Source organism: Streptomyces sp. NPDC002788 (assembly GCF_053592115.1).
In genome coordinates this window covers 1-114,107 of record NZ_JBSFVB010000001.1, presented here as the reverse complement: position 1 = coordinate 114,107, position 114,107 = coordinate 1, and the positions used below count along the sequence as shown (strand labels likewise).

Here is a 114,107-nt window from a genome sequence, read left to right as displayed (position 1 = left end):
CGTCTACTCCATGGCGCCGTCCTCCTCCGGCGGCACGACGGTGGGTGAGGCGCTCAACATCCTTGAGCGGACCGACCTGTCGAAGGCGAGCGAGGCGAAGTACCTGCACCGGTTCATCGAGGCGAGCCGGATCGCGTTCGCGGACCGGGGACGGTGGGTGGGCGACCCCGCGTTCGAGGACGTGCCGACGAAGGAGCTGCTGTCGCAGCGGTTCGCCGACTCGCGGGCCTGCCTGATCAAGGACGACGCGGTGCTGACCAGCCCGGTGGCGCCCGGCGATCCGCGGAACCCGAAGCCGTGCGGCGCCGGCGGCACGGCCGCTCCCACGACGTACGAGGGTGACAGCACGACACACCTGACCGTGGCCGACAAGTGGGGCAACGTCGTCGCCTACACCCTCACGATCGAGCAGACCGGTGGCAGCGGGATCACCGTCCCCGGGCGGGGCTTCATCCTCAACAACGAGTTGACGGACTTCTCCTTCACCCCCGCGAATCCGGCCGTGCACGACCCGAACCTGCCGGGCCCGGGGAAGCGGCCCCGGTCTTCGATGTCGCCGACGATCGTGCTCGACCGGCAGGGCAAGCCCGTGGTGGCGCTGGGATCACCGGGCGGGGCGACGATCATCACGACAGTCCTGCAGACGCTTGTCGGGTTCCTCGACCGGGGGATGCCGCTCGTCGACGCGATCGCGGCGCCTCGGGCCAGTCAGCGGAACGCTGCGCAGACCGAGCTTGAGCCCGGGCTGTATGAGGACGTCGAGTTGAGGAAGCGGCTCGAAGCGATCGGGCACTCCTTCAAGGCGAACCCTGAGATCGGCGCGGCGACAGGTGTTCAGCGGTTGCCGGGCGGGAAGTGGCTGGCAGCCGCCGAGACCGAACGGCGGGGTGGCGGGTCGGCGATGGTGGTGCGGCCTGTGCGCTGAGTGCTGTGTGCCGCCGTGTGGGGGCGGCCCGCCGCCCCCACACGGCGGAGCCGCACATGCGTACAGCCTCCTGCCCTCATGAGGGCGTTGCCGAACCCTGCGTTCGGAAGGCCAAGCGGCCGTCCTCCACGTCCACCGTCACCCCGCCGCCCTCCGTGACCCTGCCGTCCAGCAGCAGCCGGGACAGCTCGTTGTCCACCTCGCGCTGGATCGTGCGGCGCAGCGGGCGGGCGCCGTACTCGGGCTGGTAGCCGCGTTCGGCCAGCCACTCCACCGCTCGGTCCGTGAAGGTGACCGTGAGGCCCTTGTCCTGGACGAGGGAGCGGGTGCGGTCCAGCAGGAGGTTGGTGATCTGGCGCAGCTGTTCCGTGGAGAGCTGACGGAAGACGACGATCTCGTCGATGCGGTTGAGGAACTCCGGGCGGAAGTGCTCGCGCAACGGCCGCAGGATCTGCTCGCGGCGGGCCTCCTCGTCCGCGTCGGCGCCGCCCGACGCGAAGCCCAGGGTGGCGCCGCGGCGGGTGATCGCCTCGGAGCCGAGGTTGCTGGTCATCACGATGACCGTGTTGGTGAAGTCCACCGTGCGGCCCTGGGAGTCGGTCAGCCGGCCGTCGTCGAGCACCTGGAGCAGGATGTTGAAGACGTCCGGGTGCGCCTTCTCGACCTCGTCGAGCAACAGCAGCGAGTACGGGTGGCGGCGGACGACCTCCGTGAGCTGGCCCGCTTCCTCGTGGCCGACGTAGCCGGGCGGGGCGCCGATCAGGCGGCTGACGGTGTGGCGCTCCTGGTACTCGCTCATGTCGAGCCGCACCATGCGGTCCTCGCTGCCGAACAGGGCCTCGGCGAGCGCCCGGGCCAGTTCGGTCTTGCCGACACCCGTGGGGCCGAGGAACAGGAAGCTGCCGATCGGCCGGTCGGGGGACGCGAGCCCGGCGCGGGAGCGCAGTACCGCGTCCGAGACGACCCGGACGGCCTCGTCCTGGCCGACGACCCGCTGGTGCAGGTGCTCCTCCAGGGCCAGCAGGCGGTCCTTCTCCTCCTGGGTGAGGCTGCTGACCGGGATGCCGGTCTGCCGGGACACCACCTCGGCGATCGACTCGGCCCCGACCACCAGGTCCTGGCCCTCGTCGACCTCGCCGTCGCCACCGGCCTCGGTGATCCGCTGCTTCAGCTCCACGATCCGGTCGCGCAACCGGGTGGCCTGCTCGTACTGTTCGTCCGCGACCGCCTGGTCCTTGTCCCGGGTCAGCTGCTCCAGCTCCCGCTCCATGGCCCGCACGTCCGTGCCCTTGGTCCGGGCCCGCAGCCGCACCCGGGCACCGGCCTGGTCGATCAGGTCGATGGCCTTGTCGGGCAGCCGTCGGTCGCTCAGATAGCGGTCCGACAGCTCCACGGCGGCGACCAGTGCCTCGTCGGTGTAGCGGACCTGGTGGTGGGCCTCGTAGCGGTCCTGGAGGCCGCGCAGGATCTCGATCGCGTCCGCGGGGGTCGGCTCCGGCACCATGATCGGCTGGAAGCGGCGGGCCAGCGCCGCGTCCTTCTCGATCCGGCGGTACTCCTCCAGTGTGGTGGCGCCCACGATGTGCAGTTCGCCCCGGGCGAGGGCCGGCTTGAGAATGTTGCCCGCGTCCATGGAGCCGCCGTCGCCGCCCCCGGCACCGGCGCCCACCACGGTGTGGAGCTCGTCGATGAAAATGATCAGCTGGTCGGAGTGGGCGCGGATCTCGCCCACGATGTTGTTCATCCGCTCCTCGAAGTCACCCCGGTAGCGGGTGCCCGCGACCACGCCGGTCAGGTCCAGGGCGACCACGCGGCGCCCGATCAGCACGTCGGGCACGTCCGCCTCGGAGATGCGCTGCGCGAGCCCCTCCACGATGGCGGTCTTGCCGACTCCCGCGTCACCGATCAGCACCGGGTTGTTCTTGCCGCGGCGGGAGAGGACCTCGACGGTCTGCTCGATCTCCTGGTCCCGGCCGATCACCGGGTCGATGCGGCCCTGCCGGGCCAGCTCGGTGAGGTCACGGCCGTACTTGTCGAGGGTCGGCGTGTTCGTCGGGCGAGGCCGCTCGGCCTGGGGGACCTCCGGCGCCTCGGGCGGTTCGGTGGGGGCGAAACGGGCCGCGTTCAGGATGTGCCCGGCCGCCGAGTCCGGGTTCGAGGCCAGGGCGCTCAGCACGTGCTCCGGGCCGATGTAGCCGTAGCCCCGGGCCCGGGCCATGTCGTGGGCGTCCAGCAGGGCCCGCTTGGCGGCCGGGGTGAGGGAGAGCGCGGTGGGCGGCGGGGCGTCCTTCGGCGTGTGCTGGGCCGGGCCCGACCGTTCGTCGATCTGCGATGCCAGCGAGTCGGGGTTCGCGCCGGCCTTGCTGAGCAGGGTCCGGGTGGGCTCGGTGGCGAGCGCCGCCCGCAGCAGATGCTGGGTGTCGAGGTCCCGGCTGCCGTGCTCGGCGGCGTACTGGGCGGCGCCGCGGACGAGCTCCCGGGCCGGCTGACTCAGCAGCCGCCCGAGATCGATCTGCCGGGGCCCCGGACGCGGTCCGCCGAAGAAGCGTGCGAGGAATTCTCCGAAGGGGTCCGAGCCGTAGCCCTCCGGGCTGGTGAAGCCGCTGCTCATGGGCCTTCCGTTCCCGGCGTCCCCGGCGCCCGGGCGGGGGACGCCCTCGCTGGTCGACGTGCCGGGGTCGGGTAACCCGGGCGGCAGCCCGTTACACCTGGGGCGCGCTCGTAGAACACCTTCGCACGATCGCCGACGAGGGGCACCTTCGGGGCGCACCCGGGCAATCCCGGCGGGCTTCAGCGAGCGGTCAGGATCCTCGGTCCCGACTCCGTGATCGCCACCGTGTGCTCCGCGTGGGCCGCGCGGGAGCCGTCGTCGGTCTTCAGGGTCCAGCCGTCGGGGGCCGCGTGGAAGGTGTCCGTGCCGCCCGCGACGACCATGGGTTCGATCGCCAGCACCATGCCGTGCCTCAGCCGCATCCCGCGCCCCGGGCGGCCCTCGTTCGGTACCGAGGGGTCCTCGTGCATCCGGCGGCCGATGCCGTGGCCGCCGAAACCGTCGGGGATGCCGTAGCCCGCGGTACGGCAGACCGTGCCGATCGCGTGGGCGATGTCGCCGATGCGGTTGCCGACCACGGCGGCCTCGATGCCGGCCGCGAGGGCCCGCTCGGCGGTCTCGATCAGGCGCAGGTCGGCCGGGCGCGGGGTGCCCACGATGAAGCTGAGCGCCGAGTCGCCGACCCAGCCGCCCAGTTCGGCGCCGAAGTCGATGGAGACCAGGTCGCCGTCGCGCAGCCGGTAGCGGGTCGGGATGCCGTGCACGATCGCGTCGTTCACCGAGACGCAGAGGACGGCGGGGAAGGGGGTCGGCGCGAAGGACGGCCGGTACCCCAGGAACGGCGAGGTCGCGCCCGCCTCGCGCAGTACGCCGTGCGCCACCGCGTCCAGTTCCAGCAGGGAGACGCCCACGCCGGCGGCCTGCCGTGCGGCCGTCAGTGCGCGGGCGACGACCTGGCCCGCCTCGTACATGGCATCGATCGATGTATCGGTCTTCAGCTCAACCATGCCAATTACTATACCGGTATTAGAATGGGGGCATGGTACGCACCCCTCTCACCCCCGAAGAGCGCGAACGCGGCGAGCGGCTGGGCAAGCTGCTGCGCGAAGCGCGTGGCGACCGGAGCATGACGGAGATCGCGGCCCGCGCGGGCGTCTCCGCGGAGACCCTCCGGAAGATCGAGACCGGACGGGCCCCGACCCCGGCCTTCTTCACGGTGGCCGCACTGGCCGGCGTGCTCGGGCTCTCGATGGACGAGCTGGCAGGGCAGTGCGTGCCGACACCGGTCTGACGCGGCCACGGAGGGTCCTGCTCCCTGCGTGAAAACTCCCCGTAGCACCGCTGTAACACGACTGGTGTTGCCTACGGGGCGGAGTGCTCCGGTCTGGCGGGAGTTGTGCGATGACGGCTGACCGACTCCCGGCCGCGGTGCGGGAGTTCGCGAACTACCTGGACGGCCTGCTGGCACGTCTCGACCCGTCCGGCGGCTGGTACGCGGTGTTCTGGCAGCGCGACCCGGAGGGCATGCGGGCCTGCCTAGACGGGCATGAGATGCCGCCCTGGGACGTGGTGGAGGCGCTGCTGCGCGACCTCGCCGGGCAGTACGGCCCGGGGGGAGTGGACCCGGAGACGGAACGCGCCCGCTCCCTGCACGCCGCCGCGCTCGCCGCGTACGACACCCGGCCCGGGGGGCGCGACGCCCTCGGCGACCGCCTCGACGTCATGCTCCGCGAACAGAAGTACGCCGCGGAACGCCAGGCCGCCCTGGCCCGCCAGCTGACCTCGGCCTCCACCCGCGAACAGGCCGATGCGCTGCGCCTGGACCTCGCCTGGGCCCGCGACGACCACGAACGCGCGAGCGCGCGGTGTGCGGAGCTGCGCGCACGGATGGCTCACCTGGACCGCCTGCAGCAGGCGGTGTCCCCGAGGGCGTGGAGTGACGGGGAGCGGCTGGGGGGCGCGGTGCCGGGGCAAGCCCCGCGTGTCCCGGGGGCCGGGACGGCGGATCGCACGCCCGCGTTCGGAGGCGGGCTGCCGGCCGGCGCGGGTCGTGCGGTGGGCGGTGGGGCAGGGGGCCGGCAAGCAGGGGCCGGTGGTTACGGGGCTGACGGGCCGGCATCGGGCAGGGTCCGTACGCCTTCGGCTGCCGGTGATCCGCCTGGGCCCGGGGCGCCCGCCATGCCGTGGCCCCGCACCGAGTCGCCGTCAGCCGTGACCGGCTCCGCCGGTGGGTACGGCACCTGGGACGGGGCCCCCAGCGCGGAGCCCGGGGACCAGGCCCGCGAGCATCCGGTGAGCCGGGTCTTCCCCCGGGAGGCCGCCGCCGGTGGCACGCCCGACGCGCCCGCCGCCCCGGCCCCGCCCCGGCCGGCCCCCGAGCCCGCGGCGCCCCGGCCCTCCGCCCCCGTACAGCGCAAACGTCGTCGTGGTGGCGCACGCTTCGCCGGACTGGGCGAGGAGGAATCCGCACCCCTCGCCGTACCGACCGACGGTGTGCCGGCACTCCCGGCGCCCGCCCCCGCCACCGGCCGTACACCGCGCGGCGCTCGGTTCGCCGGGGCCGCTGAGAAGGTGGTGCCGGAGCGCCCGGCGCCCGAGGCATGCGCGGTCGGTGCGGGGGACCGCGCGGAGGTCGTGCGGACCGTCGAGGCACTGGCGCGGCTGCGGAGCGAGGGCCGCAGCGGGGAGGCCCATGCCCTGCTGGCGGAGGCCGCCTACGGGGATCCCGCCCGGTTCCCGCTGTTCGCTGAGCACCTGCACCACGCCGGACTGGAGGCCGACTGGCAGACCCTGCTGTGGGAGGCCGCCTCCTTGCCGGCCGGGCGGTTGGTCGCCGCCGCGGACGCCCTGGTCGCGGCCGGGCGTGCGGGAGACGGGCGGCAGATGCTGCGGCAGGGGGTCGCACGCCCTCCGGGCGAGGTCGGCGAGGCCGTGCTCGGACTGCTCGCCGAGGGCCGTCACCGCGAGGTGCGCGCACTGCTCGACACCTATGTGAGGTCCCGTACCCCCGAGGAGGCCGCCCGCAGCGCCGAGCCCGGCCCGCGGCATCTCGTCCCGCTCCTGCTCCAGGCCGCCCAGGGCGTGTCGGTCGAACGCCGCCGGGACCTCGTGCACGCCCTCCGGGTCGCCGGGCACCCCGTCTGACCGGCCACGTCGTGCCCCCGGCGACTCACCCACCGGAGTGCGAATCGCGCTCCACCCCGCGGGTTGGCCACGATGGTCTTGGCAAGCCCGTGCCGGAGGCTTACGTTCGTGGCTCTACGCCCGCTTCTACGGGCGTAGAGGCGCAGACGTCGCGTCGAAGGAGCAGCTCATGGCCAACGTCGTACGTGCCGCCCTGGTCCAGGCCACCTGGACCGGCGACACCGAGTCCATGGTGGCGAAACACGAGGAGCACGCCCGCGAGGCGGCCCGCCGGGGCGCGAAGATCATCGGTTTCCAGGAAGTCTTCAACAGCCCCTACTTCTGTCAGGTCGAGGAGCCCGAGCACTACCGCTGGGCCGAGCCCGTCCCCGACGGGCCGACCGTGCGGCGGATGCAGGCGCTCGCACGCGAGACCGGCATGGTGATCGTCGCGCCGGTGTTCGAGGCGGAGCAGCCCGGCTTCTACTACAACACCGCAGCCGTGATCGACGCCGACGGCACCTACCTCGGCAAGTACCGCAAGCACCACATCCCGCAGCTCAAGGGCTTCCGCGAGAAGTTCTACTTCAAGCCCGGCAACCTCGGCTGGCCCGTGTTCGAGACGGCCGCCGGCAAGGTCGGCGTCTACATCTGCTACGACCGCCACTTCCCGGAGGGCTGGCGGCAACTCGGCCTGGCCGGGGCCCAGCTGGTCTACAACCCCTCCGCCACCCACCGGAGCCTGTCGTCCCACCTGTGGCGGCTGGAGCAGCCCGCGGCGGCCGTCGCCAACGGGTACTACATCGCCGCGATCAACCGTGTCGGCCAGGAGGAGTACGGCGACAACGACTTCTACGGCACGAGCTACTTCGTCGACCCCCGCGGGCAGTTCGTGGGGGACGTCGCCAGCGACAGCAAGGAGGAGCTCGTGGTCCGGGACATCGACCTCGACCTCATCGAAGAAGTGCGGCAGCAGTGGGCGTTCTACCGCGACCGCCGCCCCGACGCCTACGAAGGGCTGGTGCAGCCGTGACTAAGGACCTCCTGGGCCGCCACCGGGCTGTGCTCCCGGACTGGCTCGCCCTCTACTACGAGGAGCCCCTCGAGATCACCCACGGCGAGGGCCGCCACGTCTGGGACGCCCAGGGCAACCGCTACCTCGACTTCTTCGGCGGCATCCTCACCACCATGACCGCGCACGCGCTGCCCGAGGTGACCAAGGCGGTGAGCGAGCAGGCCGGGCGGATCATCCACTCCTCGACCCTCTACCTCAACCGCCCGATGGTCGAACTCGCCGAGCGCATCGCCCAGTTGAGCGGGATCCCGGACGCCCGCGTCTTCTTCACCACCTCCGGGACCGAGGCCAACGACACCGCCCTGCTGCTGGCCACGACGTACCGGCGCAGCAACACGATCCTGGCGATGCGCAACAGCTACCACGGACGCTCCTTCAGTTCCGTCGGCATCACCGGCAACAGCGGCTGGTCCCCGACCTCGCTGTCCCCGCTGCAGACGCTGTACGTCCACGGCGGCGTGCGCACCCGCGGCCCCTACGCCTCCCTCAGCGACGCCGCCTTCATCGAGGCCTGCGTCGACGACCTGAAGGACCTGCTCGGCCACACCCGCCCGCCGGCCGCGCTGATCGCCGAGCCCGTCCAGGGGGTCGGCGGCTTCACGTCCCCGCCCGACGGGCTGTACGCGGCCTTCCGGGACGTGCTGCACGAACGCGGCATTCTGTGGATCGCCGACGAGGTGCAGACCGGCTGGGGCCGCACGGGCGAGCACTTCTGGGGCTGGCAGGCCCACGGCCGGAACGGGCCGCCCGACCTCATGACCTTCGCCAAGGGCATCGGCAACGGCATGTCCATCGGCGGGGTCGTCGCCCGCGCCGAGATCATGAACTGCCTGGACTCCAACAGCATCTCCACGTTCGGCGGCACTCAGATCACCATGGCGGCGGGCCTCGCCAACCTCAACTACCTGCTGGAACACGATCTCCAGGGCAACGCCCGGCGCGTCGGCGGCATGCTCATCGAGCGGTTGCGGGCCGCCGCCGCGCAGGTCCCGGCCGTACGCGAGGTCCGTGGACGCGGGCTGATGATCGGCATCGAGATCACCGAACCGGGGACCGACGTGGCCGACCCGAAGGCCGCAGCGGCCGTGCTGGAGGCGGCTCGCGAGGGCGGCCTGCTGATCGGCAAGGGCGGCGGCCACAACACCAGCTCGCTGCGCGTCGCCCCGCCGCTGTCCCTCAACGTCGCGGAGGCCGAGGAAGGCGCCGCGATCCTCGAGAACGCTCTGAGGAGCATCCAGTAGCAGTGAACTGAGCAAGGGAACGTCACCATGGCCATCACCGCGGATTCCCTGGAACCGGCCCTGTCGGTCCGGCAGGTCCTCAGCCTGGAGCGGGTGCTCGCCGGGGAGCCCGAGGTGGTGGCCGGGGCGAGCCATCTCGACCGGCCGGTCCGCTGGGTGCACGTCGCCGAGGCCGCCGACGTCGGGGTGATGCTGAGCGGTGGCGAGATGGTCCTCACCACCGGCGTGCTGCTCGCGGGTGACGAGGACAAGCAGGCCGAGTACGTCCGGTCGCTGCACCGCGCGGAGGCCGCGGCCGTCGTCCTCGGACTCGGCCGCGCCTTCCCCGCCGCGCCGGCCGTGATGCGCCGGGCCGCCGAGCGCTGCGGGCTGCCGATGGTCGTGCTGCACCGGCCCTTCCCCTTCGCCGAGCTGACCGAGGAGGTCCAGTCGCGGCTCGTGCGGCGCAAATTCGCCGCCATCAGCCTCTCCGAGGCCGTCCGCACGGAACTCACCTCCCTCATCACCGCGGGCGCCCCGCTGCAGCGCCTGCTCGACGAGGTCGCCCGGCACAGCGCCTGCCCGGTCGTCGTCACCAACCTCGCCCACCGCGTCCTCGGCACGGCGGGGGAGCGGGCCGCGGTCGACGACGTGCTGCGCGACTGGGAGCGCATCGCCCGCCAGGCCGGCGGCACCGAGGGCGACGGCTGGATCAGGGCCGAGCTGGGCGGGCGCGGGGAGCGGTGGGGCCGGATCGTGCTGTGCGGTTACCGCGGCGACACCGCGACCGGGCGGCTGCTGGCCGACCGCGCCGCCGAGGCCCTCGTCCTGCACCGCATGCTCGGCGGCGGCGCCGCGTGCTCCTGGGAGGAGCAGTCCGCGCAGAGCCTGCTGACCGACCTGGTCAGCGGCGTCGTCCCGGCACGGCAACTGCTGCCCCGGGCGCGTGCCGCCGGCCTGCCGGTCAACCGGCGGGTCTTCGTGCCCCTCGTCGTCCGCGACGGCGACCCCGCCCGGCTCGAACGGCTGCTGCGCCTGCTGGGCCTGCCCGGCCTGGTCGCCGAGCTGGCCGACGGGTTCACCGCGGTGCTGCTCAGCCTCGCCCGCGACCAGGACGCGGGCGCCCTCGCCGCGCACTTCGCGACCCGGCTGCGGACGGAGTCCGGCCCGCCCCGCACGGTCGTCGCCGCAGCCGACCCGCGGGCCGTCTGGGACGACGTCCCCGCGGGCCTGCGCGAGGCCCAGCACGTCGCGGACGCCGTCGCCGACTCCGCGGCGGCCCTCGACCTTCCGCCGGTCGTCCGCCTGAAGGACGTCCACCTGCGGGGCCTGATCCGCCTGCTGCGCGACGACCCGCACGTGCAGTCCTTCGCGGAACGGGAACTGGACGGGCTGCTGTGCGCGACCGACGAGGACCTGCTGGCCGTATTGCGTACCTACCTCGCCACCGGCCGCAACAAGTCCCGCACCGCGCAGCTCCACCACGTCTCCCGGCCGGCCCTCTACCGCCGCCTGGAGGCCATACAGGTCCGCCTGGGGGTGGACCTGGACGACTTCGAGCAGGCCGCCTCGGTGCACATCGCACTCCTCGCGCACGACGCGCAACAGCAGTGAAACACGTGACCACCTGGGAAAACGGCGGTGAAACATGGGCCCACGACAGAGTGACACGGTGGCACGCCGCGCGCCCGTAGACGTGACACGGTGCAACTCAAAGCCTGCTTCCGGACTTCCTAGGCTCGCCGCACACCGAGCGACCGGAGGTCCCGATGAGCCGAGTGATCCGTGCAGCCGTCTTCCAGACCGCCTGGACGGGCGACAAGGAATCGATGATCCAGGTCCACGAGCAGGCGGCCCGCGACGCGGCCGCGCAGGGCGCCCAGGTCCTGTGCTTCCAGGAGCTGTTCTACGGACCGTACTTCTGTCAGGTCCAGGACCCGGCCTTCTACGAGTACGCCGAGCAGATCCCCGAGGGCCCGATCGTCCGCCGCTTCCAGGCCCTGGCCAAGGAGCTGGGCATCGTCCTGGTGCTGCCGATGTACGAGGAGGAGCAGCCCGGCGTCCTCTACAACACCGCCGCCGTGATCGACGCGGACGGCTCCTACCTCGGCAAGTACCGCAAGACCCACATCCCGCAGGTGAAGGGCTTCTGGGAGAAGTTCTACTTCCGCCCGGGCAACACCGGCTGGCCGGTCTTCGAGACCGCCGTCGGCAAGGTCGGCGTCTACATCTGCTACGACCGCCACTTCCCCGAGGGCTGGCGCGCCCTCGGCCTCGCGGGCGCCGAGATCGTCTTCAACCCCTCGGCCACCTCGCGCGGCCTGTCCGGCTACCTCTGGCAGCTGGAGCAGCCGGCGGCGGCGGTCGCCAACGAGTACTTCGTCGGCGCGATCAACCGGGTCGGGGTGGAGGAGTACGGCGACAACGACTTCTACGGGACCTCGTACTTCGTCGATCCGGAGGCCCAGTTCGTCGGCGAGGTCGCGAGCGACAAGGAGACGGAGCTGGTCGTCCGCGACCTCGACATGGCCAAACTCCGCGAGGTCCGGGACCGCTGGCAGTTCTACAGGGACCGGGCACCGGGCGCGTACGGGCCGCTGACAGCACCCTGAGCAACCCAGGGGCGCGGGGGAGCGTTCGATGTGCGGCTGACGCCGCGAGCGCGCGACCAGCCACAGACAACCGGCACGTCAACACGGCGAGGAGCGACACAGCATGAGCACCCGAACCGTCATCCGAGGTGGCCTGGTCATCACCGCCTCCGACGAACTGCACGCCGACGTCATGATCGAGGACGGCCGCATCGCCGCCCTCGCGACCTCCGGCACCCCCGCGGCAGAGGCCTTCACCGCGGAGCGGACGATCGACGCCACCGGAAAGTACGTCATCCCCGGCGGCGTCGACGCCCACACCCACATGGAGCTGCCCTTCGGCGGCACCTTCGCCTCCGACACCTTCGAGACCGGCACCCGCGCCGCCGCCTGGGGCGGCACCACGACGATCATCGACTTCGCCGTGCAGAGCGTCGGCCACGCTCTGCGCGAGGGCCTCGACACCTGGCACGCCAAGGCCGACGGCAACTGCGCCATCGACTACGGCTTCCACATGATCGTCTCCGACGTCAACGAGCACACGCTCAAGGAGATGGACAACCTGGTCGAGGAGGGCGTCACCTCCTTCAAGCAGTTCATGGCCTACCCGGGCGTCTTCTACAGCGACGACGGCCAGATCCTGCGCGCCATGCAGCGCTCCGCCGACAACGGCGGCCTGATCATGATGCATGCCGAGAACGGCATCGCGATCGACGTCCTGGTCGAGCAGGCCCTGGCCCGCGGCGAGACCGATCCGCGCTACCACGGCGAGGTCCGCAAGGCCCTGCTGGAGGCGGAGGCCACGCACCGCGCCATCAAGCTGGCCCAGGTCGCGGGCGCGCCCCTGTACGTCGTGCACGTCTCGGCCATGGAGGCGGTCGCCGAACTGGCCCGGGCCCGCGACGAGGGGCTGAACGTCTTCGGCGAGACGTGCCCGCAGTACCTGTTCCTGTCCACCGACAACCTTGCCGAACCGGACTTCGAGGGCGCGAAGTACGTGTGCAGCACCCCGCTGAGGCCACGCGAACATCAGGCGAAGCTCTGGCAGGGCCTGCGGACGAACGACCTCCAGGTCGTCTCCACCGACCACTGCCCCTTCTGTTTCGTCGGCCAGAAGGAACTCGGCCGCGGCGACTTCTCCAAGATCCCCAACGGCCTGCCGGGCGTGGAGAACCGTATGGATCTGCTCCACCAGGCGGTCCTCGACGGGCACATCTCGCGCCGCCGCTGGATCGAGATCGCCTGTGCCACCCCGGCCCGGATGTTCGGCCTGTACCCGAAGAAGGGCACCATCGCGCCGGGCGCCGACGCCGACGTCGTCATCTACGACCCGCACGCCGAGCAGGTCATGTCGGCCGAGACGCACCACATGAACGTCGACTACTCGGCGTACGAGGGCAAACGCGTCACCGGCCGGGTCGAGACGGTCCTCTCGCGCGGCGAACCCGTCATCACCGAGCGGGAGTACACCGGGCACGCCGGGCACGGCGTCTTCACCCCGCGTTCCACCTGTCAGTACCTCAACTAGGAGTGGCGCAGATGGACTTCGGACTCGTCCTGCAGACCGACCCGCCGGCCTCGCGGGTGATCAGCCTGATGAAACGCGCGGAACGGAACGGCTTCTCGCACGGCTGGACCTTCGACTCCGCCGTGCTGTGGCAGGAGCCCTTCGTGATCTACAGCCAGATCCTGGCCAACACCACGAAGCTGAAGGTCGGGCCGATGGTGACCAACCCGGGCACCCGCACCTGGGAGGTCACCGCCTCCACCTTCGCCACCCTCAACGACATGTTCGGCAACCGCACGGTCTGCGGCATCGGCCGCGGCGACTCCGCGATGCGGGTGGCCGGCCGCAAGCCCAACACGCTGGCCCGGATCAGCGAGGCCATGAAGGTCATCCGGGCCCTCGGCAGCGGGCAGGAGGCCGACCTCGGCGGCGGCGCCGTCGTCCGGTTCCCGTGGATCAAGCCGGACGCCGAACTGCCCGTGTGGATGGCCGCGTACGGGCCCAAGGCGCTGATGATGGCCGGTGAGGAGGCGGACGGGTTCATCCTCCAGCTCGCCGACCTGTATCTCACCCAGTACATGGTCAAGGCCGTCAAGGACGCGGCCGTCGCCGCCGGACGGGACCCTGACGAGGTGACCATCTGCGTGGCCGCTCCGGCCTACGTCACCGAGGACGACTCGCCCGAGGCGCTCGCCCACGCGCGCGAGCAGTGCCGGTGGTTCGGCGGCATGGTCGGCAACCACGTCGCCGACCTCGTCTCCAAGTACGGCGAGCACTCCTCCCAGGTGCCCGACGCACTCACCGAGTACATCAGGGCCCGCCAGGGCTACGACTACTCCCACCACGGGCGCAGCGGCAACCCCGACGCCGAGTTCGTGCCCGACGAGATCGTCGACCGGTTCTGCCTGATCGGACCGGTCGAGAAGCACATCGAGAAGCTGAACGCGCTGCGGGCCCTCGGCGTGGACCAGTTCGCCGTCTACGACATGCACGACGCGCAGGAGGCCGTGATCGACGCCTACGGATCGCGGGTGATCCCGGCGGTCAACGGCTGAGCACCTCCGCACCGCCCCCATTGATCTCCCCCTTCCCCGCGGATCGGGAAGGGGGCGCAGGACGCTCCCGAGCGCACCCCCCATCGGCGCCACCCGCATGGCCTTTCCCGTCCCATCTCCCCTGATTGGCCCGGCCCATGACCGATACCGCTCCCACGGCCACACCGCCGACCGCCCAAGTCACCCTCGCCGACGGCCGGGTGGAGATCGCCCCGGGCGCCCCCGCGCCGAGCGGTCCCTACGCCAACGAGGACCTGCTTCCGGTCCCCGTCTCGGGACGCACCTGGACCACGTACAACTTCTCCGCACTGTGGGTCGGCATGGCCCACAACACGGCCTCCTGGACCCTGGCCTCCGGGCTCATCGCCGTCGGCATGGACTGGAAGCAGGCGGTGTTCACCATCGCCCTGGCCAATGTGATCGTGCTGATACCGATGCTGCTCACCGGCCACGCGGGGCCGAAGTACGGCATACCCTTCCCGGTCTTCGCCCGGGCCTCCTTCGGCATCCGCGGGGCCAACCTGCCCGCGGTCGTCCGCGCGCTGGTGGCGTGCGGCTGGTTCGGCATCCAGACCTGGATCGGCGGCGAGGCCATCTACTTCCTGGCCGGAAAGCTCATCGGCAGCGGCTGGACGGACGCGTCGAAGGTCAGCGGCTACGCCTGGACGATGTGGCTGTCGTTCGCGATCTTCTGGGCGCTGCAGGTCCTCATCATCTACCGGGGCATGGAGACGATCCGCCGCTTCGAGAACTGGGCGGCGCCCTTCGTGCTCGTCGGCGCGTTCGTGATGCTGTGGTGGATGAGCGAGAAGGCGGGCGGTTTCGGGCCGCTGTTCGACCAGCCGTCGAAGCTCGGCTGGGGCGCCGACTTCTGGAAGCTCTTCGCACCCGCCCTGATGGGCATGATCGGCTTCTGGTCCACGCTGTCGCTGAACATCCCCGACTTCACCCGCTACGGCAAGAGCCAGAGGGCGCAGACGTGGGGTCAGGCGCTGGGTCTGCCCACGACGATGACCCTCTTCGCGTTCCTCTCGGTGATGGTCACCTCGGGATCGCAGGCCGTCTACGGCGAGGCGATCTGGGACCCGGTGCAGCTCGCCGCCAAGACCGACAACACGGTGGGCCTGCTCTTCGCGCTGGTCACCGTCCTGGTCGCGACCCTCTCGGTCAACGTGGCGGCCAACCTGGTCTCACCGGCGTTCGACTTCTCCAACATCGCGCCCCGCAGGATCAGTTTCCGGGCCGGTGCGCTCGCCACCTGCGTCCTCGGTGTGCTGATCTTCCCGTGGAAGCTGTACTCGGACCCGCAGGGCTACATCTTCACCTGGCTGGGCCTGGTCGGTGGCCTGCTCGGAACCGTCGCGGGCATCCTCATCGCCGACTACTGGGTCCTGCGCCGTGCCAGGCTGGACCTCACCGACCTGTACCGCCCGGGCGGCCGCTACTGGTACGACAGCGGCTGGAACTGGCGGGCCGTCGCCGCCTTCGCGGTCGGCGGTGTCCTCGCCGTCGGCGGCGCGAGCTTCAAGCCGCTGATCGACGGCCGCCCCATCCCGGCACTGGCCGGTCTGGCCGACTACGGCTGGGCGGTGGGCCTGGGCACGTCGATGGTGCTGTACCTGCTGCTGATGGCCCTGCGAGGCCGTGACCGCACGGTTGTCTGAGGCGGACCGGCGCTGGAGGACGGCGATCAGCCCTTCTCGGCCTCCAGCGCGGCCACCGCTTCCTTCGCCGCCTTGATGGCGCCCTTGTTGATCGTGTCCGTATCGGGCGCCTTCTTCGACTCGAAGTCGCTGCCGTTGTAGGTGACCGTCACCAGCGCGTTGGAGGCGCGGGCGACCACGACGCCCTCGCGGGTCTCCTGCTTGTCCTCGGTGGTGAGGTTCACGACGGAGTACGCGCTGTCGCCCAGACCCGGGACGGCCCCGCCGCCGCTCTTCTTCTCGGTGTGCTCCTGGTACGACTTCTGTGCCGCCTCGTCCGACTCCAGAACCTCGTAGGACACGTCGAGCCAGCGGTAGTCGTAGCCCTTGAGCGCGTTCCAGGAGCAGGTGCGGCGCAGTTTGGAGTCCGTGGACGGGATCTCCTTGCCGGCCGTCTTGGCGCCCGGCACCAACGACTCGACCGTCTGCTCGGCGACGCTCTCACACGGGGCGGGGGCGGCCGTGTACGCCTTCGACACGGTCGACGTCGAGGGGGCGGAAGCGGACCGGGTCTCGGTCTTCTCCACGGTCGGCTTGTGCTCGGCGGCCTGCGGCGCGGCGAGCGGCCCGGAGGACAGCGCCCAGCCCGCCGTGGCGAGCACGACCACCGGTGACAGGCGTGCGGTCAGGGCCAGAGGCAGGGGTAGGGAACGCACGGCGCCCTTCTCGTGGGGGACGGACGGTGCGGAACGGGTCCGCACGGCGGACGGGACGACAGTTTCACATGACTCCCTGTGGTGCGGAAGTCCGAACGCGCTCCGTGCCTGCGCGGTGACGTTGACTCACTGTCGATGGTTATGGTTTCGGTCGGTTCGGTGGTGAGTGGGCGGTTTTCATGCCGGGCGCGTGAGCGCACAGGCGCGGGAATACCGTTTGCACCGGTGCGGCGGGGCTGCGCAGCCTTGATCCATGCCTTCGTCACCCCAAGACGACTGCCCTGAGCGGCGCCCCCCGTAAGGGGTCCTCGTACTGTGCCCGCCCGGGTCGCGCGGCCTGGTGCCGCGCCTCGCTGCGTTGCCGAAACGCCCACGTGGCTCCTCTCTCGCTCTCGGCTCCGCTCGAGCGGGGGTACCCCCGTCGAGGGCGCTCCGGCGCCTTGCGACGCACGGCACCGGACCACGCGACCCGATCGGGCGCTCATAGTGCAAGGCCCCTCAAGGAGCCATGGCCGCGGCCGGCTGCGGTTGCCGCGGCTGCGCTGCCGCGTCACCACGTGAGAACCGCGTTCGGACCAGGCAGTGGGCGACGGGTGTGAGCAGCCCGCCGCGCGAAGGCCCGCCGCACCGAACGAGTCCGCACGCCCGAGACCCGTGCCGCTCGCTGCCGTGACCGCCGCTCCGGCGGCGTCATGAGCGCGACCCCGGGCAGACGAATGCCTTTGGACCTCCGGGATAAATCACCTCGATACATCCCATTGCCGCGGAGTGGGCTACCACTCCCGCTTGCCGCGTGGGAGAAAACCAGCCACCAACCATTGACCGGATCTGGTGTTAGCGCTAACACTCTTCCTCGTGCCGCTGACGCATTCGCCTGCCGGCCGCCTGTGAGCCCCACCTCGCCGGGCACCTGCTTCTTAGCGCTTTTGCCTGTTCACTGCCCTCGCCACCGCTGACGAGGAGCCCGACGGAGCGTAAATGTGATCGATAACATCCCAACCGCCGTGTCCTCTCCCCCGAGGGGCAAAATTCGCAACTCCCGGATCGGCGCACCCCGTCGGCAACCCGGGCGGGACCGGATCCGCACCGCCGTCGAGGCCTACCTGCTGCTCACACCGAGCCTCGCCGGGCTCGTTCTCTTCCTGGTCGCCCCGATCGTCGGGGTCGTCGTCATCAGCTTCTTCGACTGGAACCTGATGGGCACCCCGCGTTTCGTCGGGCTGGCGAACTACCGCGAGATGATGGGCGACAGCGAGGTGTGGCGCGCGATGCGCAACACCGTGTACTACGTGCTGCTGAACATCCCCGCACAGACCGTGCTGGCCTTGCTGCTCGCCCTGGCGATGAACCGGAAGCTGCGCGGCGGCAAGGTGTTCCGGGTGCTGTTCGTCCTGCCGTGGATGGCCATGCCGGTGGCCCTCGGCATCGTCTGGAGCTGGGCGTTCGACCCGCAGCACGGCGTGGTCAACCAGTTCCTCGCCCTGTTCGGCGTGGACGGCCCGGCGTGGCTGTCGTCCACCGGCTGGGCCATGCCGGTGCTGGCCTCGGTCAACATCTGGCAGTACACGGGCTACACCATGCTGTTCCTGCTGGCGGGCCTCCAGGCGATCCCCGAATCGCTCTACGAGGCGGCCGACCTGGACGGGGCGGGATCCGTGCAGCGCTTCTTCCGGATCACGCTGCCGCTGCTGCGCCCCTCGATGTTCTTCGTACTGGTGACCAACACGATCGGGTCGTTCCAGATGTTCGACACCGTCTACGTGATGACCCAGGGCGGGCCGGGCGGATCGACGGACACGATGAACTACCACATCTACCAGCAGGCGTTCCAGCTGTTCCGCAGCGGCTACGCCTCGGCGCTGGCGATGCTGCTGTTCGCCGTGATCCTGCTGGTGACGGCCGTCCAGGTCCTGTACTTCCGCAAGCGCACCGTCTACGACTTCAGCTGAGGACGGCCACGACCATGTCTTCTCTCTCCACCGCCGTCCGCAGAACGACGCTGTACGGGATCCTCGCCGCCGGAGCGTTGCTGTCGATCGCCCCGTACCTGCTGACGCTGAACGGCGCGCTCAAGCGGCCGTCGGACCTGCTGTCCACCGAGGCCTGGGTCCCCGCGCATCCGGCCACGTCCGGCAACTTCGCCGCCGTGTGGAACCAGTACGGAATGTCGTCCTTCCTGCTGCACACCCTGGTCGTGGCGGTCCTCGTCACCGCCGGGCAGGTGGTGTTCAGCGCACTGGCGGCGTACGCGCTCGCCCGGATGGAGTTCCCGGGGCGCGACTGGCTCTTCTGGGGCTACCTCGCCACCATGATGGTGCCTCAGATGATCACGCTCGTACCGCTGTTCCTGATGATGCGTGAAATGGGCATGGTGGACACGTACGCGGGCCTGATCCTGCCCACTGTCTTCGGCACCCCGTACGGCGTCTTCCTGGTACGCCAGCACTTCCGCACCGTGCCCAAGGACCTGGAAGCCGCCGCCCGCATCGACGGGGCGAGCACCTGGACCATCCTCGTGCGGATCATGCTGCCGCTGAGCCGTCCGATCCTCGCCACGCTCGCGATCATCACGTTCGTCAACACCTGGAACAACCTGATCTGGCCGCTGATCATCACCAACAGCGACCGGACCCGGGTGGTCACCGTCGGCATCGCCGCCCTCCAGGGCGAACACGTCTCCGACCTGCCGCACATCGTGCTGGCCGGAGCCGCGCTGGCCCTGCTGCCCCTGATCGCCGTGTTCCTCCTGTTCCAACGGCACATCGTCCGCTCCATCGCCCTCACCGGCCTCAAGTAAGCAGCCCTCCAACCCCGCACTGCCTGGACCACCCGCACCGAAAGGGACGCCCAACCATGTCCGTAACCTCCAGAAGAGCCCTGGCCGCCACCGCCACCGGCGCAGTCCTGCTCTGCCTCACCACCGCCTGCGGCTCGTCCGGCTCGGACACCGCCTCCTCCGGCGGCACCGTCACCCTGCGGTACGCCATCTGGGACGCGGTCCAGGAGCCGGCGCTGAAGAAGTCGATCGCCGCGTTCGAAAAGCAGCACCCGAACATCAAGGTCAAGATCGAGCTGAACGCCTGGGCGCAGTACTGGAGCAAGCTGCAGACCCAGATGGCCGGCCGCACCGCGCCCGACGTCTTCTGGGACCACGTGGCGTACTTCCCGCAGTTCTCCCAGCAGGGCGTCCTCGCCGACCTCACCCCGTACATCAAGGCCGACAAGCTGGACACGTCCATCTACGACAGCAAGCTCCTGGCGGGCTGGCAGCAGGACGGCAAGCAGTACGGCCTGCCGAAGGACTGGGACACCATCGCCCAGGTCTACAACAAGACCATGCTGAAGAAGGCGGGGCTGACACAGGACGAGCTGGGCGGCCTGTCCTGGAACACCACCGACGGCGGCACCTTCGTCAAGGCCCTGCAGAAGCTCACCATCGACGTCAACGGCAAGCACCCGAACGAGAAGGGCTTCGACAGCAAGCACGTCAAGCAGTACGGTCTCGCGCTCGGTTCGTCCAACGGCCAGACGGACTGGTGGAACGCGGCCCTGCAGAACGGCTGCAAGCTCCAGGACAAGGTGTGGGGCAAGTGGACGATCAACCAGCCCTCCTGCGTGGAGGCCATCCAGTTCATCCGGGACCTGCGGCTGAAGTACCACGTCGCGGTGCCGGCCTCCGTCACCAACACGCCGAACGGGGCGTCCCTGCCGCAGGTGCTGGCCCGTAAGCAGGCGGCCGTGGTGTGGGACGGCAGCTGGGACCTCAACGCCTACCAGGGCTCGATGAAGGGCAACTTCGGCGTCGCCGAGCTGCCCAGTGGCCCGGTCGGGAAGGGCACGGTGTACAACGGGCTCAGCAACGCCCTGTACGCGGGCAGCAAGCACCCGAAGGAGGCGTGGGAACTGGTGAAGTGGCTCGGGTCCGAGGAGTCCCAGAAGATCATCGTCTCCGAGGGGTCGGTGTGGCCGGGCATTCCCACGCTCAACAAGGACTTCGTGGCCGTGTGGAAGCAGCGGGGTGTGGACGTCAGTGCCTTCTCCAAGGAGGCCGAGGGCACGACCGCCGGGTATCCGCTGACCACATCCTCGGCCACGTACAACGTCAAGGTGCAGGACGCCTTCAACCAGGTGTGGCTGGGCCAGCAGTCCCCCCAGGCGGCGGCGGACTCCGTCAACGAGGAGTCCAACGCGGCCGTCAAGTAGGCAGCCTCCGGCAGCAGGCGTCACGACCGACGATCCAAACGGAGTTCAACGGACATGCAGAACCACACCCCGGCCCGCCCTGACGAGGAGCCGTCCCATGACGGCGCCGACCGCCAGCGGTCCGTCAGCATCTTCGACGTCGCCAAGGCGGCCGGGGTCTCCCACCAGACCGTCTCCCGGGTGGTCAACGGCAGCCCCAAGGTCAGGAAGGCCACCCGGGAACGAGTGCTGCAGGTCATCGACGAACTCGGTTACAAGCCCAACCGGCTCGCCCGGGCACTGGCCGGGGGAGTGGTCCGCTCGGTCACCGTGCTCACCTCGGACACCACCCTGTACGGCGCCTCCCTCGCCCTGCGGGGCATAGAGGAGGCGGCCCGCGCGGCGGGCTTCGCCGTGTCGGTCAGCGTCCTCGACGAGAACTCCTCGTTGACGCCGGACGACGTCGCCGGGCGGCTCGCCCGCCCCGGGGAACCCGTCCTGGTGATCGCCTTCAACGCGCCCGGCGAACGGGTCTGGCGGGCGTTGCCCGCCGAGTTCCCCTCGGCCGCCGTGGTGGAGCGGCCGCAGGAGGCCGGGCAGAGGGGCGGCAGGCCGGAAGCCTGGCTCGACGACCGGACGGCGGCGGCCCAGGCCACCCGGTACCTGCTCGGCCTGGGCCACCGCACCGTCCACTACATGACGATCCCGTCCTCGACGACCAGGGTCGGGCAGCGTGCCGAGGGCTGGCGGGACGCGCTCGGCGCCGCCTCTCTCCCCGTACCCGAGCTGCTGGAAGGCGGCTGGAGCCCGCGATCCGGGTATCTGGCCGCCCGCAGTGTGGTCGCCGACCCGCAGGTCACCGCCGTGCTGTGCGGCAACGACGATCTCGCGCTCGGTGTTCTGCGGGCGGCCCGGGAGGCGGGCCGTGACGTGCCGGGCGAGCTCAGTGTCATGGGCTTCGACGACGCGCCGTACGCGGCGTACACCCATCCCACCCTGACCACCGTACGGCTCGACTTCGAAGGGCTGGGGCGGGGCGCCTTCGGGATGCTGCACCGGCTGCTCGACCCGGACAACGCCCCGGCACCCGCCCTGTGGGACGAACCGGAACTGATCGTCCGGGAGAGCACCGGACCGGCGCCGCACCGACCCGCCTGACCGTCCCTCCCGGGGGCCTTCCGCCCCCGGCACCCCGACACCCCCATCGCTCCGTCCGCGGGGGATGTGAGCGATAACATCCCGGTTCCCCCGATCCGTCCTCCCGCAGTGCCGCGGGAGGAGAAAGCCAGGTTCCCATGTCCCTCGACACCCGCACGCCGGGCGCCGCGCCGCCCGGCCGAAGAAGAGCACACCTCACCAGAGCACTGCTGGCCTGCGCGGCCCTCGTAGGCACCGCCCTCGCCGTGCCCCAGACGGCGGCCGCCGCCACCCAGACCTTCACCGTCGACCTCGGCACGACCACCGGAACCGTCCTGCGCGGCTCGAACGGCGCGCTCTACGGACAGAGCGACGACGGCGTCCCCAGCGACAACCTGCTGGCGCCCCTGAAGCTCACCACCGGATCTCAGAAGCCCCCGAACGGTGCCCAGCACCCCAACGGGGACATCCTGGAAGTGGCCCCGTCGTTCTTCCGCAACGGCGGCGGCACGATGTACACCAACATCCAGGACATGTACTCGGACTGGCCGTACCAGAACCTCGGCCTCAGCGACTACCTCACCAAGGTCGACAGCGCGGTCAACGCGATCAAGGGGACCTCGTACGCCGACAAGGTCGTCTTCGTCCCCTTCAACGAGCCCGACTGGATCTGGTACGCCGGCATCAAGAGCGGCGACGCCACCACCTACCAGAACGCCCTGAACAAGTTCAACTCCGACTGGAGTACGGTCTACGACCGGATCCGGAGCATCATCCCCGGCGCGAAGATAGGCGGGCCCAACACCGCCGCCTGGAACAGCAAGTTCTTCGGCGACTTCCTGACCTACGCCAAGTCCAAGAACCAGCTGCCGGACGTGTTCACCTGGCACGAGCTCGACCCCGGCTCCCTCGCCTCCTACCGCGGTCACTACGCCACGTACCGCTCCCTGGAGAGCGCACGCGGCATCAGCCCGATCACGGTCAACATCGACGAGTACGCCAACCGGCGCGACCTGTCCGTGCCCGGCCAGATGGTGCAGTGGGCGACGATGTTCGAGGACACCAAGGTCTACGCACAGCAGCCCTACTGGGACGCGGCCGGCAACATGGACGGCAACACGGCCCTCACCAACAGCCCCAACGGCACGTGGTGGTTCTGGCGCTGGTACGCCGGAATGACCGGGCAGACAGTCAAGGCGACCCCGCCGCAGCCCAGCGTCCAGGACACCCTCCAGGGCATGGCCTCGCTGGACACCGGCCGCAAGCAGGCCCAGGTGGTCCTCGGCGGATCCGCCACCGACACCGACGTGGTGATCAACAACATCCCGAGCAGCACCTTCGGCAGCAAGGTCGAGGTCACCGTGCAGGCTCTGGACTGGTCCGGCTACGACGGCGTGTCCGCGCCGCCGCAGACCATCTCCCGCGCCGCCTTCACTCCCTCCAGCGGGTCCATCACCGTGCCGCTGACCGGCCTGAACCGCATGTCGGCCTACCGCATCACGGTCACCCCGAACGGCGGCGGCACCGCCGCCACGCCCACCGTGCCGCAGAGCACCTCGTACGAGGCCGAGAACGGCACCATCACCAGCGGCACGATCACCACCGAGGGCAACGGCGCCAACTACAACGAGGCCCAGAAGTACGCGGCCTCCGGCGCCAAGGACGTCACCGGCCTCAGCGCGGCGACCAGCAAGGTCGACTTCGCGGTGAGCGCTCCGTCCTCCGGCACGTACAACCTGCGGATCTTCTACGGCAACCAGACCGGCACCCCGGCCCAGCAGGCGCTGCGGATCGACGGCGCCAACCCCAAGTTCGTCACCTACCCGTCCACCCTGAACTCGCAGTACCGCGCCACGGTCACCGTCCCGGTGACACTGAGCGCGGGCAGCCACACCATCTCCCTCGCCAAGTCCGACAGCACCCTGGGCACCGGCGTGGGTGACGTGACCCTCGACAAGATCGACCTGACGGCCGCGCAGAGCAACCCGGAGACGCTGTACGAGGCCACGTTCGCCGACACCAGCGGCACCCCCGGCTGGTCGTACACGGACGTGGGCGAGGCCGGGACCGGCGCCGTCGTCCTGGACTCCGGCGACAGCACCACGTTCGACGCCTACGCGCCCACCAACGGCTACTACACCGTGAAGACCGACTACGCCTCCACGGGCGGAACGGCCGCCCTGGCCCTGAACGGCACCACCGTCGCCACCCTGGCCAACTCCAGCGGCGCGGCGGCCACCGCGAGCAACCGCCTCTACCTGGTGGCCGGCATCAACCGGATCAAGGTCAGCCCGAACAGCGGCGCCACGGTCACCCTGCGGGACCTGAAGGTGGCCGGCTCGGGTGACACCACCGGCGTCACCAAGATAGAGGCCGAGAGCGGCACCCTGGCCGGCGCGGCCAGGACCCAGTCGAACGTGTGGAGCTCCGGCGGCAAGAACGTCGGTTACATCGGCAACGGCAGCGCCAACACGCTGACCTTCGGCAACATCAGCGCCCCGGCCGCGGGCCGGTACGCGGTGGTGATCCACTACGCCAACAACGACCGGTCGGGAACCGGCAGCTACAACACCAACGTCAAGTCCCGCACCGCCCAGCTGACGGTGAACGGCGGCACCCCGGCCACGTCGACCTTCCGCAACACCTACGGCTGGAGCGACTTCTGGTCGCTGGGCACCATGGTCGACCTCAACGCCGGAACCAACACCCTGAAGATCTCCAACTCCACCTCCTACGCACCCGACATCGACTACATCGAGGTCGCCCGGCTGAACGGCTGACCGTTCCCCTCAGGGCCGCCGCCGAGCTCGGCGGCGGCCCTCTCTCCCCGTATGCCACCGCCCCGTTCCCGCCGCGACCGCGCCAGCCCGAAAGGCCGCAATGCCGAACATCGCCCACGACCCCGAGCACCGCCTGTGGGTCCTGTCCGGACCCGGCTCCAGCTACGTCCTCCACCTCGACGACGGCCACCGACTGCGCGGTCTGCACTGGGGCCCCAGACTCACCCTCGAACAGGCCCTCTCCCTCCTGGACCGGCCCCAGCCCGGCCGCCGGTCGTTCGAGGACCCCGCCGACGGCACCCTCGACCTCGACACCGCGGGAGCGATGCGCTACGCCCACGCGGGCGTCCAGGTCCGCTTCCCGGACGGCGTGCGCGACCTCGAACCGCACCCGGCGGGCGAGGAGGTGCTGCACCACGAGGACGGAACGGAAATGGTCCTGCGGTTCGCCGACCGGCATTACCCGCTCACCCTCGAGGCCCACTACCGCCTGCGGACCGGCAGCGACGTCATCGAACGCCACCTGGTCCTGCGTCACACCGGCGCACCGACCGACGGCACGATCACGATCGTCCGCGCCGACTCCGCCACCTGGGTGCTGCCCAGGCTGGGCGAGTACCGTCTGAGCCAGGTGCGGGGCCAGTGGTGCGCCGAGACCCAACTGAACCGGACCCCGCTGCCCTACGGGGAGACCGTCCTCACCAGCCGACGCGGCACCACCGGACACCAGACCAACCCGTGGGCCATGATCGACGACGGCGGAGCCGACGAGGTGCACGGCGCCGTCTGGTCGTGCGCCCTCGCCTGGAGCGGCAGCTGGCGGCTCACCGCCCAGCGGCTGCCGACGGAACGGGCCACCCTGTCCGCGGGGTTCGGCCACGACCCGGTCACCTGGGAACTGGCGCCGGGTGAGGAGCTGGCCACCCCCGTCTGTGCCGGGGCGTACACCGAGGGCGGCTTCGGAGCCGCCAGCCGCCTGTGGCACCGGCACGTGCTGGACCACGTACTGCCGCACCCGGAGGAGCTGCGGCCGGTGCTCTACAACTCCTGGGAAGCCACCGAGTTCGACATCGACGTCACCCGGCAGATCGAACTGGCCGAGAAGGCCGCGGCACTCGGTGCCGAGCTCTTCGTGATGGACGACGGCTGGTTCGGCGCCCGCACCCACGACGCCGCCGGACTCGGCGACTGGACCCCCAACCCCGACCGCTTCCCCGACGGCCTCACCCCGCTCATCCACCGGGTGCACGACCTCGGCATGCGGTTCGGCCTGTGGGTCGAGCCCGAGATGGTCAACCCCGACAGCGACCTCTACCGCGCCCACCCCGACTGGGTGCTCCACCACCCGCACCGCCGCCGCACCGAGCACCGCAACCAGCTGGTGCTCAACCTCGCCCGGCCCGACGTGGCCGCGTGGCTGCACGGACGACTCGACGAGCTGCTGGCCGAGTACGCGATCGACTTCCTCAAGTGGGACATGAACCGTCCCTTCACCGAGGCCGGCTGGCCCGACGCCGAGGCGGACCCGGACCGGCTGTGGATCGACCACACGCGCAACCTCTACACCCTGCTCGACAGGCTGCGCCACGACCACCCCGGTCTCCGCATCGAGACGTGCAGCAGCGGCGGCGGCCGACTCGACCTGGGCATCCTCGCCCGTACCGACCAGGTGTGGACGTCCGACAACACCGACGCCCTGGACCGCATCGAGATCCAGCACGGCTTCTCCCAGCTGTATCCGTCGCGGGTCATGGGCGCCTGGGTCACCGACAGCCCCAACCCCTACACGGGCCGCAGCGTGCCACTCGACTTCCGCTTCCACGTCGCCATGAACGGCGTGCTGGGAGTCGGCGGCGACCTCAACCGGTGGAGCGAGGCGGAGTTGGTGCGCGCGGCCGAACTCGTCGCCGCGTACAAGCGCGTACGGCACCTGGTGCAGCTCGGTGAGCAGTACCGACTGCGACCCCCGGGGGACGGGGAACTCAGCGCGGTGCAGTACCTGGCCCCGGACGGCCGGGAAGCCGCCGTGATCGCCCTCCGGCGGTCACGGCACTTCGGCCACCACGACCCCGCCCTGCCGCTGCGCGCCCTCGACCCCTCGGCCCGCTACCGCGACGCCGCCAGCGGAGCCCTGCACCACGGGGCCGTCCTTCTCAGCCACGGCCTGCAACTGGACCTCGCCACGGACGACTACGCGTCCACGCTGGTGCACCTGATACGGGAGCCCGCCTGATGACCCGGCCGCCAGGGACGAAGCAGGCCGGGCCGAAGGCGGGCAGAAAGGGACAGGAGGCGAACGGTTGCCGCCCCAGCGTCCGAGGCGTACCCCTGCTCGCGCTCATGCTCCGCGTCCCACGGCACCGCCACCACCGGCGTGCTCGCCCCGCACTCCTGACCGCGCTCTCGCCGTGACCGTGCCGTGGGACGCCGGACGGCTCAGCCGAACAGGGCGTTGTCCACGTCGCTCTGCCAGTAGGTGACGTAGTTGGAACTGTTGAAGTACACGCCCCCGTTGGGCAGCTTCAGCGTGATGCCCTCGCCGATCGAGCCGTTCAGCTGCCTGTTGGAGAACGACACGCCGAGGGTCTTGGCGGTGTGGCCCGCGTAGCCGTCGGGCGTGTACGTCCCGATGCCGGCGTACGCGGACTCTCCGGGAGCCAGCGTCACCACGGCCTGAGGCCGGCTGGACTCCAGCCACGGGACGGCGGCCTGGGCGCCGGCGCCGGCGGCCAGGAAGGGCGCGCCGTAGGCGTTGCAGAGCTTGGTGCCGGTGTTGGTGACCGTGAGCAACAGGTGGTTTATGGGGCGGGGGACATCTTTGACCGTCAGCTTCGTGTTCTTCGTCGTGCAGTCGACGATCGAGGCGGCCTTCTTCGCGTTGGCGGCGGAGGCGGTCTGGCCCGCGGCCTGGACGGTGACGAGCGAGAGGGCTGCGGCCACGACCATGGATGAGGTGGCCGCGCGGGCGGTGAAGCGGTCGGCGATACGCATGGAAAGACTGCTTTCTGTGATGTTCCGAAAAGTGATCTTCTGGTCCTGGCAGACGGTCGAGTCGTGCCTTGGTGTGCCGTGCTGGTAGGTAGTGCCGCTGCCCGGCCGGCTGCCGGGACGCTGCCGTGCGACGGCCCGGCATCAAGGCCGACTTCGTGCCGATTCCAAGAGAGTCCAAAGCGCCGTCACCGAGTGGCCGGGGCGGCCTGCTTGGATGACCAAAGCCTGTGCCACGCTCCGTCCCAGCCGCCATTCCAGGCGGGCGCTTCGGAACGCTGGGATGTTGTCACCGGCTGTGACCTGGGGGAACGTCCCGTTCGTGGGACGCCGAATGAGATGGAGGACTGGTGGGGGCGACTGAGGAGACGAATGATTTCGCGGCGTTACTGCGGGAGTTGAAGCAACGTTCCGGGCTGAGCTGACACGCGCCGGATCGACTCCACCCTCGTGGTGCCATGGCGGTCGGGCCTGAGCGCGCGGCCGATGTTCTGCCCGATCTCGACCCGGGAGCCGCGAGTGTCGGCGAGGCAACGGCTTCACGCCCCGTTCGGTTGTAGCCCAGGTCGTAGTGCCCGGCCCTCCACGTGCGGAGGATGACGTCCTCGGTGGCCAGCTCACAGTCCGCGCCGTACACAGACCGTCGGACTCGCCCAGCGCCTCCAGCACTCGGCGCCGCGCCGTGGTGTGGGTGCGAGGCAGCAGCGTCTCCCGGACGTACGCCTCCAGGCGCACCATGTCCGCCCGCTCACGCTGCCTCACTTCCGAGGCAACCCGGCACCGCTAGGAGTTGGCGGCCTCCGCCAGGACGCGGGCGAGGTCGCGAGGGCGGGTGGCCATCGGCCAGTGGCCCGAGTCGAGGTCCACGTACTCAAGGTGGGTGGCGCGGGCGAGCTCAGGGCTCTCACCGGCGGCGATCCATTCCCGGGCCTGGGTGGGGGTGAACTCGGGGCAGACAACCACAACCGGGACGTGGAACCGTCGCTCGTCGGTCAGGCGTACGACTCCCCTGGCGACCGCCTCAGGGACGGGAACTGCGGCGGACGCGACGCGGTCCCGGGTCTGCTTGTCCAGGTCGGCGGCGTCCGCGCCCTCGAAGGGATCCCAGCCCGGGAAGGGCATGACGCCGCCCTCGATCGCGAAGTGATCGGCGTAGGCCCGCCCATCGGCGGCGGGGAAGCCGCCGATGAGGGCGACCTTGGCCACCTTCTCCGGTCGCGCGTCGGCGGCCAGCCAGGCCAGGGTCGATGCTACGGAGTGCCCTACCACCAGCGGCTTTCCGGGCGCCGCGTCAACCTCGGCAAGCACTGCTTCCAGCTGGTCGTCAAGGGTCGCGGAGGCGGCGCCGTCGCCCTGGCCCGGGAGGGTGAGCGGCACGGGATGGTGGCCGAGCGCGGTGAGTTCGGGCACGACGTCGTCCCAGGCGGATCCGTCGAGCCACAAGCCGGCGATGAGCAGGATGTCCACGGTGGTTCTCCCGAAGAGGAGCCGGATCTGGTTGCCGGCACGTTATCGGGAGGCTCTGACACCGGGCTCTGGTCAGAGTGCGATCCTTGAAAACGGCTCGACCCAACCCGACCCGGCGAACCTACGTGGTCACAGCGCTAGTGATGCTCCACGCAAGTAGGTGGAGGGGACAGGTCGCTTCCTTGAGCGGAGCGCCTTGGTAGGTCCAGCGGAAGGGGCGGGCGTGTTCGTTGCGTTGAATGATCCAGGTGTCCACCCCTGTCGATCAGGTCGTCGCGGCTGGTGACGTCGCGGTGGCGGAGGACGGCGCGGGTCTCTCAGAACTACTCATTCTGAGAGGACAGTCGGGTGTGGATCCAGGCGTGGCAGGATCCAGGCCATGTCCCCCAGCGTTCCCCTCGGCCGCGAAACCGCCACCACGCTGCACCTGGCGACGCCGCATCTGACGGAGCCGTTCATCTCGGCGTGATCGCGACCGTTCGGCGCGGGTCAGGCCGCGAGGGCATGCGCTCCAATTTCCCGGCGGTCTCGTCGTCGACGGCAGAATGCTCCCGAAGATCGACCTGCTGCCGGACCAGCTGTTCGAGGTCGTCCCCTGGGCCGGATTCCTGAACGTCTTCGCGCAGCTTCGCGACCTCGGTGCACTGCACGGCGCAGGCGTACTCACCGCCGGGGAGTTCACTGCTTGGAAGCAGGAACTCCTCGCGCGTATCTGACCGGATCGGGCGGCTACTCCGACGGCAGCCACAGCGCCCCCGAGGCCGTCCCTCCAGAGGAACTAAACCCAAGGCGGTTCGGCGGGCAATGAGTGGTGCACGCTGGTGAGCTGTTCCGAGAGCACCCACAACTGGTGGGCCGTAGCAGAGCCCTGGGTGGCACGTTCCCGGCTGTGGAGGGCGGGCTCGCCACGGAGCTGGAGCGGCCCATCGGGCACGGCCTAGCTCCCCCCAGGCAGCTCGGGGAGGGTTGAGGCGTACAGGGAGGTATTGGCGCCGTCTGGTATGGGGCGGAAGGCGATGCGCAAGAGCAGGCGCGTGAGGATCCCGTGTACGCGGCCCGGGTGCTGTTGGCGCCGCCAGTAAGCACGTGGGAACGGGTGAGTCCGGGGGCGACAGCCATGCTGCGCAGCCTCAGCCCGGCGCATCGGCCCTTCGCTGCGGTTCCATGGCGAAGTAGAGATTGGCCCGCTCGGACTGCACGTAGGCGAACGCCGCTCGGTAGCGGTGTTCGGCATTGAGGTGCGTCCCCGGTGCCTGGCGGGGAACGCGCGGCCAGGTTCCGCCGCTGAAGCCACGCCCGTGCTGGTCGTCGGGTGATGTTGCTGCCAGGCAGTGCCTCGGTAGTCTGCTGCCTGATCGAGCCGACCCGAGCCGAGCTCAACTCCCCAGATCCCCCCGAGCCGTCCGAAGTACTGAGGGGCCCGGCTGACGCATGCGAACACCGAGGTGAGGGATGCAGTTCACCACCCGACCCACGCTTCAAGGATCCTTCGGCATGGTGTCCTCCACGCACTGGCTCGCCTCGCAGTCGGCGATGGCCGTGCTGGAGGGCGGCGGCAACGCCTGTGACGCGGCCGTGGCGGGGGCCTTCGTGCTGCATGTGGTCGAGCCGCACCTCAACGGGCCGGCGGGTGAGGTGCCGATCCTGCTCGCCCCGGCCGGCGGCGAGGTCCGGGTGCTGTGCGGGCAGGGCGTCGCGCCGGGCGGGGCGAGCGTCGCGCACTACCGGAGTCTCGGACTGGACCTCGTCCCCGGCACCGGGCCGCTCGCCGCCGCCGTGCCGGGAGCCTTCGACGCCTGGATGCTGCTGCTGCGCGACCACGGCACCAAGTCCCTCGACGACGTCCTGAAGTACGCCATCGGATACGCCGACCACGGGCACGCTCCCGTGGAGCGCGTCGGTGAGACCGTCGAGACCGTGCGGGAGCTGTTCGAGACGGAATGGACCTCGTCGGCGGACGTGTACCTGCCCGGTGGGAAGGCCCCCCGCCCCGGCGAGCTCTTCCGCAATCCCGCGCTCGCCGCCACCTGGAAGCGGCTGCTCGCCGAGACCGCCGGGGCCGGCGACCGGGAGGCGCGGATCGAGGCCGTGCGGGAGGTGTGGCGCACCGGATTCATCGCCGACGCCCTCGTACGGCAGGCCACCCGCCCCACCCTCGACACCAGCGGCACCCACCACACCGGCACCCTCACGGCAGCCGACCTCGCCGCCTGGTCCGCCGGCTACGAGGCGCCGGTGACGTACGACTGGAACGGCTGGACCGTGTGCAAGCCCGGCCCCTGGAGCCAGGGCCCGGTCCTGCTCCAGCAGCTCGCCCTCCTCCCGCCCGAGCTGCCCCCGTACGGCTCGGCCGACTACGTCCACCTCCTGATCGAGAACTGCAAGCTCGCCATGGCCGACCGCGAGGCCTGGTACGGGGACGCCGCCGACGTGCCGCTCGAGGACCTGCTGTCCGACCGGTACAACGCGGCCCGCCGGGGCCTCGTCGGCGAGCGGGCCGACCTGGACCTGCGGCCCGGCAGCCCCGGCGGCCGCACCCCGCGGCTCTGTGCGCACGCGCGCGTGGCGACCGCCGCGCAGGAGGGCCACGACGCCCTCGGCATCGGCGAGCCGACCGTCGCCAGGAGCCCGGTGTCCCCCGTGCCGGGCGAACCGGAGGTCCTCGCCGACGGGACCACCCGGGGCGACACCTGCCACCTCGACGTCGTCGACCGCTGGGGCAACCTGGTCTCGGCCACGCCCAGTGGAGGCTGGCTCCAGTCCAACCCCGTCGTACCCGAACTCGGCTTCCCGCTCGGCACCCGGCTCCAAATGGCCTGGCTGGAGGAAGGCCTGCCCAACTCCCTCACCCCCGGCCGCCGCCCCCGCACCACCCTGACGCCCTCGATCGCCCTGCGCGAGGGCGTGCCCGTCATGGCGTTCGGCACGCCCGGCGGGGACCAGCAGGACCAGTGGCAGCTGCACTTCCTCCTGGCGGTCGCGCTGCGCGCCCGGGTGCGCGGCGGCCTCGACCTCCAGGGCGCCATCGACGCCCCGAACTGGCACAACGACAGCTTCCCCGGCTCCTTCTATCCGCGCGGCATGCGCCCGGGCAGCGTGACCGTGGAGTCCCGCACCGACCCGGCCGTCGTCGAGGAGCTGCGGCGGCGCGGCCACGAGGTGACCGTCGGCGGCCCCTGGTCGGAGGGCCGGCTGTGCGCGGTCGCACGAGACCCGGAGACGGGCGTGCTGTCGGCGGCTGCGAACCCGCGCGGCATGCAGGGGTACGCCGTCGGCCGGTGACCGGCGGGGCGCTGTTCATCGCGATGCCACCCGCAGTGCCCCTGGCGGGTGGGGATTGTCAGTGGCACGTGTTGTGATGGAGGGGTGATCGACAGCAACGAAACCATCGAAGAGTTTCTCGCACGGCGCGCCTCCGACGTCGAGGAGGCGATCCGCAAGGCGGCAGCCGGCGAGATCATGCCGCGCTGGCGCCGGCTCGCCGCGCACGAGGTGGACGAGAAGAGCGGCCCGCACGACCTGGTGACCGACGCCGACCGCAAGGCCGAGCTGTACCTGACGGATGCCTTGACGGCCCTGCTGCCCGGCTCGGTCGTGGTCGGCGAGGAGGCGGTCCATGCCAACCCCGCGTCGTACGAGGCCATCCGCGGCGACGCCCCGGTCTGGATCGTCGACCCGGTCGACGGCACACGCCAGTTCGTGCGCGGCGAGGCCGGGTTCTGCACCCTGGTGGCGCTGGCGCTCGGCGGCACCCTGCTCGCGTCCTGGACGTACGCACCCGCCCGCGACCGGCTCGCCACCGCCGTCCGCGGCAAGGGCGCCTGGCTCGACGGGGAGCGGCTGTTCGCCGGTGTACCGGAGCCCGGCCGGGCCCTCCGCGTGGCCACCTCCCACCCGGACTACACCACGGACGAGCAGAAGCACGCCCTGCTCGGCCTGCGCACCGAGGGTGTGGCACCACGCCCGTGCGGCTCGGCCGGCCTGGAGTACCTCGCCGTCGCCCGGGGCGAGTCGGACGCCACGGCCTTCTCCTGGGAAGCCGCCTGGGACCACGCGGCCGGTCTGCTCCTGGTGGAGGAGGCGGGCGGCGCCCACCTGACCCGCACGGGCGAGCCGTTCCGCATCACGGGCGGCAACGCCCTGCCGTTCACCGCGGCCCGCGACACGGCCACGGCCCGCCGGGTGACGGCCCTGCTGCAGGACGGGGCGTGATCGCCGGGACCGTCGCGTGCCGCACACGGGCGGTCGCACACCGTGCGCTCGCGAGGGTTCCGGCCGCCGCGGAGTCGCCCTTCGCGCCGGAAATCCCCCGCCGCCGGTGACGGCCGGTCCCCGGGCCTATCCTGATCCTCAGTGGCCATCGGCTGACGAAGGGGTCCGAAGGTGCCGTCAATGCTCGATGCCGTCGTGGTGGGTGCGGGGCCGAACGGGCTGACCGCGGCCGTGGAACTGGCCCGCCGCGGGTTCTCCGTCGCCGTCTTCGAGGCCCGCTCCACCGTGGGCGGCGGTGCCCGCACCGAGGAGCTCACCCTTCCCGGCTTCCGGCACGACCCGTGCGCCGCGGCGCATCCCCTCGCCATCAACTCGCCCGCGTTCCGCGCTCTGCCGCTGGAGCGCTACGGCCTGCAGTGGCTGCACGCCGAGCTGCCGATGGCGCACCCCTTCCCGGACGGCACGGCGGCCGTGCTGTCGAGATCGGTCGGGGAGACGGCCGCCTCCTTCGGGCCGCGCGACGCCGGCGCGTACCGCAGGCTCGTCGAGCCCTTCCTGCCCAAGTGGGACACCCTCGCCCGGGACTTCATGTCCCTGCCGCTGACCGCACTGCCCCGCGACCCGGTCACCCTCGCCCGCTTCGGCCTCGTCGGCCTGCCCCCGTCGACGCTGCTGATGCGCCGCTTCCGCGACGAGCCGGCCAGGGCTCTGTTCGCCGGCCTCGTCGCCCATGTCATGGCACCGCTCGGCGGCTTCGCCACCGGCGCCATCGGACTGGTCTTCGCCCTCGCGGCGCACGCCCGCGGCTGGCCGGTCGCCCGCGGTGGCTCCCAGGCGATCTCGGACGCCCTCGCCGGGTATCTTCGGGACCTCGGCGGCAGCGTCCACACCGACTACGAGGTCAAGCGCCTCGACGACCTGCCGCCGGCCCGGGCGTACGTCTTCGACACCTCGCCCACCGCGCTGGCCCGCATCGCCGGCTTCGGCGACTACTACGCCGACTACCGTTACGGACCCGGCGTTTTCAAGGTCGACTACGCGATGGACGGCCCCGTGCCGTGGACCGCGAAGGAGGCCCGCGCCGCCGGCACGGTGCAGATCGGCGCGACCAGGGCGGAGATCGGCACGGCGCTGCGGGCGGCGTCCCGGGAGGGCCGGGCTCCGGACAAGCCGTTCCTGATCACCGTGCAGCCGAGCGTCGTCGACCCCACCCGGGCCCCGGCGGGCAAGCACGTCTTCTGGGCCTACGGCCACGTCCCGCACGGCTGGACCGGCGACCTCACCGATGCCATCGAGCGCCAACTGGAGCGGTTCGCCCCCGGGTTCCGCGACCGGGTCCTGGCCCGCGCCACGGCCGGACCGCCCGAGCTCGCCGCCCGCAACGCCAACTACGTCGGCGGTGACATCGCCTCCGGCGCGGTCTCAGGCCTGCAGCTCCTGCTGCGCCCGAAGCTCACTCCGTTCCCGTACCACACCCCCCACCCGGCCGTGTTCATCTGCTCGTCGGCGACCCCGCCCGGCCCCGGCGTGCACGGCATGTCGGGGCACAACGCCGCGAAGGCCGTCTGGAAGCGACTGAGGCAGACATGACCACCATCGAACTCGTCCGGGGCGACATCACCCGCGAGCGCGTCGACGCGATCGTCAACGCGGCCAACTCCTCCCTGCTGGGCGGGGGAGGGGTCGACGGGGCGATCCACCGGCGCGGCGGCCCCGCCATCCTGGAAGAATGCCGCAAACTGCGCGCCTCGCACTACGGCAAGGGCCTGCCCACCGGCCAGGCGGTCGCCACGACCGCCGGCGACCTGGACGCCCGCTGGGTCATCCACACCGTCGGCCCCGTCTTCAGCGCCACCGAGGACCGCTCCGCCCTCCTCACCTCCTGCTACCGCGAGTCCCTCCGCGTCGCCGACGAACTCGGCGCCCGTTCGGTCGCGTTCCCGGCGATCTCCACCGGCGTCTACGGCTGGCCGATGGACGACGGCGCCCGCATCGCGGTCGAGACCGTGCGGGCGGCGGACACGGCGGTCGAGGACGTCAGGTTCGTCCTCTTCGACGAGCGGGCGTACGAGGTGTTCTCCGGGCAACTCCGCTGACCCATCGGAGGCGGACTCACACGGGCTCCGGCTCGAAGCGCCGCAGCAGGTCCCGGCCGGGCCGGACGATGCCGTAGCTGCTCTCCGGTACGGCGTTCCTGACGCCGGGAAGATCACCCAGCGGCTCCGGCACGACCAGCGGGGTGTCGTCGGAGGTGTGATTCAGGAACGTGGGAGCGGGGCGCAGGGCGCGCGGACTGTCGCCGGGCGTGCGCCCGGGACGGAGAAGCGACCGGATGTGTTCCGCTTCGTCCCTTGTTCAGGCGTGTGTACGGACCAGCAGCAGCGCCACGTCGTCGTCGGGCTCCGGGCTCAGTGCGCTGAGGAGGCTGTCGCTGGTGCGCTGCAGGCTGGGGCCGGCGTTCTGGAGGAGACGCGTCAGCGTGTCGAGGCCGGTGTCGATCGGCTCCCCGCGGTTCTCGACCAGCCCGTCGGTGTACAGGGCGAGCAGGGAACCGGGCGCGAACTCCACCTCCACGGTGCCGAAGTCCACGCCGCCCACCCCGAGTGGCACACCGCCCGGCACGTCGACCAGTTTCGCGCTGCCGTCCGCCCCCGCGAGCACCGGCGGCAGATGACCCGCACTCGACAGGGCGCAGGTGCCGCGTCCCAGGTCGCACACGGCGTACACGCACGTGGCGATCGCGTCGCCGAGCGAGCCGGCGATGTCGTCGAGGTGCCGCAGCAGTTCGGCGGGCGGCAGGTCGAGGCGGGCCAGCGCCCGGGTCGCCGTGCTGAGCTGCCCCATGATCGCGGCGGCCTGGACGCCCTTGCCCATGACGTCCCCCACGACGAGCCCGGTGCGCCCGGGGCCCAGCGGCAGCACGTCGTACCAGTCGCCGCCGACCTCGCTGAGGGCCGGGCGGTAGCGGGCGGCGATGTCGAGCCCCTCCTGCTCGGCGGGCGTGCTCGGGAGCAGACTGCGCTGCAGGGTCAGGGCGGTGCCGCGCTCCCGGCCGTAGAGGCGGGCGTTGTCTATGCAGATCGCGGCGCGGGCGGCGAGTTCCGAGGCGAGCACCCGGTCCCGGTCGTCGAAGGGGCGCTCATTGACCGTGCGGTAGAGCGACAGCGTGCCGAGCACCTTGCCCCGGGCCATCAGCGGCAGCGCCAGGTAGGAGTGGGCACCGGCCTCGTGCAGGGCCTGGGCGGCCCGGGCGTCCCGGGCGAGGCGCCGCAACATCCTGCTGTCCACGCGCTCGACCAGCACCGGGCGGGCACTGCGCACGCACTGCGTGATGACCCGCGACGAACCGTACGTGGCCAGCTCGCCCACCGGGTCGGCGGCGTGGATGGCATCGGTCGGGTAGCCGGCCGCCACGGCCAGCGCCCGGAACTCGGCGGGGGCGCTGCCCGTCACGGGCGCGATGGTGCCGTGGGCCACGACCGACTCCAGGACGTCGACGGCCGCGAGATCCGCGAGGTGCGGTACGACCACGTCGGCCAGCTCCCGGGCGGTCTGCCGGAGGTCCAGCGTCGTACCGATCTTCACCCCCGCGTCGGCGATCACCGACAGGTGCTGGCGTGCCTGCGCGACCTCGGCCGCGGCCTGCTGCCGCTCGGTGACGTCCAGAACGGCCATCGCGAGGCCCAGCACCCTGCCGTCGGTGTCCTCGATGCGGTGGTACGACTCCGAGTAGGCGCGGTCCTCGAGGTCCGCGACCGTACGGCCGACGGTCTGCTGGTCGAGCAGGGGTCTGCCGGTCTCCAGCACATGCCGCATCCGGGCCTCGATGGCCTCCACGTCCAGGCCCGGGAGCACCTCGCCGACCCGGCGGCCCAGCAGGTCCTCCTCGGGCACGCCGTTCATCCGCTCGAGGGCCGGGTTGACCCCGACCCAGCGCAGGTCGTTGCCGAAGACGGCGATGCCGAGCGGGGTCTGGTTGACGAGACTGTGCGAGAGGGCGAGGTCACGCTCCACGTTCCGCACGGTCGTCGCGTCCGTGGCCAGACCCAGCAGATGGGGCTGTCCCTCGCTGTCGAGGAGTCGCATGGTGCGGAACTCCACGGCGCGTTCCGTGCCGTCGCGGTGCCGCAGCGGGAAGACACCGTCCCAGCGGTCCCCCGAGCTGACCTGGGCGAACAACTCCCTGCCGCGGAGCCGGTTCTCGGGGGAGACGAGGAGTGTGTCGGCGCGCTGCCGCAGGGCCTCCTCCGCGGTGTAGCCGAGCAGCTGCTCGATCTCGGGGCTCCATAGGGCGATGTGCCCGGACCCGTCCAGAACCACGGCCGCGACCTTCAGCAGGCCCAGCAGCCCGCCGGGCGCGGCCGTGACGCCCTCGCGATCCGAGGTCGCATACCCGTTCATGCGAGCCGCTCCTTCCGGCGCGGCAAAGGTCCGGCCAAGATCTGTTGCGCAGGCTGTCCGATGAGGTCACATTACGGTCGCGGGAGCGGCACTGTCGCGCCGAAATGACAATTTATCCCGGGTCGCCACCCCCGGGGGAGGGAGCGGCGTCGTGGGTGACTGGACCTTGCGGGAGAGCCTGGCCACCGCGTCGGGGGCCGTGCGCTGGGACCGGTTCGGGGATCCCGGCGGCGAGCCGGTCGTGCTGCTGCACGGGACGCCCTTCTCCTCGTACGTCTGGCACGAGATCGCTCCCGCGTTCGCAGCCGCCGGCCACCACGTGCACGTGTGGGACATGGCGGGCTACGGCACCTCCGATATGCACCCGGACCAGGATGTCTCGCTGGGTGCCCAGGGCCGGATCTTCACCGAGCTGCTCGCGCATTGGGGACTGACGGAGCCGTCCGTCGTCGCGCACGACTTCGGTGGATGCGTGGCCCTGCGCGCCCATCTGCTGCACGGGGCCCGCTACCGGCGGCTCGCGCTGGTCGACGCCGTCGCGCTGGAGCCCTGGGGTTCCCCCTTCTTCCGGCTGGTCGGGGAGCACAGCCACGTCTTCGAGCAGCTCCCGGCCGCGCTGCACGAGGCTCTGGTACGCGAGTACGTCACCTCCGCGAGCCACCTCGGCCTTCGCCCGGCCGCGCTCGACGCTCTGGTCGGCCCCTGGACGGGGGAGCGGGGGCAGGCCGCCTTCTACCGGCAGATCGCACAGGCCGACCAGCGCTACACCGACGAGATCCAGCCGCTGTACCCGGCGCTCGACCTGCCCGTCACGGTCTGCTGGGGAACCGAGGACACCTGGATCCCCTTCGCCAAGGGGCAGGAACTGTCCGGCCTGATTCCCGGTGCCCGGCTGGTGCCCGTACCGGAGGCCGGACACCTCGTCCCGCTGGACGCGCCGGCGCGGCTGACGAGCGAGTTGCTCGCCTTCCTCAGGGCCTGAAGGTCGTCTGGGATCGCAGAACCATCAGGACCGCACAAAGTCCGACGGGGTCATTGCTTCGGTTGTGTTCGAGTCCTAGGGTGTGCCTGCTCAGCAGTTGCTCCGTCACCGTCAGTTGCTCGCGTCCCAACAGAAACAGCCACCGTGGGTGGGCAGTTGGGGACCGTATCTGACGTGCCCTCAGTCCGTGCAGCACCCTGTCGAACCGAGGAAGGCCACGGTCATGCCGCACCCCCTCCCGTCCCCCGCCGACCGGCCCGTCGTCAGCCGTCGTCGTCTGCTCGAAGGGGGCGCCGCCGCCCTCGGCGCGCTCGCCCTGTCCGCGTCGCCCGCCGCGGCGTACGCGGCCGGCCGGCGTCCGGCGGCGGACGGCCCTCCGGAGTGGAACGACGGCCTGGCCGTGTACCGCTTGGGCACCCAGCCGCCGCACACCACGCTCATGCCCTACGCGAACCTCCGGCAGGCCCTGGACGGTGACCGCGAGCGCTCGCCCTACCGGCTGAGCCTCGACGGCACGTGGAAGTTCGCCTACGCGGACCGCCCCGACGACCGGGACCCCGACTTCCACCGCACCGACGTCGACGACTCCGGCTGGGACACCATCCCCGTGCCCTCGGCCTGGCAGCTGCACGGCTACGACTTCCCGATCTACGTCAACATCACCTACCCCTGGTGGGGCCCCAACGGCGGCGGCGAGAACGCCCAGCCGCCGGCGGCTCCCACCCGCTACAACCCCGTCGGCCAGTACCGCCGTACGTTCAGCGTCCCGCGCGACTGGAAGGGCCGGCGCACCTTCCTGCACTTCGAGGGCGTCAAGTCCGCCCACTACGTGTGGATCAACGGCGAGTTGGTGGGCTACCACGAGGACTCCTACACCTCCGCCGAGTACGACATCACCGCCCACCTCAAGCCGGGTACCAACCAGATCGCCGTCGAGGTGTACCGCTACTCCGACGCGGAGTGGCTGGAGGACCAGGACATGATCCGGCTGAGCGGCATCTTCCGCTCGGTCCACCTGTACTCCACGCCGAACGTGCACCTGCGCGACTTCAAGCTCGACACCCCGCTCGGCGACGACTACACCTCCGCCGAACTCAAGGTCACCGCGCACGTGCGCGACTACGGCGGCAAGGGCGCGGGCCGCTACACCGTCGAGACCCAGTTGTACGACGCCCGTGGCCACGCCGTGTGGTCCCGGCCGCTGAACCAGCCCGTCAGCGTCCCGGACGGCGACGAGGCCACCGTCGAGGCGTCCCGAGCCGTCCCGTCGCCGAAACTCTGGTCGGCCGAGCACCCGAACCTCTACACCGCCGTACTGCGGCTGCGCGACCCGGCCGGCAAGGTGGTCGAGACCCTCTCGCACCGGGTCGGCTTCCGCGAGTTCGCGCTCAAGGACGGTCTGATGCGCATCAACGGCCGGCCGGTCTCCTTCCGCGGCATCAACCGGCACGAGATGCACCCGGTCACCGGTTCGGCGATCACCCGTGCGCAGATGATCGAGGACATCGAGATCATCAAGCGGCTCAACATCAACAGCGTCCGCACCTCGCACTACCCCAACAACCCGCTGTGGCTGGAACTCGCGGACGAGTACGGCGTGTACCTCGTCGACGAGACCAACCTCGAGACCCACGGCATCCGCGACAAGTACCCCGGCAGCGGCCGGCCCGAGTGGACCGAGGCGTGCGTGGTCCGCGCCCAGAACATGGTCCACCGGGACAAGAACCACGCCTCGGTGGTCATCTGGTCCCTCGGCAACGAGGCGGGCGGCGGCACCACCTTCAACGCCATGTACGACTGGATCCGCTCCTACGACCCCACCCGCGTCATCCAGTACGAGGGCGACGACCGCCCCGGCATCAGCGACATCCGCTCCGAGATGTACGACAAGCCGCAGCGGGTCGAGCAGCGCGCCAAGGACACGAGCGACACCCGGCCGTACGTGATGATCGAGTACTCCCACGGCATGGGGAACTCCAACGGCAACTTCAAGAAGTACTGGGACATCGTCCGCCGCTACGACGTTCTCCAGGGCGGCTGGATCTGGGACTTCGCCGACCAGGCACTCAGCTGGCCCACGCCGACCCGCAAGCTGCTGACCGAGTCGGGCCCGGGCGCGCTGCGCGGCGAGATCGTGGCGCCCGCCGGCACCTTCGACCGCGCCAAGGGCGTCTCCGGCGGCACCGTCTTCGCCCGCGACCCCCGCCTCGACCTCACCGGCTCCCTCACCCTGGAGGCCTGGGTCACCCCGAACGTCACCGGCGGCCATCAGCCGATCCTCGCCAAGGGCGACACCCACTACGCCCTCAAGCAGACCGACAAGAACCTCGAGTTCTTCATCCACGGCGGCGGCCAGTGGGTCACCGCGAGCTGGGCACTGCCCGACGGCTGGACCGGCAAGGAGCACCACATCGCCGGTGTCTTCGACGCCGACGCGGGCACGCTCACCCTCTACGTCGACGGCCAGGTGCGCGGCACCCGGACCACCACCCGGCGCCCCGGAGGCAACACGGCGTCCCTGACGCTCGCCACCGACGTGGACAACCCGACCCGGGAGTTCAGCGGCACCATCCGCCGGGCCCGCGTGTACGCCCGCGCCCTCAGCGCCGCGGAGCTGGCTTCGGACACCCGCGGCCCGGACGACGAGGGCGTGCGCTTCTGGTTCGACGCCGCCACCGCCGGCCTCACCGAGAAGCGCCCGCGCGACAAGACGTTCTACGCCTACGGCGGGGACTGGGGCGACAACCCCAACGACGGCGCCTTCGCCGGTGACGGCATCATCACCGCCGACCGCGGTCTCACGGGCAAGTCCGCCGAGGTCAAGCAGATCTACCAGGCCATCAACGCCGCTACGGCCTCGGGCGGCCCCGGTGCCGTCAGGCTCACCAACGAGTACTTGTTCACCAACCTCCGGGAGTTCGAAGGCCGTTGGTCCCTCCTCGCCGACGGCAAGATCGTCCAGCGCGGCCGGCTGACCCGCGACCAGCTGAACGTCGCACCGCTGACCAGTAAGGACATCGACGTGCCGGTGCGGCTGCCGGCCGAGCCCGAACCCGGCACCGAGTACTTCCTGCAGCTCTCCTTCACCACCAGGGAACGCACCAAGTGGGCCGAGGCGGGGTTCGAGGTGGCCAAGCAGCAGCTCGCCCTCGACGCGGGCGCCCCGGCCGTGAAGCCGGCGCTGCTGCACAGCGTGCCCGCCCTGCGCCACACCGACGGCGACAAGACCGTCACCGTCAGGGGTAAGGGCTTCTCGGTCACCGTCGACAAGAGCACCGGCACCCTCACGTCCTACGAGGCGGGCGGCGACCGGCTCATCACCTCCGGACCCGTCCCGAACTTCTGGCGTGCGCCCACCGACAACGACCGGGGCAACGGCCACCACACCCGCAACCAGACGTGGCGCGACGCCGGAGCGAAGCGGAAGGTGACGAACGCCCGGGTGCGGCCCCTGGACGACCGGGCCGTCGAGATCACCTTCACCGGGACGCTGCCCACCGCCACGGAGTCCGCGTTCAGCACCACGTACACGGTCTTCGGCAACGGCGAGATCAAGGTCGACAACACCCTGCGTCCGGGTGCGTCGAACCTGCCCTACATCCCCGAGGTCGGCACCCTGCTGTTCCTGCCGCGGCGCCTGGACCGGCTGCACTACTACGGCCGGGGCCCCGAGGAGAACATGTGGGACCGCAACAACGCCACCGACGTCGGCCTGTACTCCGGCACCGTCGCCGGGCAGTGGACCTCCTACCTGCGCCCCCAGGAGAACGGCAACAAGACCGATGTCCGCTGGGCCGCGCTGACGGACGGCAGCGGACGCGGTCTGCTCGTCTCCGGTGAGCCGCTCCTGGAGGTCAACGCCTCGCACTTCACCCCCGAGGACCTGTCGGTCGGGGCCCGCCACGACTATCAGCTCACCCCCCGAGACGCCGTGGTCCTGCGGCTCAACCACCGGCAGACGGGCGTGGGCGGCGACGACAGCTGGGGCGCGCACCCGCACGACGAGTTCAAGCTGTTCGCCGACCGCGACTACGCGTACACCTACCGGTTGCGTCCGCTCGCGCGTGTGAGTCAGGCGATGGAGGCCTCGCGACGGCCGACGGCCACGGAGTAGGCCAGACGGCGTACGGCCGGGCGGCGCTTCCTGCCCCCGGCCGTACGCCGGTGGTTTCTCAGTCGGCGGTGTCGCTGATGCCCAGGCGCAGATGCTCCACGTGGTACACGGCTTGGTCGAGCAGCTCGGCGACATGGTGGTCGTGCAGCGCGTACACCACCGAACGGCCCCGGCGCTCGCCGACGACCAGCCCCAGGTTGCGCAGCAGCCGCAGCTGATGGGAGCAGGCGGACTGCTCCATGCCCACCTCGGCGGCCAGCTCCGTGGCCGGCAGCGGGCCTTCGCGCAGGCGGGCCAGGATCAGCAGCCGGGAGGGCGTGGACAGGGCCTGGAGCGTGGTGGCGACCTTCGCGACGTTGTCCGCGTCCAGGCGTACGCGCTCGGTGGCGTCCTGCGCGGGAATGACGGCTCCATGACCCATGACGTCATCGTACCGGTCTCGCACGAACACATGAATGAATCTTCATCTGTTCCGGTGGGACGGTACGGGCCGGGCACGTCGATGTCGGATTCTCGCCAGCTCCGTGCCGGCCCGGTGCCCGATGCTGGACCCATGCAGATGGGGATGCACACCGACACCGAGCGCTGCGTGCGCGCCGTCCGATCCAAGGACGCGCGGTTCGACGGATGGTTCTTCACGGCCGTCCTGACGACCGGCGTCTACTGCCGTCCCAGCTGCCCGGTGGTGCCGCCCAAGCCGGAGAACATGGTCTTCCACGCGAGCGCGGCGGCCTGTCAGCAGGCCGGGTTCCGGGCCTGCAAGCGCTGCCGGCCCGACACCAGCCCCGGTTCCCCGGAGTGGAACCAGCGCGCCGACCTCGTGGCCCGTGCCGTGCGCCTGATCGCCGACGGAGTCGTGGACCGCGAAGGCGTGCCCGGCCTCGCCGGCCGCCTCGGCTACAGCAGCCGGCAGGTCGAGCGGCAACTGCTCGCCGAACTGGGCGCCGGCCCGCTCGCGCTCGCCCGCGCCCAGCGCGCCCAGACCGCCCGGCTGCTCATCGAGACCACGACGCTGCCGATGGCGCAGATCGCCTTCGCAGCCGGATTCGCCTCGATCCGCACTTTCAACGACACGGTCCGCGAGGTCTTCGCCCTGTCCCCGAGCGAGCTGCGCGCCCGCGCCCCGAAGCGGCAAGGCGCGAGCACGCCCGGGGCGCTGTCCCTGCGGCTGCCGTTCCGCACCCCCCTCAACCCCGACAACCTCTTCGGCCACCTCGCCGCGACGGCCGTGCCCGGCGTGGAGGAGTGGCGGGACGGCTCCTACCGGCGCACGCTGCGGCTGCCGTACGGCCACGGCATCGTGGCTCTCACTCCGAACCCCGACCACATCGCCTGCCGCCTCACCCTCAGCGACCTGCGCGATCTGACCGTCGCCATCAGCCGTTGCCGCCGGCTGCTCGACCTGGACGCCGACCCGGTCGCGATCGACGACCTGCTCCGCACGGACCCGGTCCTCGCACCCCTCGTGGACAAGGCACCGGGCCGGCGCGTCCCGCGCACGGCGGACGAGGCGGAGTTCGCCGTCCGGGCCGTGCTCGGCCAGCAGGTCTCCACCGCCGCCGCCCGCACCCACGCCGCCCGCCTGGTCACCGCGCACGGCGAGCCGGTCGACGACCCCGAGGGCGGCCTCACCCACCTCTTCCCGGCCCCCGAGGGGCTCGCGGCACTGGACCCCGAGACCCTGGCGATGCCCCGCACCCGCCGCACGACCTTCACCACCCTGGTCCACGCCCTCGCCGACGGCGATCTCCGCCTCGGCGCGGACAGCGACTGGCCGCAGATCCGCGAGCGGCTCCTCACGCTGCCCGGCTTCGGCCCCTGGACGGCCGACGTCATCGCCATGCGCGCCCTCGGCGACCCCGACGCCTTCCTGCCCACCGACCTCGGCGTCCGCCGCGCCGCCCGGGAGCTGGGCCTGCCGTCCACGCCCGCCGCGCTCACCGCCCGCGCGGCGGCCTGGCGACCCTGGCGGGCGTACGCGGTCCAGTACCTCTGGGCGACCGACAGCCACCCGATCAACTTCCTTCCGGTTCAGGGACGTCCATGAAGCAGCACACCGTGACCGACAGCCCGTACGGACCCCTCACCCTCGTCGCCGACGACGGGGTCCTGTGCGGCCTCTACATGACCGACCAGCGCCACCGCCCGCCGGAGGAGACCTTCGGCCCTCACGACGACACCCCCTTCGCCGAGACGAAGGAGCAGCTGAAGGCCTACTTCGCCGGCGAGCTCACGGAGTTCACCGTCGAACTGCGCCTGACCGGGACCCCGTTCCAGCGCATGGTCTGGGACCGGCTGCGCCGCATCCCGTACGGCGAGACGCGCACCTACGGCCGGCTCGCCGACGCCCTCGGCGCCCCCAACGCCTCCCGCGCGGTCGGCCTCGCCAACGGCCGCAACCCCGTCGGCATCATCATCCCCTGCCACCGCGTGATCGGCGCGAACGGCGGCCTCACGGGATACGGCGGCGGGCTTGAGCGCAAGCAGCGCCTGCTGGACTTCGAGCGGGGAGCCGCCCTCTTCCCGGCCCCTCTCTGATCAAATTTGACTAGACTGGGTCTCATGCCGGAGAAGACGATCCCGATCCTGCCGTGCCGGACCCTCCAGCCCGTCGTCGACTTCTACACCGCCCTCGGCTTCGAGGTGACGTACGAACAGCGCAGCCCCAACCCGTACGCCGTCGTCGTACGCGGCGGCATCGAGCTGCAGTTCTTCGCGATGAAGCACTACGAGCCCACCGGCTCGATCAGCACCTGCTACGTCCTGACCGACGATGTCGACGGCCTCTACGAGGCGTTCCGAGCCGGGCTCAAGGCGGCGTACGGCAGGATCCCGACCCGGGGGCTGCCGCGGGTCGGGCCGGTGAAGGACATGTCGTACGGCGTGCGGCAGTTCCTCCTGACCGATCCGGGCGGCAACTGCGTCCGGGTAGGGCAGCGCACGAGCGAGGAGCGCCGCCACGGACCCGCCCCCGAGGAGACGTTCGCGCGGGCCCTGCACCACGCGTCCCTCCTGGCGGACTCCAAGGGGGACGCGGCGGGCGCCGCCAAGGTCGTCGACCGGGTGCTGCGCCTGACCGGCGAGACGCCGACGCGCGTCCAGCTGCTGCAGCTCCTCGTCCTGCGCGCGGACGTCGCCGGACGGCTCGGTGACGAGGAGGCGGCGGCGACCGCCCTCGCCCGGGCCGCCGCGCTCGACCTCACCGGCGCCGAACGCGAGCCGGCCCGGGACGCCCTCACCCGCCTGGAGGACCTGCGGGCCGCTCCTCGGACATGAGACCGCGCAGCAGCTCGGGCAGAGCCGTGCCGATGGGATCGCGGACGATCTCGTCGGCACGGTCGTCGTACGGCGTCGGTTCGGCGTTGATGATGATCAGCCGGGCGCCGTGGTCGGCGGCGACACCGGCGAGCCCCGCGGCGGGCTGTACCTGGAGGCTCGTGCCGACGGCGACGAAGACCTGGCAGGCCTTGCTGATGGCGACCGCCTCGCCGAGGACGACGGGGTCGAGCGGCTCACCGAACATCACCGTCGCCGGCTTGAGGATCCCGCCGCACTCCGGACACGGCGGATCCTGCTCACCGGCCTCGACGCGGGCGAGCGCGTCCGTCATCGAACCCCGGGCATGGCAGCCGGTGCACACGACAGTCCGCGCCGTGCCGTGCAGTTCGAGAACCTTGCGGGCGGGCATCCCGGCGAGCTGGTGCAGCCCGTCCACGTTCTGCGTGATCACCCGAACCGGCACCCCCGACCGCTCCAGCTCCGCCACCGCCCGGTGCGCGGCGTTGGGTTCCGCCTGAAGCGTCCGGTTCTTCTGCCGCATCCGCCACGAACGGCGGCGGATCTCCGGATCACCCATGTAGTACGAGTACGTGACGAGCTTCTCCGCCTCCGGATCCCGCCGCCACAGCCCGTTCGGCCCGCGGTAGTCGGGAATCCCGGAGTCCGTGCTGATACCGGCACCGGTGAGCAGGGCGACGAGCGGCTTGGCCATGTGACCGAGGGTAGGCCGGGCCCTGCGGCGGCGGCGAGCGGATATCGAACGGGACGCGGAGGGTCGAAACGGTGGGCGGTCAGCCGACCCGGTGCCCGTTCTCCAGTTCCGCCGTGCCCGAGCCCTCGGCCAGGACGTCCAGGGCGGTCAGGACGCGGCGGCCGAGGGCGCCCGGCAGGTGGGCGGGCAGTTCCTCGCGGGGGACCAGCCGCCAGGACAGCAGCTCCTCCTCCTGCAGGCGGATCGCCTTGAAGTCGTCCTCACCGAGCACCCCGCCGTCGTACAGGTACGCCACCAGCGGCGGACGGCCCGTGCCGTGCACCCAGTCCACCGCCAGCAGCCGGCCGAGCTCCCGGTCCAGGCCGATCTCCTCGGCCGTCTCGCGCCGCGCTCCCTGCCGCGGGGTCTCACCGTCGTCGGACTCGACGGTGCCGCCGGGCAGCGCCCAGCCCTCCCGGTAGTTGGGCTCGACCAGCAGCACACGGCCCTCGTCGTCCCGGAACAGCGTGGCGGCGCCGGCCAGTACGCGGGGCAGGGACGCGATGTAGGCGGCGAAGTCAGAAGAGGTACTCATCGAGGCAGGGTAACCAGCCCGACCCGCATCGTCCGCACGGGAAGACGTAGCCGGACTTGCAGTCGAGGCAGGGGCTGCCGGAGGACGAGCCCGTCTTCGCGGTCACCGGTGCGCAGGCGAAGCCTGGACGGAACCAGCCTGGGGGCAAGCGCTTCCAAGCGGAGCAGGACAGGGGCCCGAGGAGCGACAGCCGGTGCTGAGCCGACGCGCGGCCGTGAGCGGCGAAGCGGAGGACGCGGCCGGCCGGGCCGGCCCGCCCCGGCAATGGCCGGTTCGCACGGGTCAGGCGTCCCGCTCCGCCAGCCGCAGCGTCCGCTCCGCCAGTTCGCTGATCCGTACCCCGTCGAAGCCGAACACCGCGCTGCGCACCGTGTCCTCCAGCGGGACCGTCCACTGCGCGGGGATGGCCGCCGCCCCGCCCAGCACACCCGCCACCGAACCCGCCGTCGCGCCGTTGGAGTCGGTGTCGAGGCCGCCGCGGACGGTCAGGGTGATGGTGCGGGTGAAGTCGCCGTCGCCGTAGAGCAGACCGGCGGTCAGGACGGCCGCGTTCGGGACGGTGTGGATCCAGCCCATTCCGAGGGTCTCCTCGGCGACCGTGCCGAGGGTGTCCTCCCACGACATCCGGGTGTCGTGCAGCGAGACCACCCGGCGGACCGTGCGGGCGAGGCGGCTGCTCGCCGGGATCACGGCCAGGGCCTCGTCGACGGCGTGCCGCACGGTGGGCGCGGTGAACGCCGCCGCGATCAGTGCCGCCGCCCACATCGCCCCGTAGACACCGTTGCCGGTGTGCGACAGCACCGCGTCCCGCCGGGCCAGCGAGGCGGCCCTGCGCGGCACGCCCGGGCAGGTCCAGCCGAAGACGTCGGCCCGGATGAGGGCGCCGATCCACTCCTGGTAGGGGTTGTCGTACGTGGCGGTCAGCGGGGGCTTCAGCCCGTTGGCGAGGTTGCGGTAGGCGGCCCGCTCGGCGGTGAACGTCTGCAGATACGGCAGCCGCAGCAGCCACAGGTCGCCCACCTGCTCCGTGCTGAAGCCGAAGCCGTGCGTCTCCAGCAGGTCGAGGCCGAGGATCGCGTAGTCGACGTCGTCGTCACGGCAGCTGCCGTGGATGCGGCCGCGTACGCACTGGCGCCATTCGGGGCGCAGCTCGAAGCCGTCGCTGTCGGTGATCGGCTCGGGGAGGTAGTCGGTCAGGGGCAGGGCGGCGGCCTGCCGCAGATAGTGGTCGATGCGGTCGCGGGTCCAGACCTCGCCCTGTTCGACCGGCTTGCCGAGCATGTTGCCCGCGATGCGGCCCTGCCAGCCGCCGAGAATGCGGTCGGCGAGGTGTGTCTCGGTGCGCGCGAGGGTCATGGTTACGGTCTACCCGTTTCGGCGGGACGTCCCGGGTGGCGGCTGCGACGTGTTTCGCGGCTGCGGGCGTGTCGTGGCCGGTCGCGCGGTTCCCGGCGCCCTGAGGGCATCGGTCCACGGCGTGGTGCTGACGGCGGGCGTGTCCTCCGGCTAAGGTCGCAGCGGCGCGACTGGCCTTGACGTGCGTGAGGGCCCGAAGAACAAGGGGAGTGCAAGTGGCGGACGCTGCAGTGAGCGATACCCGGAGGACCCAGCGGGTGCTCGTCGCCGCGGACAAGTTCAAAGGGTCGCTGACGGCCGTGGAGGTCGCCGAGCGGGTCATGGCCGGGTTGCGCCGGGTCGTGCCGGACCTCGAGGTCGAGGCGCTGCCCGTGGCCGACGGCGGCGACGGGACCGTGGCCGCGGCGGTCGCGGCCGGGTTCGAACGCCGGGAGGTACGGGTCGCCGGCCCCCTCGGGGACGAGGTGACGGCGGCGTTCGCGCTGCGCGACGGCACGGCGGTGGTGGAGATGGCCGAGGCGAGCGGGCTGCAGCGGCTGCCCGCGGGGGTCTTCGCCCCGCTGACGGCGTCCACGTACGGCTCGGGCGAGCTGCTGCGGGCCGCGCTGGACGCGGGCGCCCGCACGATCGTCTTCGGGGTCGGCGGCAGCGCCACCACGGACGGCGGCGCCGGGACGCTGTCGGCGCTGGGCGCCCGGTTCCTGGACGCGGACGGGGAGCCGGTGCCCCCGGGCGGCGGCGGCCTCGCCGAGCTGGCCTCGGCGGACCTGTCGGGCCTCGACCCGCGCCTCGCCGACGTCGACGTGGTGCTCGCGAGCGACGTCGACAACCCGCTGACCGGCCCGAAGGGCGCGCCCGCGGTCTACGGTCCGCAGAAGGGCGCCTCGCCGGACGACGTGGAGCTGCTGGACGCCGCCCTCGCGCACTTCGCGAAGGTGCTGGAGGGACCGGCCGGTCCGAAGGCCGCCGAGTACGCGGCGTCGCCGGGTGCGGGCGCCGCGGGCGGCATCGGCTACGGCGCCCTGCTGGTGGGCGCCCGCTTCCGCCCCGGCATCGAGGTCATGCTCGACGTGCTGGGCTTCGCCGCCGCTGTGGACCGCGCCGACCTGGTCATCACCGGCGAGGGCTCCCTCGACGAGCAGACTCTGCACGGCAAGGCGCCGGCGGGCGTCGCCGCGGCGGCCCGGGCCGCCGGCAAGGAGGTCATCGCGGTCTGCGGCCGCCTGGTCCTGCCGGCCGAGGCCCTGGGCCGGGCCGGCATCCGGCGGGCGTACCCCCTGACGGACGCGGAGCCGGACGTGGCGAAATGCGTCGCCGAGGCCGGGCCGATCCTGGAACGGGTCGCCGAGCGGATCGGGCGGGACTTCCTGACCTGAACCGTCGGGGCAGGGGGATCAGGTCACCGCCCGGCTCCCTGACGTAGCTGCCGCTGGCGAGGCCCTGCAGCTCGCCGGTCTTGAACCGGCAGGCCCTGGAACGCGAAACGGGTGTGGCCCGAGCCTCGAAGGCTCGGGCCACACCCGTCAGCGGCTGGACTGGATCACGGCAGCTGCGCCGCCCGCGCTTCCCGTCGGTTGTCGCGGAAGTTGTTCACGCGCCGGGCCGTCGCGAACAGCGGAATCACCGCCCCCATGACCAGCTGCAACGCGCATCCCGTCTGCAGCAGCAGCTGTCCGCTCGGCGCGTCGAACGCCCAGGCCGCCAGCAGACCCATGCTCAGCACGATCCACGACAGCATCGCCACGGCGAGCCGGCCCCGCGGCTTGGGGTACTCCACGCGGCTCACCATCAGCCACGCCGTCCCCAGGATCGCCAGCAGCGTCGCCACGAAGGGGAGCTCCAGCAACACGATGGACACGACCGTCAGCGCGCCGAACGGCGACGGCATGCCCTGGAACGTGCCGTCCTTGACCGTGACGCACGAGAACCGCGCAAGCCGCAGCACCACCGCCAACAGCACAACGATCGCGCCCACCGCCGCGACCCGCTCATGCGCGTCCCTCGCGACCATGCCGTACACGAGCACGAAGTAGGCGGGCGCCAGGCCGAAGCTGATCAGATCGGAGAGATTGTCCAGCTCCGCACCCATCGGCGACGACCGCAGCTTGCGGGCGACGAGGCCGTCGAACAGGTCGAAGACAGCCGCGCACAGCATCAGTATCACGGCCGTGGCCGCGCTGTTGCGGGCCATACCCGCATCGTCGCCCGAGAGGTGCGGGATGAGGATGCCGGTGGTGGTGAAGTACACCGCCATGAAGCCGCACGTCGCGTTACCGAGCGTGAGCGTGTCCGCTATCGACAGCCGGAGAGACAGCGGCAGTTCCTCCGCGTCGTCGTCCTCGTCCTCGGCGACCCAGTTCGTGGCCTGTGTGTCGGGATCAATCACGGTCAATTCGAGTCACCCCCGCAGTCGTGGTCTGACCGACCTCGACAGCGACGTCGACACCTTCCGGAAGGTAGATGTCAACGCGCGATCCGAAGCGGATCAGACCGATGCGGTCGCCCTGCTCGACCTTGGTGCCCTGCGGGACGTACGGGACGATCCGCCGGGCGACCGCGCCGGCGATCTGGATCATCTCGATGTCGCCGAGCTCGGTGTCGAAGTGCCAGACGACACGCTCGTTGTTCTCGCTCTCCTTGTTGAAGGCGGGAACGAAGCCACCGGGCACGTGCTCGACGGACGTCACCGTGCCGGCCAGCGGCGCGCGGTTGACGTGTACGTTGAGCGGGCTCATGAAGATGGCGACGCGCGTGCGGCCGTCCTTCCACGGCATGATGCTCTGCACCACACCGTCGGCGGGCGAGATGACCCGGCCCTGGGCGATCTCGCGCTCCGGGTCGCGGAAGAACCACAGCATTCCCGCCGCGAGCGCGGTGGCGGGAACAGCGACGGCCTTGGCGGCGCCGGAGCGGCGCGCCCGGGCCAGGCTGAGGGCTGCGGTGGCGACGGTCGGAAGGAGCCACGGCGATGCTCCGCGCGCGAGGCGTACGCCGGCCCGGCTGACGCGAGGTGCAGAGGTTTGGCTGTGGGGCATGGATGACCTTCGTAGCGGATGATGCCGCACTCTGACGGGGGACGGCGGCTTTCCGGCGATCGTAGCGGCTCGCAGCCCTAACTGGGTAAGCCAGGCAGTCGAGTCGGCGGCTGAACGGCGCTGACGGGGTGTGATCTTCTTCTCCAAGAAAACACCCCGTATCCGGACATCTAGCCCTGGAATCGATACTCCTCGAGCAGCCGCCTGCCGATGATCATTTTCTGGATCTCGGCGGTACCTTCACCGATCAGCAGCATCGGCGCCTCGCGGTAGAGGCGTTCGATCTCGTACTCCTTGGAGAAGCCGTAGCCGCCGTGGATCCGGAAGGAGTCCTCTACGACCTCCTTGCAGTACTCGGAGGCGAGGTACTTCGCCATCCCAGCCTCAAGGTCGTTTCGCTCCCCGGAGTCCTTTTTGCGTGCTGCGTTCACCATCATCGCATGGGCGGCCTCGACCTTGGTAGCCATCTCGGCCAGCTTGAACTGGATCGCCTGGTGCTGGGCGATCGGCTTGCCGAAGGTGTGACGCTGCTGCGCGTACCGGACACCCAGTTCGAACGCACGCTGAGCGACCCCGCAGCCACGCGCCGCCACGTTGACCCGGCCGACCTCCACTCCGTCCATCATCTGATAGAAACCACGGCCGGTGACCCCGCCGAGCACACGATCCGCAGGAATCCGCAGGCCATCCATGATGAGTTCGGTGGTGTCGACACCCTTGTAACCCATCTTGTCGATCTTGCCGGGGATCGTGAGGCCGGGCCGGACCTCGCCGAAGCCGGGTTCCTTCTCGACCAGGAAGGTCGTCATCGACTTGTGGGGCGCGGTGCCCTCGGAGTGACCTTCGTCACTTCGAACCAGCACGGCCACCAGAGACGACGTTCCGCCGTTCGTCAGCCACATCTTCTGGCCGTTCAGGACGTACTCGTCGCCGTCCCGCACCGCCTTCGACGTGATCGCCGACACGTCCGAGCCGAGGCCCGGCTCCGACATCGAGAACGCGCCCCGGATGTCGCCGGCCGCCATCCTCGGCAGGAAGTGGTCCTTCTGCTCCTGCGTGCCGTGCTGCTTGAGCATGTACGCCACGATGAAGTGCGTGTTGATGATGCCGGACACCGACATCCACCCGCGGGCGATCTCCTCCACGCACAGCGCGTAGGTCAGGAGCGACTCGCCCAGACCCCCGTACTCCTCGGGGATCATCAGGCCGAACAGGCCCAACTCCTTCAGACCGTCGACGATCTGCTGCGGATACTCGTCGCGGTGCTCCAGCTCGGTCGCGACCGGGAGGATCTCCTTGTCCACGAAGTCCCGGACGGTGGACAGGATCTCTTGCTGGACGTCCGTCAGACCGGCGGTCCGGGCGAGTCGCGCCATGGCTACTTCTCCTGCTCTCGCTTTGAAATGTCCAGCAGCTCGGGGCGGCCGGGCTGCTCGCCGCCGCGCTCCTTGATGTACGTCTCGGTCGGCACCATCACCTTTCGGCGGAAGACGCAGACCAGCGTGCCGTCCTGCTTGTAGCCCTTGGTCTCGACGTGCACGATGCCGCGGTCGTTCTTCGACTTCGACGGCCACTTGTCCAGCACGGTCGTCTCGCCGTAGATCGTGTCGCCGTGGAAGGTCGGCGCCACGTGCTTGAGCGACTCGATCTCCAGGTTGGCGATGGCCTTGCCGGAGACGTCCGGCACGGACATGCCGAGCAGCAGCGAGTAGATGTAGTTCCCCACGACGACGTTCTTGCCGAAGTCGGTCGTGTGCTCCGCGTAGTTGGCGTCCATGTGGAGCGGGTGGTGGTTCATGGTGAGGAGACAGAACAGGTGGTCGTCGTACTCCGTGACCGTCTTCCCGGGCCAGTGCTTGTAGACCGCCCCGACCTCGAACTCCTCGTAGGTGCGTCCGAACTGCATCGCGCTCAGGCCTCCGGGATCTCGAACTTGCTGGTGCGCCGCATGCCGGCGGCGCGTCCCTTGCCCGCGATGACCAGGGCCATCTTGCGGCTGGCCTCGTCGATCATCTCGTCGCCGAGCATCGCGGAGCCCTTCTTGCCGCCCGCCTCGGACGTGTAGTAGTCGTACGCGTCCAGGATCAGCTCGGCGTGGTCGTAGTCCTCCTGGGACGGCGAGAAGATCTCGTTGGACGCCTCGACCTGGCCCGGGTGCAGCACCCACTTGCCGTCGAAGCCGAGGGCGGCGGCACGCTGGGCGACCTCGCGGTAGCCGTCGATGTTGCGGATCTGCAGGTAGGGGCCGTCGATCGCCTGGAGGTTGTTGGCGCGGGCGGCCATCAGGATCTTCATCAGGATGTAGTGGTAGGCGTCCGCCGGGTAGCCGGGCGGCTGCTCGCCCACGACCAGCGACTTCATGTTGATCGACGCCATGAAGTCGGCCGGGCCGAAGATGATCGTCTCGACGCGCGGGGAGGCCTGCGCGATCTCGTTGACGTTGTTCAGGCCCTGGGCGTTCTCGATCTGCGCCTCGATGCCGATCTTGCCGACCTCGAAGCCCATCGTCTTCTCGATCTGCGTCAGCAGCAGGTCCAGGGCGACGACCTGCTGGGCCGTCTGGACCTTCGGCAGCATGATGCAGTCGAGGTTCTGGCCGGCGCCCTCGACGACCGTGACGACATCGCGGTACGTCCACTCGGTCGTCCAGTCGTTGACGCGCACGACCCGCGTCTTGCCCGTCCAGTCGCCCTCGTTGAGGAACTTCACGATGGTGTGCCGCGCCTCGGGCTTGGCGAGCGGGGCGCACGCGTCCTCCAGGTCGAGGAAGACCTGGTCCGCCGGGAGGCCCTGGGCCTTCTCCAAAAAGCGCGGGTTCGAGCCCGGTACCGCCAGGCAGGAACGCCGGGGGCGAAGGCGGTTGACCGTGGTCATGCGGGGACCTCCAGGGGGTCGAGCTTGTTCGCTTTCCGGATCTCGTCGACGATGCGGCCGATGATTCCGGTGATGTCGAAGTCCTTCGGGGTGAAGACCGCGGCCACTCCGGCTGTCCTGAGCTGCTCGGCATCACCGCCTGGGATGATGCCACCGGCGATCACCGGTATATCTGTGGCACCGGCCACACGGAGCCGTTCGAGGACGTCCGGCACCAGCTGGGCGTGCGATCCGGACAGGATCGACAGCCCGACCGCGTGCACGTCCTCGGCGAGTGCCGCGTCCACGATCTGCTCGGGCGTCAGCCGGATGCCCTGGTAGACAACTTCGAAGCCGGCGTCACGCGCGCGCACCGCGATCTGCTCGGCGCCGTTGGAGTGCCCGTCCAGACCCGGCTTGCCGACCAGGAAGCGCAGCTTGCCCACGCCCAGGTCCCGCGCCGTCAGATCCACCTTGCGGCGGACCAGGGCCAGCGTGCTGCCCTCCTCGGCGGGGACGGCCACCGGCGCCGAGGAGACGCCCGTGGGGGCCCGGAACTCACCGAACACCTCGCGCAGGGCCCCGGCCCACTCGCCGGTCGTCGCCCCGGCGCGGGCGCACTCCAGGGTGGCCTCCATGAGGTTCTCGGTGCCCCGGGCGGCCTCCTTCAGCCGCTCCAGCGCCTTGCAGGGCCGAGGGTGGTTGAAGGGCGGCTGGTAGCGGCTGTCGCGCCACTGCTGGAGCGAGGCGATGACGCGGGCCTCGACCTCCGGGTCGACCGTCAGGATCGCGGTGTCCAGGTCGGCGGTCAGCGGGTTCGGCTCGGTGCCCTCGAAGGCGTTGACACCGATGATCTTCTCCTGGCCGGACTCGATGCGGCCCCGGCGTTCCGCGTGCGAGGCGACCAGCTGCGACTTGAGGTAGCCGGACTCGACGGCCGCCATCGCGCCGCCCATCTCCTGGATGCGGTCGATCTCCGCGAACGCGGCCCCGACCAGCTCCTCCACCTTCGCCTCGATGACCTTCGAGCCCTCGAAGATGTCCTCGTACTCCAGCAGATCGCTCTCGTACGCCAGCACCTGCTGGATGCGCAGCGACCACTGCTGGTCCCAGGGGCGGGGCAGGCCGAGCGCCTCGTTCCAGGCGGGCAGCTGCACGGCACGCGCGCGTGCGTCCTTGGAGAGGGTCACGGCCAGCATCTCCAGCACGATCCGCTGGACGTTGTTCTCCGGCTGCGCCTCCGTCAGGCCCAGGGAGTTGACCTGGACCCCATAGCGGAAGCGGCGTTGTTTGGGGTTCTCGATGCCGTACCGCTCGCGCGTGATCCTGTCCCAGATGCGGCCGAACGCCCGCATCTTGCACATCTCCTCGATGAAGCGGACGCCCGCGTTCACGAAGAAGGAGATGCGCGCCACGACGTCACCCATGCGCTCCTGCGGCACCTGGCCGCTGTCGCGGACCGCGTCGAGGACGGCGATGGCGGTGGACATCGCGTACGCGATCTCCTGGACCGGCGTGGCGCCCGCCTCCTGCAGGTGGTAGCTGCAGATGTTGATCGGGTTCCACTTCGGCATGTGGGAGACCGTGTACGCGATCATGTCCGTCGTCAGGCGGAGACTCGGCCCGGGCGGGAAGACGTGCGTCCCGCGGGACAGGTACTCCTTGACGATGTCGTTCTGGGTCGTGCCCTGGAGCTTGGTGAGGTCCGCACCCTGCTCCTCGGCGACGACCTGGTAGAGCGCCAGCAGCCACATGGCCGTGGCGTTGATGGTCATCGAGGTGTTCATCTGCTCCAGGGGGATGTCCTGGAACAGCCGGCGCATGTCACCGACGTGGGCGATCGGCACGCCGACCCGGCCGACCTCGCCGCGGGCGAGGATGTGGTCGGAGTCGTAGCCGGTCTGCGTGGGCAGGTCGAACGCCACCGACAGGCCCGTCTGGCCCTTGGCGAGGTTGCGCCGGTACAGCTCGTTGGACGCCTCGGCCGTGGAGTGACCGGCGTAGGTCCGCATGAGCCACGGCCGGTCCTTCTGACGCTCAGTCATGCGACGCCTCTCAGATGTTCCGGAAGCGGTTGATGGCGTCGATGTGCTTGGCGCGCTTCTCCTGATCGCGCACGCCCAGGCCCTCCTCGGGGGCCATGCACAGCACGCCGACCTTGCCCTGGTGGAGGTTGCGGTGCACGTCGTAGGCGGCCTGGCCGGTGTCCTGAAGGGAGTACACCTTCGACAGGGTGGGGTGGATCTTGCCCTTCGCGATGAGCCGGTTGGCCTCCCAGGCCTCGCGGTAGTTGGCGAAGTGCGAGCCGATGATGCGCTTCAGCGACATCCACAGGTAGCGGTTGTCGTACTCGTGCATGTAGCCCGAGGTCGAGGCGCAGGTGGTGATGGTGCCGCCCTTGCGGGTGACGAAGACGCTCGCGCCGAAGGTCTCGCGGCCGGGGTGCTCGAAGACGATGTCGATGTCCTCGCCGCCGGTGAGCTCGCGGATGCGCTTGCCGAAGCGCTTCCACTCCTTGGGGTCCTGGGTGTTCTCGTCCTTCCAGAACTTGTAGCCCTCGGCGTTGCGGTCGATGATCGCCTCGGCGCCCATCGAGCGGCAGATCTCCGCCTTCTGGTCGCTGGAGACGACGCAGATCGGGTTGGCGCCGCCGGCCAGCGCGAACTGGGTGGCGTAGGAGCCGAGTCCGCCGCTGGCGCCCCAGATCAGGACGTTGTCGCCCTGCTTCATGCCGGCGCCGTTGCGGGAGACCAGCTGGCGGTAGGCGGTGGAGTTGACCAGGCCGGGGGCGGCGGCCTCCTCCCAGCTGAGGTGGTCGGGCTTGGGCATCAGCTGGTTGGACTTGACCAGGGCGATCTCGGCGAGGCCGCCGAAGTTGGTCTCGAAGCCCCAGATGCGCTGCTCGGGGTCGAGCATCGTGTCGTTGTGGCCGTCGCTGGACTCCAGCTCGACGGAGAGGCAGTGCGCGACGACCTCGTCGCCGGGCCGCCAGGCGTTGACGCCCGGGCCGGTGCGCAGAACGACGCCCGCGAGGTCGGAGCCGATGATGTGGTACGGCAGGTCGTGACGCTTGGCCAGCTCGTTGGTGCGGCCGTAGCGCTCCAGGAAGCCGAAGGTGGACAGCGGCTCGAAGATCGACGTCCACACCGAGTTGTAGTTGACCGACGAGGCCATGACGGCCACCAGCGCCTCGCCCGGGCCGAGCTCGGGCAGCGGCACCTCGTCCAGGTGGATCGACTTGCGGGGGTCCTTGTCGCGGGTCTCGAGGCCCGCGAACATCTCCGTCTCGTCCTTGTGCACGGTGATCGCGCGGTACGACTCGGGGAGCGGGAGGGCGGCGAAGTCCTCCGACGTGGAGTCGGGCGACTGGATCGCGGCCAGGATGTCCTTAACGGTCACGGTGTTGCCTCCGGCGGTGAGCGCCCTGAGGGAGGGGCGCCGATGGGTACGTCGGTGCTGCTGAGGATTCGAGGGTGTGCCGTCGGTTCGGCGGTGGTGCTGTGCGGCGGCGCATGGTGGCGCGGGAGGTTGCCTGTGACGCAGGCGTCCGGTCGTGCAGGCGGGTGGGCCTGCCGGGACGTTGTCCGGACCTCTTCAACGTATGACACCGCGTGTCACCCCGCAAGGCACTGAGTGCCAGAAGTTGCTCTCAGATGAAATCTTTACGTGACAAATGAGCGATGATCGATCGAACGGGGTGGGTGCAGACCTGCAAAACGGCCCCTGACATGCCAAAACGGCCACCCCTGGGGGTGGCCGTCATCACAGGGGCGTGAGCCGCTCAGCGCTCCTTGAGGGCCTGCTCGATCGTCCGCATGACCTCGTCCAGTGGGGCGTCGGTACGGGCGACCGTCACCAGCACCTCGCCCTGCGTCGAGGCCGTCGCCGGGGCCGGCTGCGGGTCCGTGGACCGCCCGGCCCCGATGCCCGTGCCGAACGTCTTGCGCACGATCGCGAAGGCGTGGTCCAGCTGCGCCTCCACGTCGCCCTGCCCGCCCGCCCGCAGCCAGCGCCGCAGGACGTGGTTGTGGGCGGTGACCACGGCCGACGCGGCGACCTCCGCCAGCAGCGGGTCGTCGTTGGCGTCGTCGGCGTGCGCGCGCTCGTCGAAGTGGCCGAGGAGGTAGCGGGTGAACAGGCGCTCGTAGCGGGCCACCGACGCGATCTCCGCCTCGCGCAGGGTGGGCACCTCACGCGTCAGCTTGTAGCGGGCGACCGAGATCTCCGGCCGGGCCGCGTACATCCTCATGACTTCCTTGATGCCGCGGCACACCGTGTCGAGCGGATGCTCGTGCGCGGGCGCGGCGTTGAGCACCGCCTCGGCGCGGATCAGGGTGTCGTCGTGGTCGGGGAAGATCGCCTCTTCCTTGGAGCGGAAGTGGCGGAAGAAGGTGCGGCGGGCGACCCCGGCCTGGGCCGCGATCTCGTCGACGGTGGTCGCCTCGTAGCCCTTCGTCGCGAACAGCTCCATCGCGGCGGCCGCCAGTTCCCGGCGCATCTTGAGCCGCTGGGCGGCGGCACGAGAGCCGACGGCACTCTCCGGCGCGTCGGGCGTAGCCGGTGGACGTGAGGACTTGGCGGGCTGGGGCATGCCCTGAACGTACTGCATGTGCGCAGCTCGGTGCGCATGACCCGGTTCCCGGACGCCGCCGGAAGGCGGGGCGAACCGGTCCGGGCCGAGCAGACCGCCCCACTCGGCGCCGGACCGGGACCAGTCGCCGGGACAATCAGCGCTTGGCATATTCGCGGAAGCCGCGGCCGGTCTTCCGGCCGAGGCAGCCCGCGGCCACCAGGTGCTCCAGCAGCGGCGCCGGGGCGAGGCCCGGGTCGCGGAACTCGCGGTGCAGGACTTTCTCGATGGCGAGCGAGACGTCGAGCCCGACGACGTCCAACAGCTCGAACGGGCCCATCGGGTAGCCGCCGCCCAGCTTCATCGCGGCGTCGATGTCGTCGAGCGACGCGTAGTGCTCCTGCACCATCTTGATCGCGTTGTTGAGGTACGGGAACAGCAACGCGTTCACGATGAAGCCCGCACGGTCTCCGCAGTCCACCGCGTGCTTCCTGATCCGGCCGCAGACCTCACGGACGGTCGCGTGGACGTCGTCTGCGGTCAGCACCGTCCGGACCACCTCGACCAGCTTCATGGCCGGCGCCGGGTTGAAGAAGTGCATGCCGATCACGTCCTGCGGGCGCGCGGTGGCCCGGGCGCAGGCGACGACCGGCAGGGACGAGGTGGTGGTGGCCAGGATCGCGCCCGGCTTGCAGACCTTGTCCAGCGAGGCGAACAACTGCCGCTTGACCTCCAGGTCCTCGGCGACCGCCTCCACGGCCAGGTCGACGCCGGCGAAGTCGTCGTAGGTGCCCGTGGGCGTGACGCGCTCCAGGGTTTCGGCGGCGGCCTCGGCGGTCATCCGGCCCCTGTCGACCGAGCGGGCCAGGGACTTGCCGATCCGGGCCTTGGCGGCCCGCGCCTTCTCCTCGCTGCGGGCGGCCAGCACCACCGCGTAGCCGGCCTTGGCGAAGACCTCGGCGATGCCGGAGGCCATGGTGCCCGAGCCCGCGACACCGACCGAGGAGACGGTCCGGCCGGGGACCAGGTCGCCGCCCTCCGGCGGGGTCAGCGCGTCCCGCACGACGGCCGGGCTGCCCGGTGCCTCGTACGTGTAGAAGCCGCGCCCCGCCTTGCGGCCGGTCAGGCCCGCCTCGCTGAGCTGCTTCAGGATCGGCGCGGGGGCGTGCAGCCGGTCGCGGGAGGCCGCGTACATGGCCTCCAGGACCGTACGCGCGGTGTCGACGCCGATCAGGTCGAGCAGCGCCAGCGGCCCCATAGGCAGTCCGCAGCCCAGCCGCATCGCGGCGTCGATGTCCTCGCGGGAGGCGTACTTCGCCTCGTACATCGCGGCGGCCTGGTTGAGGTAACCGAACAGCAGGCCGTCGGCGACGAACCCGGGGCGGTCGCCGACCGCGACGGGCTCCTTGCCCAGGTCGAGGGCGAGGTCCGTGACCGCCGTGACGGCCGCGGGCGCGGTCAGCACCGAGGAGACGACCTCGACCAGCCGCATCGCCGGGGCCGGGTTGAAGAAGTGCAGGCCCAGCACCCGTTCGGGACGCGCCGAGTCGGCGGCGAGCCGCGTGACGGACAGGGCGTTGGTCCCGGTCGCCAGGATCGTCTCGGGGCGCACGATCCCGTCGAGTTCCCGGAAGATCTGCTGCTTGATCTCGTACGACTCCGGGGCCACCTCGATGACCAGGTCGGCGTCGGCCGCGGCCCGCAGGTCGACGGAGGTGCGGACGCGAGCGAGGATCTCGGCGCGGTCCTGCTCGGTCAGCCGCCCGCGCTCGACTCCGCGGGCGGTGGAGGCCTCCAGGGCGGCGACGCACTTCGCGGTCTGGGCCTCGCTGACGTCGACGCCGACGACCTCGCGGCCGGCCTTGGCGAGGACCTCGGCGATGCCGGTGCCCATCGTGCCGAGGCCGACGACGGCGACGGTGCGCAGCGGGGACTGGGACGGGTCGGAAAGGGGAGTGGCCATCGCGGGACTCCAGGAATGAGGGTGACGACGGGGAACGCGTCCCGCGTGCGCCGAGTACGGACCGGCGGGAGCCGGGCACCGGGCGCACCGGGTGCGTGAGAAGTGCGGGTGTGGACCGGGCTGCTGAGCGCACACGCCCGGTGCCGTCTCCACGGGCGTGCACACGCCCGGAGATGAACGGCGGTTCCGACCGGCCCTGTCCCGGGGCCGAGCCGTACTGCGGTACCCGAAGTACCGAACCGACTGCTCCCGCGGCGGCCGCGTCACCAGACCGCCACGAGGGAATGCGAGTGGGTAACTCGCTCGTCCGAGCTTAACTGGCGGGTAACGAGCGCGCCAGCCCTCGTGTTTGTGATGTACGTCCCGCGCCGCCCGCGGCACGCCTAACCTCTCAGTCATGGACGAAGAGTTGCGATCGCTCACGGAGCGCTTACGGCAGGAGTCGGGTGCGTCGCCCGCATTCGAGCGGCTGGTGGCGACCGACGACCTCGACGCCCTGGCGGCCGTGCTGACCGAACCCGGACAGCCGCTGTGGGCACGGGAGCTGGCCGCGTTCCGGCTGGGGCTCGCGCGGGACCGGCGGGCCTTCGAGTCCCTGGTGCTGCTGCTCAACCACCGTGATCCGCCGCGCTGCGCCTCCGCCGCCCACGCACTCACCCGCCTCGGCGATCCGCGCACCGCCCGTGCCGCCGCCGCCCTCGCCACCAACGAACTGCGCGTCGCCTACGCCCTGCACCCGGTACGGCTCCTGGTCGAGCTGCGCGCCCCGGAGGCGGTGCCCGCGCTGATCACCACCCTCCAGCGGCGGCTGCGCCCGCACGACCCGTACCGCCGGGTGGCCCTCGCCTGCGTGGACGGGCTCGGGGCGCTGGGCGACGGCCGGGCCGGACCCGTACTGAACGACGCCCTCGCGCATCCGGCGCTGGCCGAGGCGGCGGTGCGGGCACTGGGACGGATCCCGAAGCAGAGGTGAGGTCAGCGGGGGAGGGGCCTGGCGTACCGCACCTCGGGGACCGCGACACCGTCGACCTCGAAGGGCTCCTCGGCGCCGTCCGCCCGGAAGCCGGCCCGTTCGTAGAAGCGGCGGGCCCGGTCGTTCTCCCTGAGCACCCACAGGAGCAGGCGGCCGTGCCCCGCGGCGGAGCAGCGCGCGACCGACTCCCCGAGCAGGGCCCGGCCCGCGCCGTGGCCGACACGCTCCGGGTGGACGTAGATGGCGTACAACTCGGCGTCCTCGGTGTGAACTTCGCCGTCCCGGTAGGGCCCGTGGCAGGCCCAGCCCATGACCTCGCCACCGGTGTCCTCGGCGACCAGGTTCACCACACTGCCGTCGCCTTGAGCGAGGTGCGAGCGGCGCCGCTCGGCGTCCTCGGTGACGCTCAGCCCGTCCAGGTACGACTGCGGGATCATGCCCTGGTACGCGCGCTGCCAGCCGCGGGTACGGATCTCCGCGACGCGGTCGCAGTCGGCGAGCGTCATCTCCCGTATCCGGAGGCGGCTCATCGCGCCACCACCGCGAACGCCTCGACCTCCATAAGGAACTCCGGGCGGACCAGCGCGGCGACCTGCACCGCCGACGCGGCCGGCAGCCGGTCGGCGGGTATGTGCGCGGCGCGGGCCGCGCGGATCGCCGGCATGTGGGCCATGTCCGTGACGAAATAGGTGAGTTTGACGACGTCGTCGAAGGTCGCTCCGGCGGCGGCAAGACAGCGCCGGAGGTTCTCGAAGACCTGGCGGGCCTGTGCCGCCGGGTCGCCCTCACCGACCAACTCGCCCTGCTCGTCGAGCGCGAGCTGACCGGAGATCGTCACGAACCGGCCCGTGCCCATGACGGTGGGGGTGCCCCCTGCTCGAGCGAAGCCGAGAGCTTGGGGGAGGCTGTACTGGGTCGCGGCGGCGACCTTGTCGGGGGCGGCGATCCTCGTCAGCTCACTCATGGGTCCATGATGGGCCATCGGTCTGACAACGCCCGCCCCCGACTGACCGACCGTCAAGCGCTCAGCCGCGGAAGCCGAGGAGGCCGTGCAGCGTCGAGCCCTTCGAGGAGGCCGACGCCGACTTCGCCGAGGCCGCCTTCCGCGCCGCCGGCTCCGGGCCGGGCAGCGCCGCGCAGGTCGCGTCCGCCTCGCCGTGCCCGCGCGGCACGCTGCCGTCGGTCAGATACGCCGCCAGGTGCTTGTCCAGGCAGGCGTTCCCGCTCAGCGTGATGCCGTGGTTGCCGCCGCCCTCCTCGACGACCAGGCTGGAGCGGGCCAGCAGACGGTGGACGGTGACCGCGCCCTCGTACGGAGTGGCCGCGTCGCCCGTCGCCTGGAACAGCAGCACCGGAGGCAGCTTGCGGTTGGCGACGTCCACCGGACGCAGCGAGGCCGTCGGCCAGAACGCGCACGGCGCGTTGTACCAGGCGTTGTTCCAGGTCATGAAGGGCGCCTTCTCGTGCACCGCCCAGTTGTCCTCGCGCCACCGCCGCCAGTCGCGCGGCCAGTCCGCGTCCCGGCACTGCACCGAGGTGTAGACGCTGAAGCCGTTGTCGCCGGAGGCGTCGACCGCGCCGAAGTCCTCGTACGCCTCGACGAGCGGATCGGGGTTCTCGTCGCGCACGTAGGCCGCGAACGCCTCGGCGAGGTTCGGCCAGTAGCCGTTGTAGTAGCCGCCCGGGACGAAGGTGTCCTCCAGTTCCGAGGCGCCCACCGTGCCGCCCGCCGGCTTTTTCGCGAGCGCGGCCCGCATCGCGTACCACTTGGCCTCGATCGTCTCCGGATCGGTACCCAGCCCGTAGGTCGCGTCGTGCTCGGCGACCCAGGCCAGGAAGGCGCGGTGGCGGTCGTTGAAGGCGACGTCCTGGTTGAGGTTGGCCTCGTACCAGACGTCGGTGGGGTCGACGACCGAGTCCAGGACCAGGCGCCGGATCCGCTCGGGGAAGAACTTGCTGTAGACCGCGCCCAGGTAGGTGCCGTACGAGTAGCCGAGGTAGTTGATCTTCTTCGCGCCCAGGGCCTGCCGGATGGCGTCCATGTCGCGCACGGCGCTGGTGGTGTTGATGTACGGCAGGAGATGCGCGTACTTCTTGCCGCAGGCGGTGGCGAAGGACCTGGCGCGATCGAGGTTGGCCTTGTGGATCGCGGGCGTGGTCGGCAGGGAGTCCGGGCGGACCGGGTCGAAGTGGCCCGGCCCGCAGTCCAGCGCGGGCTCGCTGGCTCCCACACCGCGCGGGTCGAAGCCGATGACGTCGTACTGGGCGGCGACCTTCGCGGGCAGCGAGGAGGCGACGAATCCGGCGAGTGTGAGACCGCTGCCTCCGGGGCCGCCCGGGTTGACCAGGAGCGGGCCCTGGTAGGTCCGCGCCGTGTGCGGGACGCGGGACAGGGCGAGGGTGATCTGCCGCCCCTGTGGTCTGCGGTGGTCGAGCGGCACCTTCAGGGACGCGCACTGCAGCGTCGGGTAGTTCTTCCGGGGGCAGTTCTTCCAGGTGGGCTTCGCGATGTGCGCGAAGTTCGCGGTACTGGGTGTGCTCGCATCGGCGGGAACGGCCGCGAAGGTCCCGGCCAGGACGACGGCGGCGCCGCACAGCGCGGCTGCGCGTTTTCTCATGGAGTCCTCCCAGGACGGCGGGATGAAGGACCGCGAGGGTCACCGTCCTCGCCGCATCGTCCCGGAAAGAGATCCTGGAAGAACTCATTGAGTCACTTCATGACCCGATTGGATCTTCTGATGCGCTCGAATGCTCGTAATCGGGCGAGTGCCCGGATGCCCCCGGAGGAGGAGCGCGACGTTTCCCGGAGGGGCCGCGGATTTTCCTAGAGGAGCGAGAGTTGGGTCGGCCCGGACGCCGAGGACTCCTCCACCGGTTCAGGGGGCCGGATCCGGCGCGGCATGCCCGCGCGCGTGGGGCCGATGCCGTACTCCTCGGCCAGTTCGTGCACCTGACGGGTGATCCGCCGCTGGTACCACTTCGGGGCGTAGGAGCCGTCCGCGTACAGCCGCTGATAGCGGGTCACCAGGTGCGGGTGGTGCTGCTCCAGCCACGTCATGAACCACTCACGGGCGCCGGGCCGCAGATGCAGCACCAGCGGAGTGACGGACGTGGCACCCGAGGCCGCGATCGCCCGCACGGCCGCCCGGAGTTGGGCCGGCTGGTCGCTCAGGAACGGGATCACCGGCGCCATCAGCACACCGCAGCCGATGCCGTGCTCGCCGAAGGTGCGCACGACCTCCAGACGCCGCTCCGGCGCGGGCGTGCCCGGCTCGACGGTGCGCCACAGGTCCTGGTCGGTGAAGCCGACCGACACGGAGATGCCGACGTCGGTCACCTCCGCCGCCTGCTTGATCAGGTCGAGGTCGCGCAGGATCAGCGTGCCCTTGGTCAGGATCGAGAAGGGGTTCGCGTGGTCGCGCAGGGCCGAGATGATGCCCGGCATCAGGCGGTAGCGGCCCTCGGCGCGCTGGTAGCAGTCGACGTTCGTGCCCATCGCGATGTGCTCGCCCTGCCAGCGGGGCGAGCCGAGCTGCCGCCGCAGCAGTTCCGGCGCGTTGATCTTGACGACGATCTGAGTGTCGAAGCCCAGGCCCGTGTCGAGGTCGAGGTAACTGTGCGTCTTGCGCGCGAAGCAGTACACGCACGCGTGCGTGCAGCCCCGATAGGGGTTGACCGTCCACTGGAACGACATCCGCGAGACCGCCGGCACCCGGTTGATGATCGAGCGGGCCCGGATCTCGTGGAAGGTGATTCCGTGGAACTCCGGCGTGTCGAAGGTACGGGTCGTCACCGCGTCCGCGCCGAACAGCGCGGCATCGGCCCGGCTGTGTTCGGAGCCCACTGTGAGGTTCTCCCAGCGCATGACGCCTCCTCGGTAGCACTGTCCACAGAATAGAACACATGTTCCCTTGATCGTGCGAGGGTGTTTTCCGAACGTGTTCGACCGGGTTCGGCGACCCCGATTTGGGGGGCCGGGGAGCGGGGTGGTTGGCTTGGGCCCGACCCTTGAGCTACCAGGTCCTGGAGGAAAGCGATGGCGCAGGTCGAAGCCACTACGGAGCGGATCGTCGCGGCGGACGCGGAGACGGTGTTCGATGCCCTCGCCGACTACAGCGGCACGCGCGCGAAGCTGCTCCCCGAGCAGTTCAGCGAGTACGAGGTCCGCGAGGGCGGGGACGGCGAGGGTACCCTCGTCCACTGGAAGCTCCAGGCCACCAGCAAGCGCGTGCGCGACTGCCTCCTGGAGGTCACCGAGCCCACCGACGGCGAGCTCGTCGAGAAGGACCGCAACTCCTCCATGGTCACCACCTGGCGGGTCACCCCGGCCGGCGAGGGCAGGTCCCGGGTCGTCGTGACCACCACCTGGACCGGCGCCGGCGGCATCGGCGGCTTCTTCGAGAAGACCTTCGCCCCCAAGGGTCTCGGCCGGATCTACGACGCGCTGCTCGCCAGGCTCGCCGCCGAGGTCGAGAAGTAAACCTCTCAATTCTCGCACGCGCAGGGGTCGTTGCGCCCCTCACCGGTTCGAGTGATCTCCGCACGGCTCGCTCGTGTGCCGTAACTCGTCGCGCTTGCTCGTAGTTGTCGCTTTTACGCGGGAATTGTGCGGCAGCGCGACGAGGGGAGCGGTTGGTGGGCGGGATCACTCTGGCGCAGGACGAACCGGCGGCAGCACCTCCCGACACCCCCGCACCCCCACCGGAACCGGCCACCGGACTCAGCCCGCGCAGGGTGCGGCTGGTCTTCCTCGCGCTCATGTCGGCCCTGCTCCTGGCCGCCCTGGAGCAGATGATCGTCTCCACCGCGCTCCCGAAGATCGTCGGTGAGCTGCACGGCCTGGACCGGATGTCCTGGGCTATCACCGCCTACCTGCTCACCGCCACCGTCGGACTGCCGATCTACGGCAAGCTCGGCGATCTGCTCGGCCGCAAGGGCGTCTTCCAGTTCGCCATCGTCGTCTTCGTCGTCGGCTCCGCGCTCGCGGGCCGGGCGCAGACCATGGACCAGCTGATCGCCTTCCGCGCCCTCCAGGGCGTCGGCGCGGGCGGTCTCATGATCGGCGTCCAGGCGATCATCGCCGACATCGTGCCGCCCCGGCGGCGCGGCCGCCACATGGGTCTGATCGGCGCCGCCTTCGGCCTCGCCTCCGTGGCCGGACCGCTGCTCGGCGGCTACTTCACAGACCATTTCTCCTGGCGCTGGTGCTTCTACGTCAACGTGCCCTTCGGCGTGGTCACGCTCGCCGTCGTCGCCGTCGCGCTGAAGCTCCCCAAACCGGCAGTCAAGGCGCGGCTGGACATCCTCGGCGCGCTGCTGCTGACCGCCGCCTCCACCTGCCTGGTCCTGCTGGCCAGCTGGGGCGGCACCGAGTACGCCTGGGACTCACGCTTGATCATCGGCCTCGGGGCCGGAGCGGCGGCGGCCACCGTCCTCTTCCTCGTCGCCGAGCGCTTCGCCGCCGAACCCCTCATCCCGCTGCGGCTGTTCCGGGACTCCGTCTTCAACGTGACCGGCCTGGTCGGGCTGGTGATCGGCGTCGGGCTGTTCGGCACCGCCAGCTACCTGCCGACCTACCTGCAGATGGTCGACGGGGCCTCCGCCACCGAGTCGGGTCTGCTCATGCTGCCGATGATGGGCGGCATCGTCGGCGCCTCGGTCATCGCCGGGCAGCTCATCAGCCACACCGGCCGCTACAAGGCCTACCCGATCCTCGGCTGCGCCCTCTCCGTCGCCGGCATGTGGCTGCTGTCCCGTCTGGAAGTCGGCACGCCCCGGCTTCACTACAGCGTCTGGACGGCCGTCCTCGGCGCCGGCATCGGCACGGTGATGCCGGTGTTGATCCTCGCCGTGCAGAACTCGGTGCGCCCCGCCGACCTGGGCACCGCCACCAGCGCCAACAACTACTTCCGGCAGATCGGCGGCAGCGTCGGAGCCGCCGTCTTCGGCACACTGTTCGCCGACCGGCTCACCGACGCCCTGGCCGACCGCCTCCCTCCGCGCGCCCACATCGGGTTGCCCGACCCGGAGTCCGTCACCCCGCAGCTCGTGCACAGCCTGCCCCCGGCCCTTCGCGACGGCTACATCCGGGCGTACGCCGACGCCATGCCGCGGATCTTCCTCTACCTGGTGCCGGTGCTCGTCCTCGGACTGGTCATCGCCCTCTTCCTCAAGGAGAAACCCCTGGTGTCCCACAACGCCTCCGTAACCGACCCGGACACGGCGCCGGGGACCGCCCCGATCCCGCAGGCGCGGGGCGCGTACACCGCCGGCGTCCCCGTCTGCGGCTCGGTGCAGCACCACGACGGCACCGCCGTGCCCCGCGCGGCGCTCACGCTCATCGACGTCACCGGCCGGCAGACCGGACGCGGGGCGAGCGGCGGCGACGGACGCTACGCGCTGGCCACACCCGGCCCGGGCTCCTACGTGCTGATCGCCGCGGCCGGCGGTCACCAGCCGCAGGCGGTCTCCGTGACCGTCGGCGAACGCCCCGTCGAACTCGACATCGTCCTCGGCGGCGCCGGGAACCTCGTCGGCAGCGTCGTCACCGCGGACGGCACGCCCGTCCGGGACGCCACCGTCACCCTCACCAACGTGCACGGCGAGGTCGTGGCCACCACCCGCAGCGGCCGGGAGGGCGGCTACGTCATCACCGATCTGGTGGCCGGCGAGTACACCCTCGCCGCCAGCGCCCCCGCCTTCCGCCCGGCCGCGCTCCCCGTCACCGTCCAGGCCGACCGCGAGACCCGCCGGGACATCGAACTGGCCGGCGGCGCCATCCTGCGCGGCACCGTCCGGGCCGGGGGCGGCCGGTCCGTGGAGGACGCGCGCGTGACGCTGCTCGACGTGGCGGGCAACGTCGTCGACACCCTCACCACCGGCCCCGACGGCACATTCCGCTTCGTCGACCTGTCCTCCGGTGAGTACACCGTGATCGCCGCCGGCTATCCGCCGGTCGCGACCGTCCTCCAAGTGGCCGGAGGCGACCGTACCGAGCGCGATCTGCAGCTGGGCCACGATAACTGAACGGCCACCGGCGCGCGGGGGGCGTACACCGGTGCGAACCCCGCGAGCAGTGCCCGCGTTGCCTCGCATCGCCACCGGCGGGAGCCGTACGGGGGGTGACTCCGGCACACATCCTGCGGTCGTGACTGCCGTCACATCGGAAAGGGTCGCTCTCGCTGTCACACTCCCGCGGCGCGGCGGGTCAAGCGAGTGAAGGAAGTCGATGAACGGGCCGGGGCGACCGCGCCCCGGTCGCGACCCGATGGAGGAGCTGCCGCCATGTCCACCACCTACGTCGTCGTCACCGTCCTGGGAGCCGCCATGGCGGGTTTCTCGGCCGCCTCGGTCTTCTTCCGAGCCGAGTGGGTGGTGAAGCCGCTGGCCGACTACGGCGTCCCGCGCTCGTGGTGGCCCTGGCTCGGCGTCGCCAAGGCCGCCGGAGCGGTCGGTCTGCTCATGGGCCTGCTCGTGCCGGTCGTCGGTGTGCTGGCCGGGACAGGTCTGGTGCTGTACTTCCTCGGCGCCGTCGTCACTGTGCTGCGGGCCCGCTGGTTTTCGCACGTGCCGTTCCCGCTGCTGTACGCGGCGCCGGTGGTCGCCTCGCTGGCCCTGGGGCTTCAAGGGGCGACATGATCGGACGCTCATAGTGCAAGGGTCCCTAGGAGGCCGGCGGGCGCTGCGGTCGCCCTTGGGGCGGCGGAGGGCCCTCCTCGGGGCGGATGTCGTCCGCCGGGGTGACGTCGGCGGGTTGGTCCGCGGGTCTGTCGAAGACGTACGCCATGTAGCGAGTGGCGCCGCCGACTGCCCGGTGAGCCCGGACGGCGGCGATGGCCTCGTCCCAGTCGCGCGCGTCGAGTGTTCGCAGCCCGGGCCACCTCAGGCACAGGGCCTGTCGGCCGACGCGGGTGGAGGCGGTGCCGGCGAACAAGGCGCAGAGCCGGGCCGCCCGGCGCAGGACGGGGGTGGTCCAGTCGAGGACGCGATGCGTGGTGAAGCCGGCCGCGGACGCCATGAGCGGGTACCGCTCGCACGGCTCGATGTCGTCGAAGCGCCAGGTCGCGCGTACGAGGCCGTTCGGGTCGAAGGCCGCGATCGGCTGGTCCGTGCGGGACGTGACGTCCACGAGGACCAGCCGGCCTCCCGGGCGGAGCAGCCGGAAGCTTTCGCCCAGGAAGGACCGACGGCCCTCGTGGCCGAAGTGGAAGGCGGCCTCCAGGCAGTGCACCCGGTCGAAGGAACCGTCGGTCAGCCGGGTCTCCGCTGCCCGCCGCGGCAGAGCGGTGGCGTCGGCGACGGCGAAACGCACGCCGGAACGGTCGCCGAAGCGGCGACGTGCCTGGTCGATCTGCGCCGGCTGGATGTCCACGCCCAACGCCCGGCAGCCCGCGGCGCCCAGCCGCGCCGTGGTGTCACCGCGACCGCATCCGGCGTCCAGGACGAGCTGTCCGGGCCGGGCGTCCAGCAGCGCCAGCGACCGGCGGGCCAGACGGCGCTGAAAGGGCACCGGCCCGGTCAGGGCCGCGAACGGCAGGGTGGACGGCGTGAAGTAGCCGATGTTGGCCAGGCTGTCCCAGCCGAGGTGGCGCAGCACCCGGAAAAGCACACTGTCGTCGTTGTACGCACTCGCGATGTCCCCGCTGTCACCCATCCCGCGTCCTTCGCTTTCCGTGGGCACCCATCCGTCGCCCGTTACCCGTGTCACCGCTGCGACCTGCACCTACACTGAGCCCTAAGGGATGTTCTTGACATATCGGAACCGTCATGCGCTATCAGCGGATGCTCGTACCGGCCCTCGGCCTGGTCCTCGTGATGGTGCCCGCCATCTCCGCGCGGGCCCAGGGCGACGAAGTCCCGCGCGGCCCCACGCTCGCCGCGCGCGCTCTGCAGGCGCTGATCGACGGTATCCAGTTCGGGGTGATCATCGCGATCACCTCGGTCGGGCTCTCGCTGATCTTCGGCACCATCCACTTGATCAACTTCGCGCACGGTGAGTTCGTCACGATCGGCGCCACCTTCGCGTTCTTCCTCAACGTCTCCGCGGCCGGTCCGGGCTGGCACCTGATCCCCGCCGCCCTCGCCGCGGTGGTCCTCGGCGCCCTGCTGGGCGCGGCGGTCGAGCGCGGCATCTGGCGCCCGCTGCGGGCCCGGGGCACCGGGCTGATCAACATGTTCATCGTCACCATCGGGCTCTCGCTGCTGCTGCGCCACGTGGTCCTCGTGCTGTACGGAACGCGGCCCGCGTCCTACGCGCAGTACGACATCCAGAGCACGATCGGCATCGGGACGGCCGGCATCACCCCGCGGGACCTCACCGTCACCCTGCTCTCCGTACTGGTGCTGCTCGGCATCGCCGCGCTCCTGCAGAAGACGCGCATCGGCACGGCCGTGCGGGCCGTCTCCGCCAACCGTGACCTCGCGGAGGCGTCGGGCATCGACGTGCAGCGGGTGGTGCTGTTCGTGTGGATGCTCGGCGGCGGGCTGGCCGCGCTCGGCGGGGTCTTCTTCGGCCTGGTGGAGATCGTCACCTGGGACATGGGCTTCAAGCTCCTGCTGCTCATGTTCGCGGGGATCATCCTGGGCGGCCTCGGTTCCGCCTACGGCGCGATGGTCGGCAGCCTCGTCATCGGCGTGGTCGCCCAGATGTCCACCCTGTGGTTCCCGGTCGATCTGCAGTACGCCTGGGCGCTGCTCGTCCTCATCCTCGTCCTCCTCGTCCGGCCGCAGGGCATCCTCGGCCGGGCCGAACGCGTCGGGTGAGGGGGCACCATGGACTTCTCGGCCATCGTCTCCGACGCCCTGCGCTCGGGCATCGGCCCCATCGCCGCCGTCTACGCGCTCGCCGCGATGGGGTTGAACCTGCACTTCGGTTACACGGGGCTGCTGAACTTCGGCCAGGTCGGTTTCATGCTGGTCGGCGGTTACGGGCTCGCCATCACGGTGTCGACGTACGACGGCCCGATGTGGCTCGGGGTCCTGGGCGGAATCGCCTGCGCGATCGTGCTGGCCCTGCTCCTCGGCCTTCCCACCCTGCGGCTGCGCGCCGACTACCTCGCGATCACCACGATCGCGGCGGGGGAGACGCTACGGCTGTTCTACCGCTCCAGTTGGGCCGAGCCGGTCACCGGTGGGGTGTTCGGGCTGCAGAGGTTCGCGAACGACTTCTACGCGCTCAGCCCCTTCGAGCCCGGCACCTACGGCGTGTGGCTCGTGAGGTTCAGCTCCCGCGACCTCTGGGTGATGATCGTCGGATGGGCGCTGGTGCTCGTGGTCGGAAGTCTGCTCGCCCTGCTGATCCACAGCCCGTGGGGCCGTGTCATCCGGTCGATCCGTGAGGACGAGGTCGCCGCCCGCAGCCTCGGCAAGAACGTCTACGCGTACAAGATGCAGAGCCTCGTGCTCGGCGGCGTCATCGGGGCGGTCGCGGGCATGACGCAGGCGATCCAGGTGCAGTCCGTGAACCCGGACAACTACGATCCGGGCGTCACGTTCTTCCTGTACACGCTGCTCGTGCTCGGAGGTGCCGGGCGGATCCTCGGGCCGGTCGTCGGCGCGATCCTGTTCTGGTTCGTCCTCAGCTTCCTCGACAGCGCCCTCCGCCAGGCCATCGACGCCGAGTACATCTCGCCGGACCTCATCAGTACGTCGGAGGTCGGCGCGGTGCGCTTCGCCCTGGTCGGGGTCGCCCTGATCCTGCTGGTCGCGTTCCGGCCGCAGGGCATCCTCGGCAGCCGGAAGGAGATGCTGCTCAGTGGCCGCTGAACCTGTCGGACCCCACGCGGGCCGGTTCTCCGCGACCGACCCCGAGCCGGGGGTGCGCAAGCCCGATCCTCTGCTGGTCCTGGACCGGGTGACCCGTACCTTCGGCGGCCTCGTCGCCGTGCGGGTCGAGCACCTGGAGGTGCAGCGCGGGGCCATCACGGCGCTCATCGGGCCCAACGGAGCCGGCAAGACCACGCTGTTCAACGTGGTGAGCGGGTTCGACCGGGCCGACGGCGGCCGGTGGTCGTTCGACGGACAACCGCTCACCGGCTTCCCGGCGCACCGGGTGGCGCGGCGGGGCCTGGTCCGTACCTTCCAGCTCTCCAGGGCGCTCGCCCGGCTCACGGTGCTGGAGAATCTGCTGCTCGCCGCACCCGGGCAACGCGGCGAGAGGGTGCTGCCCGCGTTGCTGAGGCCGCTGTGGCGGGGGCAGGAGCGGGAGTTCGAGCGCCGGGCCGACGAACTGCTGGACCGGTTCCGGCTCGCGCCCCTGCGCGACGACCATGCCGGTACGCTCTCCGGCGGTCAGCGCAAACTGCTGGAACTGGCCCGCGCGCTGATGACCCGGCCGGTCATGCTCCTGCTCGACGAGCCGATGGCCGGGGTGAACCCCGCGCTGACCCAGTCGCTGCTCGGGCACATCACGCGGTTGCGGGACGAGGGTCTGACGGTGTGCTTCGTCGAGCACGACATGGACGTGGTGATGGGGATCAGCGACTGGGTCGCCGTCATGGCCGACGGCCGCCTGGTGGCCGAGGGCCCACCGCACACGATCGGCCGGAACGCCGCCGTCGTGGACGCCTACCTGGGCAAGCGGCACGACGAGCCGGAGGCGACCGAGGACAAGGGCGAGGAGCAGGGCAGGGAGGAGTAGCGATGTCCGCCGAGGAACAGGCACCGGTGCTGGCGGCCGACGGCATCGTCGCGGGTTACGTCCCCGGTGTCGACGTGCTGCGCGGATGCAGCGTCGAGGTGCGGCCGGGCGAGGTGGTCGGCGTGATCGGCCCCAACGGCGCCGGCAAGTCCACGCTGGTCAAGGCCGTCTTCGGGCTGTTGCGGGTGCGCGGCGGGACCGTGCGGCTGCGCGGCGAGGACGTGACCGGCCGGCCCGCGCACGAGCTGGTCCGGCGGGGTGTGGGCTACGTACCGCAGCTGCAGAACGTGTTTCCCACGCTGACCGTCGAGGAGAACCTGCGGATGGGCGTCTATCTGCGGCCCAAGGACCACACGCGGCGGGTCGCGGCGGTCGAGGAGCTCTTCCCCGTGCTGGCCGACCGCCGCAGGCAGAAGGCCGGCGCGATGTCCGGCGGCGAACGCCAGATGCTCGCGATGGCCCGCGCCCTGATGATGGAGCCGCAACTGCTGCTGCTCGACGAGCCGTCGGCCGGCCTGTCACCGCTCCACCAGGACCACGTCTTCGACCGGTGCCGAATGATCAACAGCGCGGGCGTCGCCGTGCTCATGGTCGAGCAGAACGCCCGCAGGTGCCTGCAGTTCTGCGACCGCGGCTACGTCCTCGACCAGGGCCGCAACGCGTACACCGGCACGGGTACGGCCCTGCTGCACGACGAGAAGGTGATCGAGCTCTACCTCGGCACGCTCGCCCGCGTCCGTTGACTCACGTCGTCGTTCCTCCCGGTCACTCCTGGGCCTTGCTGGTCTCGGTGCGCAGGGTCTGCAACTCTCCTTCGTCGTTGTAGCCGTACACCTCGATCGTCGCCTGGCCGGGTTCGCCCTTGTCGGTGAAGTCGAGCGGTCCGCTCACACCGTCGTAGTCGATGTCCCTGCCGTCGGCGAGCAGCTCCTTGCAGGCGGCGAACGAGTTGCACTTCTCGCCGCCCTGCGTGATCCCGTTCATCTCCTTCACGTACTCGCCAGGGTCGTCGGACTCCGCCTTCTCGGCGGCGAGCGCGATCGTCGTGACGCAGTCGAACGCCTGCGGTGCGAACTGCAGCTCCTTCAGCTTCGGCGCGAATTTCTTCAGGTCCTTCACGTACTGCTCGTTCGACGCCGATGCCGGTGCGGTCCCCTTCATCCCGGAGAGCCTCTCCGGCTGGCCCGGGGAGACCAGCGAGGGCAGTTCCTCACTGCGCAGTCCGTCGGCGCCGTAGACGCCGATGCGGTCGGGCCCGAGTCCGGACTCGATCATGCCCTGCAGGATCTGGGTGCCCTCCTCGAAGGCGATCACCACGGCGGCGTCCGGCCTGGAGTTCTCGATCTGCTGGACGACCTGGTCGAAGTTGGTCGCCTCGGGGTCGTAGGTCTCGGCGAGCGTCACCGTCGCACCGCGCTCCTCCAGCGTCTTCCGGGTGGCCTCCATCAGGCCGCGCCCGTAGTCGTCCGCCCGTGCGACCAGGGCCACCCGGTTGTGGCCGTCATCGCGGACGACATCCGCCAGGATGGGCCCCTGCAAGGCGTCGCTCGGGACGGTACGGAAGTAGAAGCCGTCGTCCTCGTAGTCGGTGAAGGTGGGAGCGGTGTTCGACGCCGAACACTGCACGACGCCCGCTCCGGTCACCCGGTCGATGAACGACAGCGACATGCCGGAAGCCGCGGCGCCGATGATCGCGTCCACGCCTGCCGAGAGGACCCGGTCCGCCGACTGCGCGGCAACGGCCTCCTGGCCCGCCTCGTCACTGGAGACCACCGTCGGCACGGGCTTGCCCAGGACTCCGCCGGCGTCGTTGATCTTCTGTATCGCGAACTTCAACGACTCGATCTGGGGCGGGCCCAGGTAGGCCAGCTGTCCGGTCTCCGGCAGGACGTAGCCGAACTGGAGCTCCCCATCGCCCGGCTCGGCCTGGGCGGTGCCCGTCGTACCGCAGACGGCTATCACAAGAGCGGCCGCGCTCGCGAAGACCGCGGACCGCCGTATCGACGCTTTCATCTCCGCCTCCGCTCGTCACAGGCGGCGGTGGTCGACTGGCCGGCCATCCGCCCGCCATCTGTACACGACTGTAGGACTCACTCGGAGCCCGGAAAAGCACAAAAGGAACACTTTTGCGATTTTGTCGCATTTCTCGGCGCTGTCATCCGTGACCGGCGCATCCCGGCCAACCGGTACTGCTCACCTGCTTGAGCATGGTCACGCGGAGGGCGTCCCGCCGCGCTCCGCGGCCACCCGCATGCCACGGCCCGGCGCGATCTCCTGGGCGCGGCCGGCACCAGCCGGGCCGGAGAAGCTCGCCCTCCGGTTCGGCGAGATCATTCGGGCCACGTCGCCCCGGTGCGGCAGGGCCCGGCCGGGGCCCGGCTCCGGCTCGCCGAGACAGGCCGCAAGGCGCCGCGCCACTTTGTTCCGGCCCCGCACCGCGGTCCCCCGGCACAGCCGGGGCCGGCGCACGGTGAAGCCCGTCGGCGCCGTCAAGCGAGAGCGCCCGGCCGTGCGGGTACGCCGGGTGACAGCTCCGCGCCCGCGGTACCTCTCCGTGGCAGTCCGCCCCGGCTGCGCGTAACGTGACGCACCATGAGGATCTGCGCCCCTGCCGGATGCTGTCGCACACCGCTGTCACCAGCCGCACAAAAGTCTGACCTGCGGGGGGACGGACTGTCATGAGAGTCCTCATCAGCGCCGACATGGAGGGCGCCACCGGCGTCACCTGGCCGGACGACGTGATGCCCGGCGCGTCCCAGTGGGAGCGCTGCCGCTCGCTGTTCACCTCCGACGTCAACGCCGCCGTGCTCGGGTTCTACGACGGCGGCGCCGACGAGGTGCTCATCAACGAGGCGCACTCGACGATGCGCAACCTGTTGCTGGAACAACTGGACGAACGGGCCCAGATGCTCACCGGACGGCACAAGGCGCTGTCCATGGTGGAGGGTGTGCAGCACGGCGACGTCGACGGCATCGCGTTCGTCGGCTACCACGCGGGCGCCGGCATGGAGGGCGTCCTCGCCCACACCTACCTCGCCAACTCCATCACCGGCGTCTGGCTGAACGACGTACGGGCGAGCGAGGGACTGCTCAACGCGCACGTCGTCGCGGAGTTCGGGGTGCCGGTCGTGCTGGTCACCGGGGACGACGTCGCCTGCGAGGACGCGCTCGGGTACGCGCCCGGGGCACTGAAGGTCGCGGTGAAGGACCATGTGTCGCGCTACGCGGCCGTGTGCCGTACGCCCGCCCGCACCGCGGCCGACATCCGGGCCGCCGCCAAGGAGGCCGCCGCGCTGGCGGTGCGTCACGAACCCGTGCGCGGTGGGCCGTTCACCGTCACCGTCGAGTTCGACGCGGAGCATCTGGCGATGGCCGCCACCGTCGTGCCGGGTGTGGACCGGATCGCGGAGCGGAAGGTGGCGTACACGAGCGAGACCATGTACGAGGGCATCCGCGCCTTCAAGGCGGTCACCACGATCGTCTCGGCCGCGGTGGAGGAGCAGTATGGCTGAGCAGGTGGACGAGCGGGCGCTGGACGAGGTCGTGACCTTCACGTCCGACCTGATCCGGATCGACACCACCAACCGGGGCGGCGGGGACTGCCAGGAGCGGCCCGCCGCCGAGTACGCCGCGGCGCGGCTCGCCGAGGCGCGCCTGGAGCCGGCCTTGCTGGAGCGCACCCGGGGGCGGACCAACGTCGTCGCCCGAGTCGAGGGGACCGACCCGTCGGCCGGCGCGCTGCTGCTCCACGGCCATCTGGACGTCGTGCCCGCCGCGGCAGCCGACTGGAGCGTCCACCCGTTCTCCGGGGAGATCCGCGACGGCGTCGTCTGGGGGCGCGGCGCCGTCGACATGAAGAACATGGACGCCATGATCCTGGCCGTCGTGCGCGCCTGGGCCCGGCTGGGCGTCCGGCCCCGCCGGGACATCGTCATCGCGTTCACCGCCGACGAGGAGGCCAGTGCCGAGGACGGCTCCGGATTCCTCGCCGATGAGCACGCCGCCCTGTTCGAGGGCTGCACCGAGGGCATCAGCGAGTCGGGTGCCTTCACCTTCCACGACGGCGGCGGGCGGCAGATCTACCCGATCGCGGCCGGGGAACGCGGCACCGCCTGGCTGAAGCTCACCGCCCGTGGGCGCGCAGGGCACGGCTCCAAGGTGAACCGGGACAACGCGGTGACCCGGCTCTCGGCCGCCATCACCCGCATCGGCGAGCACGAGTGGCCGCTGCGGCCCACCCCGACCGTACGCGCGGCGCTCACCGAACTCGCCGCGCTCTACGGCATCGACAGCGAGCTGACCGACGTGGACACGCTGCTCGACAAGCTGGGCCCCGTGGCGAAGCTCGTCGAGTCGACCGTGCGCAACAGCGCCAACCCGACGATGCTGGACGCGGGGTACAAGGTCAACGTGATCCCCGGCGAGGCCGTGGCGTACGTGGACGGCCGGTATCTGCCCGGCGGCGAGGAGGAGTTCCGCAGCACGCTCGACCGGCTCACCGGGCCGGACGTCGAGTGGGAGTTCCACCACCGCGAGGTCGCCCTTCAGTCGCCGCTCGACTCGCCGACGTACGCCCGGATGCGGGCTGCCGTCGAGGAGTTCGCCCCCGAGGGGCACGTCGTGCCGTACTGCATGTCCGGTGGCACGGACGCCAAGCAGTTCTCGCGCCTCGGCATCACCGGCTACGGCTTCACCCCGCTGAAGCTGCCGGAGGGCTACGACTACGCCGCCATGTTCCACGGCGTCGACGAGCGGGTACCGGTCGAGGCGCTGCACTTCGGCGTCCGGGTGCTCGACCGGTTCCTGCGGACGGCCTGACGAGTGGGGGAGACGGTGCGGACGCTGGCGTACGGGTCATGGCCCTCGCCCATCGACGCGGCCATGGCGGCCGCGCACGACGGGCACCCGGAGTACGTGGGCTTCGTCGGTGACGAGGTGTGGTGGACCGAGCCGCGCCCCGCCGAGGGCGGCAGGCGCACTCTGGTGCGCCGGCACACCGACGGCCGGGAGGAGTCGCTGCTGCCCGCGCCGTGGAACGTGCGCAGCCGGGTCATCGAGTACGGCGGGCATCCTTGGGCAGCCCTCGCGGGCGACGAGGGCCCGCTGGTGGTGTTCGTGAACTTCGCCGACCAGCGGCTGTACCGCTGGGAGCCGGGCGGCGAACCCCGCCCGCTCACGCCCGTGTCCCCGGTGGGCGGAGGCCTGCGCTGGGCGGAGCCGCTGCCGCGGACCGAGCGGGGCGAGGTGTGGTGCGTGCTGGAGGAGTTCACCGGCGACGGACCCACCGACGTGCGTCGGGTCCTGGCCGCGGTACCGCTGGACGGCTCCGCCGCCCAGGACCGGGACGCCGTACGCGAACTCACCGACGACCGGCACCGGTTCGTGACCGGGCCGAAGCTGTCGCCCGACGGGCGGAAGGCGGCCTGGCTCGCCTGGGACCATCCGCGCATGCCGTGGGACGGCAGCGAACTGGTCCTCGCCGACGTCGGCCCCGACGGCACCCTGCACGACGCCCGGACCGTGGCCGGCGGGCCAGGCGAGTCCATCGCCCAGGTTGACTTCACCCACGACGGCCGCCTGCTCCACGTGAGCGACCGCACCGGCTGGTGGAACCTCTACCTCGGCGGGGAGCCTTCCCCGCCCTCCGGGCCGGGGGACCCCCACCCCGCTGCGCTCGCCCCGCGCGAGGAGGAGTTCGGCGGGGCGCTGTGGCAGCTGGGGTCGAGATGGTTCACACCGCTGGAGAGCGGTCTGATCGCCGTCGTGCACGGCCGGGGCGCCACCGCCCTCGGCCTCCTGGACCCCGAGACGAGCGAGGTCGTCGACGCGGCCGGCCCCTGGACCGAGTTCGCTCCCACCCTCGCGGCCCACGGCGACCGGGTCGTCGCCGTCGGGGCCGGCCCGCGCAGCGCCTACGAGGTGGTCGAGCTGGACACCAGCACCGGCCACGCCCGTGTCATCGGCGCCGAGCACGACGACGCCGTCGACCCCGCGTACTACCCCGAGCCGCAGATCCGCACCTTCACCGGCCCGGACGGACGCGACATCCACGCCCACATCTACCCGCCCCACCACCCCGGCTGTGTCGCCTCCGGAGACGAACTGCCGCCCTACGTCGTCCGGGCCCACGGCGGACCCACCGGACGCGCCCCGCTGGTGCTGGACCTGGAGATCGCCTACTTCACCTCGCGCGGCATCGGCATCGCCGAGGTCGACTACGGCGGCTCCACGGGATACGGCCGTCCGTACCGCGAGCGGCTGCGCGAGCAGTGGGGCGTGGTCGACGTCGAGGACTGCGCCGCCGTCGCCCTGGCCCTCGCCGACGAGGGCACGGCCGACCGCGACCGGCTCGCCGTGCGGGGTGGCAGCGCGGGCGGCTGGACCGCGGCCGCCTCCCTCACCACGACCGACGTCTACGCCTGCGGCACCATCAAGTACCCCATCCTCGACCTCACCGGCTGGGGCACGGGGGAGACCCACGACTTCGAGTCGCACTACCTGGAGAGCCTGATCGGGCCGCTCACCGAGGTGCCCGCGCGGTACGCGGAGCGCTCGCCCGCCGCTCAAGCCGACCGCCTCACCGTGCCGTTCCTGCTGCTCCAGGGCCTGGATGACGTGATCTGCCCGCCCGCCCAGTGCGAGCGGTTCCTGGCCCGGCTGGAGGGCCGGAAGGTGCCGCACGCCTACCTCGCCTTCGAGGGGGAGGGACACGGGTTCCGCAGGGCGGAGACCATGGTGCGCGCCCTGGAGGCCGAACTCTCCCTGTACGCCCAGGCGTTCGGCCTGAACCCGCCCGGGGTCCCGGCCTTGGAGCTCGCCGAGTGAGACCGCTCGTCCGACCGCCCCGGCTCGCCCCCGGCGCCCGCGTCGCCGTCGTCGCCCCCAGCGGGCCGGTGCCCGAGGAGCGGCTCCAGGCCGGGCTCGACATCCTGCGCGGCTGGGACCTCGACCCCGTGGTCGCGCCCCATGTGCTCGGCCGGCACGACGAGTTGGGCTACCTGGCCGGCACGGACGAGCAGCGGGCCGCTGACCTCCAGCACGCCTGGTGCGATCCGTCCGTCGCCGCGGTGCTGTGCGCGCGGGGCGGGTACGGGGCACAGCGCACGGTCGACCTGCTCGACTGGGACGCGATGCGAGCCGCGGGCCCGAAGGTCTTCGCCGGGTTCAGCGACATCACCGTCCTGCACCAGGCCTTCGCCACCCGCCTGGGCCTGGTCACCCTGTACGGACCCGCGGCCGCCGGCGTCGACTTCCTCAAGAACGCCCGGGCCCAGGAGCACCTGCGGGCCACCCTGTTCGAGCCGGAGACCGTGCGGACCGTCACGGCGGTGCCGGGGGGTGCCGCGCTGGTGCCGGGGCACGCCCGGGGTGTCACCCTGGGCGGCTGCCTCAGCCTGCTCGCGAGCGACCTCGGCACCCCGCACGCCCGCGCCGGGGCCCGGGGCGGGCTGCTGTTGATGGAGGACGTCGGCGAGAGCCCGTACCGGCTGGACCGGTACCTGACCCAACTCCGGCGTGCGGGCTGGCTGGACGGGGTCGCGGGGATCCTGCTCGGGTCCTGGGAGGCGTGCGGCCCGTACGAGCGGCTGCGGGCGGTCTTCGCCGACCGGCTGGGCGGGCTCGGTGTCCCGGTCGTGGAGGAGTTCGGGTTCGGGCACTGCTCGGGCGCGCTGACCATGCCCTTCGGGCTGGTGGCCGAACTGGACGCGCAGGCAGGCACGTTGACATTCGACGAACCGGCCCTGAGCTGAGTCGGGCCGCCACCGAAATACGCCAGGAAGCCGGCCGATCGTACCCAGCACTCCGCCGACGCGGGCGGCGAACCGGCCCTGTTCGCCCAGGTCCACGGCGTCGCCCCCGACGGCACCCGCGCCCTCGCGCCGCCTGGTCGCCCCCGGTCCGGGTACCGGACGTGACCCAGAACCCCACCGTCGCGCCGCCCGGCCCCGTGCACCGGTGCGAGACCGGGAACCGGCTGCGGTTCGTGATCGCGGCGAGCGACGACGTGCACTCGGGCAACAAGGGGATCAAGCCGGTGGCGGCGGTCGGCGGGCCGCGGAACACCGGGTGCTCCGGCTACCGGTCGTGGGGCGCCGACGGCACGGCTGGGGACAGACAGCCGGCGCGGTTACTGTGGCGGGGTGCCGCACCAGACATCCCGCTACCTCGCCGCAGGCCCCCGGGTGGGCCTGCGCCACTTCACCTACGAGGACGGCGCCGAGTTCACCGCCCGCGCCCGGGAGAGCAAGGACCTGCACCGCCCGTGGCTCTTCCCGCCCGACACCGTCCAGGCGTACACGGCGTACGCGGGCCGGCTGATCGAGGACCCGTCCAAGGCGGGGTTCCTGGTGTGCGAGAAGAGCGACGGGTCCATCGGCGGGTTCATCAACATCAACAACATCGTCGAGGGCGGCTTCTGGTCCGGGGCCCTCGGCTACGGCGCCTTCGCGCACGCCGCCGGGCGCGGACTGATGCGCGAAGGACTCGACCTCGTCGTGCGGCACGCGTTCGGCCCCATGCGGCTGCACCGGCTGGAGATCAACGTCCAGCCCGGGAACGCCGCGTCGATCGCCCTGGCCCGGGCCTGCGGGTTCCGCCTGGAGGGCTTCTCGCCGAAGATGCTGTTCGTCGACGGGGCCTGGCGCGACCACCAGCGCTGGGCGATCACCGCCGAGATGATCACGGAGCCGGGGCGGCGCTGAGCCGGCCCCGGCCGGGATCACGCCTGGCGGTCCACGTACTCGTAGACCGACCCGTCCGGATGCAGGGCGATCAGGTTGCGGCCCGCCGGCGAGGCGATGGGGCCCGCGACGATGTGGGCGCCCAGCTCGGTGAGCACCTTGTGGGTCTCCTCGACGTCCGTCACGGCGATGGTGGCGGCGACCTTGCGCAGCACCTCCAGTTCGGCCGGCGGACCGCTCATCAGCAGGAAGCAGCCGATCGCCGCCACCTGGACACCACCCCGTTCGAAGCGCTGGGCTCTGCCGCCCGCCAGTCGCTCGTAGAAGGGGATCGCGGTCTCGAGGTCGTCGACGCAGACGCGCAGTGTGGCACCCATAATCTCCATGGGCACGAGCCTAGTTGGGTCGGGCGGAGTGGGAGATCACTCCACACGATCTCCCCCGCCGGCCGGGCGCCGGGCCCCGGGACGCGGAGTTATGCGGCAGGGGCGCGGGTACCCGGCCGGGCATGAAGCCGTTGCATCACCTGGAGCATCTGGACAAGCACCTGGTCGACGAGCTGGCACAGGTGGCGCGCGAGACCGTACGCGACGAACTGCGCGAGCAGACGCGCAAGCAGCGCCGCAAGGCCGCGCTGTACGCCGCGTCCGGCGCCCTCGCCCTGTACGCCGGCGCGGCCCTCGCGCTCGCCGTGGGACTGGCCCTCGCTCCCGGCCTGCCCGACTGGGCCGCGGCGCTGATCACCGCCGTGATCCTGGGCGTCATGGCCTGTGTGGTGCGCGGCATGGCCCGGCCCTCCCGCCCGGGCCCCGGGCACGCGGCCGGTACCGCCTCGGGCCGCGGCCGCGGGGGGCCTGCCGTATCCGCCCGTACCGCCGGCCCCGCCCGGCGGGCCCGCCCCGGACGCCGTGCCCCCGCGGCCGGCGGACACCCCGGGCGTACCCCGCCACCGGGCGTGATGCCGAGTGCGCAGGACTGCACCATCGCACCAGCACGGCCGCGTGGTCGTCGTGACCGGAGCCAGCGGCGGGGTGGGACGGGCCACGGCCCGGGCCTTCGCCGCCCGCGGCGACACCGTCGTCCTGCTCGCCCGCGGACGTGAGGGACTCGCCGCCGCGGCGGACGACGTCCGGCGCGCCGGGGGAGAGGCGCTCGTCATCGGCGTGGACGTCTCCGACGCCAAGGCCGTCGACGAGGCCGCCCAGCAGGTCGTCGACACGTACGGCCACATCGACGTCTGGGTCAACAACGCCTTCACCGGCGTGTTCGCCCCGTTCACGGAACTCTCCCCGGACGAGTTCCGCCGCGTCACCGAAGTGACGTACCTGGGCTATGTGTTCGGTACCCGGGCCGCCCTGCGGCACATGCTGCCGCGCGACCGCGGCACGATCGTGCAGGTCGGCTCCGCGCTCGCCTACCGGGGCATCCCCCTGCAGTCGGCGTACTGCGGGGCCAAGCACGCCATCCAGGGGTTCAACGAGTCCCTGCGCTGCGAACTGCTGCACGCGCACAGCAAGGTGCGCACGACGATGGTGCAGCTGCCGGGCCTGAACACCCCGCAGTTCGACTGGGTGCTGAACCGGATGCCGGGCCGGGCCCGGCCCGTCGCGCCCGTGTACCAGCCGGAGGTCGCGGCCCGGGCCGTCGTGCACGCCTCGTCGCACGCCCGGCGCCGCGAGTACTGGGTGGGCGGCTCCACGGCCGCCACGCTCATCGCCAACGCGATCGTCCCCGGGCTGCTGGACCGGTACCTGGCGCGCACCAACTTCGACGCGCAGCAGGACGAGGGCGCCCACGACGGGCCGGCGAACCTGTGGGCCCCGGCGGACGGCGCGCACGGGCACGACTTCGGCGCCCACGGGCGCTTCGACGACGAGGCCACGGACGACAGCCCGCAGCAGTGGCTGTCGCGCAACCGGGGGTGGATGGGCGCGGCTCTCACGGTGGGCGCCGGAGCGCTGGCGGCACGCAAGCTGGCCGGGGCGGTACGGCGTTAGTTCCGCTGCGCGGCGGAGACGGCACCCTCGGTGCCGTCTCCGCCGTCGCCGTTCTCCGCTTCGAGGAACCGGAGCAGCACGGCCGCCTCCGCCCGGAGCCGTTCGGCCCGGGCGGCGTGCGCGGGGGCGGTCAGCCGGGCCGCCGCCTCCAGCCGTTCGGCGGCCTCGGCACGCACGACGTCCAGCACCTCACGTTCACCGAGCTCGCGCCGCACCGCCTCGGTCGCACCGGCACCGACCGGCGACTGTTCGAGCGCCCCGGCGCGGAGCGCGGACTCGTCCACCGGCACCGCCTCAGCGTTGTCCAGTGCCGCCAGCGTCCCCCGCAGGGCGCTCACCGCCGCTTTGTCCCGGGCACGCATCGCGTCCGGCAGGGCATCACGCATACGAAGGCGTACAGACATGCCGGCGACTCTAGGCGACCGGGGTATTCCACCACCTCCGGTTTTCGCCTGCTCTCGTCGGACGGACTGTCAGACGGACTGCTGGAGCTGCGGCAGCACCTTCGTGCGGTAGAAGTCGAAGAAGCCGCGCATGTCCGGGCCGATCTGGTTGACGTAGACCCGGTCGTAGCCCGCGTCGGCGAACTGCTTCAGCTCCGCCACGTGCTCGTCCACGTCGTCGCCGCACACCCTGTTCTCGCGCACCATGTCCTCGGTGACCAGCTGCTGAGCCTGCTCGAAGTGCTTGGGCGACGGCAGCACCTGGCCCAGCTCGCCCGGCAGCTGCTCGTTGGCCCAGAGCCGGTGCACGGTGCGTACGGCCTCGTCCTTGTCGGTGCCGTAGCAGACCTTGGTGCCGCCGCTGACCAGCTTTCCACCGCCCCCGCCCTTGCGGTACTGCTCCACCATCGTCTCGTCCGGCATCACCGAGATGTAGCCGTCGCCGACGCGGGAGGCGAGCTGGGTCGCCGCCGGGCCGAAGCCGGAGATGTCGATCGGGATCGGCTCGTCCGGGACCGTGTACAGGCGGGCGTTCTCCACCGTGTAGTGCGGGCCGTGGTGGTTGACCTCCTCACCGGTGAACAGCCGGCGCATCACCTGGATGGCCTCCTCCAGCATCTCCAGCCGCACGTGGGCCGGCGGCCAGTGGTCGCCCAGGATGTGCTCGTTGAGCGCCTCGCCGGAGCCGACGCCGAGCCGGAAGCGGTTGTTCGTCATCACCGCGCTGGTCGCGGCGGCCTGCGCCACCACCGCGGGGTGCATCCGCACGGTCGGGCAGGTCACCGCCGTCTCGATCGGCAGGGACACCGCCTCGGACAGCGCGCCGATCACCGACCACACGAACGGGCTCTGGCCCTGCTCGTCGTTCCACGGGTGGTAGTGGTCCGAGATCCACAGCGCCTGGAATCCGGCCTGCTCGGCCATCCGCGCCTGCTCGATCAGTTCGGCGGGGCCGTACTGCTCGCACGAGAGGAAGTAACCGTATTCGGGCATGGGGGAGTGCCTCCGCGACATCGGCGGTCCGTATCCCGCACCGGGTACCCGGGCGGGGGGCCGGAAACCGGCGGCATTCGAGCCTGCCGCGGCACCAGGGAACCCCGCCGGACGTTTGGGTGCCCTGGCCAGGGGGACGCGGAAGTCTCCCGAGCTACGCGACAGGCCGGAGGCGAGCGAACCGTGAGTCGACCCCGCATCGTGATCGTCGGTGCCGGTTTCGCCGGGTACCGTACGGCCCGCACCCTGTCCCGGCTCACCCGGGGCCGGGCCCACATCACCCTTCTGAACCCCACCGACTACTTCCTGTACCTGCCCCTGCTGCCCCAGGTCGCCGCCGGCATCCTGGAACCGCGCCGGGTCACGGTCTCCCTCTCGGACACGCTGCCGAACATACGGCTGGTGCTGGGCGAGGCCGACCGGATCGACCTCGACGACCGCACCCTGCACTACACCGGCCCCGAGGGGGAGGACGGCACCCTCTCCTACGACCGGCTGGTGCTGGCCGCGGGCAGCGTCAACAAGCTGCTGCCCATCCCGGGCGTCGCCGAGCACGCGCACGGTTTCCGGGGGCTGCCCGAGGCGCTGTACCTGCGCGACCACGTGACCCGGCAGGTGGAGCTGGCGGCCGCCGCCGACGACCCGAAGACCTGCGCCGCCCGCTGCACCTTCGTCGTGGTCGGAGCGGGATACACCGGCACGGAGGTCGCCGCGCACGGGCAGATGTTCACCGACGCGCAGGTCCGCAAACATCCGCTGCGGCGGGGCATGCGGCCGCGCTGGATACTGCTGGACGTGGCGCCGCGGGTGCTGCCGGAGATGGACGAGAAGCTGTCCGCCACCGCCGACCGGGTTCTGCGGCAGCGGGGCGTGGACGTGCGGATGGGCACCTCCGTGAAGGAGGCCACGCACGACGGGGTCGTGCTGACCGACGGCGAGTTCGTCGCGTCACGGACGCTGGTGTGGTGCGTGGGCGTACGGCCCGACCCGCTGGTCGAGTCCCTCGGGCTGCCGATGGAGAAGGGGCGGCTGCTCGTCGATCCGCATCTGCGGGTGCCGGGGCGGCCCGAACTTTTCGCGTGCGGTGACGTGGCCGCGGTGCCCGATCTGGAGAATCCGGGCAGCTACACGCCGATGACCGCGCAGCACGCCTGGCGGCACGGCAAGGTCGCGGCCGAGAACGTCGCCGCCTCGCTCGGCCTCGGCGGCGCGCGCAAGCCCTACCGCCATCGCGACCTCGGCTTCGTGGTCGACCTGGGTGGCGCGAAGGCCGCGGCCAACCCGCTCGGCGTGACCCTCTCCGGCGTACCGGCCGGAGCGGTGACCCGCGGCTACCACCTCGCCGCGATGCCCGGCAACCGCGTCCGCGTGGCCGCCGACTGGCTGCTGGACGCCGTACTGCCGCGCCAGGCCGTGCAGTTGGGGCTCGTACGGTCCTGGTCCGTGCCACTGGACACGTCCTCGCCGGAGGTGGCCAGGGTGGCGGGCGGACCCGAGCGGCGGCAGGAGGCGAGCGCCCGGTCCGGGCCGGGGGCGGCGATCGCGTCCGACACGAAGGAAGAGGGGACCGGCACCGGGGGACCCCGGCCCCAGGGTGAGCCCGCGAAGGGGCAGCCCGGACCCGAGGCGGCGGACACGCGGCCCGGGTCCGGGGCCGCGGTGCCCCGGTCCGAGGCGGAGACGCCGAAGGGGCGCTCGGGTGGTGAGTCGGCCGGGAGCCGGCCGGGTTCCGGGGCGGCGGTGCCCCGGTCCGAGGCGGAGACGTCGAAGGGGCGCCCGGGTGGTGAACCGCCGGGTGACCGGTCCGGCGGCGAGCCCGTAGCGGGACAGCCGGACGGTCAGACCGCCAGGAACCGGCGCGGCGAGCCCGCGAGGAATCAGCCCGGTGGTGAACCCGCGAGGAATCAGCCCGGTGGCGAGCCCGCGAGGAATCAGCCCGGTGGTGAACCCGCGAAGGGCCAGCCGGGCGGCGAGCCCGCGAAGAACCAGCCCCGGCCTTCCGCCACCCCCGAACCCCCGGCCGACCAGCCACCCCCGGAGCCCGGTACCGCCCCCGGCCCCGTCAAGCGAACCGACGTCCCGGACGACTCCGCGAAAGGAGACTCATGAACACCGGTGAACTCACCGACCTCGGACAGCAGCTGCGGGTGGACAGTGTCCGCGCAGCCGCCGCCGCGGGATCTGGGCATCCGACGTCCTCGATGTCCGCGGCGGACCTGATGGCGGTCCTGTTCGCGCACCATTTCCGCTATGACTTCGACCGCCCGGCCCACCCCGGCAACGACCGCTTCGTCCTGTCCAAGGGGCACGCTTCCCCGCTGCTGTACGCCGCGTACAAGGCGGTCGGGGCCATCGACGACGAGGAGCTGCTCACCTTCCGCAAGCTGGGCAGCCGCCTCGAAGGCCACCCCACCCCGCAGCGCCTGCCGTGGGTCGAGACGGCCACCGGCTCTCTCGGGCAGGGCCTGCCGGTCGCTGTCGGCATCGCGCTGGCCGGCAAGCGCCTGGACCGCACCGGCTACCGCACGTGGGTGCTGTGCGGCGACAGCGAGCTGGCCGAGGGATCCGTGTGGGAGGCCGCCGAGCACGCCGGGTACGAGCACCTGGACAACCTCACCGTGATCGTCGACGTCAACCGGCTCGGCCAGCGCGGCCCCACCCGGCACGGCCACGACCTGGACGCCTACGCCCGCCGCTTCCAGGCCTTCGACTGGCACACCATCGAGGTCGACGGCCACGACGTGGACGCCGTCGACCGCGCCTACGGAGAGGCCGCCTCCACCAAGGGACAGCCCACCGCGATCCTGGCCCGCACCCTCAAGGGCAAGGGCGTCGAGGGCGTCCAGGACCGCGAGGGCCTGCACGGCAAGCCGCTGCCCGAGGCCGATGACGCGATCGCCGAGCTCGGCGGCCCGCGCGACATCCGCGTCCCGGTGCAGGAGCCGCCCGCCACCCGCATGCTGCACTCCGTCCACACCGGGAACTTCGAACTCCCGACGTGGGACAAGGACGAGGAGGTCGCCACCCGCAACGCCTTCGGCGAAGCACTGGCCGCTCTCGGCACCGGCCGCGGCGACATCGTCGCCCTGGACGGCGAGGTCGGTGACTCCACCCGCGCCGAGTTCTTCGCCAAGGAGCACCCCGACCGCTACTTCGAGTGCTACATCGCGGAACAGCAGCTGGTCGCCTCCGCGGTCGGGCTCGCGGCCCGCGGTTGGGTGCCGTACGCCACCACGTTCGCGGCCTTCCTGACCCGGGCCTACGACTTCATCCGGATGGCCTCCGTCAGCGGCTCCGGCATCAACCTCGTCGGCTCCCACGCGGGTGTCGCCATCGGCCAGGACGGGCCCAGCCAGATGGGTCTGGAGGATCTGGCGATGATGCGGGCGGTGCACGGCTCGACCGTGCTGTACCCGTGCGACGCCAACCAGACCGCGCGGCTCGTCGGCGCGATGGCCGGGCTGGAGGGCGTCCGCTACCTGCGCACCTCGCGCGGCGAGAGCCCGGTGATCTACGGCCCGGACGAGGAGTTCCCGATCGGCGGGAGCAAGGTGCTGCGCTCCTCCGACCGCGACCGGCTGACCCTCGTCGCGGCGGGCGTCACGGTGCACGAGGCACTGGCCGCGGCCGACGCCCTGGAGCAGGAGGGCATCCAGGTGCGGGTGGTCGACCTGTACTCCGTGAAGCCCGTCGACCGGGCCACGCTGCGCCGGGCCGCCGAGGAGACCGGCTGCCTGGTCACCGTGGAGGACCACCACCCGGAGGGCGGCCTCGGGGACGCGGTCCTCGACGCCTTCACCGACGGGAGCCCCGTCCCGCGTCTGGTACGGCTCGGCGTCCGCTCGATGCCGGGCTCGGCGTCCCCTGAAGAGCAGTTGCACGCCGCGGGCATCGACGCGGAGTCGATCGCGGCGGCCGGACGGCTGCTGGTGGAGGAAGCGGTCGTGCGGTGAGCGGCGGCGACGGCACGCGCAAGGTGCGGGCGGGCCGCCGCACGGTGGAGGTGCACCGGACGGACAAGGTGCTCTTCCCCGGTGGCGGCGACGCCAAGGAGTACACCAAGGGCGACCTGGTGGACTACCACAGGGCCGTCGCGCCCTTCATGCTGCCCCACCTGCGCGGCCGCCCGCTGATGCTGGAGCGGCACCCGGACGGCCTCGACGGGCCCACGTTCATGCAGAAGAACACCCCGGACCACTACCCGGAGTGGATCACCCGCGTCGAGCTGGCCAAGGAGGGCGGCACCGTCTGCCACACCGTGTGCGACGACACCGCCATCCTGCTCTACCTGGTCGACCAGGCGAGCATCACGCTGCACCGCTGGTTGTCCCGCGCCGACAGCCTCGATCACCCCGACCGGATGGTCTTCGACCTCGACCCGACGGGCGACGACTTCGAGGCCGTGCGCGAGGCCGCCCGGCTGCTCGGGGAACTGCTCGACGAGCTGGAGCTGCCCTCGGCGCTGATGACGACCGGATCTCGTGGGCTGCATGTGATCGTGCCGCTGAACGGCCGGCACGACTTCGACGAGGTTCGCGCCTTCGCCCGGGAGGTCGCCGACACCCTCGCCGAGGCCCACCCCGACCGGCTCACCACCGCCGTCCGCAAGAAGGAGCGTGGCGGACGGCTCTACCTCGACATCCAGCGCAACGCCTACGCCCAGACCGCCGTCGCGCCCTTCACGGTCCGGTCCCGGCCGGGCGCGCCCGTGGCGACCCCCATCACCTGGGACCAGCTGGACGACCCGGAGCTCGGCGCCCGCCGCTGGACCATCGCCGACGCCCTCGAGCAGGCCCGCGGGAACCCCTGGTCGGGCCTGCTGAACCGCGGCCGGGCGCTGGGGCCGGCCCGGCGCCGGCTGGCCGCCCTGCGCGGTTGAGCGGGGCCGCCTCCTCTCCGGGCGGATGGCAGATGCATATGTCCGGAGAGGTTTGGCGAACACGCTTGCGGCCACACGGAGGGGGAGGTGGCCATGTCGAACACAAACAACACGCAAGAGTCACAGAGTTCACAGAAGTCACAGGACTCTCGGAATTCGAGCAAAGCGAACGACAACCAGACGGCCCGGAAGCGGCCGAGCCCCATGGAAGTGCTGCGTCAGGCACGCGGCCAGCTCGCGGAACTCACCGGCATGGAAGCCGAATCCGTGTCGTCCTTCGAGCAGACGGAGGAGGGCTGGGCGCTGGAGGTCGAGGTCCTCGAACTCGAGCGCGTGCCCGACACGATGAGCCTGATGGCGAGCTACCAGGTGGAACTCGACCCCGAGGGGCAGCTCACGGGTTACCGGCGCGTCCGCCGCTACGAACGCGGTCGGTCCGACGCGCGCAGGCCCGGCGGCCGCTAGGCCGCCCGGCCGGACCCGCACCCACACACGAGGAGGAACACCCGGCATGACAGTCGTACCGGCACAGCAGTCCGGCGGCGGAGGCGGCAGCAGCGGTCTTTACGACGTGCTCGAGCTCGTTCTGGACAGGGGGCTCGTCATCGACGCATTCGTGCGCGTCTCCCTGGTCGGCATCGAGATCCTCAAGATCGACGTCCGCGTCGTCGTCGCCAGCGTCGACACCTATCTGCGCTTCGCCGAGGCGTGCAACCGGCTCGACCTGGAGGCCGGGCCGCGCAAGGACCCGGGCCTGCCCGACCTGGTCGGCGAGATGACCGAGTCCGGCGCCCGCGGCAAGTCCAAGGGGGCGCTGTCCGGCGCCGCCGAGACCATCTCCGACGCCTTCAAGCAGGCGCGGAGCGAAGGCTCCGAGCGTGAGACCGAGTCCCGTCCGCGAGCCCGCAAGAGCACGTCGTCGGCCCGCCGCAAGGAGGAGCAGGAGTGAGCACTTACGTCTACGGCATCGCGGCGAGTTCGCACCCCGGCCTTCCCGAGGGCATGAGCGGCGTCGGCGACCCGCCCCGCCCGGTGCGCATCCTGCGCGAAGGTGACCTCGCGGCGATCGTCAGTGAGGCGCCCGAGGGGCTGCGGCCGAAGCGGAAGGAGTTGCTGGCCCACCAGAACGTGCTCAGCGAGGCGGGTGCGGCCGGCTGCGTGCTGCCCATGCGGTTCGGCAGCGTCGCCCCGGACGACAATTCCATCACCGGGGTGCTGGCCGAGCGCGCCGAACACTACAAGGAACGGCTGCGGGCCCTGGACAACCGGGTCGAGTACAACGTCAAGGCCAATCACGTCGAAGATGCCGTCCTGCACCAGGTGATGGCCGAGAGCCCGGACATCCGGAGTCTCGCGGAGGCCAACCGGCAGGCGGGCGGCGGCAGTTACGACGACAAGATCCGGCTCGGCGAGATGGTCGCGGCCGCGGTCAAGGCCAAGGAGGCCGAGGACGGCGCCGCGGTGCAGCGCGCCCTGGAGCCGGCCGCGGACGACGTGAGCGTGGGCCCGGAGTCCACCGGCTGGCTGGCCAACGTGTCGTTCCTGGTGGACCGGGAGTCGGCCGAGTCCTTCCTGGCCGCGGTCGAGCAGGTACGCAAGGACATGCCGCACCTGGAGGTGCGGGTCAACGGACCGCTGCCGCCGTACAGCTTCGTCGAGCCCGGCCCGGCCGAGCCCGCGGGCACGGTGGCGAGCGGAACGGACACCGGAGCGGGGTGAGGACGTGGGCCTGATCTCTGAGGTGCTGCTGCTGCCGTTCGCACCGGTACGCGGCAGCGCCTGGGCCATCAGACAGGTAGTCCAAGAGGCCGAGCGGATCTACTACGACCCCGCCACGGTCCGGGCCGAGCTGGCCCGCCTCGAGGAGCAGATGGAGGCCGGAGAGATCACGGAGGAGGAGTTCGACCGTCGTGAGGACGAACTCCTCGACCGGTTGGAGATCGCTTCGCGCGGGAGCGCGGGAACAGGCAACGGGACGACACCATGAACCGAGTGGGACTGGGTCTCGCCATAGGGGCCGGATACCTCCTGGGGCGGACCAAGAAACTGAAGATGGCGATGGCCGTCGGCAGCCTGGTCGCCGGGAAGAAGCTGAACCTGAGCCCGCGCATGGTTGCGGACCTGGTCCAGCAGCAACTGCGGAACAACCCGCAGTTCAAGGAGATCGGGGATCAGCTGCGCGAGGACCTGCGCGGTGTCGGCAAGGCTGCCTCCGGTGCCATGGTCGAGCGGCAGATCGACGCCCTCGCCGACCGGCTGCACGGCCGTACCGCCCAGGTGCGCGACCAGCTGAGCGGTGTGGTGCCCGGCGGGAAGGACGAGGACGCCGAGGACACCGAGGAGGAGCCCGAGGACTCCGGAGCCGAGGAGGACGAGGAGCCCGAGGCGCAGGCGGAGGAGCCTGAGGACTCCGATGCCGAGGAGGAGGAGCCCGAGGCGGAGGCTGAAGAGCCTGAGGACTCCGATGCCGAGGAGGAGGAGGAGCCCGAGGACTCCGGAGCCGACGAGGACGAGGACGAGGAGGAGCCCGAGGCAGAGGCGGAGGAGCCTGAGGACTCCGGACCTGACGAGGACGAGCACGAGGAACCGGAGGCGAAGAAGGCCCCCGCCCAGAAGGCGCCCAAGGCGCCGACGCAGAAGACGGCGAAGAAGGCTCCCGCGAAGAAGGCTCCCGCGAAGAAGACCGCGGGCCGGAAGGCGGCGGCGAAGAAGACCAGGGGCGCCAAGAAGGCGACCGCCGGGAACAGGGGCGGCAGCGCCCGGTCCCGGCTGCCGAAGGGAGGCGGTGAGGGATGACCGACACTCTCGGATCAGGTACCTCCGCCGCGAAGGGAGCGGCGAAGAATCCGCTCACCGACCTGGCCCACAGCGAGGCCGCTGACCGGCTCAAGGCCGAAGCCCAGGAATACCTGGCCGCTCAGGCCACGCGCATGCTGAGCGGCGTGGGCCGCAAACTCGGCGAGACCACCGGCAAGCTGAACGACATCGCCGAGGGCAACAGCCCCGGCTTCGCCAAGCTCGCCCTCGACGGCGGACGCAAGCTCGCCGAGGGCAAGGGGCCGCTGCGCGCCGCACTGGAGACCGGCGGCTCGCACCTCAAGGACAAGGTGACAGGCGCCTTCAAGAACCTGGGCGGCGGCAAGGGCAAGCGCAAGCGCTCGGCGGGCAAGAAGCCCACGGTCATCATCGAGCACATCGATGTCGGCGTGCCGCTGCGCACGGCGTACGACCAGTGGACGCAGTACCAGGACTTCAGCACCTTCGCGAAGGGTGTCAAGGCCGCGAACAAGGCCGACGACACCACCTCGGACTGGCAGATGAAGGTCTTCTGGTCCAACCGCAGCTGGAAGGCGCAGACGACGGAACAGGTGCCCGACGACCGCATCGCCTGGACCTCCGAGGGGGCCAAGGGCACCACGAAGGGCGTCGTCTCCTTCCACCGGCTCACCGACACCTTGACCCGCGTCCTGCTGGTCATCGAGTACTACCCTTCCGGCTTCTTCGAGAAGACCGGCAACATCTGGCGCGCCCAGGGCCGCCGGGCCCGGCTCGACCTGAAGAACTTCGTCCGTTTCATCACGATCAAGGGCGAGGCCGAGGACAGCTGGCGCGGCGAGATCCGCGACGGCGAGGTCGTCCGCAGCCACGAGGACGCAGTCGCCGAGGAGGAGGCCGAGGCCGAGTCCGAGTCCGAGGAGGAGCGTCCCGAGGGCGAGGAGCCGGAGGACGAGGACGAGTCGGAGACGGAAGAGGAGGACGAGGAGGAGCCCGAGGACGAAGAGGGACCCGAGGGCGAATACGAGGACGAGGAAGAGCCCGAGGGTGAGGAAGAGCCCGAAGCGGAGTACGAGGAAGACGAAGAAGAGGACGAGGACGAGCCAGCCGAGAGCGGGAGCCGGCGATGACGATGCCCAGCAGGATGCCCGAACCCTACGGCCAGGGGAGCGGCGCGAACCTCGCCGACATCCTGGAACGGGTGCTGGACAAGGGCATCGTCATCGCGGGCGACATCCGCATCAACCTGCTCGACATCGAACTCCTCACCATCAAACTGCGGTTGATCGTCGCCTCGGTCGACAAGGCGAAGGAGATGGGCATCGACTGGTGGGAGACCGACCCGGCCCTGTCCTCGCGCGCCCGGCGCGACGAACTGACCCGCGAGAACGCCGAGTTGCGCGAGAGGCTGGCCCGGCTGGAGGAACTGGAGCCCGGCCGCACGGAGAAGAAGGAGGCACAGTGACCGGACTGCGGTACGTCTACGCGGTCTGCCGCCCCTTCGGCACACCGCTCCAGGCCCAGTTGACGGGGGTGGCGGGCGACCCGCCCAGGGCGCTGACGCACCACGGCCTCGTCGCCGTGGTCAGTCACGTGCCGGAGCGGGACTTCGCGGAGGAACCCCTCCGCGCCCACCTGGAGGACCTGGACTGGCTCACCGAGACCGCCCGCGCCCACCAGGGCGTGATCGACGCGCTCACCACCGTCACGACCCCGCTGCCGCTGCGCCTCGGCACCGTCTTCCACGACGACAGCGGCGTGCGGACCATGATGGAGGCCCGCGAGGAGGACTTCCGGCGCACCCTCGAACGGCTGGAGGGCCGAGTCGAGTGGGGCGTCAAGGTGTACGCCGAGTCCGAACCGCAGGAGAGTGCCCGGCCCGCGCAGAAGGCCACGTCGGGCCGGGACTACCTGCGGCAGCGGCGGGTGCAGACCAGGTCGCACGAGGAGATGTGGCAGAAGGCGGAGACTTTCTCGACCCGACTGCACGAGCAGCTTTCCGCTTTCGCGGAGGATTCCCGGCTGCACCCCCCGCAGAACCCGGCACTTTCCAAGGCGACCGGGCGGAACGTCCTGAACGCCGCCTATCTCGTGCCTCGTGCGCATTCCGAGGAATTCGTAGAACTGGTGGACCGCACGAAGGGCGAGCTGCCCGGAATGCGCGTGGAACTCACCGGCCCCTGGGCGGCCTATTCGTTCGCCGGGGAGACCACATGAGCGACGGGGTGAAGCCGTGACCGTAGTGGAACGGCGTGAGGTCGCCCTCGTGGACCTGCTCGACCGGCTGCTCGCCGGCGGCGTCGTGATCACGGGGGACATCACGCTGCGCATCGCCGACGTGGACCTCGTCCGTATCGACCTCAACGCGCTGATCAGCTCGGTGAACGCCCAGGTGCCCTCACCGTTCGAGGAGTTGCTGTGACCACCCCCGAAAGCCCCCGGCCGTCCCGCAACCGGATGGATCTGGAGCCCGACACCGTCGAGCGTGACCTGGTCAAGCTCGTGCTGACGGTGGTGGAGCTGCTGCGCCAGCTCATGGAGCGCCAGGCGCTGCGCCGGTTCGACGTGGGGGACCTCAGCGAGGAGCAGGAGGAGCGGATCGGGCTCACGCTGATGCTGCTGGAGGAGCGGATGGCGGAGCTGCGCGACCGCTACGGCCTGCGGCCCGAGGACCTCAATCTGGACCTCGGGCCGCTCGGACCTCTGCTTCCGCGGGAGTGACGCGAGGCTTTGGCGAGGAACTCCGCGAAGAGCGCGCAAAAAATCCCCGCTTCCCCCGGATCGACTCGATGCGGGGGAAGCGGGGGTTCATTTACCACCTGTACCAACGGCCCCTGCCGCCGGCTGCCGACGTGCCACGGACGAAGAATCCAAGCAGCCACACGATGAGAACCGCCAAGGCGATCCACCAGAGTACCTTCACTGCGAATCCGGCACCGAACAGAACCAAGGCCAGAAGCAGCACCAGCAGGATGGGAACCATAATTCTAACCTCCTGCTTTCAGGGTGTCCCCAAAACGGTGTTTCAGGCTTCCTTCCGGCAGAGAATTTCTCCGTGCAACACGCTGAACCACCCGTCCTCCCGCGTGCCCCACTCCTGCCAGGCCCCGGCCGCGCCCCGCAACTCCTCCCGACTCGCGTGCCCGCCCCGCAGGGCCCGGTCCGCGTACGCCGACGTCAGCGTGCGGTCGGCCCACAGCCCGCTCCACCACGCCCGCTCCTCCGGGGTGGCGAACGTCCAGGTGCCGGAGCTCGCCATGACGTCAGTGAAGCCGGCCCGCAGCGCCCAGGCCTTCAGCCGGCGTCCGGCGTCCGGCTCACCGCCGTTGGCGCGGGCGACCCGGCGGTAGAGGTCCAGCCAGTCATCGAGACCCCCGGACGCCGGATACCAGGTCATGGCCGCGTAGTCCGCGTCACGCACGGCGACGAGGCCTCCGGGCCGGGTGACCCGCCGCATCTCCCGCAGCGCCCGCACGGGATCGCCCACGTGCTGAAGCACCTGATGGGCGTGGACCACACAGAACGTGTCGTCCGGGTATTCCAGGGCGTGCACGTCGGCGACCGCGAAGTGGGTGTTGTCCAGCCCCCGCGCGGCTGCCGTGGCACGCGCCCGCTCCAGGATCTCCGGAACCCGGTCGACGCCCGTGACATGCCCGTCGGGCACGAGCTCCGCCAGATCGGCGGTGATCGTCCCCGGACCGCAGCCGATGTCCAGGATCTTCATGTGGGGCTCGAGCGAGGGCAGCAGGTACGCGGCCGAGTTGGCGGCGGTCCGCCAGGTGTGCGAGCGCAGCACGGACTCGTGGTGCCCGTGTGTGTAGACGGCGGTCTCCCGGGGCTCCGGCATGGCGGATCCCACCCCTTCCGTTCGGGTCGGCATGGGATCACCGTACGCAGAGCGACCGAATGGTGAGATCTGTGTCTTCCCATTTGGACCGACGAGATGTCAGTGCCCAGAGCGGGACGGTCCTGTTCCCCGTTATGTTTTTCGTGGTCCTGCAAGAGGGTCGCTGGCCTCCGGGCCCGGCATGACTTTTGCCCCCTGCCCCGAAATGCGTTTGCCCACCCCGAGACCCGCCACGGACAATCGCGCCCATGGGTCACCTCGAAGCCGCGCACCTGGAGTACTGCCTGCCCGACGGAAGGGCACTGTTGGGTGATGTCTCGTTCCGGGTGGGGGAGGGGGCCGTCGTTGCCCTCGTGGGACCCAACGGCGCCGGGAAGACGACCCTGCTGCGCATGCTCTCCGGAGAGATCAAGCCGCACGGCGGATCCGTCACCGTCGGCGGCGGACTCGGCGTGATGCGGCAGTTCGTCGGATCCGTACGCGACGAGACGACCGTACGAGATCTGCTCGTCTCCGTCGCGGCCCCCCGCATCCGGGACGCGGCCCGCGCCGTCGACGTCGCCGAGCACGCCATCATGACCGTCGACGACGAGTCCGCGCAGCTCAAGTACGCTCAGGCGCTGGCCGACTGGGCCGAGGCCCGCGGCTACGAGGCCGAGACATTGTGGGACATGTGCACCACGGCGGCGCTGGGCATCCCGTACGAGAAGGCGCAGTGGCGGCAGGTCCGCACCCTCTCCGGCGGCGAGCAGAAACGCCTCGTCCTGGAGGCCCTCCTGCGCGGCACCGACGAGGTCCTCCTCCTCGACGAACCCGACAACTACCTCGACGTGCCCGGCAAGCGCTGGCTGGAGGAACGGCTCGCCGAGACCCGCAAGACCGTGCTCTTCGTCTCCCACGACCGCGAGCTCCTCGCCCGCTCGGCCCAGCGCATCATCTCCCTGGAACCGGGCCCCGCCGGCGCCGACGCCTGGGTGCACGGCGGCGGCTTCGCCACGTACCACGAGGCCCGACGCGAACGCTTCGCCCGTTTCGAGGAGTTGCGCAGGCGCTGGGACGAGAAGCACGCCCAGCTGAAGAAGCTCGTCCTGACTCTGCGTCAGGCCGCCTCGATCAGCGACGAGTTGTCCTCCCGCTACCGGGCCGCCCAGACCCGTCTGCGCAAGTTCGAGGAGGCCGGCCCGCCGCCGGAGCCGCCCCGTGAGCAGGACATCAAAATGCGCCTCAAGGGCGGCCGTACCGGCGTCCGGGCCGTCACCTGCGAGCAGCTTGAGCTCACCGGCCTGATGAAGCCTTTCGACCTGGAGGTCTTCTACGGTGAGCGCGTCGCCGTCCTGGGCTCCAACGGCTCCGGCAAGTCCCACTTCCTGCGCCTGCTCGCCGGTGACGACGTGGCGCACACGGGGAGGTGGAGACTGGGCGCCCGGGTCGTCCCCGGCCACTTCGCGCAGACGCACGCGCACCCCGAACTGGAGGGCCGCACGCTCCTGGACATCCTGTGGAAGGAGCACGCGCAGGACCGCGGCGCCGCGATGTCCCGGCTGCGCCGCTACGAGCTGACGAACCAGGCCGAGCAGACGTTCGAGCGACTGTCCGGCGGCCAGCAGGCCCGCTTCCAGATCCTCCTGCTGGAGCTGCAGGGCGTGACGGCCCTGCTGCTCGACGAGCCGACCGACAACCTGGACCTGGAGTCCGCCGAGGCGCTTCAAGAGGGCCTGGATGCCTTCGACGGCACCGTCCTCGCGGTCACCCACGACCGCTGGTTCGCCCGCTCCTTCGACCGCTACCTGGTGTTCGGCAGCGACGGCCGGGTCCGGGAGACCCCGGACCCGGTCTGGGACGAACGCCGGGTGGAACGGGCACGGTAGGGGAGCGGGGCCACAAGGACGCAAGGGGACGGAATCGACCGGGCTGAGCGGCGTGGGGCTGCTTCTGCTGCCGTTCGGGCCGCGCATCCGGTACGTCGAGCGGAGCCTGAAGCGCAACGGAGTGCGGGTGGTGACTGGGGGAGCGCTGCTCACCTGAGGACACGCGTCGAAGGGGCGCGTGGGAACTGTGCGGTCAGCTCCCACGCGCCCCTGCGCGCGACCCGCGGCGAGCAGACGAGCCGCCGGCCTACCGGTATCTGGTCACTTCCAGCGCAACAGCGCCCCCAGACCCCCCGAGGGCACCTCCCGCTCGGAAACCGACAGGGCGGCCGCGTCCGTGGCCACAGCCGACCGGATCAACGCGTCATCCGCCCGGGCCGGCCACGAGTGCTGCTCGCCGAGGATCTTCAGATCCGTACGCCGCACCGCGATCTGGTCGGGGTCCTCGCCGATCCACACCTCGCGGTGCGCGTCGGGCCCGTCGACGCGGATCAGCAGCTCGTCGATGCGATGCTCCCGCGCCGCCTCGACCAGCGCGGGCACGCCTTCCACGGCCCCCGCCCGGCCCTCGCCGTCCGGGGTGCGCGCGGCCCGGAAGCGCTCCAGCTCCGCCTCGGCCTGCCGCGCCACATGCTCGGCGCGGGCGCGCTCCACGTCCTCGTCGAGCAGCCGGCTGCCGGTGCCGTGCGGCGCCTCGACGACCAGGCCGTGCAGCCGCTTCGGCAGCCGCTCGTGCACGGACCGCCGCTCACGGTCGTCACCGACGAGAATCAGCAGGTCGGCGCGTGTCTCCTCCTGGCACACGGCCAGCGCGTCGGCGATCTCCGCGGCGTTGTGCTCCCAGGTGTTCTCCACCCGCAGCTGAAAATGCCGCTCGGACCAGTCCACGGAACTCGTCCGGTGCACCGGCCACTGCCGCCCGGTGACGCCGCCCGCGTCCTGCCGGCCCAGCGCGCTGCGCAGCTCGAAGTCCGCGCCCTTGCGGTCGACGTAGGCCACCACGCACATCGGGTCCCCGCCGGCCAGCTCCAGCAGCGGCGTGACACGGGGCAGCGGCGCCCATTCGGCCCAGTCGCCGCCCTGCGGCGGACGGGCCAGCGGCGGGTCGAGGACGACCTCGCCGGCGCGGGCGAACAGGGCCCGGCCGTGCGGTTCGGAGGAGTGCCGCAGATCCTCGATCGCGCCCTGCACGGCCCGGCACGTCGCCTCGTCCGCGCCCTGCGCGGCCAGCTGCCGGGCCATGGCCTGAGCCGTCAGCTGCCGTTCGTGGGGGGTGTCCTCCGTGTGCCGTGAGGTGTCGACGTACACGGAGGCCCAAGGCCCGGGGTGTTCGTACAGTGGGTGCAGAAAAGCGAGATCCATGGCTCCCTCCCGGGTGCCGCTCGGGGGTAGTGCTCTTTGCTCCCGGGGCGGGTACCCGGACCGCATCAGCGAACACGACGAGCGGGGCGACACGATGACCGGAGTGGACCCTGACCGGCTGGACGACCAGCAGCTCATGAAAGAGCTCGAGACCATCCACCGCACGCGCCACGACACGCTGCTGTACGGCTCGAACGACGCGCTGCGCGCCCACAACGAGCGCATGGCGCAGCTCGAGGGCGAGTACCTGCGCCGCAACCCGCGCCGCCCGGTGGCTGCGGGCCGCACACGCGAAGGGGCCCGGGAGCGGGGGAGCGGGGAGTCGGCGACTCCCACCACCCCCGGCACCTGAGCCCCTCGCGGGACAGCGCCTGCACCAGTGCGAACCGGACCGGCGACAACCGGCCCGGCTCCGCTCGCCCGGCGCCGGCACCGAAGACGTCCTGCGGTGCCGACGCCCCACAGGCCGCTCCGCGCGCGACGCCGTCAGGCGGCCGTCTCGGCGAAGACGTCCAGGAACGTCTCGCAGAAGGCCTTCAGATCGTCCGGCTTGCGGCTGGTGACCAGCTTGTTCGCGCCGTGGTCGCAGACCTTCACCTGCTGGTCGACCCAGGTGCCGCCCGCGTTGCGGATGTCCGTCCGCAGACTCGGCCAGGACGTCAGTTCCCGGCCGCGCACGACGTCCGCCTCGACCAGCGTCCACGGCGCGTGGCAGATCGCCGCGACGGGGCGGCCCTGCTCGAAGAAGTCCCGGACGAACGCGACGGCCTTGTCGTCCATCCGCAGGAAGTCCGGGTTCGCCACACCGCCCGGCAGCACCAGCGCGCCGAACGAGCCGGGCGTGGTCTCGCCCACCACCTCGTCGACGGGGAAGGTGTCCGCCTTGTCGAGGTGGTTGAAGGCCTGGATCTCACCCTCCTGCGTCGACACCAGCACGGGTTCGTGGCCCGCGTCCTTCACCGCCTGCCACGGGTCGGTCAGCTCGACCTGCTCGACGCCCTCGGGTGCGACCAGAAACGCGATACGCATGATGCTTGATGTCCCTTCTTCTCGTTCTGCCTGCTCACGCCCCGCCCCGGCCGTCCGGCTCGGCGCGGCTGATGTCGGCGAGTGCCGAGGCGGGGTCCTCGGCCTCGGCCACGTCGCCGAGGCTCACGATCCCGACCGGCAGCCCGTTCTCCACCACCGGCAGCCGGCGCACCGCGTGCTCACGCATCAGCGCGACCGCGGTCGCCACCCGGTCGTCCGGCGTCACGGTCACGGGATTCCTCGTGCACGCGGTATGCGCGCTCACCGTCATAGGGTCGGCGCCGTCGGCGACGGCCCGGACGGTGATGTCGCGGTCGGTGAGCACACCGATCACTTCCTGCCCCTCGGCCACCACCACGTCGCCGATGTTCTGCGAGCGCATCAACTGCGCCGCCTCGACGAGCGAGGCGTCCGGGCGCACGGCGACGACACCCGCGGTCATCACGTCCTTCACGTACTCGGCCATCTGCGGGGCCTCCGTCCCTTCCCGGGCCGGTGGGCACCGCGGCACGCCGCGATGCCCCCGAACCGGTCCCTACGCGTACTCCTCGGGCCCGGTCTCCCGGGCCCGGGTCAGGGCCTGGGCCAGTTCCTGGACGTTGCCGTAGCGTTCCTGGCGCGGCAGCTGCTCCAGAGCCTCGACCAGGGCGTCGGGCGCCTGCTGGGCGCGCAACGCGTGGGTCAGCTCGCGCGGGCTCGCGGGGAACGCCCTGCGGCCCAGAATCCGGGCCAGCTCCAGCCGCACGGTCTCCAGGGACGTCGGCGCGCGGCTCGGCGTCACCGGCCCGTACGCGACCTCCGGATCGTCCTCGGCGGCCGGCTCCGGGTCGTGCCACTCCTCACTGCGCGTGGGGTGCCCGGACCTGAGCAGACCCTGCAGTTCGTGTTTCATCTCGTCGTCCCGGTGGACGCTCAGCCGGTCGCTTCCTCGCTGCATGTCTCCCTCCAGACGTTCGGGGGCCAGCACCGCGTACCCGAACACCGGGGGCCGACACAGGTTCGGGCCGGTCGATCGCCGCCGTCCGCACCGGTTTGCGCCATCGCCTCCGGGAGACCCGGTTCGGACCCCCCCACACATCACTGGGGAAGGACCCGTCATGGCGATGCTCGCTGTGCTCATCCCGCTGCTCATGCTCGGAGTGGTGCTCGTGCTGGGCCGTTACGAGGAACTGCTGCTGCCGCAGGAGGACGCCGACCGGCGCGAACCGGTCGGTGTGCCCCCCGCTCCCGCGGCGGCTATTTCTTCGCCCGCCCCGGCAGGAACTCCTGCACCTTCGCCTTGAAACCCTGCTTGACCATCGATCCCCGGTCCGCGTCGCCCTTGAGGACCGACGCGGCGGTCGCCTCCATCTGATCCCAGGTGGCGTGCGGCGGGATCGGTGGGACAGCCGGATCGGTCAGGAACTCCACGACCGCGGGGCCGTCCGCCTCCAGTGCGGCACGCCAGGCCGCCTCGACGTCCTCCGGCTTCTCCACCCGGATGCCGGTCAGCCCCAGGGAGCGTGCGAACGCGGCGTACTGCACGTCCGGAAGCTCCTGCGAGGGCAGGAACGACGGGGCGCCCTCCATGGCCCGCATCTCCCACGTGACCTGATTCAGGTCGTGGTTGTTCCACACCGCGACCACCAGCCGCGGATCGTCCCACAGATGCCGGTACTTGGCCGCCGTGATCAGCTCCGCCATCCCGTTCATCTGCATCGCCCCGTCCCCGACCAGCGCGATCGCCGGCCGGTCCGGGTGCGCGAACTTCGCGCCGATCACGTACGGCACCGCGCAGCCCATCGTCGCCAGCGTGCCGGAGAGCGAGCCGCGCATGCCCGGCCGCATCGTCAGGTGCCGCGCGTACCAGTTCGCCGTCGAGCCCGAGTCGGACGTGACCATCGCGTCGTCCGGCAGCAGCGGGTCCAGCGCGCGGGCCACGTACTCCGGGTTGATCGGATCGGCGTCGAGCCCGGCCCGGCGCTCCATGACGTCGCGCCAGCGCGTCACGTTGTCGCACACCGTGTCGTACCACTCGCGCCCGCGCCCGTCCTCGATCAGCGGGATCAGCCGCTCCAGGGTGGCCTTCGCGTCACCGACCAGATTCACCTCGTACGGGTAGCGCATGCCGACCATGTGCGGGTCGATGTCGATCTGTACGCCCCGCGCCTTTCCGAACTCCGGCAGGAACTGGGAGTACGGGAACGACGAACCGATGGTCAGCAGGGTGTCGCAGTCCCGCATCAGCTCGTACGACGGGCGCGTGCCGAGCAGACCGATCGAGCCGGTGACGTACGGGAGTTCGTCGCTGAGGACATCCTTGCCGAGCAGCGCCTTGGCGACGCCCGCGCCCAGCAGCTCGGCGATCCGCTCCACCTCCGCCCGCGCACCGGCCGCGCCCTGACCGACCAGAATGGCCACCCTGTCACCGGAGTTGAGGATCTCGGCGGCCCGCCGCACCGAGTCGTCGGAGGGGACCGCCGTCCACGGGCTGCGGTCCAGGCTGGAGGGGACCATCTTGAACTCGTGCGTCGGCGGCGAGTAGTCGAGCTCCTGCACATCGCCGGGGATGATGACCGCCGTCGGGCAGCGGCGCGCGTACGCGGTGCGGATCGCCCGGTCCAGCACGTTCGGCAGCTGCTCCGGCACCGTCACCGTCTCCACGAAGTCGGAGGCGACGTCCTTGTACAGCGAGTGCAGATCCACTTCCTGCTGGTAGGAGCCGCCCATCGCGCTGCGGTGCGTCTGGCCGACGATCGCCAGCACCGGAACGTGGTCCAGCTTGGCGTCGTAGAGGCCGTTCAGCAGATGGATCGCGCCCGGCCCCGACGTCGCGGCGCACACCCCCAGACGGCCGCTGAACTTGGCGTAGCCGACCGCCTGGAACGCGGACATCTCCTCGTGCCGCGACTGCACGAAACGCGGCTCGTTCCCGGCCCGGCCCCACGCGGCGAGCAGCCCGTTGATGCCGTCGCCCGGATAACCGAAGACCTGCTCCACGCCCCACTCGCGCAGCCTCTGCAGGACGTGGTCGGAGACCTTGGTGCTCATGTACGACCTCCCGGACGCGAAGGGGAAAAGGGCCGGCAGTACGGGTCACCCTGTGCGACGGGGGAAAACCTGGCCGGTGTTTGCGCGCGGGGGCCGGGGGCAGGCGCACCTCAGTGCTTCGGACAGGAGGCACGTCCGTGGGAGCGGCGATACGCGCCGCCACCGGCGCACCTGGTCCGCACAGTCGATGCGCTCACCGCGGTGACCGTCCAGCCCGGAGCACTCTCAAGGGAATGGGGACGCATCATGCCGACCCGAACCAGTGCGAAGCACCCCCATCACGACGCCCCCGACACCGCCGAGGCCTTCTCCCGGCTCGCCTCCATGCCCGTCGGCCCCGAACGCGACGCGCTCCGTGACGCGGTCGTCGAGGCCTGGCTGCCCATGGCGGACCGCCTCGCCGGACGCTTCCGCAGCCGCGGCGAGAGCCTCGACGACCTGCGCCAGGTGGCCGCCCTGGGCCTGGTCAAGGCCGTCGACCGGTACGACCCCGAGCGCGGCAGCGCCTTCGAGAGCTACGCCGTGCCGACCATCACCGGCGAGATCAAGCGGCACTTCCGGGACCACATGTGGACCCTGCACGTCCCCCGCCGCGTCCAGGAACTGCGCAACCGCGTGCGCTTCGCCTGCCAGGAGCTGTCCCAGACCGTCTCCGGCCAGCGGCCCACGGTGGCCGAGATCGCCGCCCACGCCAAGATGAGCGTGGAGGACGTCCGGGCCGGTCTGGAGGCGCTGGAGAGCTTCACGGCGCTGTCCCTGGACGCGGACCTGCCCGGCAGCGAGGACGGGTACTCGCTGGGCGACGCGCTGGGGTCCGTCGATCCGGCGCTGGACACGGTGGTGGACCGGGAGGCCGTGCGGTCACGACTGGCGGCGCTGCCGGAGCGGGAGCGGGCCATTCTGTACATGCGGTTCTTCCGGGACATGACGCAGAGCCGGATCGCCGAGGAACTGGGGATCTCGCAGATGCATGTGTCCCGGCTGATCAGCCGGTGCTGTGGGCGGGTGCGGGAGCAGGTCATGCGGGATGCCGCCTAGTAAGGGCCTGTCGTCCCATCCCCGTCGTCGCCCGGAGGGCGGGGCAGGCGGGAAGGTGACGACAGGGCCTGGCACCGCGGGGGCCGGGGCGGATGCCCGGGGTCTGCGGGCAGCTCCGCTTTCACCCGGTTGGAGGGTGCTGTCCCGCTAATGGGGTCCCGTTCCGCGCAGGGCCGCTGCGGTGGGGCTGTCATGGCAGAGGGGCATGACGACCGAAGGAGTCCCCTCCATGCGCCGCACCCGCAACGCCCTGTCCGTCGCCGTCCTCGCCGGGGTCGCCCTGGTGGGGTTCGCGCCCGCCGTTTCCGCCGAACCGGCCGCCGAGGTGAGTCCCGCCACCGTCGAGCCCGGGGGCACGCTCGTCGTCTCGGTCAGTTGTGATCCGACCGGGGGGTCGCCGCCCGAGAGCATCGACGCCACCTCGCAGGCCTTCGACGAGGGCACGGTCCCGCTGCGCCGCGTCACCGGCAACGACGACGAGACGTCCGGCCCCGCCTACCGCGGCACCGCCCGGATCGCCTCGGCCGAGAACTTCGAGGGCGATCCGGACGCCCCCGGCGAGGACTCCGCGTGGACCGTCGACGGCACCTGCCCGGCGGCTCCCGGCGGGGAGGGCAAGCAGTGGAGCGCGACGTTCACGGTGGCCCACGGCTCCGGCCCCCACAAGCCCACGCACATGCCCACCCACAAACCCACCCACACGCCCTGCCCCGAACCGTCCCACCACCTCGAATCGCACCATTCCGACTGCGGCGGGGCGGCCGTCCAGCGCGGGGTGCGGGCCGGTGACGGCGGTGCCTTCACCGACTCCGTGCCGGCCCTGGTCGCGGGCGGGGTGCTGATCGCGGGCGCGCTCGCCGCCGCCGTGCACCGGCTGCGCACCCGGCAGAGCGACCCGTATCGCTGACCCCGGCGCGCACCACCGCCTCGCGAGCCCCCGCTTTCCCCGGCTCGGCCCGGTCATGCTGTGACCGTCACTACCCGGCCGTACGCCCATGGGGCGGCGGCACCGTGGGTACCCAGTGACCGAGGGCACGAGCCGCACCGTACGGACCACCGGGCAGCGGACGGCGCACGCGCCGGAGGCGACACCACACGGCGGCACCAGGCACTGCGGAGGTACGGATGCGGCGGACGGACCCGCAAGGCCACGGCCCCGTCCGGTTCGGGCCGCCCCTCCCGGACGACGGGCTGCCGGTGCTGCCGGAACTGTCCGCGGTCCTCGCCGCCGCCGCGTCCCGAGGCGGCCACGAGCCGGTCGGCGGCGGCCCGGTCCTGCGTGAGGCCGCCTGCGGCTACTGGGACCGGCGCGGACTGCGCTGCGCCCCCGATCGTGTCGCCGCCGCGTCCGGTGCCCCCGCCCTGCTGCTCGCTCTGACCGCCGCCCTCGGCGGCGACGTCCTCGTGCCCAGACCCTGCGCCGCCTGGTGGGCGCCGTACGCACGGCTGCTGGGGCGCCCCGTCTTCCATGTGCCGACGCCGCCGGAGAGCGGCGGCGTCCCGGACCCGTACGCCCTGCTGGAGACCGCGCGTCGGGTCCGCGCCGAGGGCGGCGACCCGCGCCTGCTCGTGCTGTCCGTCGCCGACGACCCCACGGCCGGTGTCGCCCCTCCCGAACTGCTGCACGAGACCGTCGAAGCCGCCCAGGGGGAGGGCCTGCACCTCGTCAGCGACGAAACCTGGCGCGACACCCTGCACGACCCGCACGGCACGGTGCTGCTCAGCCCCGCCGAGATGCTGCCGGACCGGGTCACCGTCGTCTCCGACCTGGCCGGTGCCCTGCTCCCGCCCGGCTGGCCGGCCGCTGTCGCCCGCTTCCCCGTCGGTGGCGAGGGCGACGGCCTCCACGCGCGCGTGCTCGACGTGCTCACCGCCCTCGACGCCCGCGTCGCCGCCCCGGTCGCCGCGGCGGCTGCGTACGCCCTGGCCGAACCGGAACCGGTCACCGCCCGCGTCGCCACCGCCGTACGCCTGCACGCGAGCGTGGCCGCCGCGGCACACTCCGCCGTCGTCGCCGCGGGCGCCCTCGCCCGGCCCCCGCAGGCCGGCCGTCATCTGTACGTCGACCTCTCCCCGCTGCGTCCCGCGCTGACCGCGCACGGCGTCGGCGACGCGCAGGAACTGGAGGACTTCCTCACTTCCCGCCTCGGCATGCCCGCCCCGGGCGGCCATCGCTTCGGCGACGAACTCGAAGCCCCGCGCGTGCGGCTGTGCACCGGCGCACTGGTGGCCGGCTCCGACCCGGAACGCGCGGAGTGCCTCACCTCACCCACGCCGTTGGAACTGCCGCACGTCCACCGTGCGTTGATCCAACTGAAGTCGGTCTTCGACGATCTCCGCGACGACGCTCAGCGATGGGAGCCTCCTCGATGACGCAGCAGTCCGAGTCGACCACGAGCACGACCACCCAGGAAGCCGACGACCCGGCCCTTCCGTCCCCGCTCGCGCCGCCCTTGGCCCAACCCCGGCCGCTGGCCGAGCGGAGAGTGTGGCCGCGCACCTTCCACGACCGGCTGACCGCCCCGCTCCCCGGCCTGAAGGCCATGGCCCGCTTCGCCCGTGAAGGCGCCGTGAGACCCGACCCGGAAGGCCTCGCCGGCATCCCCCGCCTGCCCTACGCCCCGGCCCCGCTGCCCCGCGTCGACGCGGCGACGGTCGCCGTGACCTGGGCGGGGCACGCCAGTTGGGTGCTGCAGATCGGCGGACTGACCGTCCTCACCGACCCCGTCTGGTCCCGCCGCATCCTCGGCACCCCGGCCCGCATCACGCCCGTGGGCGTGCCCTGGGAGGACCTGCCGCGGGTCGACGCCGTCGTCATCAGCCACAACCACTACGACCACCTGGACGCCCCCACCCTGCGCCGTCTGCCGCGCGACACGCCGGTGTTCGTCCCGGCCGGGCTCGCCCGCTGGTTCCACCGCCGCCGCTTCACGCGCGTCACCGAACTCGACTGGTGGGAAGCGGCCGAGCTGAACGGCGTCCGCTTCGACTTCGTGCCGTCCCACCACTGGTCCAAGCGCACCCTCACCGACACCTGCCACAGCCTCTGGGGCGGCTGGGTCCTCACAGACCAGGGCGGCCAACGCGTCTACTTCGCAGGCGACACGGGCTACGGCCACTGGTTCTCCCGCATCGGCCGCCGCTACCCCGGCATCGACCTGGCCCTCCTCCCCATCGGCGCCTACGACCCCCGCTGGTGGCTCAGAGACGTCCACTGCGACCCGGAGGAAGCGGTCCGCGCGGCCCAGGACCTGGGCGCGACCAGGATGGCCCCCATGCACTGGGCGACGTTCGTCCTGTCGGCAGAGCCGGTCCTGGAGCCCCTCACCCGGGTCCGGGTGGCCTGGGAGAAGACGGGCCTGCCCCGGGAGAACCTCTGGGACATGCCGGTGGGGGCGTCAAAGGTGCTGTAGCGGAACGGACCTGGAAGGGGCGCGGGGAACTGCGCGAACAACCACGGACCATCCCCACCCCGAAGGCCACGTCCCCTCCCTCGGCCCTACCGCACCCGCCGAATCACACTCGGCACCACGCTGATCAGCAAGGTCAGCCCGATCGCCGCGACCACGCCCTCCCACGGCTCGTCGAACAACGACCCCCCGAGAATCCCGATCAACTGATACGTCACGGCCCACGCCAAGCAGGCTGGCAGGTTCCCCCGGGAAAACCTCCGCACGGGCCACCTCGCCAGCAGACAGGCCAGCATCACCGGAATACGTCCCGCCGGCACCAGCCGGGACAGCACCAGCACGGCCACCCCGTGCGAGGCCAGTTTCTCCTGCGCCTGCGCCAGCCGATCCTCCGGTGCCCGTTTCCGGATCGCCTCCAGCCACCGCGACCCGTTCTTCGACTTCAACCCGCGCCGCCCCAGCCAGTACAGCGCCGCATCGCCGAGGAACGCCGCCAGTGACGCCGTCACGAACACCACGGCCAACGAGAACGGCGCCGTCTGGTGAAAGGCGACCACCGCCGCCGAACTCACCAGCGCACCCGTCGGAATCACCGGCACCAGCGCCCCGGCCAGCACCAGCAGGAAGAGCGTCGGGTACCCGATCGCCTGCTGCGTCGACTCCGGCACCACGGCAGCCGGGGTCACGGCCGACACCGCGAGCAGGGGCAAGCCGGCCTGCGCTATGGGCGCGCTCCAAGTCACCGCGCCGCCCCCAGGCGCACGCTCTCCCCGTGCTCCAGCCGATGCACCGCCACGCCGGGCGCACGCCGGGCCGCCAGCCGTACGAACTCATGGCCCGGCGCATGGAACTCGTGAGGGCGCACAGCGTCCATCCCGATCGGCCAGTACGTGCCGTAGTGCACCGGTACGGCACTGTGCGGCGCCAGCTGAGCCAGTGCCTCCGCCGCCCGGCCCGCGTCCAGATGCCCCTCGCCCAGGTACGGCCCCCAGCCGCCCACCGGCAGCAGCGCCACCTCGACCGGCCCGACCTCCTTGGCCATCTCCTCGAACAGCCCGGTGTCCCCGGCGAAGTACGTCCGTGCCTCGCCGGCTATGACGTAGCCGAGGGCGGGGGAGCGGTGCGGCCCGAGCGGCAGCCGCCGCCCGTCGTGCCGCGCCGGCACGACCCGTACGACGACATCGCCGATCCGTGTCTCGTCCCCGGGCGCGACCTCACTCACCCGCAGGTGCGCGAGCCGGCGCAGCCCGGGTACGGCTCGGCGCGCGCCCCGGGGCACGAGCAGGCGCGTGCCCGGCGCGAGGCGCATCAGCGACGGCACGTGAAGGTGGTCGGCGTGCAGATGCGAGACCAGGGCCACGTCCGCGTGGTGGGCGCCGGGGGGCGGCAGGGCTCCGCGCCGGCGGCGCAGGTGCGCGAGCCGGCGCGCGAACAACGGGTCGGTGAGTACGCGTACGTTCGAATCCTCGACCGTGCAAGTGGCGTGACCCCACCAGGTGATCTCCACCGGCACTTCTTTGCCTCCTTCGCGCGACTCCCCGAAGCCTACGTGCAGGAGTAGGGTCGGCGGCGAAACCGGAGGTGAGGGGGACGCCATGGTGCCGGTGCGGGTCACGGCGATCGCGAGTCTGACGCCGCTGGAGGAACTGGACGAAAATCCGTTTTTGGTCGACTCCCGCAGCCAGCACGCGATGTGCGCCCGCTGGGCCGCCGAGCGGGGCTACGTGGTGAGCCGGGAGTTACTGGTGCGGGGGCTGCGGCCCGACCACGGCGTGCTGTGGGACGGCGTCCGGCCCGGCCTCGACCTGTTCGTGGCGCCCAGCCGGCGGGTCCTGGAGAGCGCGCTCGCCTCGGTCGAGGAGTTCACCGCGGAGTGCGCGCGGCGCGGGGTGCGCGTCGAGACGGTGGGTCACGCGGAACCGGCGTACGACGCGGCGATGAAGGCACGGGTGCACCGCCGGCTCTCGATGCCGACGGCCGGCTACGACGGGCGCTGACGCAGCGGTTCGCCGCGTCGGGCGGGTAGCGGCGGACCGGCCCGGCGGCCCCGGTTCCGCACCGTCGGGCCGGGCGGTCGTGCTTGGCCGCCGCCGTGGCGGGAAGGAGACGGCGACCCCGGCTCGAAGGGACATTCGAGGGACGGATCGCGTCTTCGGGGCGTTGAGACACTTTGGGTGAGGGTTTGTGGTCGCGGCGGGCCGGGACGTGAGGTGGCGGGGCGTGCGGGGCGTGCGGTGGCGGAGGGTCGCCAGTCAGGTGGGACGGAGCGTCGCCGTGTGGGCGGTCTCCACCGTCACCATGCTCGTGCTCGCCGGGATCCTGCCCGACTTCCGGCTCCGCTCGCAGGACGGGGACAGCGCGACCGACATCGCCGTCACGGCGGCCTTCGGCGCGGGCGCCTTCGGTCTGCTGTCGGCCGTGGTGTGGCCGCTGCTCGTCCGGCTGCTGCTCCTGGTACCGGCGCTCGTGCTCGGCCTGCTGGTGTTCTTCCTCAACGGCGCCCTCCTGCTGCTCGCCCTGCGTCTCAACCCCGGCGAGCGCGGAGCCGCCGCCCCGGAGACCGCCGTCGTGGTCGCCGCCGTGATGTCGGCCGTGGCGTCGGCGACCGGCGCAGCCCTGGCCGTGCGCGACGACGACGCCTACCGCCGCAGGCTGTACCGCCTCTCCGACCGCCGCCGCCGCCGGTCCGGACCACCCTGTCCGGCCGGCCCCGGCACCGTCTTCCTGCAACTGGACGGCGTCGGTCACGACACACTGCTCGACGCGGTCGACAAGGGCCTGATGCCGACCGTCGCCCGCTGGCTCGACCTGGGCGACGGCGGCCGGCCCACCCACCGCCTCACCTCCTGGCGCACCGACTGGTCCAGCCAGACCGGCGCCAGTCAGCTCGGCATCCTGCACGGCAGCAACCACGACGTCCCGGCGTTCCGCTGGTACGAGAAGGACACCGGCGAGGTGGTCGTCTGCAACCGCCCGACCAGCGCCGCCGCACTGCAGCGCCGCGCCGTCGGATACGCGGGGCACGGCGGACTGCTCACCGTCGACGGCGCCAGCCGCGGCAACCTGTTCAGCGGCGGCGCCGACCAGCAGGCCCTCGTGCTGTCCATCGCCACACGCCGCCGCAGCCGGGAGAACCGCTCCCGGGACGGCTACTTCGCCTACTTCTCCGACCCGGCCAACGCCGTACGCACCGCCCTGTCCTTCGTCGCCGAGGTCGGCCGGGAGATCGGCCAGTCCACCCGCGCCCGCCTGCGCGAGCAGCGCCCGCGGGTCTCCCGCGCGGGCCTCTACCCGCTCGTGCGGGCCTTCGCGACCGTCGTCGAGCGGGACGTCGTCGTCGCCGCGGTCACGGGCGACATGCTCGCCGGACGCACCGCCGTCTACGCCGACCTGGTGGCCTACGACGAGGTCGCCCACCACTCCGGCCCGGCGAGCCGCGACGCGCAGCAGGTCCTCGAACGGCTCGACCGTTCGCTCGCCCTGATCGAGAACGTCGCCGAGCACGCCCCGCGCCCGTACCGGATCGTCGTGCTCTCCGACCACGGTCAGAGCCCCGGCGAGACCTTCCGCTCCCGCTACGGCCTCACCCTCGGCGATCTGGTGCGGGCCGGCTGCGGAATGCCCGTACCGCGCAAGGCGGAGCGCACCCGCAGCGGGGCGGAGGCCCGGGCCGCCGTCCGTGCCGCGCTGCGCATACCCGTGGAGGAGGGCTCCGAGCAGCACCGCCCCCGGCGCCGCTCGGAGCCGATCGTGCTGGCCTCCGGCAACCTCGGCCTGGTCTCCTTCCCGGACGTGCCGCACCGGATGAGCAAGGAGGAGATCGACGCCCGCCACCCCGCGCTGCTGCCGACCCTCGCCAATCATCCCGGCATAGGTTTCCTGCTGGTGCGCAGCGAGGAGCACGGCGGTGTCGTCCTCGGCGCGTACGGGGCCGAGATCCCGCTGGCCGACCTCGACCACAACCCGGGCCCGCTCGCCCCGTTCGGCCCGGGCGCGGCCGACGCGGTACGCCGTACGCACTCCTTCCCGCACACCGCCGACATCATGGTCAACTCCTTCCACGACCCGGCCGACGGCGAAGTCCTCGCCTTCGAGGAGCAGATCGGCTCCCATGGCGGCCTCGGCGGCGCCCAGGGCAAGCCGTTCCTGCTGTCGCCCATCGCCCTGTCCGCGCCGACGCGGGACGGGGAGGAACTCGTCGGCGCCGAGCACGTGCACCGGGTGCTGCGCCGCTGGCTGCGCGAGTCGAACGGACCGCAGGTGCCGCTGGAGACGAGCGAGGAGCGCGCCGCCTGAAGACCGGCTGCGCCGGGAGAGCCGTCCTCACACCCCGGTGGCTCGACCTCATCCTCAAGGAGTCTCTGCTTTTCGGGCGGCCGTCACGTCACGCCCGCCCTGCGGGATCCTGCTCGGCACCCGCCCCCGCGAGTGCCTCATCGGCGTACCGCAGATCCGCGACGGCCTCCGGGGTTCCGCCCGGCCGGGGTGATCGCCCGGGACGAGCCGTACCCAGCGCCAGAGGCCCCCTCTTGCGCGTGAGTTGGACCGGAGTGTGATCGGATGGTGGCCAGGAACCCGGTTACGGTTCCGGATACTCATCGAAAGGATGCGTCATGGCAGCCACGCGCTCCGCACACACCGTGTGGGAAGGCAACTTGTTCAAGGGCAACGGCGTCGTCACCTTCGACTCCTCCGGCATCCTCGCCGAGCAGCCGGTCACCTGGGCGGCCCGTACCGAGGAGCCGGGCGGGAAGACCAGCCCCGAGGAGCTGATCGCCGCAGCCCACTCCAGCTGCTTCTCCATGGCCTTCTCCAACATCCTCGACAAGGCCGGCACCCCCCCGACCAGGCTGGTGACCTCCGCCGACGTCACCTTCCAGCCCGGCGAGGGCATCACCGGCATCCACCTCACCGTCGAGGGCACCGTCCCCGGCATGGACGAGGCGGCGTTCCTCGCGGCCGCCGAGGAGGCCAAGGTCGGCTGCCCGGTCAGCCAGGCCCTCAAGGCCACGCCCATCACGCTGACCGCGAAGCTCGCCTGAGCACGCCCACCCACGTCGCGCGGGACCGCCCCCCTCGGGGGGGGGGGGTCCCGGTTGGCCCATGCCGGCCGCCCACCCGGGTGGGCGGACG

The 114,107-nt window shown here is 71.4% G+C and carries 101 protein-coding genes (1 of these 101 running past the window's edge); 64 read left to right on the top strand and 37 right to left on the bottom strand.

Annotated elements, in window-relative coordinates:
* Positions 1-925, top strand: the 3' portion of a protein-coding gene (gene ggt / locus ACWD1U_RS00505; RefSeq protein ID WP_451103467.1) for a gamma-glutamyltransferase. It extends 881 nt beyond the left edge of the window; only the last 925 of its 1,806 coding nucleotides appear in the window; its start codon lies beyond the left edge, outside the window; the stop codon is at positions 923-925.
* Positions 926-1,001: 76 nt separating this feature from the next.
* Here the strand turns inward: ggt and ACWD1U_RS00500 are convergent, their stop codons facing one another.
* Positions 1,002-3,536: an ATP-dependent Clp protease ATP-binding subunit gene (locus ACWD1U_RS00500; protein ID WP_451103466.1), complete on the bottom strand. Its 2,535-nt coding sequence runs from the start codon at positions 3,534-3,536 to the stop codon at positions 1,002-1,004.
* A gap of 179 nt (positions 3,537-3,715) precedes the next feature.
* Entirely contained in the window at positions 3,716-4,483 is a 768-nt protein-coding gene (map, locus tag ACWD1U_RS00495; protein WP_451103465.1) for a type I methionyl aminopeptidase, read from the bottom strand.
* A gap of 32 nt (positions 4,484-4,515) precedes the next feature.
* On the opposite strand from map, the gene ACWD1U_RS00490 reads away from it, so the two are divergent.
* The 9 genes from ACWD1U_RS00490 to ACWD1U_RS00450 all read left to right on the top strand — a co-directional run bounded on the left by ACWD1U_RS00490 (position 4,516) and on the right by ACWD1U_RS00450 (position 15,711).
* Positions 4,516-4,767, top strand: coding sequence for a helix-turn-helix domain-containing protein (locus tag ACWD1U_RS00490; protein WP_451103464.1), 252 nt, complete (start codon positions 4,516-4,518; stop codon positions 4,765-4,767).
* Between the two features lie 110 nt (positions 4,768-4,877).
* Positions 4,878-6,620: a hypothetical protein gene (locus tag ACWD1U_RS00485; protein ID WP_451103463.1), complete on the top strand. Its 1,743-nt coding sequence runs from the start codon at positions 4,878-4,880 to the stop codon at positions 6,618-6,620.
* A 169-nt stretch (positions 6,621-6,789) separates the two neighbouring features.
* The gene (locus ACWD1U_RS00480; RefSeq protein WP_451103462.1) at positions 6,790-7,632 is read left to right on the top strand and encodes a nitrilase-related carbon-nitrogen hydrolase; all 843 of its coding nucleotides are present in this window, start codon (positions 6,790-6,792) and stop codon (positions 7,630-7,632) included.
* Positions 7,629-8,915, top strand: a complete 1,287-nt coding sequence (locus tag ACWD1U_RS00475) for an aspartate aminotransferase family protein (protein WP_451103461.1) — start codon at positions 7,629-7,631, stop codon at positions 8,913-8,915. The genes ACWD1U_RS00480 and ACWD1U_RS00475 overlap by 4 nt, the downstream gene beginning before the upstream one ends.
* Positions 8,916-8,942: 27 nt before the next feature.
* Positions 8,943-10,508 carry a PucR family transcriptional regulator gene (locus tag ACWD1U_RS00470; RefSeq protein ID WP_451103460.1) on the top strand — a complete coding sequence of 522 codons (1,566 nt, stop codon included), beginning with the start codon at positions 8,943-8,945 and terminating at the stop codon, positions 10,506-10,508.
* Between the two features lie 155 nt (positions 10,509-10,663).
* Positions 10,664-11,506, top strand: coding sequence for a nitrilase-related carbon-nitrogen hydrolase (locus ACWD1U_RS00465; protein ID WP_451103459.1), 843 nt, complete (start codon positions 10,664-10,666; stop codon positions 11,504-11,506).
* Between the two features lie 103 nt (positions 11,507-11,609).
* Positions 11,610-13,013, top strand: a complete 1,404-nt coding sequence (gene hydA / locus ACWD1U_RS00460; protein WP_451103458.1) for a dihydropyrimidinase — start codon at positions 11,610-11,612, stop codon at positions 13,011-13,013.
* A gap of 11 nt (positions 13,014-13,024) precedes the next feature.
* Entirely contained in the window at positions 13,025-14,047 is a 1,023-nt protein-coding gene (locus ACWD1U_RS00455; protein WP_451103457.1) for a TIGR03842 family LLM class F420-dependent oxidoreductase, read from the top strand.
* 137 nt (positions 14,048-14,184) lie between these two features.
* Positions 14,185-15,711 (top strand): NCS1 family nucleobase:cation symporter-1, encoded by a 1,527-nt coding sequence (locus ACWD1U_RS00450; RefSeq protein ID WP_451103456.1) that lies wholly within the window; start codon positions 14,185-14,187, stop codon positions 15,709-15,711.
* A 26-nt stretch (positions 15,712-15,737) separates the two neighbouring features.
* On the opposite strand, the gene ACWD1U_RS00445 is transcribed toward ACWD1U_RS00450, so the two are convergent.
* A complete protein-coding gene (locus ACWD1U_RS00445; protein WP_451103455.1) occupies positions 15,738-16,406 on the bottom strand; it encodes a hypothetical protein in 669 nt (222 codons plus the stop codon).
* Between the two features lie 1,004 nt (positions 16,407-17,410).
* On the opposite strand from ACWD1U_RS00445, the gene ACWD1U_RS00440 reads away from it, so the two are divergent.
* From ACWD1U_RS00440 to ACWD1U_RS00415, 6 genes are all read left to right on the top strand, one after another.
* Positions 17,411-18,355: a carbohydrate ABC transporter permease gene (locus ACWD1U_RS00440; RefSeq protein ID WP_451103454.1), complete on the top strand. Its 945-nt coding sequence runs from the start codon at positions 17,411-17,413 to the stop codon at positions 18,353-18,355.
* A gap of 14 nt (positions 18,356-18,369) precedes the next feature.
* Positions 18,370-19,203, top strand: a complete 834-nt coding sequence (locus ACWD1U_RS00435) for a carbohydrate ABC transporter permease (RefSeq protein WP_451103453.1) — start codon at positions 18,370-18,372, stop codon at positions 19,201-19,203.
* A 56-nt stretch (positions 19,204-19,259) separates the two neighbouring features.
* Positions 19,260-20,609, top strand: coding sequence for an ABC transporter substrate-binding protein (locus ACWD1U_RS00430; protein WP_451103452.1), 1,350 nt, complete (start codon positions 19,260-19,262; stop codon positions 20,607-20,609).
* Between the two features lie 54 nt (positions 20,610-20,663).
* Complete coding sequence (locus ACWD1U_RS00425) at positions 20,664-21,746, top strand: LacI family DNA-binding transcriptional regulator (RefSeq protein ID WP_451103451.1); 1,083 nt, start codon at positions 20,664-20,666, stop codon at positions 21,744-21,746.
* Positions 21,747-21,883: 137 nt separating this feature from the next.
* Positions 21,884-24,505, top strand: a complete 2,622-nt coding sequence (locus tag ACWD1U_RS00420) for a carbohydrate-binding protein (RefSeq protein WP_451103450.1) — start codon at positions 21,884-21,886, stop codon at positions 24,503-24,505.
* 100 nt (positions 24,506-24,605) lie between these two features.
* Positions 24,606-26,738, top strand: coding sequence for an alpha-galactosidase (locus ACWD1U_RS00415; RefSeq protein WP_451103449.1), 2,133 nt, complete (start codon positions 24,606-24,608; stop codon positions 26,736-26,738).
* Between the two features lie 203 nt (positions 26,739-26,941).
* Here ACWD1U_RS00415 and ACWD1U_RS00410 read toward each other — a convergent pair whose 3' ends face one another.
* Entirely contained in the window at positions 26,942-27,496 is a 555-nt protein-coding gene (locus tag ACWD1U_RS00410; protein WP_451103448.1) for a DUF4232 domain-containing protein, read from the bottom strand.
* 780 nt (positions 27,497-28,276) lie between these two features.
* The gene (locus ACWD1U_RS00405; RefSeq protein WP_451103447.1) at positions 28,277-28,960 is read right to left on the bottom strand and encodes an alpha/beta fold hydrolase; all 684 of its coding nucleotides are present in this window, start codon (positions 28,958-28,960) and stop codon (positions 28,277-28,279) included.
* 545 nt (positions 28,961-29,505) lie between these two features.
* On the opposite strand from ACWD1U_RS00405, the gene ACWD1U_RS00400 reads away from it, so the two are divergent.
* The 5 genes from ACWD1U_RS00400 (at position 29,506) to ACWD1U_RS00380 (ending at position 35,268) form a co-directional block, all read left to right on the top strand.
* Positions 29,506-29,676, top strand: coding sequence for an SHOCT domain-containing protein (locus ACWD1U_RS00400; RefSeq protein ID WP_451103446.1), 171 nt, complete (start codon positions 29,506-29,508; stop codon positions 29,674-29,676).
* Between the two features lie 736 nt (positions 29,677-30,412).
* On the top strand, positions 30,413-32,242 hold the full coding sequence (locus ACWD1U_RS00395) for a gamma-glutamyltransferase family protein (protein ID WP_451103445.1): 1,830 nt from the start codon (positions 30,413-30,415) through the stop codon (positions 32,240-32,242).
* Between the two features lie 84 nt (positions 32,243-32,326).
* Positions 32,327-33,172 carry an inositol monophosphatase family protein gene (locus tag ACWD1U_RS00390; RefSeq protein WP_451103444.1) on the top strand — a complete coding sequence of 282 codons (846 nt, stop codon included), beginning with the start codon at positions 32,327-32,329 and terminating at the stop codon, positions 33,170-33,172.
* Between the two features lie 180 nt (positions 33,173-33,352).
* The gene (locus ACWD1U_RS00385; protein ID WP_451103443.1) at positions 33,353-34,762 is read left to right on the top strand and encodes a phytoene desaturase family protein; all 1,410 of its coding nucleotides are present in this window, start codon (positions 33,353-33,355) and stop codon (positions 34,760-34,762) included.
* Complete coding sequence (locus ACWD1U_RS00380) at positions 34,759-35,268, top strand: O-acetyl-ADP-ribose deacetylase (RefSeq protein ID WP_451103442.1); 510 nt, start codon at positions 34,759-34,761, stop codon at positions 35,266-35,268. Before ACWD1U_RS00385 ends, ACWD1U_RS00380 begins: the two co-directional genes overlap by 4 nt.
* A gap of 259 nt (positions 35,269-35,527) precedes the next feature.
* Here ACWD1U_RS00380 and ACWD1U_RS00375 read toward each other — a convergent pair whose 3' ends face one another.
* Entirely contained in the window at positions 35,528-37,573 is a 2,046-nt protein-coding gene (locus ACWD1U_RS00375) for a SpoIIE family protein phosphatase (RefSeq protein ID WP_451103441.1), read from the bottom strand.
* A gap of 151 nt (positions 37,574-37,724) precedes the next feature.
* Between ACWD1U_RS00375 and ACWD1U_RS00370 the strand changes: the two genes are divergently transcribed.
* Positions 37,725-38,555 (top strand): alpha/beta fold hydrolase, encoded by an 831-nt coding sequence (locus tag ACWD1U_RS00370; protein WP_451103440.1) that lies wholly within the window; start codon positions 37,725-37,727, stop codon positions 38,553-38,555.
* 223 nt (positions 38,556-38,778) lie between these two features.
* Entirely contained in the window at positions 38,779-42,669 is a 3,891-nt protein-coding gene (locus ACWD1U_RS00365) for a glycoside hydrolase family 2 TIM barrel-domain containing protein (protein ID WP_451103439.1), read from the top strand.
* Between the two features lie 58 nt (positions 42,670-42,727).
* Here ACWD1U_RS00365 and ACWD1U_RS00360 read toward each other — a convergent pair whose 3' ends face one another.
* Positions 42,728-43,090 (bottom strand): ArsR/SmtB family transcription factor, encoded by a 363-nt coding sequence (locus ACWD1U_RS00360; protein ID WP_451103438.1) that lies wholly within the window; start codon positions 43,088-43,090, stop codon positions 42,728-42,730.
* 144 nt (positions 43,091-43,234) lie between these two features.
* Between ACWD1U_RS00360 and ACWD1U_RS00355 the strand changes: the two genes are divergently transcribed.
* Genes ACWD1U_RS00355 through ACWD1U_RS00345 form a run of 3 tightly spaced genes read left to right on the top strand, consistent with a single transcriptional unit; the run spans position 43,235 to position 45,945 of the window.
* Positions 43,235-44,716, top strand: a complete 1,482-nt coding sequence (locus tag ACWD1U_RS00355) for an AlkA N-terminal domain-containing protein (RefSeq protein ID WP_451103949.1) — start codon at positions 43,235-43,237, stop codon at positions 44,714-44,716.
* Positions 44,713-45,207, top strand: coding sequence for a methylated-DNA--[protein]-cysteine S-methyltransferase (locus ACWD1U_RS00350; protein ID WP_451103437.1), 495 nt, complete (start codon positions 44,713-44,715; stop codon positions 45,205-45,207). The genes ACWD1U_RS00355 and ACWD1U_RS00350 overlap by 4 nt, the downstream gene beginning before the upstream one ends.
* Positions 45,208-45,231: 24 nt before the next feature.
* Positions 45,232-45,945, top strand: coding sequence for a bleomycin resistance protein (locus ACWD1U_RS00345; RefSeq protein WP_451103436.1), 714 nt, complete (start codon positions 45,232-45,234; stop codon positions 45,943-45,945).
* Here the strand turns inward: ACWD1U_RS00345 and ACWD1U_RS00340 are convergent.
* From ACWD1U_RS00340 to ACWD1U_RS00330, 3 genes are all read right to left on the bottom strand, one after another.
* Complete coding sequence (locus ACWD1U_RS00340) at positions 45,905-46,660, bottom strand: SIR2 family NAD-dependent protein deacylase (protein WP_451103435.1); 756 nt, start codon at positions 46,658-46,660, stop codon at positions 45,905-45,907. The two genes, ACWD1U_RS00345 and ACWD1U_RS00340, sit on opposite strands and share 41 nt — an antisense overlap.
* 79 nt (positions 46,661-46,739) lie before the next feature.
* A complete protein-coding gene (locus ACWD1U_RS00335) occupies positions 46,740-47,234 on the bottom strand; it encodes an NUDIX domain-containing protein (protein WP_451103434.1) in 495 nt (164 codons plus the stop codon).
* Between the two features lie 282 nt (positions 47,235-47,516).
* Positions 47,517-48,590: an ADP-ribosylglycohydrolase family protein gene (locus tag ACWD1U_RS00330; RefSeq protein ID WP_451103433.1), complete on the bottom strand. Its 1,074-nt coding sequence runs from the start codon at positions 48,588-48,590 to the stop codon at positions 47,517-47,519.
* A gap of 257 nt (positions 48,591-48,847) precedes the next feature.
* Between ACWD1U_RS00330 and ACWD1U_RS00325 the strand changes: the two genes are divergently transcribed.
* The gene (locus tag ACWD1U_RS00325; RefSeq protein ID WP_451103948.1) at positions 48,848-49,966 is read left to right on the top strand and encodes a glycerate kinase family protein; all 1,119 of its coding nucleotides are present in this window, start codon (positions 48,848-48,850) and stop codon (positions 49,964-49,966) included.
* A gap of 164 nt (positions 49,967-50,130) precedes the next feature.
* Here the strand turns inward: ACWD1U_RS00325 and pssA are convergent, their stop codons facing one another.
* From pssA to ACWD1U_RS00280, 9 genes are all read right to left on the bottom strand, one after another.
* Positions 50,131-50,982: a CDP-diacylglycerol--serine O-phosphatidyltransferase gene (gene pssA, locus ACWD1U_RS00320; RefSeq protein WP_451103432.1), complete on the bottom strand. Its 852-nt coding sequence runs from the start codon at positions 50,980-50,982 to the stop codon at positions 50,131-50,133.
* Positions 50,969-51,625: a phosphatidylserine decarboxylase gene (locus ACWD1U_RS00315; protein ID WP_451103947.1), complete on the bottom strand. Its 657-nt coding sequence runs from the start codon at positions 51,623-51,625 to the stop codon at positions 50,969-50,971. The genes pssA and ACWD1U_RS00315 overlap by 14 nt, the downstream gene beginning before the upstream one ends.
* Before the next feature lie 170 nt (positions 51,626-51,795).
* On the bottom strand, positions 51,796-53,001 hold the full coding sequence (locus ACWD1U_RS00310; RefSeq protein WP_451103431.1) for an acyl-CoA dehydrogenase family protein: 1,206 nt from the start codon (positions 52,999-53,001) through the stop codon (positions 51,796-51,798).
* 2 nt (positions 53,002-53,003) lie between these two features.
* Positions 53,004-53,531, bottom strand: a complete 528-nt coding sequence (locus ACWD1U_RS00305) for a MaoC family dehydratase (protein WP_451103430.1) — start codon at positions 53,529-53,531, stop codon at positions 53,004-53,006.
* A gap of 5 nt (positions 53,532-53,536) precedes the next feature.
* Positions 53,537-54,499: an HpcH/HpaI aldolase/citrate lyase family protein gene (locus ACWD1U_RS00300; protein ID WP_451103429.1), complete on the bottom strand. Its 963-nt coding sequence runs from the start codon at positions 54,497-54,499 to the stop codon at positions 53,537-53,539.
* Positions 54,496-56,523, bottom strand: a complete 2,028-nt coding sequence (locus ACWD1U_RS00295) for a protein meaA (RefSeq protein WP_451103428.1) — start codon at positions 56,521-56,523, stop codon at positions 54,496-54,498. Before ACWD1U_RS00295 ends, ACWD1U_RS00300 begins: the two co-directional genes overlap by 4 nt.
* A 10-nt stretch (positions 56,524-56,533) precedes the next feature.
* Positions 56,534-57,877, bottom strand: a complete 1,344-nt coding sequence (gene ccrA, locus ACWD1U_RS00290; protein ID WP_451103427.1) for a crotonyl-CoA carboxylase/reductase — start codon at positions 57,875-57,877, stop codon at positions 56,534-56,536.
* 382 nt (positions 57,878-58,259) lie between these two features.
* Complete coding sequence (locus ACWD1U_RS00285; RefSeq protein ID WP_451103426.1) at positions 58,260-59,069, bottom strand: TetR family transcriptional regulator; 810 nt, start codon at positions 59,067-59,069, stop codon at positions 58,260-58,262.
* Positions 59,070-59,205: 136 nt separating this feature from the next.
* Positions 59,206-61,011, bottom strand: a complete 1,806-nt coding sequence (locus tag ACWD1U_RS00280) for a 3-hydroxyacyl-CoA dehydrogenase family protein (RefSeq protein ID WP_451103425.1) — start codon at positions 61,009-61,011, stop codon at positions 59,206-59,208.
* A gap of 397 nt (positions 61,012-61,408) precedes the next feature.
* Here ACWD1U_RS00280 and ACWD1U_RS00275 point away from each other — a divergent pair, with 397 nt between their 5' ends.
* Positions 61,409-61,984, top strand: coding sequence for an adenylosuccinate lyase (locus ACWD1U_RS00275; protein ID WP_451103424.1), 576 nt, complete (start codon positions 61,409-61,411; stop codon positions 61,982-61,984).
* Between the two features lie 2 nt (positions 61,985-61,986).
* Here the strand turns inward: ACWD1U_RS00275 and ACWD1U_RS00270 are convergent, their stop codons facing one another.
* The 4 genes from ACWD1U_RS00270 to ACWD1U_RS00255 form a co-directional block, all read right to left on the bottom strand.
* Positions 61,987-62,514 (bottom strand): N-acetyltransferase family protein, encoded by a 528-nt coding sequence (locus ACWD1U_RS00270; protein ID WP_451103423.1) that lies wholly within the window; start codon positions 62,512-62,514, stop codon positions 61,987-61,989.
* Positions 62,511-62,948, bottom strand: a complete 438-nt coding sequence (locus tag ACWD1U_RS00265) for a RidA family protein (RefSeq protein WP_451103422.1) — start codon at positions 62,946-62,948, stop codon at positions 62,511-62,513. The genes ACWD1U_RS00270 and ACWD1U_RS00265 overlap by 4 nt, the downstream gene beginning before the upstream one ends.
* A gap of 61 nt (positions 62,949-63,009) precedes the next feature.
* Complete coding sequence (locus ACWD1U_RS00260) at positions 63,010-64,602, bottom strand: alpha/beta hydrolase (protein ID WP_451103421.1); 1,593 nt, start codon at positions 64,600-64,602, stop codon at positions 63,010-63,012.
* A 206-nt stretch (positions 64,603-64,808) separates the two neighbouring features.
* Positions 64,809-65,849 carry an Rv2578c family radical SAM protein gene (locus ACWD1U_RS00255; protein WP_451103420.1) on the bottom strand — a complete coding sequence of 347 codons (1,041 nt, stop codon included), beginning with the start codon at positions 65,847-65,849 and terminating at the stop codon, positions 64,809-64,811.
* 171 nt (positions 65,850-66,020) lie between these two features.
* Here ACWD1U_RS00255 and ACWD1U_RS00250 point away from each other — a divergent pair, with 171 nt between their 5' ends.
* From ACWD1U_RS00250 to ACWD1U_RS00240, 3 genes are all read left to right on the top strand, one after another.
* Positions 66,021-66,464, top strand: a complete 444-nt coding sequence (locus tag ACWD1U_RS00250) for an SRPBCC family protein (protein WP_451103419.1) — start codon at positions 66,021-66,023, stop codon at positions 66,462-66,464.
* 155 nt (positions 66,465-66,619) lie between these two features.
* Complete coding sequence (locus ACWD1U_RS00245; protein WP_451103418.1) at positions 66,620-69,010, top strand: MFS transporter; 2,391 nt, start codon at positions 66,620-66,622, stop codon at positions 69,008-69,010.
* A gap of 258 nt (positions 69,011-69,268) precedes the next feature.
* Positions 69,269-69,622, top strand: coding sequence for a DoxX family protein (locus ACWD1U_RS00240; protein WP_451103417.1), 354 nt, complete (start codon positions 69,269-69,271; stop codon positions 69,620-69,622).
* Positions 69,623-69,647: 25 nt separating this feature from the next.
* Here ACWD1U_RS00240 and ACWD1U_RS00235 read toward each other — a convergent pair whose 3' ends face one another.
* Positions 69,648-70,637: a class I SAM-dependent methyltransferase gene (locus ACWD1U_RS00235; RefSeq protein ID WP_451103416.1), complete on the bottom strand. Its 990-nt coding sequence runs from the start codon at positions 70,635-70,637 to the stop codon at positions 69,648-69,650.
* 113 nt (positions 70,638-70,750) lie between these two features.
* Here ACWD1U_RS00235 and ACWD1U_RS00230 point away from each other — a divergent pair, with 113 nt between their 5' ends.
* The 4 genes from ACWD1U_RS00230 to ACWD1U_RS00215 are packed head-to-tail and all read left to right on the top strand — an operon-like array spanning position 70,751 to position 74,365.
* Positions 70,751-71,746 (top strand): branched-chain amino acid ABC transporter permease, encoded by a 996-nt coding sequence (locus ACWD1U_RS00230; RefSeq protein ID WP_451103415.1) that lies wholly within the window; start codon positions 70,751-70,753, stop codon positions 71,744-71,746.
* 9 nt (positions 71,747-71,755) lie between these two features.
* Positions 71,756-72,748, top strand: coding sequence for a branched-chain amino acid ABC transporter permease (locus ACWD1U_RS00225; protein ID WP_451103414.1), 993 nt, complete (start codon positions 71,756-71,758; stop codon positions 72,746-72,748).
* On the top strand, positions 72,738-73,622 hold the full coding sequence (locus tag ACWD1U_RS00220; RefSeq protein ID WP_451103413.1) for an ABC transporter ATP-binding protein: 885 nt from the start codon (positions 72,738-72,740) through the stop codon (positions 73,620-73,622). Before ACWD1U_RS00225 ends, ACWD1U_RS00220 begins: the two co-directional genes overlap by 11 nt.
* A 2-nt stretch (positions 73,623-73,624) precedes the next feature.
* Positions 73,625-74,365 (top strand): ABC transporter ATP-binding protein, encoded by a 741-nt coding sequence (locus ACWD1U_RS00215; protein ID WP_451103412.1) that lies wholly within the window; start codon positions 73,625-73,627, stop codon positions 74,363-74,365.
* 22 nt (positions 74,366-74,387) lie between these two features.
* Here ACWD1U_RS00215 and ACWD1U_RS00210 read toward each other — a convergent pair whose 3' ends face one another.
* Positions 74,388-75,635 (bottom strand): ABC transporter substrate-binding protein, encoded by a 1,248-nt coding sequence (locus ACWD1U_RS00210; RefSeq protein WP_451103411.1) that lies wholly within the window; start codon positions 75,633-75,635, stop codon positions 74,388-74,390.
* Between the two features lie 665 nt (positions 75,636-76,300).
* Here ACWD1U_RS00210 and ACWD1U_RS00205 point away from each other — a divergent pair.
* From ACWD1U_RS00205 to ACWD1U_RS00185, 5 genes are all read left to right on the top strand, one after another.
* Positions 76,301-77,134 (top strand): M55 family metallopeptidase, encoded by an 834-nt coding sequence (locus ACWD1U_RS00205; RefSeq protein WP_451103410.1) that lies wholly within the window; start codon positions 76,301-76,303, stop codon positions 77,132-77,134.
* Entirely contained in the window at positions 77,127-78,440 is a 1,314-nt protein-coding gene (locus ACWD1U_RS00200) for a M20/M25/M40 family metallo-hydrolase (protein ID WP_451103409.1), read from the top strand. The genes ACWD1U_RS00205 and ACWD1U_RS00200 overlap by 8 nt, the downstream gene beginning before the upstream one ends.
* A 3-nt stretch (positions 78,441-78,443) precedes the next feature.
* Positions 78,444-80,447 carry a S9 family peptidase gene (locus ACWD1U_RS00195; protein WP_451103408.1) on the top strand — a complete coding sequence of 668 codons (2,004 nt, stop codon included), beginning with the start codon at positions 78,444-78,446 and terminating at the stop codon, positions 80,445-80,447.
* On the top strand, positions 80,444-81,373 hold the full coding sequence (locus tag ACWD1U_RS00190; protein WP_451103407.1) for a S66 peptidase family protein: 930 nt from the start codon (positions 80,444-80,446) through the stop codon (positions 81,371-81,373). The genes ACWD1U_RS00195 and ACWD1U_RS00190 overlap by 4 nt, the downstream gene beginning before the upstream one ends.
* 390 nt (positions 81,374-81,763) lie before the next feature.
* Positions 81,764-82,324 carry a GNAT family N-acetyltransferase gene (locus ACWD1U_RS00185; protein ID WP_451103406.1) on the top strand — a complete coding sequence of 187 codons (561 nt, stop codon included), beginning with the start codon at positions 81,764-81,766 and terminating at the stop codon, positions 82,322-82,324.
* 17 nt (positions 82,325-82,341) lie between these two features.
* Here ACWD1U_RS00185 and ACWD1U_RS00180 read toward each other — a convergent pair whose 3' ends face one another.
* The gene (locus tag ACWD1U_RS00180; RefSeq protein WP_451103405.1) at positions 82,342-82,689 is read right to left on the bottom strand and encodes a VOC family protein; all 348 of its coding nucleotides are present in this window, start codon (positions 82,687-82,689) and stop codon (positions 82,342-82,344) included.
* Positions 82,690-82,811: 122 nt separating this feature from the next.
* Here ACWD1U_RS00180 and ACWD1U_RS00175 point away from each other — a divergent pair, with 122 nt between their 5' ends.
* Positions 82,812-83,405 (top strand): phage holin family protein, encoded by a 594-nt coding sequence (locus ACWD1U_RS00175; protein WP_451103404.1) that lies wholly within the window; start codon positions 82,812-82,814, stop codon positions 83,403-83,405.
* A complete protein-coding gene (locus ACWD1U_RS00170) occupies positions 83,305-84,300 on the top strand; it encodes an SDR family oxidoreductase (RefSeq protein WP_451103403.1) in 996 nt (331 codons plus the stop codon). Before ACWD1U_RS00175 ends, ACWD1U_RS00170 begins: the two co-directional genes overlap by 101 nt.
* Here the strand turns inward: ACWD1U_RS00170 and ACWD1U_RS00165 are convergent.
* Complete coding sequence (locus ACWD1U_RS00165) at positions 84,297-84,662, bottom strand: hypothetical protein (protein WP_451103946.1); 366 nt, start codon at positions 84,660-84,662, stop codon at positions 84,297-84,299. The genes ACWD1U_RS00170 and ACWD1U_RS00165 overlap by 4 nt on opposite strands.
* Before the next feature lie 111 nt (positions 84,663-84,773).
* A complete protein-coding gene (locus ACWD1U_RS00160) occupies positions 84,774-85,736 on the bottom strand; it encodes an LLM class F420-dependent oxidoreductase (protein ID WP_451103402.1) in 963 nt (320 codons plus the stop codon).
* Positions 85,737-85,919: 183 nt separating this feature from the next.
* Between ACWD1U_RS00160 and ACWD1U_RS00155 the strand changes: the two genes are divergently transcribed.
* The 13 genes from ACWD1U_RS00155 to ACWD1U_RS00095 all read left to right on the top strand — a co-directional run bounded on the left by ACWD1U_RS00155 (position 85,920) and on the right by ACWD1U_RS00095 (position 96,111).
* Positions 85,920-87,845, top strand: coding sequence for an FAD-dependent oxidoreductase (locus ACWD1U_RS00155; protein ID WP_451103401.1), 1,926 nt, complete (start codon positions 85,920-85,922; stop codon positions 87,843-87,845).
* Complete coding sequence (locus ACWD1U_RS00150) at positions 87,842-89,689, top strand: transketolase (protein ID WP_451103400.1); 1,848 nt, start codon at positions 87,842-87,844, stop codon at positions 89,687-89,689. Before ACWD1U_RS00155 ends, ACWD1U_RS00150 begins: the two co-directional genes overlap by 4 nt.
* The gene (gene ligD, locus ACWD1U_RS00145) at positions 89,686-90,615 is read left to right on the top strand and encodes a non-homologous end-joining DNA ligase (protein WP_451103399.1); all 930 of its coding nucleotides are present in this window, start codon (positions 89,686-89,688) and stop codon (positions 90,613-90,615) included. The genes ACWD1U_RS00150 and ligD overlap by 4 nt, the downstream gene beginning before the upstream one ends.
* 93 nt (positions 90,616-90,708) lie before the next feature.
* Positions 90,709-91,080 (top strand): gas vesicle protein GvpO, encoded by a 372-nt coding sequence (locus ACWD1U_RS00140; RefSeq protein WP_451103945.1) that lies wholly within the window; start codon positions 90,709-90,711, stop codon positions 91,078-91,080.
* A 46-nt stretch (positions 91,081-91,126) separates the two neighbouring features.
* On the top strand, positions 91,127-91,564 hold the full coding sequence (locus tag ACWD1U_RS00135) for a gas vesicle structural protein GvpA (RefSeq protein ID WP_451103398.1): 438 nt from the start codon (positions 91,127-91,129) through the stop codon (positions 91,562-91,564).
* Entirely contained in the window at positions 91,561-92,334 is a 774-nt protein-coding gene (locus tag ACWD1U_RS00130) for a GvpL/GvpF family gas vesicle protein (RefSeq protein ID WP_451103397.1), read from the top strand. Before ACWD1U_RS00135 ends, ACWD1U_RS00130 begins: the two co-directional genes overlap by 4 nt.
* Before the next feature lie 4 nt (positions 92,335-92,338).
* Positions 92,339-92,602, top strand: a complete 264-nt coding sequence (locus tag ACWD1U_RS00125; RefSeq protein ID WP_451103396.1) for a gas vesicle protein GvpG — start codon at positions 92,339-92,341, stop codon at positions 92,600-92,602.
* Positions 92,599-93,411, top strand: coding sequence for a DNA primase (locus ACWD1U_RS00120; protein WP_451103395.1), 813 nt, complete (start codon positions 92,599-92,601; stop codon positions 93,409-93,411). The genes ACWD1U_RS00125 and ACWD1U_RS00120 overlap by 4 nt, the downstream gene beginning before the upstream one ends.
* Positions 93,408-94,520 (top strand): SRPBCC family protein, encoded by a 1,113-nt coding sequence (locus tag ACWD1U_RS00115; protein ID WP_451103394.1) that lies wholly within the window; start codon positions 93,408-93,410, stop codon positions 94,518-94,520. Before ACWD1U_RS00120 ends, ACWD1U_RS00115 begins: the two co-directional genes overlap by 4 nt.
* Positions 94,517-94,855, top strand: a complete 339-nt coding sequence (locus ACWD1U_RS00110; protein ID WP_451103393.1) for a gas vesicle protein — start codon at positions 94,517-94,519, stop codon at positions 94,853-94,855. Before ACWD1U_RS00115 ends, ACWD1U_RS00110 begins: the two co-directional genes overlap by 4 nt.
* Entirely contained in the window at positions 94,852-95,607 is a 756-nt protein-coding gene (locus ACWD1U_RS00105) for a GvpL/GvpF family gas vesicle protein (protein ID WP_451103392.1), read from the top strand. The genes ACWD1U_RS00110 and ACWD1U_RS00105 overlap by 4 nt, the downstream gene beginning before the upstream one ends.
* 16 nt (positions 95,608-95,623) lie before the next feature.
* Positions 95,624-95,812 (top strand): gas vesicle protein, encoded by a 189-nt coding sequence (locus ACWD1U_RS00100; RefSeq protein ID WP_003994122.1) that lies wholly within the window; start codon positions 95,624-95,626, stop codon positions 95,810-95,812.
* A gap of 35 nt (positions 95,813-95,847) precedes the next feature.
* Positions 95,848-96,111, top strand: coding sequence for a gas vesicle protein K (locus ACWD1U_RS00095; protein WP_451103944.1), 264 nt, complete (start codon positions 95,848-95,850; stop codon positions 96,109-96,111).
* A 91-nt stretch (positions 96,112-96,202) separates the two neighbouring features.
* Here the strand turns inward: ACWD1U_RS00095 and ACWD1U_RS00090 are convergent, their stop codons facing one another.
* A complete protein-coding gene (locus ACWD1U_RS00090) occupies positions 96,203-96,373 on the bottom strand; it encodes a hydrophobic protein (protein ID WP_451103391.1) in 171 nt (56 codons plus the stop codon).
* Between the two features lie 42 nt (positions 96,374-96,415).
* Positions 96,416-97,237, bottom strand: a complete 822-nt coding sequence (locus tag ACWD1U_RS00085) for a class I SAM-dependent methyltransferase (RefSeq protein ID WP_451103943.1) — start codon at positions 97,235-97,237, stop codon at positions 96,416-96,418.
* Between the two features lie 248 nt (positions 97,238-97,485).
* Between ACWD1U_RS00085 and ACWD1U_RS00080 the strand changes: the two genes are divergently transcribed.
* Entirely contained in the window at positions 97,486-99,105 is a 1,620-nt protein-coding gene (locus ACWD1U_RS00080) for an ABC-F family ATP-binding cassette domain-containing protein (protein WP_451103390.1), read from the top strand.
* A 261-nt stretch (positions 99,106-99,366) separates the two neighbouring features.
* On the opposite strand, the gene ACWD1U_RS00075 is transcribed toward ACWD1U_RS00080, so the two are convergent.
* Positions 99,367-100,467, bottom strand: a complete 1,101-nt coding sequence (locus tag ACWD1U_RS00075; RefSeq protein WP_451103389.1) for a baeRF2 domain-containing protein — start codon at positions 100,465-100,467, stop codon at positions 99,367-99,369.
* A 64-nt stretch (positions 100,468-100,531) separates the two neighbouring features.
* Here ACWD1U_RS00075 and ACWD1U_RS00070 point away from each other — a divergent pair, with 64 nt between their 5' ends.
* Complete coding sequence (locus ACWD1U_RS00070) at positions 100,532-100,819, top strand: DUF6158 family protein (protein ID WP_451103942.1); 288 nt, start codon at positions 100,532-100,534, stop codon at positions 100,817-100,819.
* A gap of 134 nt (positions 100,820-100,953) precedes the next feature.
* On the opposite strand, the gene ACWD1U_RS00065 is transcribed toward ACWD1U_RS00070, so the two are convergent.
* The 4 genes from ACWD1U_RS00065 to ACWD1U_RS00050 all read right to left on the bottom strand — a co-directional run bounded on the left by ACWD1U_RS00065 (position 100,954) and on the right by ACWD1U_RS00050 (position 104,526).
* Positions 100,954-101,496: a type 1 glutamine amidotransferase domain-containing protein gene (locus ACWD1U_RS00065; protein ID WP_451103388.1), complete on the bottom strand. Its 543-nt coding sequence runs from the start codon at positions 101,494-101,496 to the stop codon at positions 100,954-100,956.
* A 34-nt stretch (positions 101,497-101,530) separates the two neighbouring features.
* Positions 101,531-101,962, bottom strand: a complete 432-nt coding sequence (locus ACWD1U_RS00060; RefSeq protein ID WP_451103387.1) for a CBS domain-containing protein — start codon at positions 101,960-101,962, stop codon at positions 101,531-101,533.
* Between the two features lie 69 nt (positions 101,963-102,031).
* On the bottom strand, positions 102,032-102,433 hold the full coding sequence (locus ACWD1U_RS00055; protein ID WP_451103386.1) for a DUF2795 domain-containing protein: 402 nt from the start codon (positions 102,431-102,433) through the stop codon (positions 102,032-102,034).
* Positions 102,434-102,732: 299 nt separating this feature from the next.
* A complete protein-coding gene (locus ACWD1U_RS00050; RefSeq protein WP_451103385.1) occupies positions 102,733-104,526 on the bottom strand; it encodes a thiamine pyrophosphate-requiring protein in 1,794 nt (597 codons plus the stop codon).
* Between the two features lie 246 nt (positions 104,527-104,772).
* Here ACWD1U_RS00050 and ACWD1U_RS00045 point away from each other — a divergent pair, with 246 nt between their 5' ends.
* The 4 genes from ACWD1U_RS00045 (at position 104,773) to ACWD1U_RS00030 (ending at position 108,977) form a co-directional block, all read left to right on the top strand.
* Entirely contained in the window at positions 104,773-105,564 is a 792-nt protein-coding gene (locus ACWD1U_RS00045; RefSeq protein WP_451103384.1) for an RNA polymerase sigma factor SigF, read from the top strand.
* 229 nt (positions 105,565-105,793) lie between these two features.
* Entirely contained in the window at positions 105,794-106,471 is a 678-nt protein-coding gene (locus ACWD1U_RS00040) for a hypothetical protein (RefSeq protein ID WP_451103383.1), read from the top strand.
* A gap of 218 nt (positions 106,472-106,689) precedes the next feature.
* Positions 106,690-107,937 (top strand): aminotransferase class I/II-fold pyridoxal phosphate-dependent enzyme, encoded by a 1,248-nt coding sequence (locus ACWD1U_RS00035; RefSeq protein WP_451103382.1) that lies wholly within the window; start codon positions 106,690-106,692, stop codon positions 107,935-107,937.
* Complete coding sequence (locus ACWD1U_RS00030) at positions 107,934-108,977, top strand: MBL fold metallo-hydrolase (RefSeq protein ID WP_451103381.1); 1,044 nt, start codon at positions 107,934-107,936, stop codon at positions 108,975-108,977. Before ACWD1U_RS00035 ends, ACWD1U_RS00030 begins: the two co-directional genes overlap by 4 nt.
* Positions 108,978-109,063: 86 nt before the next feature.
* Here the strand turns inward: ACWD1U_RS00030 and ACWD1U_RS00025 are convergent, their stop codons facing one another.
* Complete coding sequence (locus ACWD1U_RS00025; protein ID WP_451103941.1) at positions 109,064-109,678, bottom strand: DedA family protein; 615 nt, start codon at positions 109,676-109,678, stop codon at positions 109,064-109,066.
* A 35-nt stretch (positions 109,679-109,713) separates the two neighbouring features.
* Positions 109,714-110,487: an MBL fold metallo-hydrolase gene (locus ACWD1U_RS00020; protein WP_451103380.1), complete on the bottom strand. Its 774-nt coding sequence runs from the start codon at positions 110,485-110,487 to the stop codon at positions 109,714-109,716.
* Positions 110,488-110,569: 82 nt separating this feature from the next.
* On the opposite strand from ACWD1U_RS00020, the gene ACWD1U_RS00015 reads away from it, so the two are divergent.
* The 3 genes from ACWD1U_RS00015 (at position 110,570) to ACWD1U_RS00005 (ending at position 114,016) form a co-directional block, all read left to right on the top strand.
* On the top strand, positions 110,570-110,971 hold the full coding sequence (locus ACWD1U_RS00015; protein ID WP_451103379.1) for a hypothetical protein: 402 nt from the start codon (positions 110,570-110,572) through the stop codon (positions 110,969-110,971).
* A 223-nt stretch (positions 110,972-111,194) separates the two neighbouring features.
* The gene (locus tag ACWD1U_RS00010) at positions 111,195-113,270 is read left to right on the top strand and encodes a phage holin family protein (protein WP_451103378.1); all 2,076 of its coding nucleotides are present in this window, start codon (positions 111,195-111,197) and stop codon (positions 113,268-113,270) included.
* A gap of 317 nt (positions 113,271-113,587) precedes the next feature.
* Positions 113,588-114,016, top strand: a complete 429-nt coding sequence (locus ACWD1U_RS00005) for an OsmC family peroxiredoxin (protein WP_451103377.1) — start codon at positions 113,588-113,590, stop codon at positions 114,014-114,016.
* Positions 114,017-114,107: the final 91 nt, after the last annotated feature.

Bases quoted from the DNA above. Each gene is read 5' to 3' on its own strand.
- ACWD1U_RS00500 (WP_451103466.1), bottom strand. From the start codon at position 3,536: ATGAGCAGCGGCTTCACCAGCCCGGAGGGCTACGGCTCGGACCCCTTC.
- map (WP_451103465.1), bottom strand. From the start codon at position 4,483: ATGGTTGAGCTGAAGACCGATACATCGATCGATGCCATGTACGAGGCG.
- ACWD1U_RS00490 (WP_451103464.1), top strand. From the start codon at position 4,516: ATGGTACGCACCCCTCTCACCCCCGAAGAGCGCGAACGCGGCGAGCGG.
- ACWD1U_RS00485 (WP_451103463.1), top strand. From the start codon at position 4,878: ATGACGGCTGACCGACTCCCGGCCGCGGTGCGGGAGTTCGCGAACTAC.
- ACWD1U_RS00480 (WP_451103462.1), top strand. From the start codon at position 6,790: ATGGCCAACGTCGTACGTGCCGCCCTGGTCCAGGCCACCTGGACCGGC.
- ACWD1U_RS00470 (WP_451103460.1), top strand. From the start codon at position 8,943: ATGGCCATCACCGCGGATTCCCTGGAACCGGCCCTGTCGGTCCGGCAG.
- ACWD1U_RS00465 (WP_451103459.1), top strand. From the start codon at position 10,664: ATGAGCCGAGTGATCCGTGCAGCCGTCTTCCAGACCGCCTGGACGGGC.
- hydA (WP_451103458.1), top strand. From the start codon at position 11,610: ATGAGCACCCGAACCGTCATCCGAGGTGGCCTGGTCATCACCGCCTCC.
- ACWD1U_RS00455 (WP_451103457.1), top strand. From the start codon at position 13,025: ATGGACTTCGGACTCGTCCTGCAGACCGACCCGCCGGCCTCGCGGGTG.
- ACWD1U_RS00450 (WP_451103456.1), top strand. From the start codon at position 14,185: ATGACCGATACCGCTCCCACGGCCACACCGCCGACCGCCCAAGTCACC.
- ACWD1U_RS00435 (WP_451103453.1), top strand. From the start codon at position 18,370: ATGTCTTCTCTCTCCACCGCCGTCCGCAGAACGACGCTGTACGGGATC.
- ACWD1U_RS00430 (WP_451103452.1), top strand. From the start codon at position 19,260: ATGTCCGTAACCTCCAGAAGAGCCCTGGCCGCCACCGCCACCGGCGCA.
- ACWD1U_RS00425 (WP_451103451.1), top strand. From the start codon at position 20,664: ATGCAGAACCACACCCCGGCCCGCCCTGACGAGGAGCCGTCCCATGAC.
- ACWD1U_RS00420 (WP_451103450.1), top strand. From the start codon at position 21,884: ATGTCCCTCGACACCCGCACGCCGGGCGCCGCGCCGCCCGGCCGAAGA.
- ACWD1U_RS00415 (WP_451103449.1), top strand. From the start codon at position 24,606: ATGCCGAACATCGCCCACGACCCCGAGCACCGCCTGTGGGTCCTGTCC.
- ACWD1U_RS00410 (WP_451103448.1), bottom strand. From the start codon at position 27,496: ATGCGTATCGCCGACCGCTTCACCGCCCGCGCGGCCACCTCATCCATG.
- ACWD1U_RS00400 (WP_451103446.1), top strand. From the start codon at position 29,506: ATGCTCCCGAAGATCGACCTGCTGCCGGACCAGCTGTTCGAGGTCGTC.
- ACWD1U_RS00395 (WP_451103445.1), top strand. From the start codon at position 30,413: ATGCAGTTCACCACCCGACCCACGCTTCAAGGATCCTTCGGCATGGTG.
- ACWD1U_RS00385 (WP_451103443.1), top strand. From the start codon at position 33,353: ATGCTCGATGCCGTCGTGGTGGGTGCGGGGCCGAACGGGCTGACCGCG.
- ACWD1U_RS00380 (WP_451103442.1), top strand. From the start codon at position 34,759: ATGACCACCATCGAACTCGTCCGGGGCGACATCACCCGCGAGCGCGTC.
- ACWD1U_RS00375 (WP_451103441.1), bottom strand. From the start codon at position 37,573: ATGAACGGGTATGCGACCTCGGATCGCGAGGGCGTCACGGCCGCGCCC.
- ACWD1U_RS00365 (WP_451103439.1), top strand. From the start codon at position 38,779: ATGCCGCACCCCCTCCCGTCCCCCGCCGACCGGCCCGTCGTCAGCCGT.
- ACWD1U_RS00360 (WP_451103438.1), bottom strand. From the start codon at position 43,090: ATGGGTCATGGAGCCGTCATTCCCGCGCAGGACGCCACCGAGCGCGTA.
- ACWD1U_RS00355 (WP_451103949.1), top strand. From the start codon at position 43,235: ATGCACACCGACACCGAGCGCTGCGTGCGCGCCGTCCGATCCAAGGAC.
- ACWD1U_RS00350 (WP_451103437.1), top strand. From the start codon at position 44,713: ATGAAGCAGCACACCGTGACCGACAGCCCGTACGGACCCCTCACCCTC.
- ACWD1U_RS00345 (WP_451103436.1), top strand. From the start codon at position 45,232: ATGCCGGAGAAGACGATCCCGATCCTGCCGTGCCGGACCCTCCAGCCC.
- ACWD1U_RS00340 (WP_451103435.1), bottom strand. From the start codon at position 46,660: ATGGCCAAGCCGCTCGTCGCCCTGCTCACCGGTGCCGGTATCAGCACG.
- ACWD1U_RS00335 (WP_451103434.1), bottom strand. From the start codon at position 47,234: ATGAGTACCTCTTCTGACTTCGCCGCCTACATCGCGTCCCTGCCCCGC.
- ACWD1U_RS00330 (WP_451103433.1), bottom strand. From the start codon at position 48,590: ATGACCCTCGCGCGCACCGAGACACACCTCGCCGACCGCATTCTCGGC.
- ACWD1U_RS00315 (WP_451103947.1), bottom strand. From the start codon at position 51,625: ATGCCCCACAGCCAAACCTCTGCACCTCGCGTCAGCCGGGCCGGCGTA.
- ACWD1U_RS00310 (WP_451103431.1), bottom strand. From the start codon at position 53,001: ATGGCGCGACTCGCCCGGACCGCCGGTCTGACGGACGTCCAGCAAGAG.
- ACWD1U_RS00305 (WP_451103430.1), bottom strand. From the start codon at position 53,531: ATGCAGTTCGGACGCACCTACGAGGAGTTCGAGGTCGGGGCGGTCTAC.
- ACWD1U_RS00300 (WP_451103429.1), bottom strand. From the start codon at position 54,499: ATGACCACGGTCAACCGCCTTCGCCCCCGGCGTTCCTGCCTGGCGGTA.
- ACWD1U_RS00295 (WP_451103428.1), bottom strand. From the start codon at position 56,523: ATGACTGAGCGTCAGAAGGACCGGCCGTGGCTCATGCGGACCTACGCC.
- ACWD1U_RS00285 (WP_451103426.1), bottom strand. From the start codon at position 59,069: ATGCCCCAGCCCGCCAAGTCCTCACGTCCACCGGCTACGCCCGACGCG.
- ACWD1U_RS00280 (WP_451103425.1), bottom strand. From the start codon at position 61,011: ATGGCCACTCCCCTTTCCGACCCGTCCCAGTCCCCGCTGCGCACCGTC.
- ACWD1U_RS00275 (WP_451103424.1), top strand. From the start codon at position 61,409: ATGGACGAAGAGTTGCGATCGCTCACGGAGCGCTTACGGCAGGAGTCG.
- ACWD1U_RS00270 (WP_451103423.1), bottom strand. From the start codon at position 62,514: ATGAGCCGCCTCCGGATACGGGAGATGACGCTCGCCGACTGCGACCGC.
- ACWD1U_RS00265 (WP_451103422.1), bottom strand. From the start codon at position 62,948: ATGAGTGAGCTGACGAGGATCGCCGCCCCCGACAAGGTCGCCGCCGCG.
- ACWD1U_RS00260 (WP_451103421.1), bottom strand. From the start codon at position 64,602: ATGAGAAAACGCGCAGCCGCGCTGTGCGGCGCCGCCGTCGTCCTGGCC.
- ACWD1U_RS00255 (WP_451103420.1), bottom strand. From the start codon at position 65,849: ATGCGCTGGGAGAACCTCACAGTGGGCTCCGAACACAGCCGGGCCGAT.
- ACWD1U_RS00250 (WP_451103419.1), top strand. From the start codon at position 66,021: ATGGCGCAGGTCGAAGCCACTACGGAGCGGATCGTCGCGGCGGACGCG.
- ACWD1U_RS00240 (WP_451103417.1), top strand. From the start codon at position 69,269: ATGTCCACCACCTACGTCGTCGTCACCGTCCTGGGAGCCGCCATGGCG.
- ACWD1U_RS00235 (WP_451103416.1), bottom strand. From the start codon at position 70,637: ATGGGTGACAGCGGGGACATCGCGAGTGCGTACAACGACGACAGTGTG.
- ACWD1U_RS00230 (WP_451103415.1), top strand. From the start codon at position 70,751: ATGCGCTATCAGCGGATGCTCGTACCGGCCCTCGGCCTGGTCCTCGTG.
- ACWD1U_RS00225 (WP_451103414.1), top strand. From the start codon at position 71,756: ATGGACTTCTCGGCCATCGTCTCCGACGCCCTGCGCTCGGGCATCGGC.
- ACWD1U_RS00215 (WP_451103412.1), top strand. From the start codon at position 73,625: ATGTCCGCCGAGGAACAGGCACCGGTGCTGGCGGCCGACGGCATCGTC.
- ACWD1U_RS00210 (WP_451103411.1), bottom strand. From the start codon at position 75,635: ATGAAAGCGTCGATACGGCGGTCCGCGGTCTTCGCGAGCGCGGCCGCT.
- ACWD1U_RS00205 (WP_451103410.1), top strand. From the start codon at position 76,301: ATGAGAGTCCTCATCAGCGCCGACATGGAGGGCGCCACCGGCGTCACC.
- ACWD1U_RS00200 (WP_451103409.1), top strand. From the start codon at position 77,127: ATGGCTGAGCAGGTGGACGAGCGGGCGCTGGACGAGGTCGTGACCTTC.
- ACWD1U_RS00180 (WP_451103405.1), bottom strand. From the start codon at position 82,689: ATGGAGATTATGGGTGCCACACTGCGCGTCTGCGTCGACGACCTCGAG.
- ACWD1U_RS00175 (WP_451103404.1), top strand. From the start codon at position 82,812: ATGAAGCCGTTGCATCACCTGGAGCATCTGGACAAGCACCTGGTCGAC.
- ACWD1U_RS00165 (WP_451103946.1), bottom strand. From the start codon at position 84,662: ATGCGTGCCCGGGACAAAGCGGCGGTGAGCGCCCTGCGGGGGACGCTG.
- ACWD1U_RS00160 (WP_451103402.1), bottom strand. From the start codon at position 85,736: ATGCCCGAATACGGTTACTTCCTCTCGTGCGAGCAGTACGGCCCCGCC.
- ACWD1U_RS00150 (WP_451103400.1), top strand. From the start codon at position 87,842: ATGAACACCGGTGAACTCACCGACCTCGGACAGCAGCTGCGGGTGGAC.
- ACWD1U_RS00140 (WP_451103945.1), top strand. From the start codon at position 90,709: ATGTCGAACACAAACAACACGCAAGAGTCACAGAGTTCACAGAAGTCA.
- ACWD1U_RS00135 (WP_451103398.1), top strand. From the start codon at position 91,127: ATGACAGTCGTACCGGCACAGCAGTCCGGCGGCGGAGGCGGCAGCAGC.
- ACWD1U_RS00120 (WP_451103395.1), top strand. From the start codon at position 92,599: ATGAACCGAGTGGGACTGGGTCTCGCCATAGGGGCCGGATACCTCCTG.
- ACWD1U_RS00115 (WP_451103394.1), top strand. From the start codon at position 93,408: ATGACCGACACTCTCGGATCAGGTACCTCCGCCGCGAAGGGAGCGGCG.
- ACWD1U_RS00110 (WP_451103393.1), top strand. From the start codon at position 94,517: ATGACGATGCCCAGCAGGATGCCCGAACCCTACGGCCAGGGGAGCGGC.
- ACWD1U_RS00095 (WP_451103944.1), top strand. From the start codon at position 95,848: ATGGATCTGGAGCCCGACACCGTCGAGCGTGACCTGGTCAAGCTCGTG.
- ACWD1U_RS00090 (WP_451103391.1), bottom strand. From the start codon at position 96,373: ATGGTTCCCATCCTGCTGGTGCTGCTTCTGGCCTTGGTTCTGTTCGGT.
- ACWD1U_RS00085 (WP_451103943.1), bottom strand. From the start codon at position 97,237: ATGCCGGAGCCCCGGGAGACCGCCGTCTACACACACGGGCACCACGAG.
- ACWD1U_RS00080 (WP_451103390.1), top strand. From the start codon at position 97,486: ATGGGTCACCTCGAAGCCGCGCACCTGGAGTACTGCCTGCCCGACGGA.
- ACWD1U_RS00075 (WP_451103389.1), bottom strand. From the start codon at position 100,467: ATGGATCTCGCTTTTCTGCACCCACTGTACGAACACCCCGGGCCTTGG.
- ACWD1U_RS00065 (WP_451103388.1), bottom strand. From the start codon at position 101,496: ATGCGTATCGCGTTTCTGGTCGCACCCGAGGGCGTCGAGCAGGTCGAG.
- ACWD1U_RS00060 (WP_451103387.1), bottom strand. From the start codon at position 101,962: ATGGCCGAGTACGTGAAGGACGTGATGACCGCGGGTGTCGTCGCCGTG.
- ACWD1U_RS00055 (WP_451103386.1), bottom strand. From the start codon at position 102,433: ATGCAGCGAGGAAGCGACCGGCTGAGCGTCCACCGGGACGACGAGATG.
- ACWD1U_RS00050 (WP_451103385.1), bottom strand. From the start codon at position 104,526: ATGAGCACCAAGGTCTCCGACCACGTCCTGCAGAGGCTGCGCGAGTGG.
- ACWD1U_RS00045 (WP_451103384.1), top strand. From the start codon at position 104,773: ATGCCGACCCGAACCAGTGCGAAGCACCCCCATCACGACGCCCCCGAC.
- ACWD1U_RS00040 (WP_451103383.1), top strand. From the start codon at position 105,794: ATGCGCCGCACCCGCAACGCCCTGTCCGTCGCCGTCCTCGCCGGGGTC.
- ACWD1U_RS00035 (WP_451103382.1), top strand. From the start codon at position 106,690: ATGCGGCGGACGGACCCGCAAGGCCACGGCCCCGTCCGGTTCGGGCCG.
- ACWD1U_RS00030 (WP_451103381.1), top strand. From the start codon at position 107,934: ATGACGCAGCAGTCCGAGTCGACCACGAGCACGACCACCCAGGAAGCC.
- ACWD1U_RS00015 (WP_451103379.1), top strand. From the start codon at position 110,570: ATGGTGCCGGTGCGGGTCACGGCGATCGCGAGTCTGACGCCGCTGGAG.
- ACWD1U_RS00005 (WP_451103377.1), top strand. From the start codon at position 113,588: ATGGCAGCCACGCGCTCCGCACACACCGTGTGGGAAGGCAACTTGTTC.